The organism is Winogradskyella psychrotolerans, assembly GCF_018860545.1.
Classification (GTDB): Bacteria; Bacteroidota; Bacteroidia; order Flavobacteriales; family Flavobacteriaceae; genus Winogradskyella; species Winogradskyella psychrotolerans_A.
The window spans coordinates 115,344-230,686 of sequence record NZ_JAHKPN010000002.1; the positions used below are offsets into that span (position 1 = coordinate 115,344).

93 protein-coding genes and 2 tRNA genes (2 of these 95 cut by a window edge) are annotated in these 115,343 nt (G+C 32.5%); 58 read left to right on the top strand and 37 right to left on the bottom strand.

From position 1 onward, the window contains the following. The 13 genes from KO515_RS00475 to KO515_RS00535 all read left to right on the top strand — a co-directional run. A protein-coding gene (locus KO515_RS00475; RefSeq protein WP_215934417.1) for a hybrid sensor histidine kinase/response regulator transcription factor crosses the window boundary here: on the top strand, window positions 1-716 show its end. The gene continues 3,130 nt to the left of window position 1, outside the view; the window shows 716 of its 3,846 coding nt (coding positions 3,131-3,846); its start codon lies off the left edge, out of view; its stop codon occupies window positions 714-716. A gap of 375 nt (window positions 717-1,091) precedes the next feature. Continuing rightward, window positions 1,092-2,648, top strand: coding sequence for a tail fiber domain-containing protein (locus tag KO515_RS00480; RefSeq protein ID WP_215934418.1), 1,557 nt, complete (start codon window positions 1,092-1,094; stop codon window positions 2,646-2,648). 1 nt (window position 2,649) lies between these two features. Continuing rightward, the gene (locus KO515_RS00485) at window positions 2,650-4,452 is read left to right on the top strand and encodes a tail fiber domain-containing protein (RefSeq protein WP_215934419.1); all 1,803 of its coding nucleotides are present in this window, start codon (window positions 2,650-2,652) and stop codon (window positions 4,450-4,452) included. Window positions 4,453-4,458: 6 nt separating this feature from the next. Then, a complete protein-coding gene (locus KO515_RS00490) occupies window positions 4,459-6,027 on the top strand; it encodes a T9SS type A sorting domain-containing protein (protein ID WP_215934420.1) in 1,569 nt (522 codons plus the stop codon). 38 nt (window positions 6,028-6,065) lie between these two features. Then, window positions 6,066-8,174, top strand: coding sequence for a tail fiber domain-containing protein (locus tag KO515_RS00495; RefSeq protein ID WP_215934421.1), 2,109 nt, complete (start codon window positions 6,066-6,068; stop codon window positions 8,172-8,174). 9 nt (window positions 8,175-8,183) lie between these two features. After that, complete coding sequence (locus KO515_RS00500) at window positions 8,184-8,597, top strand: hypothetical protein (RefSeq protein ID WP_215934422.1); 414 nt, start codon at window positions 8,184-8,186, stop codon at window positions 8,595-8,597. A gap of 22 nt (window positions 8,598-8,619) precedes the next feature. Beyond that, the gene (locus KO515_RS00505; protein ID WP_215934423.1) at window positions 8,620-9,156 is read left to right on the top strand and encodes a dihydrofolate reductase family protein; all 537 of its coding nucleotides are present in this window, start codon (window positions 8,620-8,622) and stop codon (window positions 9,154-9,156) included. Window positions 9,157-9,331: 175 nt separating this feature from the next. Next, entirely contained in the window at window positions 9,332-10,225 is an 894-nt protein-coding gene (locus KO515_RS00510; protein WP_215934424.1) for a helix-turn-helix domain-containing protein, read from the top strand. Between the two features lie 294 nt (window positions 10,226-10,519). Further along, window positions 10,520-11,101: a hypothetical protein gene (locus tag KO515_RS00515; protein ID WP_215934687.1), complete on the top strand. Its 582-nt coding sequence runs from the start codon at window positions 10,520-10,522 to the stop codon at window positions 11,099-11,101. Window positions 11,102-11,157: 56 nt separating this feature from the next. Then, a complete protein-coding gene (locus KO515_RS00520; RefSeq protein WP_215934425.1) occupies window positions 11,158-11,739 on the top strand; it encodes a hypothetical protein in 582 nt (193 codons plus the stop codon). 66 nt (window positions 11,740-11,805) lie between these two features. Beyond that, window positions 11,806-12,429, top strand: a complete 624-nt coding sequence (locus tag KO515_RS00525; RefSeq protein WP_215934426.1) for an SIMPL domain-containing protein — start codon at window positions 11,806-11,808, stop codon at window positions 12,427-12,429. A gap of 50 nt (window positions 12,430-12,479) precedes the next feature. After that, complete coding sequence (locus tag KO515_RS00530) at window positions 12,480-12,953, top strand: hypothetical protein (RefSeq protein WP_215934427.1); 474 nt, start codon at window positions 12,480-12,482, stop codon at window positions 12,951-12,953. Between the two features lie 85 nt (window positions 12,954-13,038). Then, window positions 13,039-13,476: a hypothetical protein gene (locus tag KO515_RS00535; protein WP_215934428.1), complete on the top strand. Its 438-nt coding sequence runs from the start codon at window positions 13,039-13,041 to the stop codon at window positions 13,474-13,476. A gap of 669 nt (window positions 13,477-14,145) precedes the next feature. Here KO515_RS00535 and KO515_RS00540 read toward each other — a convergent pair. From KO515_RS00540 to KO515_RS00560, 5 genes are all read right to left on the bottom strand, one after another. Beyond that, window positions 14,146-17,895, bottom strand: coding sequence for a T9SS type B sorting domain-containing protein (locus tag KO515_RS00540; protein ID WP_215934429.1), 3,750 nt, complete (start codon window positions 17,893-17,895; stop codon window positions 14,146-14,148). A 20-nt stretch (window positions 17,896-17,915) separates the two neighbouring features. Then, on the bottom strand, window positions 17,916-18,737 hold the full coding sequence (locus KO515_RS00545) for a hypothetical protein (RefSeq protein WP_215934430.1): 822 nt from the start codon (window positions 18,735-18,737) through the stop codon (window positions 17,916-17,918). Between the two features lie 114 nt (window positions 18,738-18,851). Then, window positions 18,852-19,223, bottom strand: coding sequence for a hypothetical protein (locus tag KO515_RS00550; RefSeq protein WP_215934431.1), 372 nt, complete (start codon window positions 19,221-19,223; stop codon window positions 18,852-18,854). Between the two features lie 8 nt (window positions 19,224-19,231). After that, window positions 19,232-25,570: an RHS repeat-associated core domain-containing protein gene (locus tag KO515_RS00555; protein ID WP_215934432.1), complete on the bottom strand. Its 6,339-nt coding sequence runs from the start codon at window positions 25,568-25,570 to the stop codon at window positions 19,232-19,234. Window positions 25,571-25,577: 7 nt separating this feature from the next. After that, window positions 25,578-26,696, bottom strand: coding sequence for a T9SS type A sorting domain-containing protein (locus KO515_RS00560; protein ID WP_215934433.1), 1,119 nt, complete (start codon window positions 26,694-26,696; stop codon window positions 25,578-25,580). A 471-nt stretch (window positions 26,697-27,167) separates the two neighbouring features. On the opposite strand from KO515_RS00560, the gene KO515_RS00565 reads away from it, so the two are divergent. Genes KO515_RS00565 through KO515_RS00575 form a run of 3 tightly spaced genes read left to right on the top strand, consistent with a single transcriptional unit; the run spans window position 27,168 to window position 31,642 of the window. Beyond that, window positions 27,168-29,681: a hypothetical protein gene (locus tag KO515_RS00565; protein ID WP_215934434.1), complete on the top strand. Its 2,514-nt coding sequence runs from the start codon at window positions 27,168-27,170 to the stop codon at window positions 29,679-29,681. Window positions 29,682-29,698: 17 nt separating this feature from the next. Continuing rightward, complete coding sequence (locus KO515_RS00570; protein WP_215934435.1) at window positions 29,699-30,856, top strand: DUF262 domain-containing protein; 1,158 nt, start codon at window positions 29,699-29,701, stop codon at window positions 30,854-30,856. Between the two features lie 3 nt (window positions 30,857-30,859). Next, the gene (locus tag KO515_RS00575; RefSeq protein ID WP_215934436.1) at window positions 30,860-31,642 is read left to right on the top strand and encodes a HEPN domain-containing protein; all 783 of its coding nucleotides are present in this window, start codon (window positions 30,860-30,862) and stop codon (window positions 31,640-31,642) included. A gap of 2 nt (window positions 31,643-31,644) precedes the next feature. Here the strand turns inward: KO515_RS00575 and KO515_RS00580 are convergent, their stop codons facing one another. The 14 genes from KO515_RS00580 to mce form a co-directional block, all read right to left on the bottom strand. Beyond that, window positions 31,645-32,784 (bottom strand): phosphoadenosine phosphosulfate reductase family protein, encoded by a 1,140-nt coding sequence (locus KO515_RS00580; protein WP_215934437.1) that lies wholly within the window; start codon window positions 32,782-32,784, stop codon window positions 31,645-31,647. Continuing rightward, window positions 32,777-36,007 (bottom strand): hypothetical protein, encoded by a 3,231-nt coding sequence (locus KO515_RS00585; protein ID WP_215934438.1) that lies wholly within the window; start codon window positions 36,005-36,007, stop codon window positions 32,777-32,779. Before KO515_RS00585 ends, KO515_RS00580 begins: the two co-directional genes overlap by 8 nt. Next, the gene (locus tag KO515_RS00590; RefSeq protein WP_215934439.1) at window positions 36,000-36,848 is read right to left on the bottom strand and encodes a DUF4007 family protein; all 849 of its coding nucleotides are present in this window, start codon (window positions 36,846-36,848) and stop codon (window positions 36,000-36,002) included. The genes KO515_RS00585 and KO515_RS00590 overlap by 8 nt, the downstream gene beginning before the upstream one ends. A 217-nt stretch (window positions 36,849-37,065) precedes the next feature. Continuing rightward, window positions 37,066-37,731, bottom strand: a complete 666-nt coding sequence (locus tag KO515_RS00595; RefSeq protein WP_215934440.1) for a hypothetical protein — start codon at window positions 37,729-37,731, stop codon at window positions 37,066-37,068. A 342-nt stretch (window positions 37,732-38,073) separates the two neighbouring features. Beyond that, complete coding sequence (locus tag KO515_RS00600; RefSeq protein WP_215934441.1) at window positions 38,074-38,529, bottom strand: hypothetical protein; 456 nt, start codon at window positions 38,527-38,529, stop codon at window positions 38,074-38,076. Between the two features lie 361 nt (window positions 38,530-38,890). Beyond that, window positions 38,891-39,487 (bottom strand): hypothetical protein, encoded by a 597-nt coding sequence (locus KO515_RS00605; RefSeq protein ID WP_215934442.1) that lies wholly within the window; start codon window positions 39,485-39,487, stop codon window positions 38,891-38,893. 77 nt (window positions 39,488-39,564) lie between these two features. Further along, entirely contained in the window at window positions 39,565-40,740 is a 1,176-nt protein-coding gene (locus KO515_RS00610; RefSeq protein WP_215934443.1) for a site-specific integrase, read from the bottom strand. A 144-nt stretch (window positions 40,741-40,884) separates the two neighbouring features. Then, entirely contained in the window at window positions 40,885-41,751 is an 867-nt protein-coding gene (locus tag KO515_RS00615) for a hypothetical protein (RefSeq protein ID WP_215934444.1), read from the bottom strand. A gap of 11 nt (window positions 41,752-41,762) precedes the next feature. Further along, window positions 41,763-43,055: a DNA polymerase gene (locus KO515_RS00620; RefSeq protein ID WP_215934445.1), complete on the bottom strand. Its 1,293-nt coding sequence runs from the start codon at window positions 43,053-43,055 to the stop codon at window positions 41,763-41,765. Next, window positions 43,056-45,113 (bottom strand): hypothetical protein, encoded by a 2,058-nt coding sequence (locus KO515_RS00625; protein ID WP_215934446.1) that lies wholly within the window; start codon window positions 45,111-45,113, stop codon window positions 43,056-43,058. A 4-nt stretch (window positions 45,114-45,117) separates the two neighbouring features. Continuing rightward, the gene (locus KO515_RS00630) at window positions 45,118-45,414 is read right to left on the bottom strand and encodes a helix-turn-helix transcriptional regulator (RefSeq protein ID WP_215934447.1); all 297 of its coding nucleotides are present in this window, start codon (window positions 45,412-45,414) and stop codon (window positions 45,118-45,120) included. A 96-nt stretch (window positions 45,415-45,510) separates the two neighbouring features. Continuing rightward, entirely contained in the window at window positions 45,511-46,410 is a 900-nt protein-coding gene (locus KO515_RS00635; RefSeq protein WP_215934448.1) for a hypothetical protein, read from the bottom strand. A 313-nt stretch (window positions 46,411-46,723) separates the two neighbouring features. Then, window positions 46,724-46,797 (bottom strand) — tRNA-Ile (locus tag KO515_RS00640). An 84-nt stretch (window positions 46,798-46,881) separates the two neighbouring features. Continuing rightward, a complete protein-coding gene (gene mce / locus KO515_RS00645; protein ID WP_215934449.1) occupies window positions 46,882-47,286 on the bottom strand; it encodes a methylmalonyl-CoA epimerase in 405 nt (134 codons plus the stop codon). A 138-nt stretch (window positions 47,287-47,424) separates the two neighbouring features. On the opposite strand from mce, the gene rbfA reads away from it, so the two are divergent. Then, window positions 47,425-47,823, top strand: a complete 399-nt coding sequence (gene rbfA, locus KO515_RS00650) for a 30S ribosome-binding factor RbfA (RefSeq protein WP_178986437.1) — start codon at window positions 47,425-47,427, stop codon at window positions 47,821-47,823. Continuing rightward, window positions 47,824-49,026 (top strand): ABC transporter permease, encoded by a 1,203-nt coding sequence (locus KO515_RS00655; protein WP_215934450.1) that lies wholly within the window; start codon window positions 47,824-47,826, stop codon window positions 49,024-49,026. It begins immediately after the preceding gene. Between the two features lie 257 nt (window positions 49,027-49,283). Here the strand turns inward: KO515_RS00655 and dusB are convergent, their stop codons facing one another. Then, window positions 49,284-50,276 (bottom strand): tRNA dihydrouridine synthase DusB, encoded by a 993-nt coding sequence (gene dusB / locus KO515_RS00660; protein ID WP_215934451.1) that lies wholly within the window; start codon window positions 50,274-50,276, stop codon window positions 49,284-49,286. Window positions 50,277-50,393: 117 nt separating this feature from the next. Between dusB and KO515_RS00665 the strand changes: the two genes are divergently transcribed. Next, entirely contained in the window at window positions 50,394-50,927 is a 534-nt protein-coding gene (locus tag KO515_RS00665) for a hypothetical protein (RefSeq protein WP_215934452.1), read from the top strand. A gap of 14 nt (window positions 50,928-50,941) precedes the next feature. Here KO515_RS00665 and KO515_RS00670 read toward each other — a convergent pair whose 3' ends face one another. Further along, window positions 50,942-52,186: a M28 family peptidase gene (locus tag KO515_RS00670; RefSeq protein ID WP_215934453.1), complete on the bottom strand. Its 1,245-nt coding sequence runs from the start codon at window positions 52,184-52,186 to the stop codon at window positions 50,942-50,944. Between the two features lie 151 nt (window positions 52,187-52,337). Here KO515_RS00670 and KO515_RS00675 point away from each other — a divergent pair, with 151 nt between their 5' ends. Continuing rightward, window positions 52,338-53,453, top strand: a complete 1,116-nt coding sequence (locus KO515_RS00675; RefSeq protein ID WP_215934454.1) for a TolB family protein — start codon at window positions 52,338-52,340, stop codon at window positions 53,451-53,453. A 64-nt stretch (window positions 53,454-53,517) separates the two neighbouring features. On the opposite strand, the gene KO515_RS00680 is transcribed toward KO515_RS00675, so the two are convergent. Continuing rightward, the gene (locus KO515_RS00680; protein WP_215934455.1) at window positions 53,518-55,935 is read right to left on the bottom strand and encodes a TonB-dependent receptor domain-containing protein; all 2,418 of its coding nucleotides are present in this window, start codon (window positions 55,933-55,935) and stop codon (window positions 53,518-53,520) included. A 285-nt stretch (window positions 55,936-56,220) separates the two neighbouring features. Here KO515_RS00680 and lepA point away from each other — a divergent pair, with 285 nt between their 5' ends. Beyond that, the gene (gene lepA / locus KO515_RS00685; protein WP_215934456.1) at window positions 56,221-58,017 is read left to right on the top strand and encodes a translation elongation factor 4; all 1,797 of its coding nucleotides are present in this window, start codon (window positions 56,221-56,223) and stop codon (window positions 58,015-58,017) included. Between the two features lie 8 nt (window positions 58,018-58,025). On the opposite strand, the gene KO515_RS00690 is transcribed toward lepA, so the two are convergent. The 3 genes from KO515_RS00690 to KO515_RS00700 form a co-directional block, all read right to left on the bottom strand. Then, window positions 58,026-58,292: a hypothetical protein gene (locus KO515_RS00690; protein ID WP_215934457.1), complete on the bottom strand. Its 267-nt coding sequence runs from the start codon at window positions 58,290-58,292 to the stop codon at window positions 58,026-58,028. 223 nt (window positions 58,293-58,515) lie between these two features. Then, complete coding sequence (locus KO515_RS00695) at window positions 58,516-60,363, bottom strand: cation:proton antiporter (RefSeq protein WP_215934458.1); 1,848 nt, start codon at window positions 60,361-60,363, stop codon at window positions 58,516-58,518. A gap of 153 nt (window positions 60,364-60,516) precedes the next feature. After that, entirely contained in the window at window positions 60,517-60,879 is a 363-nt protein-coding gene (locus tag KO515_RS00700; protein WP_252723741.1) for a DUF202 domain-containing protein, read from the bottom strand. 156 nt (window positions 60,880-61,035) lie between these two features. Between KO515_RS00700 and KO515_RS00705 the strand changes: the two genes are divergently transcribed. The 6 genes from KO515_RS00705 to KO515_RS00730 all read left to right on the top strand — a co-directional run bounded on the left by KO515_RS00705 (window position 61,036) and on the right by KO515_RS00730 (window position 68,430). Continuing rightward, window positions 61,036-61,896 (top strand): MBL fold metallo-hydrolase, encoded by an 861-nt coding sequence (locus tag KO515_RS00705; RefSeq protein WP_215934459.1) that lies wholly within the window; start codon window positions 61,036-61,038, stop codon window positions 61,894-61,896. A gap of 27 nt (window positions 61,897-61,923) precedes the next feature. Further along, window positions 61,924-63,525, top strand: coding sequence for a S8 family peptidase (locus KO515_RS00710; protein WP_215934460.1), 1,602 nt, complete (start codon window positions 61,924-61,926; stop codon window positions 63,523-63,525). Window positions 63,526-63,633: 108 nt separating this feature from the next. Next, window positions 63,634-65,433 (top strand): M1 family metallopeptidase, encoded by a 1,800-nt coding sequence (locus KO515_RS00715; RefSeq protein WP_215934461.1) that lies wholly within the window; start codon window positions 63,634-63,636, stop codon window positions 65,431-65,433. A gap of 81 nt (window positions 65,434-65,514) precedes the next feature. Then, window positions 65,515-65,907, top strand: a complete 393-nt coding sequence (rnpA, locus tag KO515_RS00720) for a ribonuclease P protein component (RefSeq protein ID WP_215934673.1) — start codon at window positions 65,515-65,517, stop codon at window positions 65,905-65,907. Continuing rightward, window positions 65,888-67,522, top strand: a complete 1,635-nt coding sequence (locus KO515_RS00725; protein ID WP_215934462.1) for a S41 family peptidase — start codon at window positions 65,888-65,890, stop codon at window positions 67,520-67,522. The genes rnpA and KO515_RS00725 overlap by 20 nt, the downstream gene beginning before the upstream one ends. Before the next feature lie 65 nt (window positions 67,523-67,587). Continuing rightward, a complete protein-coding gene (locus tag KO515_RS00730; protein ID WP_215934463.1) occupies window positions 67,588-68,430 on the top strand; it encodes an OmpA family protein in 843 nt (280 codons plus the stop codon). Here KO515_RS00730 and KO515_RS00735 read toward each other — a convergent pair whose 3' ends face one another. From KO515_RS00735 to rpiB, 3 genes are read right to left on the bottom strand one after another with little or no spacing between them, the layout of a single operon-like run. Next, window positions 68,431-68,874 carry a GNAT family N-acetyltransferase gene (locus KO515_RS00735; protein WP_215934464.1) on the bottom strand — a complete coding sequence of 148 codons (444 nt, stop codon included), beginning with the start codon at window positions 68,872-68,874 and terminating at the stop codon, window positions 68,431-68,433. It abuts the gene before it with no gap. Next, on the bottom strand, window positions 68,874-69,788 hold the full coding sequence (locus KO515_RS00740) for a cation diffusion facilitator family transporter (protein WP_215934465.1): 915 nt from the start codon (window positions 69,786-69,788) through the stop codon (window positions 68,874-68,876). The genes KO515_RS00735 and KO515_RS00740 overlap by 1 nt, the downstream gene beginning before the upstream one ends. Continuing rightward, window positions 69,789-70,223, bottom strand: coding sequence for a ribose 5-phosphate isomerase B (rpiB, locus tag KO515_RS00745; RefSeq protein ID WP_215934466.1), 435 nt, complete (start codon window positions 70,221-70,223; stop codon window positions 69,789-69,791). A 647-nt stretch (window positions 70,224-70,870) separates the two neighbouring features. Between rpiB and KO515_RS00750 the strand changes: the two genes are divergently transcribed. From KO515_RS00750 to KO515_RS00780, 7 genes are all read left to right on the top strand, one after another. Then, window positions 70,871-72,358 carry a T9SS type A sorting domain-containing protein gene (locus KO515_RS00750; RefSeq protein WP_215934467.1) on the top strand — a complete coding sequence of 496 codons (1,488 nt, stop codon included), beginning with the start codon at window positions 70,871-70,873 and terminating at the stop codon, window positions 72,356-72,358. Window positions 72,359-72,595: 237 nt separating this feature from the next. Next, window positions 72,596-74,848 carry a ribonuclease R gene (gene rnr / locus KO515_RS00755; RefSeq protein WP_215934468.1) on the top strand — a complete coding sequence of 751 codons (2,253 nt, stop codon included), beginning with the start codon at window positions 72,596-72,598 and terminating at the stop codon, window positions 74,846-74,848. A 57-nt stretch (window positions 74,849-74,905) separates the two neighbouring features. Beyond that, on the top strand, window positions 74,906-75,232 hold the full coding sequence (locus tag KO515_RS00760) for a YbjQ family protein (protein ID WP_215934469.1): 327 nt from the start codon (window positions 74,906-74,908) through the stop codon (window positions 75,230-75,232). Between the two features lie 11 nt (window positions 75,233-75,243). After that, window positions 75,244-75,480: a hypothetical protein gene (locus KO515_RS00765; protein ID WP_215934470.1), complete on the top strand. Its 237-nt coding sequence runs from the start codon at window positions 75,244-75,246 to the stop codon at window positions 75,478-75,480. Between the two features lie 12 nt (window positions 75,481-75,492). Next, window positions 75,493-76,164 (top strand): head GIN domain-containing protein, encoded by a 672-nt coding sequence (locus KO515_RS00770; RefSeq protein ID WP_215934471.1) that lies wholly within the window; start codon window positions 75,493-75,495, stop codon window positions 76,162-76,164. A 43-nt stretch (window positions 76,165-76,207) separates the two neighbouring features. Next, the gene (locus KO515_RS00775; protein ID WP_092445859.1) at window positions 76,208-76,891 is read left to right on the top strand and encodes a LysE family translocator; all 684 of its coding nucleotides are present in this window, start codon (window positions 76,208-76,210) and stop codon (window positions 76,889-76,891) included. A 12-nt stretch (window positions 76,892-76,903) separates the two neighbouring features. Further along, a complete protein-coding gene (locus KO515_RS00780; protein ID WP_215934472.1) occupies window positions 76,904-77,458 on the top strand; it encodes a GldL-related protein in 555 nt (184 codons plus the stop codon). 33 nt (window positions 77,459-77,491) lie between these two features. Here KO515_RS00780 and KO515_RS00785 read toward each other — a convergent pair. From KO515_RS00785 to KO515_RS00795, 3 genes are all read right to left on the bottom strand, one after another. Next, window positions 77,492-77,562: transfer RNA gene (locus KO515_RS00785), tRNA-Cys, on the bottom strand. Between the two features lie 55 nt (window positions 77,563-77,617). After that, window positions 77,618-77,995, bottom strand: coding sequence for a dihydroneopterin aldolase (gene folB, locus KO515_RS00790; RefSeq protein ID WP_215934473.1), 378 nt, complete (start codon window positions 77,993-77,995; stop codon window positions 77,618-77,620). 210 nt (window positions 77,996-78,205) lie between these two features. Continuing rightward, window positions 78,206-78,406: a zinc ribbon domain-containing protein gene (locus KO515_RS00795; protein WP_215934474.1), complete on the bottom strand. Its 201-nt coding sequence runs from the start codon at window positions 78,404-78,406 to the stop codon at window positions 78,206-78,208. A 136-nt stretch (window positions 78,407-78,542) separates the two neighbouring features. Here KO515_RS00795 and KO515_RS00800 point away from each other — a divergent pair, with 136 nt between their 5' ends. Further along, entirely contained in the window at window positions 78,543-80,552 is a 2,010-nt protein-coding gene (locus tag KO515_RS00800) for a glutamine--tRNA ligase/YqeY domain fusion protein (RefSeq protein WP_215934475.1), read from the top strand. Between the two features lie 68 nt (window positions 80,553-80,620). Here the strand turns inward: KO515_RS00800 and KO515_RS00805 are convergent, their stop codons facing one another. From KO515_RS00805 to gltX, 4 genes are all read right to left on the bottom strand, one after another. Beyond that, window positions 80,621-81,145, bottom strand: a complete 525-nt coding sequence (locus KO515_RS00805) for a hypothetical protein (protein ID WP_215934476.1) — start codon at window positions 81,143-81,145, stop codon at window positions 80,621-80,623. Beyond that, on the bottom strand, window positions 81,135-82,067 hold the full coding sequence (locus KO515_RS00810; RefSeq protein ID WP_215934477.1) for an SPFH domain-containing protein: 933 nt from the start codon (window positions 82,065-82,067) through the stop codon (window positions 81,135-81,137). Before KO515_RS00810 ends, KO515_RS00805 begins: the two co-directional genes overlap by 11 nt. 103 nt (window positions 82,068-82,170) lie before the next feature. After that, on the bottom strand, window positions 82,171-83,148 hold the full coding sequence (locus tag KO515_RS00815; RefSeq protein ID WP_215934478.1) for an SGNH/GDSL hydrolase family protein: 978 nt from the start codon (window positions 83,146-83,148) through the stop codon (window positions 82,171-82,173). A gap of 59 nt (window positions 83,149-83,207) precedes the next feature. After that, entirely contained in the window at window positions 83,208-84,722 is a 1,515-nt protein-coding gene (gene gltX, locus KO515_RS00820) for a glutamate--tRNA ligase (protein ID WP_215934479.1), read from the bottom strand. 309 nt (window positions 84,723-85,031) lie between these two features. Here gltX and KO515_RS00825 point away from each other — a divergent pair, with 309 nt between their 5' ends. The 7 genes from KO515_RS00825 to KO515_RS00855 all read left to right on the top strand — a co-directional run bounded on the left by KO515_RS00825 (window position 85,032) and on the right by KO515_RS00855 (window position 94,469). Further along, on the top strand, window positions 85,032-88,619 hold the full coding sequence (locus KO515_RS00825; RefSeq protein ID WP_215934480.1) for a DUF4175 family protein: 3,588 nt from the start codon (window positions 85,032-85,034) through the stop codon (window positions 88,617-88,619). A gap of 55 nt (window positions 88,620-88,674) precedes the next feature. Continuing rightward, the gene (locus tag KO515_RS00830) at window positions 88,675-90,081 is read left to right on the top strand and encodes a hypothetical protein (RefSeq protein ID WP_215934481.1); all 1,407 of its coding nucleotides are present in this window, start codon (window positions 88,675-88,677) and stop codon (window positions 90,079-90,081) included. Further along, window positions 90,082-90,495: an rRNA maturation RNase YbeY gene (ybeY, locus tag KO515_RS00835; RefSeq protein ID WP_215934482.1), complete on the top strand. Its 414-nt coding sequence runs from the start codon at window positions 90,082-90,084 to the stop codon at window positions 90,493-90,495. It begins immediately after the preceding gene. Between the two features lie 128 nt (window positions 90,496-90,623). Continuing rightward, on the top strand, window positions 90,624-92,495 hold the full coding sequence (mnmG, locus tag KO515_RS00840) for a tRNA uridine-5-carboxymethylaminomethyl(34) synthesis enzyme MnmG (protein WP_215934483.1): 1,872 nt from the start codon (window positions 90,624-90,626) through the stop codon (window positions 92,493-92,495). A 122-nt stretch (window positions 92,496-92,617) separates the two neighbouring features. Beyond that, window positions 92,618-92,791, top strand: coding sequence for a hypothetical protein (locus KO515_RS00845; RefSeq protein WP_215934484.1), 174 nt, complete (start codon window positions 92,618-92,620; stop codon window positions 92,789-92,791). 47 nt (window positions 92,792-92,838) lie between these two features. Continuing rightward, on the top strand, window positions 92,839-93,699 hold the full coding sequence (locus tag KO515_RS00850) for a class I SAM-dependent methyltransferase (RefSeq protein WP_354668258.1): 861 nt from the start codon (window positions 92,839-92,841) through the stop codon (window positions 93,697-93,699). 248 nt (window positions 93,700-93,947) lie between these two features. Further along, the gene (locus KO515_RS00855) at window positions 93,948-94,469 is read left to right on the top strand and encodes an OmpH family outer membrane protein (protein ID WP_215934485.1); all 522 of its coding nucleotides are present in this window, start codon (window positions 93,948-93,950) and stop codon (window positions 94,467-94,469) included. Window positions 94,470-94,502: 33 nt separating this feature from the next. On the opposite strand, the gene KO515_RS00860 is transcribed toward KO515_RS00855, so the two are convergent. Continuing rightward, on the bottom strand, window positions 94,503-95,660 hold the full coding sequence (locus tag KO515_RS00860; RefSeq protein ID WP_215934486.1) for an ATP-binding protein: 1,158 nt from the start codon (window positions 95,658-95,660) through the stop codon (window positions 94,503-94,505). A 221-nt stretch (window positions 95,661-95,881) separates the two neighbouring features. Here KO515_RS00860 and KO515_RS00865 point away from each other — a divergent pair, with 221 nt between their 5' ends. The 4 genes from KO515_RS00865 to KO515_RS00880 are packed head-to-tail and all read left to right on the top strand — an operon-like array spanning window position 95,882 to window position 100,629. Further along, window positions 95,882-97,069 (top strand): phosphoglycerate kinase, encoded by a 1,188-nt coding sequence (locus tag KO515_RS00865; protein ID WP_215934487.1) that lies wholly within the window; start codon window positions 95,882-95,884, stop codon window positions 97,067-97,069. Window positions 97,070-97,079: 10 nt separating this feature from the next. Then, a complete protein-coding gene (locus KO515_RS00870) occupies window positions 97,080-98,048 on the top strand; it encodes a hypothetical protein (protein WP_215934488.1) in 969 nt (322 codons plus the stop codon). Between the two features lie 32 nt (window positions 98,049-98,080). Beyond that, entirely contained in the window at window positions 98,081-99,637 is a 1,557-nt protein-coding gene (locus KO515_RS00875) for a LysM peptidoglycan-binding domain-containing protein (protein WP_215934489.1), read from the top strand. Window positions 99,638-99,648: 11 nt separating this feature from the next. Further along, window positions 99,649-100,629, top strand: a complete 981-nt coding sequence (locus tag KO515_RS00880; protein WP_215934490.1) for a DUF4837 family protein — start codon at window positions 99,649-99,651, stop codon at window positions 100,627-100,629. Between the two features lie 70 nt (window positions 100,630-100,699). Here the strand turns inward: KO515_RS00880 and KO515_RS00885 are convergent, their stop codons facing one another. Then, window positions 100,700-100,882 (bottom strand): twin-arginine translocase TatA/TatE family subunit, encoded by a 183-nt coding sequence (locus tag KO515_RS00885; protein WP_178986395.1) that lies wholly within the window; start codon window positions 100,880-100,882, stop codon window positions 100,700-100,702. Window positions 100,883-100,995: 113 nt separating this feature from the next. On the opposite strand from KO515_RS00885, the gene KO515_RS00890 reads away from it, so the two are divergent. From KO515_RS00890 to KO515_RS00945, 12 genes are all read left to right on the top strand, one after another. Further along, window positions 100,996-101,865, top strand: a complete 870-nt coding sequence (locus KO515_RS00890; RefSeq protein WP_215934491.1) for a M23 family metallopeptidase — start codon at window positions 100,996-100,998, stop codon at window positions 101,863-101,865. Further along, complete coding sequence (locus KO515_RS00895) at window positions 101,865-103,367, top strand: GH3 auxin-responsive promoter family protein (protein WP_215934492.1); 1,503 nt, start codon at window positions 101,865-101,867, stop codon at window positions 103,365-103,367. Before KO515_RS00890 ends, KO515_RS00895 begins: the two co-directional genes overlap by 1 nt. Before the next feature lie 27 nt (window positions 103,368-103,394). Continuing rightward, a complete protein-coding gene (locus tag KO515_RS00900) occupies window positions 103,395-105,086 on the top strand; it encodes a DUF6909 family protein (RefSeq protein ID WP_215934493.1) in 1,692 nt (563 codons plus the stop codon). A 3-nt stretch (window positions 105,087-105,089) separates the two neighbouring features. Beyond that, entirely contained in the window at window positions 105,090-106,142 is a 1,053-nt protein-coding gene (locus KO515_RS00905; RefSeq protein ID WP_215934494.1) for a hypothetical protein, read from the top strand. After that, window positions 106,135-107,160, top strand: coding sequence for a dTDP-glucose 4,6-dehydratase (rfbB, locus tag KO515_RS00910; RefSeq protein ID WP_215934495.1), 1,026 nt, complete (start codon window positions 106,135-106,137; stop codon window positions 107,158-107,160). The genes KO515_RS00905 and rfbB overlap by 8 nt, the downstream gene beginning before the upstream one ends. Window position 107,161: 1 nt before the next feature. Beyond that, entirely contained in the window at window positions 107,162-108,025 is an 864-nt protein-coding gene (gene rfbA, locus KO515_RS00915; protein ID WP_215934496.1) for a glucose-1-phosphate thymidylyltransferase RfbA, read from the top strand. Between the two features lies 1 nt (window position 108,026). Next, window positions 108,027-108,572 (top strand): dTDP-4-dehydrorhamnose 3,5-epimerase, encoded by a 546-nt coding sequence (rfbC, locus tag KO515_RS00920; protein WP_215934497.1) that lies wholly within the window; start codon window positions 108,027-108,029, stop codon window positions 108,570-108,572. Further along, on the top strand, window positions 108,569-109,420 hold the full coding sequence (rfbD, locus tag KO515_RS00925) for a dTDP-4-dehydrorhamnose reductase (RefSeq protein WP_215934498.1): 852 nt from the start codon (window positions 108,569-108,571) through the stop codon (window positions 109,418-109,420). Before rfbC ends, rfbD begins: the two co-directional genes overlap by 4 nt. Before the next feature lie 192 nt (window positions 109,421-109,612). Then, complete coding sequence (locus KO515_RS00930; protein ID WP_215934499.1) at window positions 109,613-111,085, top strand: MBOAT family O-acyltransferase; 1,473 nt, start codon at window positions 109,613-109,615, stop codon at window positions 111,083-111,085. A gap of 2 nt (window positions 111,086-111,087) precedes the next feature. Next, entirely contained in the window at window positions 111,088-112,545 is a 1,458-nt protein-coding gene (locus KO515_RS00935) for a hypothetical protein (RefSeq protein WP_215934500.1), read from the top strand. A gap of 105 nt (window positions 112,546-112,650) precedes the next feature. Beyond that, a complete protein-coding gene (locus KO515_RS00940) occupies window positions 112,651-114,111 on the top strand; it encodes a hypothetical protein (RefSeq protein ID WP_215934501.1) in 1,461 nt (486 codons plus the stop codon). Window positions 114,112-114,312: 201 nt separating this feature from the next. Beyond that, window positions 114,313-115,343: the 5' portion of an MATE family efflux transporter gene (locus KO515_RS00945; RefSeq protein ID WP_215934502.1), read on the top strand. The gene runs 274 nt beyond the window's last position; the window shows 1,031 of its 1,305 coding nt (coding positions 1-1,031); the start codon lies at window positions 114,313-114,315; its stop codon lies beyond the right edge, outside the window.

Consider the following 115,343-nt stretch of genomic DNA (forward strand, 5'->3'; position numbering starts at 1 on the left):
TAAACTTTGTAACTTCTATTTTTAAAGAGAATTACAATGTTATAAAAACAACCAACTCCCATAATGGACTAGAACTCATAAGAAAGCAATTGCCAGATTTAGTCATTAGTGATATAATGATGCCAGAACTGAATGGTATTGAATTATGTAATAAACTCAAAAACGACCAACTAACAAGTCATATTCCTATTATTCTGTTAACAGCAAAAGTCACTCAAAACCAAAAACAAGAAGGTTTTGAAACAGGTGCAGACGCCTATGTAACAAAACCTTTTAATACTGAAACATTAAAGATCCGAGTCTCCAAACTCATTGAAACCAGAGCAAAACTAAAACAACGTTTTAATGAACAACCTATTCTTACAAAAACACTCGAAGTTACATCTGTTGAAGCAGAATTCATGCAGCGCTTAAAAAATGTCTTAGACACACATTTAGTAGATCCAGAGTTCACTACAGATGCCTTTGGTAAATACATGCATATGAGCAGAACGCAATTACATAGAAAATTGAAAGCCATAGTTGGCATGACCACTTCCGAATTTATGCGATCACAACGTATCCTTTTAGCTAGAAATATTTTAAAAAACCAAGACATCAGTGTTTCTGAAGCCGCTTACATGGTTGGCTTTAATTCTGTAAGTTACTTCATTAAGTGTTTCAAAAAAATTTATAGTGAAACACCTTCTCAATATATTGAAAAGCATAAGTCTTAAGGTCCTTCCATCTATTTACGCATTGCTTATTAGTTTCCGTTAAGATTCATTATATACATTTGGTACTACCGCACTTCAATAACAACTTCAATAGAAATACCCCTCAGTTTTAAAGGCTTTTCCAATGATGTAACATATCTGTTACATCTTGAAACATATGTAATATTTTTTTTAATACATCTCAGATAGCTTTGTAAATGCAAGATCTTTAATTGCTAACAAATGACAAAATTTAAAACACGGGAGGATAAAGAAAGCGCATTACCATCTCAACTTTACATTGCTATAGATCATCTTAAAAAAGGTAGATACCAATTAAATATTATAAATGAGAATAAAATTGTCTCTTTTATAGAATTTAAAAAATAAAATGCTATGAAAACATTACACACATTTTTAGCATTAATTATGCCAATAGTATTATTTGCTCAAAATGGCATTAATTATAAAGCACTTATAAAGGATAACTCAGGCAACATAATTGCAGATAATGTCATTCAAGTTAAATTCAAAATTTTAGAAAGCGACTTACAAACTAGTCTTTACGAAGAAAGCCATACAACGACTACAGATTATAATGGTATAATAGTTTTAAATATTGGTGAAGGCACCGTTTTAAATGGAAATTTCAATACAATTAATTGGGGTGAAAATGAGCATTTTTTAAATGTAAAAATAGATCTAGGAACAGAGTTTATAGATATGGGAAGCACTCAATTTTCTGCTGTGCCTTATGCTTATCATGCTAAAAAAGCAACAAATGTATCTGGTTTAGAATCTATTGACGAAGGTAATGGAATTGGCTGGAGATTAATTGGTCGTGATCCAACTATGCACAGTACTTTAGGCTTTAATGCTATTGATTTGAGTTATTCTAATTTTTCGCCAATAAACAATGGTGAAATGGGAAGTTATTCTACAACAATAGGTTATGGAACTGCGGCTGAATCTTATGCGTCTACAGCCATTGGAAGCTTTAATGTTGGTGGTGGTGACCCAAATACCTGGGTTGATAATAGTCCCTTATTTGAAATCGGAAATGGCACTTCAGATTTAAATCGAAGAAATGCATTGACTGTTTTAAAAACTGGTGAGCATATTATTAACAGTCAAAGTAATGGTTTGCGTATTACAGGTGCAAACAACGCTATAAACATCTCCAATTCTCTATCAAATTCAATCAATATTACAGATGCAGGCTTTACAGGCATCTATATTGCTGATCCTCAAAATTATGGTGTTTATATTTCAAATGCTCTTAACGACGGAGTTTTTGCATCATCTTTAGATAGAGGTGCATCCTTTATTGGTGGTACAACTGGGTTATATACACAAAGTTCAAACAGTAATAATCCAGATATTATTTTAGGAGGTAACTCTAGTACAAATAGTGAAGATGACGGTATTATTGCATCAGACCCTTTTTATTCAGGAAGCGACATTTATTTAAGAAGTAATGATGCTGTTGTTATACAATTGGACCATGATGATAATGGAGCAGGTAATTTTATGGTTCATAACAGTGACGGAAATATTGTTTTTTCCATTACTGAAGCAGGAACTATTAGTCAAAATGGTTCTACAGTCCATGCCTCAGACAGACGCTTAAAACGGGACATTACCGATTTACCTTATGGTTTAAATGAAATTTTACAATTACAACCAAAAGCATACTTCTGGAAAAACAATACACAAAACAAAAAGTCTTTGGGACTTATCGCTCAAGATGTTCAACCAATTATAAACGAAATTGTCATTACTCAGAATAATGAGTTAAAAACCTTAGGAATAAACTATACAGAATTGATTCCTATACTTATAAAAGCGATACAAGAACAGCAAAAAATTATTCTCAATCAACACGCAGACTACACGAATCTGTTAGAACGTGTTGAAACTTTAGAGGCAAATACATCAATTAAAAACAAATAAAATGAAAACAAAACTTTTTCCGATAGCCCTTTTATTTTCAATTATTTCCGTAGCTCAAAACGGCATTAATTACAAAGCACTTATAATAGATGCTAATAATAACGTTGTAAACAATCAAAGTATTGATATGGTGTTTAACATTGAATTAGAAAACACAACTATTTACAGCGAGTCACAACAAATTACTACCGACGATAACGGAATTGCTATTGCAGTCATTGGATCTGGCACAGTAATCAGTGGAGATTTCAATACTATTGATTGGAAAAGTGGTAATGCAGAACTCAATGTACAAATTGATTTAGGAGATGGTTTTATAGACTTTGGAAACTCAGATTTTAATGCTGTGCCTTATGCAATACAAGCATTAAATATGGAAGGTCTAGAAACTCTTGATGAAGGAAATGGCTTAGGATGGAGATTGGTTGGTAGCAATCCAAATCATTATGGTGACATAGGGTTATACGCCGTTGATTTAAGTTATAATTTTACACCTTCATCTGTACGAGGTGCAACCGGAGCATATTCCATTGCATTAGGAAGTTTAACAGAAGCATCAGGAACGTATTCCACAGCTCTAGGACGGAACACCACAGCGTCAGAATCCTCTTCTACAGCAATGGGAAGTAACACAACAGCATCTGGTATTTCTTCCTTGGCATCAGGAAATTTTACTGAAGCAACTGGAAATTTTTCCATAGCAATGGGGGGGCAGACCACAGCAATAGGGGATTATACTGTCGCCATGGGAAGTCAAACAACAGCAGTAGGAGATTTTTCCGTAGCGCTAGGCAAAAATACAATAGCACATGATAATGGCACGGCAATGGGAAATGCAACCGAAGCCTCAGGATCATATTCTACAGCTATGGGGATTGATACCGAAGCCTCAGGAATTAGATCTACTGCAATGGGAAATGCAACCGAAGCTTCAGGAGGTTCTTCTACTGCAATGGGAAATAACACCATAGCTTCTGGGAGTTTTTCCTTAGCCACTGGAAGCTACACATCTGCAACAGGTTTAAACTCTACTGCTATGGGAAATGGAACAACAGCCTATTCATATTTAGAAACAGTAATTGGGAGGTATAATACATCTTATACTCCCAATAGCGTTAACGGATGGAATAACAATGATCGCTTATTTGTAATTGGAAATGGCGAAAGTGGTGCACCATCTAACGCTATGGTAGTATTAAAAAACGGAAATACAGGTGTTGGTACAGATACCCCTCAAGAACTATTTCATATTTCTGGTGGCCGTTTACGCATTGGATCAGAGATTATTGAAGATGGAGGAAGTGATATTTTAGCGTTTAGTTCTAGTTTAGTTCCTACAGAAGATGAAACAGATCGTCTTGGGGGCCCAAACAGAAAGTGGTTAGATGTTTATGCAGCAAATGGAACTATCCAAACCTCAGATAGACGCAGTAAAACTAACATCATTGAATTAAAATATGGATTAGAAGAAGTTCTAAAAATGCAACCTGTAAGCTTTAATTGGAAAAACAAGAACAATCCAGACACTAAATTAGGACTTATTGCACAAGACCTCCAAATTTTAATCCCTGAAGTGATCCATTCTCATATCTGGGAAAAAGATGAAGCATCTGGAGTATTAACTAAAAAAGAGTTAGACCGCTTAGGGGTTTATTATTCCGATTTAGTACCTGTTTTAATCAAAGCCATTCAAGAGCAGAACAAAATAATTGAAACTCAAGGTGCGGAAATAAAAGCTTCAAAAACGGATTATGAAGCCTTGTTATCTCGTATCGAAATTATTGAATCTAAATCCTCAAATTAAAAGATAATGAACTATTTAAACAAAACCCGTGGCTTGTCTCGAGAATTCAGAAAACAGCTTTCAACCCTAAAAATAATAGCGAATAAATCAACATTTGTATTTTTAATTTTAACATGCTGTCCATTACTTTTATTAGCCCAATGGACGCAAATCGGGGACGATATTGATGGTGAATCTGCAAACGAACAATCGGGTTACGCTACATGTTTAAGTGCAGATGGAAATACGATTGTAATTGGAGCGCCTTTTAATGCAGATAATGGTTCTGCTTCAGGACAAGTTAGAGTCTATGAAAACATTGCAAATACATGGCAACTAAAAGGAACAGCTATTAATGGCGTTGAGATAAGCGATAAATTCGGTTTTTCTGTGAATATAAGTGGAGATGGTAATATCATAGCTGTTGGTGCGCCAGACAGTAATGCCAATGGATTTGAATCTGGAGAAGTTCGTGTTTTTCAGTTTCAAGGTACAAATTGGGTTCCACTGGGCGCAAGTATTATTGGAGATGCATGGGGTGATCATTCTGGGTATGCTATTAGTCTTAGCAAGGATGGAAATCGACTTGCTATTGGGGCACCAGATAACCATGTAGTAGAAGGTGAAGGTAGTAATCATGGGCAAGTACGTATTTATGAAAATCAAAATGATAACTGGGTACAATTAGGCAATGATATTATTGGTGAAAACCCTGAAGACAATTCTGGGTTTGCCGTAAGCTTTAACGAAGATGGAAGTATTGTTTCTATAGGTGCTCCAAATAACACCAATACCATACAAGGTGCTGGCCACGTAAGAGTTTATAATTATGATGCTAACAATTGGGTACAAATAGGAGAAGATATTGACGGTACAACATTGAACGATAAATTTGGAGGAGCTGTAAGCTTAAACAACCAAGGTAATATTCTCGCAGTTGGTGCACAGGATCACAACGGAATTGGTCAGGTTCGTGTTTTTGAAAATATAACCAATACATGGGTGCAAATAGGTAATGATATTGATGGTGAAGCTGTAGGTGATGAGTTTGGTATATCGGTAAGTCTTAACGCCAATGGAAATATTCTTGCTGTTGGAGCGCGACATAATAGTGAATTTGCAACAGATGCTGGTCATACTAAAATTTATAGAAACGCATCTGGTAATTGGCAACAAATAGGAGAAGACATTAATGGAGAGGCCATTCAAGATCGATCTGGTGTATCAGTTAGTCTTAATGCAAATGGTTCTATTGTAGCCATTGGAGCTTATCTTAATGATGATAATGGCAATAATTCTGGACACGTACGTCTATTTTCAAATACTAATATTCTAAATATTGACACTGTTAGTCCTAAAAGCCAACTCATTGCTTTTCCTAATCCTACTTCTACCCAATTAAACATTAAATTAGAAAAAACAATCAACCAATCTATAGTACAACTCTTCAATGTTGAAGGCAAATTATTGTATTCAAAAGCGTATGCCAATACAGAAAATATTGCTATTAACATGGCTTCTTTTTCAAATGGCATCTATGTTTTAAAATTACAACTAAACGACTCACAAAAAATTTTAAAAGTAATCAAGCAATAAAATGCTATGATTAAGGTAGAACGATAAAAAAATTAAAGATGAAAAGATATATACTTTTTGTAGTCCTTTTTCTTTCAGCACTAGGATATACACAGAACGGGATTAATTATAAAGCACTCATTAAGGATAACCAAGGAAACGTTGTTGCAAACAGTTCTATTCTGATAAAATTCAAAATTTTAGAAAGTGATGCATTAACCAGTGTATATGAAGAAAGCCACACACCAACTACAGATATAAACGGAATTATAATTGTAAACATTGGAGAGGGTTCAATAATCAGCGGAATTTTTGACGATATAAATTGGGGAAGTGATGAGCATTTTTTAAACGTTAAAATAAACACAGGTTCAGGATTTGTAGATATGGGAACGACGCAGTTCTCTGTTGTTCCTTATGCTTTTCATGCAAAAAAGGCAGCAAACGTTAAGGGACTTGAACCAATTGACGAAGGTAATGGTGTTGGTTGGAGGTTAATAGGCAGAAACAGTAGTAATTATGACAGCATAGGCTATAACGCCATAGACTTAAGTTTTGTAGATGATCAAAATCTAGGATTAGGAGCAACAGGAAATTACGCTTTTAGTTTAGGACACAATGGCACAGCCTCAGGCGAACACGCTTTAACTTTTGGCAACCAAAATTATGCCTTAAACGATTATACAATCGCTTTAGGAAATAATAATGTAGTTTCTGGTTTAAATAGTACAGCTATTGGAGGTATTAACCAAGTGATTGGTGATTATGCATTTGCTGCTGGTTTGCAAAATGTAGCTTCAGAAAATGGCGCAGTCGCTATGGGTATAAATTCATTTGCTACAGCGGAAAATGCCATAGCTATTGGGTTAAATGCTTCTGCTACTACTTCAGGAGCTTTAGCCATAGGTAGAGGGGTTGTGTCATCTGGAGATGCGTCTACTGCACTAGGATATATGACGGAATCATCTGGACAAGGAGCTACTGCATTAGGAATTGACACAGAAGCATTTGGGATGTCTTCACTGGCTGTAGGATTCAGTTCTATAGCTTCTTCAAGTTATTCTACAGCTATAGGGTATGAAACTAAAGCCTCAGGAATTGCCTCAATAGCCATTGGAAATAAAAGTGAAGCTTCTGATTTTGCTTGCTTAGCAGCAGGAAATAATACTATTGCCTCTGGAAGCAATGCCACAGCAATGGGATCTTGGACTAGAGCTCTAGGTCAAAGATCCACAACATTGGGTTCTTTCACTGAAGCTTCTGATTTTGCATCTTTAGCAATGGGCAACCAAACACTTGCTTCTGGAGATAGTTCGGTAGCAATGGGTTATTTTTCTATAGCTTCAGGAGATTACTCTACTGCTATTGGAATTAATACAATAGCGCAATCATATGCACAAACAGCTCTTGGACGTCATAATATTCCATTTGGTGATTCTGATAACTGGGTAGATACTAACCCATTGTTTACAATTGGTAATGGAACAGAAGCAAATAAACGGAATGCACTAACTGTTTTAAAAAACGGAAATGTAGGTATAGGCACACATACGCCACAAGAACTATTACATATCTCTGGTGGTCGTTTACGGATTGGCGACGAAATCATCGAAGACGGAGGAAACGATGTTTTGGCATTTGGTTCTAGTTTAGTACCCACTGTTGATGAAGGAGACCGTTTAGGAGGTCCAAATCGAAGATGGTTTGATGTCTATGCAGCAAATGGAATGATTCAAACTTCAGACAGAAGAAGCAAAACTAACATCGCAAATTTAAACTATGGTTTAGCCGAAGTCTTAAAAATGCAACCTGTAAGCTTTAATTGGAAAAACAAGAACAATCCAGACACCAAGTTAGGACTCATTGCTCAAGACCTTCAGGTATTAGTCCCAGAAGTCGTCCAGGCACATATCTGGGAAAAAGATAAAGTCTCTGGAGTATTATCCAAAAAAGAACTAGATCGATTAGGCGTGTATTATTCAGATTTAGTACCTGTACTCATCAATGCTATAAAAGAACAACAAGCTCTAATTAATGCTTTAAAATTAAGCTTAGACCAACAAAAAAGTACAATAACTAACCAAGAAAACATCGGTTTGGATCAAGCTAAGGCGTTAGAATCTCTTTTAAATAGAGTCAATATTTTAGAACAAACAAATAATCAATAAGCAGAAATTATGAAAACATTAGAAATAGTTGCCATTGTTTTCCTTTCAATACTATCCTTCTCTTGTAGTAATGATGATGATTCTTCAAATAATACATTACCTACAACTTTAGACTTACTCTCTTCTGGTACATGGTACTTCGAGTCAAAATCACAAGCAGGTTATACAGCATGTCAAAAAGAAAGCTCTATCGATTTTATGGTTGACGGAAGTACCATCATTAAAATCGTTGAAGAAAGTATGGATGGTTGCGAGTTAGTTGAAACCATCAACACCAATTATATATTAGACGCATCAACAATTACTATTAATTTCGTTGATGATATTCTTTTTGGTATTGTTACCTACGATGCTTCCTTACAAACATTAATCATAACAGAAAATGGAGGAGGTTTTATTATTCTTGATAAAGTACAGGGATAAATAGAACAAAGAAAAAGATTTTATGCAAAAAATTATTTACTACGTGGCAAGTTCACTTGACGGATTCATTGCTGGAAAAAATGACGATATAAGTCAGTTTATATTAAAAGGAAAAGGTGTTGAAAAATATAGAGCAGATCTATTAAATTTTAAAACCGTCATTATGGGAAGAAGGACTTATGAGTTTGGTTTTCAATACGGACTTCAACCAGGGCAACCCGCCTATCCCCATATGGAACATTTTATTTTTTCAGATACATTGAAAATCGAAAATTTAGCTGACTCTGTTCATATTGAAAAAAGATCCTTAGACCGAATTAAGGACATCAAAGCAAATTCTAAAACAGATATTTACCTGTGTGGAGGTGGTGAATTTGCAGGTTGGTTACTCAACCATGGACTAATTGACCAACTTAAACTGAAACTAAATCCCATAATTTTAAAAGATGGCATCAAACTATTTGGTAACTCAACCAATAACACAAAATGGAATTTAATCAAAAACGAATCTTTTGAAGATGGACTTAAAATATTGACATATAATAAGCAAAAGCACTAACCGCTATCAGCTCTTTAGTTAATAGAGCTTTATAAACTGCTTTGCTAAAAGCCTACTTTCCTACTAAGCTATTATCACTTAAAAATTCACTTCTTTATTACAAACCAAAACGTGTTTGTTCTATTAAAGTGACAAGTGACCATACAAATTATTTAAAATTAAAAAGCCCAAAATCATGAATAATAAGCAAAATTCACTGAACACATTAGATGAAATTAAAGCCATAAGTTTTTTTTCAACATCACTTTATCATAAAAATTCGGTAGAAGAAGTCCTTTGGGACATTACCAAAAATGTCATCCAGCAATTAGGGTTTGTAGATTGCGTTATCTATGTTTTTGATAAAGAAAAAGGCGTATTACACCAAAAAGCTGCATACGGACAAAAAAACCCTTATGAAGAGGTCATTTATAATCAATTAGAAATCCTTTTGGGCAACGGCATTGTAGGCAGTGTCGCTAAAACTAAAAAGCCCGAACTTATTCCAAATACAAAATATGATAGTCGCTATATTATAGACGACGAGGAACGATCTTCTGAAATCTGCATCCCAATAGTAATGGACGATACGCTTTTTGGAGTTATTGATTCTGAACATCCTGAAGCAAATTTCTTTAATGAAAAACACTTACATCTGCTTACCATAATTGCCACTTTATGTGCACAAAAAATAAAAGAAATTCAGACTAAAACACGTAAGCCTTTTACCCGCGCTAATCACTATTTTAAAAAATTGGAAAGCCTAATGCAATTCAGAAAGATCTATAGAAATCCGTATTTAACACTTTCTTCAACTGCTGAAGATTTGGGAATTTCGGCTTGCTATCTTTCCAGTATGATAAACAATTTATTGAATAAAAGTTTTATCGATTTTATAAACGAATACCGTATAGAGGATGTAAAGAACAATCTTCATTCCGAAGAATTTTCGGGTTACACCATCGTTTCTGTAGGTTTAGAAGCCGGTTTTAACTCAAAATCCGCTTTTTATTCGGCTTTTAAAAAACATACAGGTCTAACACCAATGGCTTATAAAAGTCAATCGGTTTTAAAGTGTCGTCATTCATAATATACTTAATGGTTCTACCCAAAGCGTGTAGAATATGAATTGTTCGATTCAAATTTTTATCGTTTAACGGAATTCCTTCACATAGTGTTTGCTATTTAGTTGACCACCAATGGGTTGATTATTAAACCTATGTGTATAGATTATAGTTTTCAATGAAGAGAGAAGTGGAGAGTAAGGATTAAAACTAAATAACATAAAAAGGTTGTCCTAATTCTTTAAGACTCAAATATTCAGGACATTACTCTTTTAATTAGGGCCTAAGTTTGGATTATTAATCATATAAAATTAAATGTTATGAAATTTAAAACAAATTTATTAAGACCTATTTTACGTATGTTGTTCATATCCCTTCTTTTTTTCAGCTGCTCGCCTGAAGATGGAAACGATGGAATAGATGGAATTGACGGCATTGATGGTGCTGACGGTGCTGACGGTGCTGATGGCGAAACCGGAACTGCCAATGTTATTTACTCAGATTGGATCGCTTCAGGTTTTCCGGACACTATCAATAGCAATTTTGATCAATGGGAAATGTATGCACCAGAGCTTACACAAGAAATTCACGATACAGGTGTCATACTAGTTTACGCCCGAGTTAGTAATTTAATATATTCAATTCCAACTTCATTTTTTGGCACAACTCAAGAGCAGTGGAGTTTTAGGTTATTTGATTTTAATGATACACTTATCGCTATTCGAGTGCAATCAATTGACGATAGTAACATTGGAACACCTTTTTTGAATGGCGATTTTAGATATGTCATCATTCCTGGAGGAACTTCCGCAAGTTCCAGACCTGCAAATGGCTCATCTCAAGTGGACTATTCTAGCATGTCTTATGAAGAAATCAAATCCCTTTTTAACATCCCTGATTAATCGTTACAGCCCCAACCTCTTTTTCATACTAAAGTAAAAACTTAAAAAACAATCTTATGAAAACAATGAATTTTAAAACCAATTTAACGAAACACCTTCTAGGTGCGCTATTTATCTCTATTCTCTTTATGGGATGTTCACCCGAAGATGGTAGAAATGGCACAGATGGTATTGATGGTGCAGATGGCGAAACCGGAACTGCCAATGTTATATATTCAGATTGGATTGATTCCGAATTTGATGACAACATAATTGCCACAGGCGGAGGTTTTTATGTGGATGCGCCCAATGTAACACAAGCCATTATAGACACTGGTATTGTTTTAGGATTTGCTAAAAACATTCCACTTTCGGGAACACCAAGCATTTTTCAACTACCATTAATCAATGACCAAAATCAATATTCTGTTATTGTTCAGAACCCTGGCACATTAAGATTTAATGCCTCATCCATAGATGGTACATCTGTAGGAACCACTGTATATGAAGAGTATAGGTATGTTATTATTCCTGGTGGAAATCCTATCAGTAGTAATCGCAGTAGTACTTCGGCAACTACAGATTCAAAATCTACAACATTAGATTATACAAAAATGTCCTACAAAGAGATTAAAGCTCTTTTTAATATCCCTGATTAATAGCTGTAGCCCTTAATATTTTTTATTAATGTTAGGGCTACTTTTTTTTAATAAACAAAACTCGTTATGAAGAAAACCATATTTTTAATAACAATTCTGTTGCTTCCATTACTACTAATTGCACAACAACAGACTACTACAATAAAAGTAAGTGCTCGTTCTGTTCTTATAGATTCTTCCCCAGAGTTTAAAGCTACGGTAGCATTAAGTAGTAGTTACTCAAGCCTTCCTGCTGAAATGACAACTCTTGAAATTCTGAAAAAAAAGTATAAAAGTGCACTTAAAGCCAATGATATTTCTTGGAGCAACCTGAAAAAAGATTCCAATGGTTTTGGATATGAAAGTATGGGATATGGTAAAGATGGTATTATATATGAATACCGAACCAAATCAGTGGAAAAAATGAAAAAATTCCTCAAAACTAAATCATTAGGAATGCAAATGATAAACTACTCCTCTATTATTACTATTGACGAAGAAGAAGCTGCAAAATTATCTGAAACAGCTTTGGCAAATGCTAAAGCAAGGGCTGCAATTATTGCAACAGCTATGGGTAAAGAGCTCGGAGATATAAAGGAAATAGAAGATTTAAATAATCGTTATGGTGAAGAAATTGAAAGCTCAATATACTACGATAGACCTATCGGTGAGTATTTTTATATGATTAATGTGATATTTTCGGTAAAGTGATTTGCCATAAAATCTTATAAAAACATCAGCCTTCTAAAAAACACTTATAAATGAAGAAATTAACACTCATAACCTCACTAATATATCTTGGGTTCTGTAGTTGTTCTGATTTTCATAACTCAAATCTGTTGGACAGTGATAACTATAATACTAGAGAAAAAAGAATTGAGTGTCTAAAATATGAAATTAAAGCAAAAAGTGACTTTGAGAATGCAGAATTTGAATTGTTTAATGTAAACGGTTTTACTAATAGTAGGCCAACATCTATTCCCGGAGCATCTTCTTGGGATTATAAATTTGTTATTAGAGTTAAATCTTCTGACATAAACAAATGGACTGAAGGAATGCAAAAAACACAACCGACGAATTATGATATTAGTTGGACGAAAGCCATTGTTGAAAAAAGAGCAAGTGATTGGCAAACAACTAGTCAACCTGAGTTTTTTAAACGTAAAACGGCTAATGTAATGGTAATTGTATTTAGAAATGAAGGCATTATCTATAAACGTGTAATTGCTAATTAAAACACTGACTTTGTTAATCTAAAAAATTAGCGTCAGGAACTACTACTCTTTAAACACAAACCGTTTAACTATTAAAAAAGGAATTATGACACATAAAACAATTATCTTTATTTTAATAACAACTTTCACTTCATTAATAAATATAAATGCACAAAATTCTGTATATGACATACCTCACAAGTTTTTTCATATTTTTAAAACAGAACCTATGGAAGCATTGGACTATGCCTATTCCACTAATCGTTGGATGTTAAAACAGGTAAACAGAATTGAAATTTTAAAAAATGAATTAAAAGAAATATTACTACTTGTCGGAGATTATCATGGTTTTGAAATTATAACGAAAAAAAGTATAGGAAAGAATTTAAAACTCCTTAGCTATATGGTAAGGTACGACCGTCAGCCAGTGAGATTTACATTTGTTTTATATAAATTAAAAGATACCTGGCGAATTCAAGATATAGTTTATAATCTTGATTTAACGGGTGAAATCATAGAATCAGCAAAAATAGACCGAAATTGAAACATCGCATTACGTTTTATAATAATGTAAAGTAGATCTTTTCACGTAATGCTTATAGATACGCAAATCGTTGTATCAAGACACAAAAAAACCTTTATTTACAAAATTAGGATCAGTGGCAATCAATGATCTTAAATTACTACCATATTTAATTAACATGAATAAACGTAAAATAGATTGGTCTAAAACAAAACCTCTAAAAAGCATTACTAAAGAAAACGAAACAACACTATTAGAATTGGGCGCAAATGTATCTGGGTGGAAACTATGATTAGGAATTTATGATGCAATATTTAATTCTTCTGAATATTTATATTAAAGAAAGAAAAAAGGATCGTATCTCTTTCTTAAAAAAATTCAATAAAAAAGACTATTCAAATTTTTCGGCTATCTAGAACGAATTTAAAAATAGTCAAACTCAATAATACCACTCAATTATTGAATAATTTCTAACACATAAAAAGCACGACTTTTTAATAGATTACAAAAAAAAGCTTCAAAGAGAATAAACTCTATGAAGCTTTTTTATTTGTGGTCCCACATGTATTGAAACTATTAGAGCAATTGAGAGTGCTATTTACTATAATAGAGAGCTGGTTAGGATTTAATCATCTCAAAATAACGTTATAGATCATAGTTTGTGTACAAAGGTTTGAGCATTGATAGATTTTACCGCTTCAAAGAAAAATGGCCAGTATACCTTTTACCATTCTGACGCTTTAACACAAACCAATAATCACTCGTTGGGAGTTGACTTCCATTTAATGTTCCATCCCAACCAAAATCATTAGGCTGTAATTGTTTAATTAATTTGCCATATCTATCGTAGATATAAACTTTATTATTAGATTCTTTTACTGAATTTATAATTTGCCATGTTTCGTTTTCTCCATCACCATTTGGTGTAAAGAATCTTGGATAATAAATTAAAAAAACGTCTTCGCTAACAATACCACATCCATTTTTATCTCTTACATATACCGTATATTCATCAATGTACAACCCTGAAAACATATTCGTATCTTGGTAATTATTTCCATCTAATGAATATTCATAATCACCACTACCCTCAACAAAAATAGAAATAGTATTGTTATTTTGTGACCAATCTACTGTTTCAATATCTGTAATTATAGCAATATCAGAAATACTTACTGTAATGGTTTTCTCAACACTACATATTTCATTATCATAAATATTAGAAACGGTGACGGTATATTGGCCTGGTTCATCTACCGTAATAGCCCTTGTGGTCTGACCAGTTGACCATGTATAATAATCATAACCTTCATCAGCAATAATTTGAACGTTACCTCCTTCACAAATTGGCCATAAATCATTCATTAAGAGCACAGGTTGCTCATTTACTATCACTTCAAAAGACGTTGTTGAGTAACAGTCGGAAGAGTTTATATTTTCAATTCGTGCGTAAATGGTTTGAGGGTTAGTAATATTTGCAAAATTTGTTGGCAGTGGATTTATTCCTTCTTCGGAATCTTGAGCGTTCAGATGATAAGTAATACTGTTTTCTGTTGAAGATTGACCATTTAATATACTATCATTTTGAATGGTTAAATCAAATATTTTTATACCATCATTACTTTCATCATCACAAACTATGATAGCTTCTGGTTGATAAGCTATTGGTAAATAAGCTACACCTAACTCAAAAGAAGTGATTTCAAAGCAATTGTTATTATTTATATTTTGGATTCTTGCATAAATTGTTTCGTAATTTGAATTAACTGTATATATATTTGATACTGAATTATTATTATTTTGCGCATCTAATTCACTTGTGAAATATATTATTTCAAAAGTTAAACTCGATTGACCTCCTAATATTTGAGTGTTATAATCTAACAAATTAAAAGTATACTCTAAATCATTTGATACATCAATACAAATAAAATTACTAGCGATATTATTTGCAACTGGTTGCTCGCTAACAACAAAGTTAAGTGTTGTTTCATCAAAACAATTAGCACTTAATTCATTTTCTACCCTTATGGTTATAGCCTGTGTTTCAGAAGTAAAAGGATTTGATAAAGGACTAGGTAATGTATTCCCACTCTCATCAAAGTAACTTACTAACATTCCTGTTTGTCCATTTAAAACTTGTGCTTCAATGTTTGAGGTATCGAAATCAAATACTCCATCGTTGTTATCATCACATTGAGTAATGTCTAATAAAGGATGTGCTATCACTGCATTTTGTACCACAAAGTGTAGCGTCGTTTCGTCATAACAAGCACTTTCATTGTTTTGGGAATTGGAATTGCTAACTCGTGCAGTGATATCTTGTGTAGATGATACAAAAGGATTTGGTAAAGGGCTTGATAATGCATTGCCTAATTCGTCATAGTATTCCACCATAACGTTAGTTTGACCGTTCAGCAATTCTGTTTCAATATCAGATGTGTCAAATGCGTACATGTTGTCGCCATTGTCATTACAATGTTGTAGAATAGAAACGGTATTGGCTATTGGTGCCGTTTCAACCTTAAGTGTTATTAGTGGTTCTATACTCAAGCAATCCTCGTTCAATGCGCTATCAATTCTTACATATATTTGCTGCGTATTTGGATAACCTGTATTTTCATAATTCGAAATATCAGTAATTGGGTTTGTTTCGGACTGTGCTTCATCAAGATTGCGGTAATAATTAATACTCAATTGTTGACCTACAGGAAAGAGTGCCTCGATTTCTGAATTTACCCCACTTAAATCAAACGCTGAAACGCCATCAGTAATAGCTGTATCATCATCACATTGATAAATTATTCTGTTAAAGGTCTCTGGAGTTCGTGTGGTAGAAACTGCTAGGTTTAGTTGGGATATTTGATAACATCCATTTGCATTTTCTACTCTAGCCCAAATTGTTTCTGAACTGACCAATTGATTCGTATAATCTATACTATTTTGAATGGGACTATAGGTGTTCTCTGCATTCGATTGCGATTCATAGAACGTTATGGTTTCACTGAGATGGTTTGCCGATATTTCAGACTTAACTTCATTGAGATTAAAAATGCCAAACCCATCCAAATCATCATCGCATTGTTTTAAATCTACAATTGGTGTAACTGTTGGCGCTTCAAAAATTGTAATAGCCTTAATGTCAATAGAACTTTCACTGCCAGATGTTACAGATAATGAGACTTCATAGTCTCCACTACTGGCGTACGTGTGTATTGGGTTTTCTTCTGTAGATGTATTTCCGTCACCAAAATCCCAAACTAACGTATCGTAAGCTTGCGAAATGTTTGAGTTAAACTGTGTCGCTTCTCCATAACACACATTATTTACTAGAATGCCTACATTAAAAAACGACTGAACAAATGGTGGTAAACCATTCTCTGAGGTATTACCATTTAAAAAGACACCATCACTTATATAGTTACAGCCAACACCTGCAGTATTAGGGCTATCAATTATATCTAAATAAGCACCTCCAAATAACGCTAAATAAATTTTACCGTCAGTTGCCAATTGTAAACTACTATTAGAAATATTTAACGGCCCTACTCTTGTCTCAGAATTTAAGATATCTGTTTGACTTCCAACTAAATTAAATTGGTATATACCTTTTATTTTTACTGAAACATAAAGCAAATTACTATTTGGCGAAAACTCAATACCATAAGGTGCGGATTCCCAGTCAAATTCTAAAATTGTAAATGGATTAGAAACTACACCTGTGGTACTATTAAAATCAAACAATTGTGCTTCCCATAGCCCTAAATTGGCAACCGCTAATTTTGTGCCATCAGGCGATACCTTTATACCTCCTATTGCATTTGTACTAAATCCCCCTAAATAGCTACCTACAGAACTTACAATTGGTGTTGTGTTTATACCTGCACTTGTTACTTTATAGGAAATAAAATCTGAACTATTCCATCGGTGTGCTATGACCCAAAAGGCGTCTTCTCCACTCACTTTTACTGCCGTTATTTTCTCTGTGACAGGTGTTTCTAATAAAACGTTCTTGGTTGCTGTTACATCTCCATTACCACCATTTAAGGACATATCTACTTCTGAATATTGCAAACCGTTAGCGTAACCTCTTTCATCTAAGGTAAAAATATAATAGATATTTGAGTTACTTGGTTTAGGCACAATAATAGCGGCATTTGTAGAAGATTCATTGCCGTTAAGACCTGAGCCATTAGGCATTATTTGATGCGTTTTATCCCAAACATTTATCCCGTTTGTGTAAAATAATAAATTTCCATTTTCATCAGCTATTGATGCACAGCCCTCAATAGTATTGAGTTGACCATCTGTTAACGCAACAGGACTACCAGAATTAAAATCTAAACCAGCATGATTACCAAAATACCAAATGTTGGCTTCGTTTTGAGAGAAACCAACACTTGATATTAAAACCAATATGAGTAAATAAATTAACCTCATTTAAATTTTCTTAAACGTTTTTACCAATCTACACCAATAACGTATTCTAAATTGATAGATGGTTCCTCAAGAGTAATGATGTTGGGTTGTGACAAATAATAGTCGCCTAACGGAATCATACTTGCAGAAGGTGAACCCAACATTAAATCACCAACAGCAGGAATCCCAAAATCATCAACGCCATCATCATCTGCAAAAGCAATATATGGTGTTAATTCCTCAATGTTGATGTATAAATCTTCATTTTGAAGATTCCAACTCAAACTACTTTCGTTTTCTTTTATTGCTGACCTATACCAAATACGAGGACTAAATGCAACCGAGCTTCTAGTGCCATCAAAAGCATTGAGGGTAGGTTTTAAAAGAACAAAAAACACATCTGCCAAATGGTTAGGGTCTGTTGTTGGGTATTCAAGATCCCAAGTATTGCCAATATCGTAAAAAGAATTGAGCTGCACACTTTGTAATTTAATAGCGTTGCCTCTTTCTACGGTTATATTTACTGTACTATCTACAACATCACTTACATCATTAGTAACTTTAACCACTATACTTTTTGAGCCAAGCGTATCAAAATCTAAATACAGGTTGACCGTATCGGTAAAAGAGGATGATGAAATCGCATTGCTGAAAGTAACACCACCATCTTTAGAGAAGCTAATTTCGTTGATGGTTTCGTTGGCAGTGGCTGTAAGGATTATTATTTGATCTATGGTTACTGTTGTTGCATCTGCTGTTACTGAAACCTCTAAGGTAGAACTTTGGTCTGGGTTACCGTTATTATCTGATGGGCTACATGCGCTAAAAAGAATAATTAGCATAAAAGCTATTTTGGTATTCATAATAAATTTTTTAAATCTTAAATTATATAATCTACTTTAAAATTGAGACTTTTGTCAATTTCCAATACTTTGCAATCACTCATCGCAGACAAGCTTTAGCGAGGGTAAGTAATATTATTTTATAATATAAGGATGACTATTAATATATTCTATGCCAGCATTCTTTAATATTAACCGTCTTTTCCAAAAAGATGAATTAATATCTTTGTCAGAGATAAATTCAATTAAAGTTAAAAAGCGTTTATCAAGAATATTAACTTCATAAATAAGCTTCTCATAATATTTAGATTTTTCATATTGTTCATCTTTTATTAACAATTCTATTTCATCTCTTACCATCAAATCATAATCTAGTTCAAAATAGTTTTGATTATAGCCTAATTCAATTTCTTCAATAATTTCTGACCAAGATTTTATTAAGTCCAAGTAGGAACCAAATCCTTCTCTTATACCTAATTTCCTAAATAATTCTTTTTCATTTTTCATAATTATGATTAATATTTTGCTACTTGTTCTATAAAATAGTTAAAAGCTTTGTTTCCTTTTGTTTCAATTTTGTAAAATGTTTGTATCACTCCATTAGTATTAGCAACTCCAAAATGACCTGTTCTAACATTTAGTTTGAAAATTGTACCCTGACTATTTACATAAGTGAGAAAATTTGGTCCTTTACTGGTAAAAAAACTTTGAGCTCCTTTTACAAATGCCGAAAAACTTTTAAACTCATTAGCCAAACTACCTCCATTTCTAATTGCTTTCCAAGCTCCAGTTTTCCACACATATTTTATGTTTTTAACATGTTTTGCATAGTGCATTAATCCCCTAGCTGTTGATGCAAATCTAAAAGGTGCTCCTGCAGGCGTGAAAAATGTTGCAAGTTCATTTACCACCGCACTATGCACAAAGTTAGATTTATCTACCGTACCCCAAGAAGTGATATGAAAACTCTCACCCCCAATATCAACAGACCTTGCCCCATGTCCATTAAATATTGTATTGTAAAGCTCACTACCACTCCATCCACTTACTTCTGGTAAAACATTAGTCGCATTTTTATATAATTCATATGCTATATCATTGGGGTTTTCTGATTGAAAAATCCCCAAACCACTCTCAGTACCTCCTGCATTAAAAAAGGAATTAGACATGCTATTAGAAGAACCCGCCATAGGGTCGCTAGATAAGCCTTCGTAGTTGCTGTATTCTCTGTCGGTGCTTTTCTTTTTAAACCAGCCTTCAACCCAATCTACAGCATCATTAAAAGGACTAAAAATGTGTTTTGTAGTCCAATCACTTACATCTCTCATTCTTAATCCTTCCCAGTTTATAGCTGCCAATCCACTTGCAATCAAAGCACCTAAACCAGCTTGTTCCCCACCTGATAATCCAGGGTTTTCTCCAGTTTCTCCGCTTGGGTCAATATACATTAAAGGATTGTTTAATACATAGCCATAGCGGTTAAAGTTTTGGGTGTTGGTAATATCTTGTATGTAATTGTCGGGTGAAAGAAAACGTTTTAATTTAGGGTCATATAATCTACCGTTCATGTGTATTAAGCCCACGCCACTAAGATGCTCGTGACCTGTATAACCTCTGTCTAAAAATGTTAATTTTCTTAATTCATTATCGTTCCCATCCGTTACAATTACAATATTGCCCCATGCATCAAAGTGTCGTTTTTCTTTGGCTTTTCCATCTTGGTCTGTTATTAACATGATGCTCCCTAAATAATCTCTAAACAAATAGTATAAACCATCATCTTCCACCTCACCGTATTCAGAACGCCAGATCGCAGGCGCGCTATAGGCATCACCACCGATATAAGTTACAAACACAGTAGATTCTGTTCTTAAATCGTAACTAATCTCCATACGACCAGTATAATCGTAGTGTTTGTTTTTTTCGCGTTCTCTGATATCTTCTCTTTCATTACCATAAAACATATGAGATCGTCCCATAAAGGCATTGTACTGAAAATCTATCTTTTCTTTACCAAGCTCACTAATGTTAACTGGTTTTTTAAAGGCATTGTAAGTTACTTGTTGTAACGTATTTTGCTGATAGTATTGATTTCCTTGAGTATTGAGATCTATTGTATCAACTTTATAAGATGTCCCAGAATAGTTATAATCTCCTATATCATTGTTATAAGTGATTCTCCCTAAATCATCATATTGATGGTTATTATTTCCGTTATTATCATTGAAAGAAATTAGACGATCTAAACCATCATATTCAAATTCTTCTGACCATGAGAACATACTATTAGACCTGATATTTAATGTGCCTCTTTCAATATTAAAATTTGTTTTAAGATGCATTAACTCTGTTGGAGACGAGTATATATCTTTTTCAACGACACTATCAGTTAAGTATCCAAAAGAATTATATCTATTTTGCACTTGCATACCGTTACCCATTTTGGCACTTGTAATTTGACTACGTGCATTTAAAGCATCAACCTCCCAAATGGGTCTTTGAGATGAAAAATCCAGGATGGCTTGTAGGTAACCGTTACTATATTCGTTTCTGATTTTTTTGTCGCTCGACTTCCCATTAGCCATTAATAACGCCTGATAACGCTCGGTTTCTACTCTCCCAAAATCATCATAAGTATATGTCGTTAAAAAATCTGTATATTCATTTCTCTCTTTTACATCTGTTAATCGCTTATTATTATCATAACTATAATAATATTCTGCGTCGCTTCCATTTGAATTTGTCATTTGAATATGAGACAGTAACTTATCTGTTGGATTGTAGGTGTACCTAATATCCATTTCTGTGTTATCTCCTATAATAAATTTTCGAGATAATTGACCCGTTGATGTGTAGAAATAATCTGTTCTTCCTTTTGGTGTTTCTTCTATTTTTAATTCTCCAAAGCCATTGTAACTATATTCATAAGTACCTGCGGAAGGATCTATTAACTTGGTTTGTCTTCCCCAACCATCTTGCTCGGAAGAAACCAAAACTCCATTGTTATTTGCTGTTTTTAGATTTCCATTACCATAATAGGTGTAGTTTATTGTTCCTCCTGGATCTGTTACTGATGCCAGATTCCCAAATTGGTTTCTTGTGGATGTAATGGTTTTAACTCCATCATCGACCGTTGTTGTTAAGTTATTGTAACTTATATTAATAATACGCCCTGTATGTAAAGTTTGGGAAATAGGCCTGCTATATAAGTCATAAGTAGTTTCGCTCCATTGGGTTGGACTATTGCCTGTGTAAGGTTCACTCTCTTTAATTAAACGATCAAAAACATCGTATTCATATTTTTTACTAACCCAGTCTCCAAAAAGGTCTTTTTCTTTAATTACGGAAACTCTTTGTAATTGGTCATATTCAACAATCATTCCGCTACCATCTTCCGCAGTATTTGTAACGGTATAAGCATTATTAACTTCTGTGAAATTGGTCGTAGATTCTTTGCCTAAATAATCAGTGACTTTTATCAATCGATCCCAAGAATCGTACTCAAAATTTGTCTCCTGACCAAAGGGGTTTGTTTCTTTAGTTAAATTCCAGTCACCATACGCTCCACCATATTCATAATCAGTCTCTAAACCTTCAATATCTATAGATTTTACAAGGAATCGACCTGAGGAATCATACTCAAATTCAACCTCACGAGAAGATTCTCCATTAGGTGTGGTGGTTTTCTTTATAATATTTCCAAAAGAGTCGTAATTGTAGGTTTCGATATTAAATGGTGTTCCATTTCCTTTAATTTTTCTTTGTGTTAATAAATAGCCTGTATAAGAAAATTCTTCTTCTGTACTAAAGGTATCGCCATCTAGCGTTGTACTAGAGACTGTATTCATAGGCCTTCCTATATGATAATTAGAACCTGTATTATTAGAATATGTGATGACTTGATTTTTACTACCACCCATAAACGTAGTAGTTATATTTATAGGATTATTATAGGCATCATATTGGCTATAAGTTGTATTAGTAAAAGTTCCTTCTAAATAGTTTTGGTTAACACTAGAATCCAACCATAGTCTAAAAACTTTACTATTAGAGAGTGATGAAGAATATTGATAGGTGGTTTTACTAATATAGTTAGATGTAGGTGCTATAAAGCTAAAATAATCTGGCATGGAATATTCTTCCGTCATAGCACCTTTTAGGTCTGTATTATACTTCGAAACATGGAATATTCTATCTGCACTGTCAATATGCCAATTGGATCTTGCTATAGCACTAAAACCAAGAAACCCCTCACCTTCTGAATTATAAACAGCTCCCTTATAAAAAAAAACTTTCTTAGACATTACAGTACCTGAAGATAGATATCCGTATCGCCTTATGGCACTAACCACTCTTGTACTTGGTGCAATCTTTAAATCTATATTTGGGTATATTTGATCCGATCCATTTTCATATATCGCAGCCGAAAATTCATACTCGCTGTTATATAAAGAGGGGTCTAAATTACTATAATCTATTTCATAAAGTGTTCCATTGTTCGTTATACTGTTTAATAGAACATCTTCCCTATGATCATGAGAAAAGGAAAAATTAGTTACATACTGATCACTTATAGAAGCAAAATCTAAACTTTTATTTTGTTGATTTGAAGTAAGATAAATTGGAATAGGGTAATGTTTTAAATCACCCGTAATTGTTTCTGTGCCACCATTTTCAAATTTTATCTTAGTTACGATGTTAGAACCATCTATTCTAAGATTGTTATAAACTGTTACTGTTTGAGTTCCATCAGTAGGAGGAATCCAGGGGAAAACGGGTTCATTATGAGTAACGGTGTTATACTCAACAATATCTGTTTTTCCATCACCATTAACATCTAAAGGTATTAAGTTGTGTCCATAATTCACGCCGTCATCGCCATCCCAATTCGTTCTTCTGTAGGTAAATGGCATATCATGGGTTCCTTTTACATATCCAGTAGCAGTTGAAATAAAAACTTTAAAATCATCATTATTATTACCTATTGGAACCATAAAGTCTGTATTTCCATCACCATTAAAATCTCCTAACATCATTGTATCTACAGTATTAATTGAAGAGTCTGTTATCGTCTTAGGAATAGTCAAAATATTACTATTAGTCAAAGAATAAATCTGTACTTTACCATTAGTAATATGATATAAATCAGTCTTACCGTCACCATTAAAATCACCTGTTTTTAATTTATAACTACCACTTAAATTTAAGCTCAAATTTCCAACAAGGCTTGCAAAACCAGTTGGTATATCTCGCCTCAAATTTATAAAATATACTTTTTTGTAGTCCGAGTCCTCCCCGTAAGGTTTTCCAATAGCCAAAACATCTGTTAATCCATCACCATTAAAATCCCCCGATACATACTCCATTGGTATATTCATTGGATTACCTTGATTGTATAGAGGTGCATTCCATATTTTAGTATAGTCAGAGGCTAAAGGGGGTATTCCTCCAGATGAAGGAGGTGCCTTTGAATATACTTTAAAATTCATTTTATTATTAGTGCCTTTCTGCACTACCGTTAAACCTTGACTAGATTCTACCTTATTTCCTGAATTTAATAATCTTGAAGGAAAAATAGATTTAAAGTACCCCGTATTAACCTGATAGGGATAATTGTTACCTCCACTTTGAAGATCATAAAACATCCAAAATTTATCTTTCGCATTAGGAAATACAATAAAATCCATCTCTCCATTTCCAGTCATATCCAATGACATGGCTTGAGCATTTCTTTGCTCAATATTAGATACTGACAAACTAGTAGTTATATCATTATGGCCTATTGAAGAGGCTGAATCAGAATAAGTAAAAACAATGCTAGAATGCAATTCCGTATCATCACCGCTATGTTCGGTAACCGTAGATAATCTTTCATATTCTAATGTAGTTCTATCGTTAGAGCCATGATAAAGTTGATATTTTCTGTAGCGAATTCCACCGCTATAAGATTCTATGCTTTTTAAAATATGACTTCTAATAATAGACACGTTATTAACATAAGATTGCTCCCGTCTTAAGCGATTACCATAATTAAATCTTATTTCATTAGTTGGACTATTAGTATTCAAACTACCATATTTTATCTTACTGATGTGCTGGCTATTATTGCTCTTGGTATATTCATAACTTATTCTAACCCCCTGTGGGTTTTGCCAATAAGTGATTGAATAATTTGTATGAGATCTTGAATCTGAACTATCACCATATTTAGCCATAGAACCATCGGGATAGTTCACAAGGAAATAGGCAGGTCCAAAAGCTGGTCCATAAGGGGAATTCCCATGAGCCGTTATTTTAATGTTAGAAAACTTTTCAGTTTCAAACGTAGCACTACCACCATAAGTACCACTCTTAAGAATTAACCGTTGCCCATCTAATGCCCATCTATCAAGAAGATCAAAATCTACAACATCAATTTGACCATCATGATATTTAGAAGCAGGTATTTTAGATATTGACGAAATACCACTAACGTTCCAACCAAAACCAGCAAGACCATTACCGCTTTGACTATTATATAACAATGCAATCTCTGGTGCAATACCACCAATTCCCGGAGGTATGGCTACTGGTACTTCATAATTAGCTCCACCCGTTAGAGACACAGATAAATTACCTGGAGTTTCCCCAACGCCTGAATTAGAATTTTTAGCTACTGAAGATGATTTAATTTTAGAATTTAGTTTTTTTTGACTTTTTAAGAGAGGAACAGTGGTTCCTTTATCCCTATCGATAATGTCAATTTTCTCATATGTAAAGGTATCTTCCCCAAATATGGTTATATCTTCTTGTGCGCTTATGTTGTTAGTAAAAACAAAAAGGCAAACTAAAAAAAGTATATCTAAATTTTTCATAAGAGGGTTAGTTTTTAATGATTTGTTTAGTGATACTTGTGCCATTACTTAAATGTATGTGAACCAAGTACGTTCCTGAAGATAAATTTGTTAAATCAATTTTTAATTCAGTTTTAGAGCCACTAGATATAGTATTAACCAAGATGCCTACATTATTGTATATATTTACATCGTGAGAAAAACTTATTGCAGACGGATTATTTAAGCTTATCTGCACTAAACCGCTTGTAGGGTTAGGATAAAGAGTTACTTTTATCTCATCACTTAAATCTTCAACCTCAATTAATTCTTCTATTGATTCTAAAGTCTCATTTGCGGCTCTACCAACAGGAGGGTCAGGTATTGAGCATCCTTGGACTGCACAATAAAACCGTTGTTTTTGATTGCCTGCATTATCGTATGTAAATAATAATTTAGGATTTTGACTTATACTTAATAAATCATTGATGGGAATTTCTCCTCCATCCACTCTATCTATTCTTGGATTCCAAAAGTATTGTCTATCATAAATATTTGAATCAGAATGTAAATAAGCTCTATGCATTAAAGTTGTTGCATTAGAGTTAAACTTAAAATCAGTAATAGTTAACACAGCTTCACCTGTAACACCATCATAGATTTTCCCTTCGTTAATAGTTGACAAATGATTTTTATCGTGAACAAAACCAACTAATAAATACCATCTATTCAGTTCAGGTAAATCTCCATACCAAAAAAATGGATAGGGACTAAAATTACCGTTAAGTCCTGTAACATTTTGAGTCCCACCTGTTATACTGTGTGTTCCAAAATAGGTATAGCCATCGTTTGAATTCGTCTTTTTTATCCAAACAGATAACCTATATGTATTTGAATTATTAATAGTTATATAATCCGATTCCCAACCTCCATCAAGATTATTGTTTGAATCGGGCACTGCTTTCCATAAAACAACTTCATCATTGTTATGATTAGTACCTAATTCTCTGATGTTTTTATTAGCTGTACCACTAATATTAAATCCAGCAACATTTCCAGAACCAACAGTCCATGTGGACGTGTCTAGTAAATTTTGAGAAAAGAGCTCTCCAGTAAAACTAAAAGCGATGGTGCATAAGATACACCTGAGTAGAATTTTTAAATTCATAGTTGATAGATTTAAATTGATTAATATAGATAGCCTTTTTAGGCAAATTTTAATCTAAAATATTTATCAAACTAGAATTAATTAAATGTATAATGTTGAATAATAGCACTTAAAGTTAATAAAAAAATCAATAAAAATTGTTTTCTATTTAATTTAATTTGCGTTTAAAACTCCAGTCAAAGAATTTAGAGGCTTCTTAAATAAACCCAAAGTGTTTGACAAAAACTGTTCATCCCCTATTTTTCTACACAAAGTATTAAAAGATTTGAGAAATAGTCAAACCAAAATTTTTGCAATTAAAATTTTGCTAAACCTTCTTATATTAATTCTTACGCTACAAACACTTCAAAATTAATCAATAAACGAAAAAAACAACCACCTACACTCTTCAAAATCACATATATATCCGATTAACTACATCTCTAAATTTTCACTTTTCACTACATTTGTTTAAAGACTATAATGACAAATATGAAGGACTCAGAATCAAACACTCTTTTCAATCAAACTTTCGAAACTACTGATAAAAAAGAGCTATTCCTGCAAATCTTTAATGCAAAAGACGAATTAGAATTACAATCTGTTATTGAAGCAAACAGTACAATCTTCGATAATACTAACTGGAAGCCGTTAGGAAATAACAAAAGTAATTATGGTGTTGTAAAAAACCAACAGTCTAGTCCAATTGCTGCTCTCATAGAAAAAACCACAAACTCAATTGATGCATTGCTGACAAAAAAATGTTGGGAACTAGGAATTGACCCTAAATCAAAAGATGCTCCGAAGACTATGGAGGAAGCAATTGAGTCATTCTACCCAAATAATAATTGGGATTTAAGAGAATTTAGAAAATCACAAGCAGAAGAAATACAAATTATTGCTGATGGAAAAGGACCGAGAAATCAGAAAAAACAATATCCAACGTCCGTAATTATATACGATAATGGTGAGGGACAACACCCAGAAAAATTTGAAGACACTTTCCTTTCTCTTTTAAGAGGAAATAAAAACAATGTCCATTTTGTACAAGGAAAGTATAATATGGGAGGAAGTGGTGCTATTGTTTTTTGTGGCAAAAAAAGGTATCAGCTTATAGCTTCCAAAAGATTCGACAACACAGGTGATTTTGGCTTTACATTGATTAGAGAACACCCTAAAACTGAAAATGATCAAGCCAAAGAGACTTGGTATGAATACTTGCTAATAGACGGTAAAATACCATCATTTAAAATAGATAATCTTGATTTAGGGTTAGAGAACAGAGTATTTAAAACTGGTACAATAATTAAAATGTACTCTTATCAGTTTCCAAAAGGATATTCTGGATTTGCACAAGATTTAAACCAAAGTATTAATGAGTTCCTCTTTAGTCCAGCCCTTCCAATGCTAACTAAAGATACAACTGAAAGATATCCAAATAATAAAGTGCTTTCAAATGATCTTTTCGGACTAAAAAGAAGACTTCAAAAAGAAAAAGGAGATTATATATCTGATCAGTTTTCTGAGACCTTTGAAGATGAGTTATTTGGCAAGATGAAAGTTTCATGTTTTGTTTTTAATATCAAAGTAAAAGACTTTGATTTAAAGAAAACTAAAGATGAAATTGGTAGACGATATTTTAAGAATGGTATGAATGTCATGTTCTCAATGAATGGTCAAGTTCATGGTTTTTATACCTCAGAGTTTATCACTCGTTCTTTAAAACTTAATCTATTAAAGAGTCATCTTTTGATTCATGTTGATTGTACAGAAATGAAGTATGAGTTTAGAAAAGAACTTTTCATGGCTTCTAGAGATCGATTAAAAGATGGTGAAGAGACTCAACAATTAAGACATTATTTAGCTTCTAAGTTGAGTGCAAAAGATGGTAGACTAAGTGAAATACAAAAATTTAGAAGACAAGCTGTAAATGTTGATACATCAACTAACACAAATCAGCTTCTTAAGAATTTCACTAAAAACTTACCTCTAAATTCAGATCTAATGAAGTTGCTTGGTGACACCTTTAAGTTAGATTTGAAAAAGGACACAAAGAATAAACAAGAGAGGAAAAAATCTGACTCTAAAAAGACTGAAACCCCATTTTTACCTCAACGATTTCCATCTCAATTTAAAGTAAATTCTAAAGCTAAAGGAGATACTGAGGTTGCGAAAATACCTCTGAATGGCGAGAAAACTATTCGTTTTAGTACAGATTGTGCAAACGATTATTTTGATCGTACCGATGAACCTGGAGAACTCAAAATAGCTGTTCTGAAAATTAAAGAAAATGAAACCAAAGGAGGAAATCAAGTTGGAGAACCAAAAGAAGTTAGCGACCTCTTCAATGTAAATAAAAGTAGCCCTAACAAAGGAACTATAAGAGTTAACCTTAATCCAAAAGAGGAACTTAAAGTTGGTAATGCTGTTCAGTTAAAAGTGTCTTTAACCTCACCTAATGGCGATTTTGACGAAATCTTTTGGGTAAAAATATCTGACCCTGAAAAGAAAAAAGAAAAAACACCAAAAAATGAAGATGATAATGAACCTTTAGGACTACCGAAAATGGTTTTTGCATATAAAAACAATGAAGACAAAGGGGAAGATATAGTCTCTTGGGAAGATGTTGAACAAGCGACAAGCTTAGAAATGGACTATAAAACTGTAATGGTACCAGAAGCAGAGGGAGACAACTTAAATAGTATTTTTATTAATATGGATAGTACTGTATTAAAAAACTTCAAATCTAAATATAGTAATCCAAATGAAGATCAAATTGAAGTAGCCAATAGAAAGTACTATACTGCTGTCTATTTCCATACTTTGTTCCTATATACTATTACCAAAAACAGAGGTTATCAAATTAACCAAAAGAACGAAAACACCAATCTATTTGAAGAAGTAGATTTAGGACAATATCTAAAAGATCTGTTCGATCACTATTACTCTACATTTATTCTTAATTTTGGTGGCATGGAAGAAATGATGCAAGGTTTAGCAGATTAAATTTAAAAAACGAAAATATGGAAAATCAAGAAATAACTGATGAAGAAATAACTAGTTGGAATCAGCAAGATTCTCAAATTACAGAGAATACAACTCGTGAAATAAATATCGAAAGCTTAAGAGTAATTAAACAGAACCAAGATTACAACTTAGACAATTTAATTTCTTCATTGAATAAAAACATTGATTTAGGCCCTGAATACCAAAGAAGATCTAGATGGACAAAAAAACAACAGTCCAAATTAATTGAATCATTTCTAATGAACATTCCTGTTCCACCTATTTTCCTATATGAAAAAGCCTACTATGAATATGAAGTTATTGATGGAAAACAAAGATTAGAAGCCATTAAAGCTTTTCACAATAATGAATTTAAACTTACAGGACTTGAATTTTTGAAAAATTTTAACGGGTCACGCTTTAGTGACTTAGATGACACTACTAAAAGGCTGTTTTTCAGAAGGACAATAACCGCTACAATTTTACTTATTGAATCAATGGAATTCGATAAATATGATTTACGAATGATTCTATTTGATCGACTTAATACTGGTGGTATAAAGTTGAATGGTCAAGAATTAAGAAATGCTACTTATGCAAGTAAATTTAACGACTTAATAATGGAGTTGTCATCTAACGATTCATTTAGAAGTCTTTGGAACATACCAATACCCGAAAATGATGATGATGCTAAGGGGTTAAAGAAATTAAAGAATAATCCACTTTACAAATCCATGATGGATTGCGAATTAGTATTACGCTTTTTTGCTATTAAAGAGGTTTATGACGGTAATATTCAAGAAGGATCAATGAAGTTCTTATTAGACGAAACAATGAATATTCACAAGGATGATGACATAGAATCATTAGATTATTCTAGACAGCTGTTTTTAAATTCTGTTAACGGCTTAGTGGATAAATTTGGTGTTGAAATAATTCTCAACACACAATTAAATCCTTCAAAAAAAGCACGAAATTTATATGACAGCATTTTAGTCGCATATTCATATATAGATGAGGAGGAAGTCCAATCTCAAAATATAGTGAAAAGTAATATTTCTAAACTATTAGAAGACGATGACGAATATGATAAGATAATTTCAAAAGGTAATTCCATAGATAATATTATTCATCGGGTTAATAAAGCCAAAGATGTTTTAACTCAAATAATGTAATTAATGGAAGAAATATTTATAGATTTCGAAAAAGACTTACTTGAAGTTAAAAATACCATTGATTTATTTTCAAGTTTAGAAACGTTTGCTCAAGTATCACATTCTGAATTCGCCGATAATACTGAAGAATTCTTAAAAAACAGTATTGAATTAAGCGAGAAGATTAAGCTCAACAGAAGAGGTAATACCAGAATTCCTACGATTTTAATGTTATATGTTGCAGGAAGATTTGAAAACTATGCAAAGACAATAATGGAAGAAACGTCTACACAAATTGCAAAAAAACACACAACATTCAAAGCTTTGCCAAGTAAGTTTCAAGAGAGTCTAATAAATGACACATCCAAAGTCGTTCAAAATCCTAGAAAATATAGCCATGGAGAGGGGGCAAGAGATTCTTTTATCAAAAATCTATACCACAATATTCATGACAACAAATTGGACATCATAAATTATCAATGCATGTCAATAACGGAAAGAAACATGAGAGCTGACGTTATTACAGAATTATTTTCAAAAATTAATTACAAGAATATTTGGGAAGATATCTGCTCTCAAGCTAATATGAGACAACTATTTGATGGTGCTGATGTCTCCAAAACGGCGAAAGAATGCAAAGGAAAACTAAATACATTTATGGACATGAGAAATAATGTTGCTCATTCATCTGGAGCTATTACATGGATTTCAAACCAAAGTGGAATTGACTATATATTGTTTTTTATAGAATTTGGAAGAGCAATTAAAAGTGTTTGTCCTATTCATATAGCTCAGACTAGTAATTAAATCTAAATAAAACAAGCCGTACAAGCATCACTCTCAGTATCATCTAATATATCTAATAAAAATTTAGAGTCTTTAGATTTTAGCTTATTTGTACGTCTTATATGGTCTAACTTAATTCCTTTAATTCTTTCGGGTTGCATAAGCTCTGTTAGAGACTCATTTGGTATCCACGTAAAATGCTCGTCTTCATTTTCATACTTCATTGCCTCTTTATATTTCTCTGGATGCTGTTCATACAACCAAACCCATTCTATTTTTTGTTGAAAAAAACAAAAATAACAACCAGATCTACTTCTTGCATATTCACCAACTTGCCCATCAACTTCATACTTAACTTTATTATAGTATGCAGGTACACCTACACCACTTTCTTCAAGAATCCTAAAGATATCAGCTCTCACCAAGTTATCTTCATTTTCTAATAAAGGGTAATCGTCTTCAATAGACAAAGGGTAATCAGTGGTTTTTAAATACTGAAAAACACTTTTATTATATTCTGCAACTCCAAAACCTAGCAAGACCTCTAATTTCTCTCTAATAATGCGTTCTTTCTCTAATCTATAATTTCTATTAAACGAAATTGGCTTAGAAAAAATGGCTTCAATTTTATCTAATTTATTGCCTTTTATAAATTGGCTATAATAACTTAATAACTGTTCTTGATTTTCAGGATTAAAAATCTTTTCTAAAACATCTTGACTCCAGATATTTCTTCTAAAAGGAAATATGGATTGAATATTATTTTCTCTAGATATGTAACCCTCTCGTTGTTCATCTCCTCTTATTCCAACATAAGAGACCGTTGGGTTACCACTAACAAATTTTTCAAAAGGTTTTAGTTTCATTAATGCTGTACACCATCTTGCTTGTGGAGAAGGAAGGTAACCTCTAAAAGATTTGAAATGAAAATCAAAAGGATCTTCATTAGTACTAGTGATTTTTTCGTCTTCAAGTCTATTAACCTCAATACCTAAGTAGCTTTCTAAATTATCTATCAATTGATAAGTTTCATCAAGTTCCTTACCTGTATCAGTGAAATAGTATTTAAAGTTAAAACTAGGATATTTGTCTTTTAGATATATGGCTAATGCAGCACTATCTTTTCCTCCAGAAATACCTAATACATGATCTAATTTACTCATTTAATTCCTTTTTCAATAATTCTGATAAGACAGCTATTCTCAATTGTTTATCATCACCTAAACTATTCTCTATTACAACAATTGATTTTTTAACTTCTTCTTTTTGCTGTTTCGATATACGCACCAAGTGATTTTTCAATCCTTGATTTTGAGATGTAAAGTCTATCTTATAAATTTCTTCTTCACTTTCATCAAAGTTAACATTTTTTATCTCACATAAATTATCTAACTCCTTAACTATGAAACTTAATTTTTCCTTTAAAATGTCTTCATCCTTATCTGATATTCTATCTAAGGGTTTTGACAATAATGAAAAACAGATCGAATTCAACCAACTGTCTCTATCATCGAGATCAGAATTTACTCTTAACATAAAAGTCTTTTGTGAAGGTAAAATCTGGTGCTCTTTTAATGAAACAAATCGTCTCTGTAATAAAGTTTTATATTTAGGAAAATCGTTCTTACTTCCTAAAACCTCTAATGTTATAAAGTTTTCAAATCGGTTTAATAATTCCTTATAAGAATCCTTTACTTCCAAAATGGTTTTCTGAAATTTAATGATATACTCATCAAACAACTGTTCATTCTCAATAAGCTCTTTAACATTATAACCTAACGCTGTTGGAAATTGTTCGAAGAATATTTTTTCAGGATCTTCGGCATGAGATATAGCGCTTCTTAACTTCAAGGCTTCTTGTGAAAGTCTCTTTGTTCTAGTTGAATAATCGGTAAGTCCTTTATATAATATCAAAAAAGGTCTTACACTTTCAATAAAAGACTCATTAGTCATAGAGTCCTCCATATCCTGATTAAGATAAACTCTATATTTATTGAATAAATTCAAACGTAAATTATCTAACTCAAAAGATTTTACTGTGTATTCATGAGGGTTTCTAGTTATTAAATAAAGTATTGTTTCATTAATATAAGGCATATAGCCGCCATCTACATTGTAAAGTGCAAAATCTCCTCTTCTTACAAATAAAAAGGTCGGTATTAAAAAATCAATAATACCTTGTTTCAGTTTATAAGGCTTCTGCTTTAAAGTGTTTATTAAGTCTGTTATTGGTCTTTGTTCCTTTTTAGCCTCTTGCAAAAACAACTCGCACTCTTGCCATACTTTTATAAAGTTTTCATCATCACTATTGGGCGAAATCAACACATAATTTCCATCTTCAATCCTGTGAATCCCATTATTTTTAATTAAGCTCCAATAAATAGTTTTATCCGAAGGAAATTTATCTTCTGGATATCCAAGATCTTTTTCATTCCAATTATTTACTAGTCTATCAAAATATGATTTTCTAGACCCATTTATAGTGCCAGAAACTTTATGCCTATTTATGAGCTCCATATTGATTTTAGGAGTATTAGGATATACAGACGTACAGATTTCTGATAGTATTTGATTCAGTTTTTGTTTACTTTCAACTTGAAGTCTTTGACCATTAAAAAACCATTCAATATTTCTCGAGTACAAAGAATCTAACACGTAATAATTCAACAAAGATTTCTGACTCTTGATAATATTCCTTAATTCTAATTTGGCAAACTTATCATCAGCATCAACATCACTTAAAACTTTTTCTGTTTTAACAATGTCTAACAGTGTCTTTTTTATAGTTGAAGAATTCTTATATAAACCATATAAAATTGGCAAATCTTTACCTGTTGTTTGCTCAATTACATCTTCCTCAGAAAGTTTTTCATTAAAGATGAGATTAATAAACCCGTCTATTTCGTTTTCTGCAATTTCAAAAGATGGGTTTTCACTGATGCTAAATTTAAACAGTCTAGGAGTACCTGTTCTATATAAAGTTTCTTTAGCAGTTAATATAGGAAAATCAAATGCTTCTTTTAATCTATGGACTAAATCAAGGCTCTCATCAATGCTATCACTTGCTTTTAAAATAGCTCCCTCAATGTCCATATCTGTTCCCCCAAAAAGTTTGAACGAATTATTAAAATTATTGAATCTTATTATTTTAAATTTCTCTAAACTCTTTAGTGATTTTTTGATTTCACTTGTACTGTAGCTGTATGATAAATATCCTAACAATAGCTTTTCGTTAATACTCGCTCCTTTACTTGCAAATAAATTGAATAAGCCAATTGTTTTTAAAAGATTAATAGCCAAGTTCTGATTAGCCTCAACTTTTGCTTCAGCTCTTTCTATTGAATTTTTAATTAAAGCCCATTGCGTATAATCTGAATTATGTTTACTAACCAAAATTGAATATAAGTTGACAAGTAAATAATCATAGAGTTTAGGTATATCAAATAACTCATTTTCTTTTAAACTCTCTAAGCCTAAATGGTCAGAAGTATTTAAGAATGTAAATAAGGATCTTTCGTTTTGACCATATCTTTGTAAGGAATAAGTTAAAGTAATTGCAGAAAATATATCTAGAGGATATAAGTTATTTCCTATATTATTTATATAGTCTCTTGAAATTGAAAAACAATTATTACTTTGATTAAACTTATTAAGATTTTCATTATAACTAATATACTTTTTTGAAGCCTTGTATTTAGAACTAAAATGTTGTGATGCTAAAAAAAGTAATTGTTCAATAGGTTCATTAAATGTAATTTCGCAAAGCCTTCCTTTTACTTTTTTCCATTCATTTTTTTGTGAGTCCGATAAATCATTTGAATAAGAGTCTATTGCTTGATGAACTGAAGTCAACAATATGATATTTCTATTAGAATCATTAACAAACTCTGCAAGTTGTTGAATAAAGTACATTTCCTTTTCAGGATTATGCTTTGATGCATATTCTAAAAATTTACCTAACTCATCAATACAAATTACCAAAAAGCCATTTTGCTTGTTTACTTTCTCATACTTCTGATAAATACAATCAAAAATTTCCTGATTCCCTTTTAACTTGTTTTCTATTGAAAAATAGGTCTTAAAATACGATATTAATGAATTATACTCTCCAACGATATTTATGAATTCAGTCTTTCGTATATTATTAGTATTAAAATCAAAAAAATTATCCTTGTTTGAGTTAGAGATACTTCTATTGAATGCCCATAAAAATGAAGATTTCCCAGTTCCATAAGAACCAATTATACTAAAACTATGAACTCCTTTGTCAAATTCATTCAATATGAAATTAGCAATGCGTTTAGAGTTTTCAGTAGAAATATATTCAATAGATTTATCTTGATCTCTGATAATATTTACTGACGATAGTTGTTTTATGTTATCCATAGTATTCGCTTAAAACATCAAATGAATTTGGTTTTTTACTTTTAAATTGTAACTCCTTAATACCCGAGTCATTAGAATATATAATACTCTCATATTTATCAGATATTCCAATTAGCTTTTTTTCAAGTTGATCTTTTGAAAAAGCAAAAATGTTACCCACACTATTAAAATCGCTATAAAGATTTTTAAAGCTAATAGATTTACCATAATCCTTATTCTCTAAAATAATAAATAACACAAGCTCAATAGGAATATCCTCTTGTTTATTATTCTGAATTACATATTTAGTTGAATCTTTTTTCTTGATTTCCTGAACTAACTCAAGATCTGATAAAATTCCAGAAAAACTATCTTCAATATTCTTTTCGTTTTTAGAATAGTAGGTTCTGGTAAATACTGAAAAGTCTTTGGCTAAAGTATTTTCATTTAAACCAGAATCAATACCTTCAACATAAGTAAGAAAGTTCTCTTTATTAAATTCAGGTTTTAGTTTTCTAAGTTGATTAAATATTATTGAATAAATAGAAGAGTAATTATTAACAACTAGCAAGTAATGTAATAACCACAGTGAAACTTCATTTTCAAGATATTTATCCTTTCCATTTTCGTCATTAAATAGAAAATTTGCAATATCAGTAGCATCTTCATTTTCAATATCAATAATATAAAAAACTTTCAACCAGAATCTAATTGAGCTAACCATATTTCTTCCTACACCTAAATCAATACATGCTTCATCAACGAATTTTCCTTCTCTTTTTACAAAATCATATCCTTTTTTCAACCATAAACCTTTACATGGAAAGGTTTCGTGTCCTGAAAAAATAAGTCTATCATTCATACTTTTTAATCTTATCAATTTTTTGTAAAAGTACAATTTTCATAGAGATTATATTTAGTGCGTAAAACTATTAACAAGTTACAATAGGGTTGTTAAAACTAAAATTCACTAACACAATTTTAGCATATAATTGAGCTCATTATTAACTGCTAATCTAGAACCCTTTAATAACGCAGGTTAAAAGAAATATGAAGTAGTCCACAAAGTATTAACCTCGCTATTCCCATTCCTCAAATCCAAGTATTTTCGATCTTTTCAATACCCATTCCCCATTTGAATTTTGAATGTGAGTTATATCTAAAATCTTATTACCGTTTTTAAACTCACAAGTAATAATTACTTTTTGGCTCTTACAATACCCTATACGATGTTGGTATTTCTTTAGTAGTTGGTATTCCTGAAGTTGTTTTGTCCAATTTGTGATACTTTCTTCACAAGCATTTAGTCTCTTTGAAGTATAGCTTCTTTTTGCAAAATACTCTCTTCTCCCTTTGCTAAGCGAGTTGTATTCTCCCCACAACAGTTTCGCTCCTGTTGATAATTGTTTATGATTGTATATCTCAAAAGGCAAGAATATTTCTCTTTTATCCTTAGCCTGATGCTCTTTATGTTTATCCGTTAAAGTGTATTTAGATTTATCTTTTAACAAGTATCCTTTTTTAACAAGATTCTTTCTGCAGTACGAAATAATATTAGGATGAAGATTAAATAGCTGACCTGTTTTTGAATTGGTAAGCTTGGTATACCCTTTTTTAGATTGATAAGTATAATCTAACCCTAGAATTAGTTTCTCATTAAACGATAATTCATTACTTGAAAGTATTGTTGCAGGAATTTTTAGAACTAGTTGCTTGTTCTCTTTAGAATGGAGATTGTTGTACATCTTAATACTAATTTTTAAAAGGAAGCTGTCGACCCAAAAAGACGCTTCCTTTTTTTATTTTATGATGTAACTATCACTAACTTTTGTTAATTCACCAATTTTGCATTTCATTTTTGATAATCATGCCATTATTTTCACAAAACACACCAATTTTGCATTTCATTATTACCAATTATCCATTTCATTTCACACCATTTGTGATTTTCAAATACACCAATCTTGCACTTATAATTAAATAGTTAGTTAAAAAAAGAATTAAAGAAAAGAAGTGGCGAATAACTTGTTGTAACACCTTCGGCTAACAACAGCCAGTCATTCGCTTTTCATTTTTATCAATAAAAACTAATAATCACTCGCTAACATTAGCGTACAGTAATTGTCTAGTTTAGAATACTGGTTACTTTCAATCATCTGTTTATTCAATTGATCTATAAAAAATAATTTACAATCCTGTTCAATATGATAATATGACTGTAAATAATCAATACCCTTATGTTGTTTAACTAAATCCTGTGTAAATGTATAGATCTCAAATATTTCATCTGTGGTCAATAAGTTCTGAACGGATTGCGTAATGTAGAATGTTCCTTTGAAGAAATATTCTCCTTTGTTTTCCTGTAACTTATACTCTAAGTTATTTCTGAACGAAAATCTACTTATAAGATATCCTAAGTCTTCATTAGAATAACTTAAGTGTTTGGCAATAGCTTCATTCGTATAGTGTATTTCCTTTAATTGTAAATACACATTGTAGTCAGCAATGTCTTTTTGGTTTTGCGTTTCCTTATATAAATCCATGATAAAAGTTTTGGTAACCTTCACCATTTTTACCCATAAAAGATAACTGTTGCATATCTTTTTTATTAGAGTGGTCTTTATCCTATAAAAGCAATAATAACTTGCAAGTTAGCTTTATAGAGAGGTTATGTCGTATTTCTTTTGTACGAAGAACTGCTTAAAGCAAGATCTTCAGAAGTTTCTTTGAGTACCTTCCTCTTTAATAAAAAGACACTGAAAGAAACTTTTACTTTTTAAATTGGTTACCTTTAAGTATGGAGGTCTTACATTCAATTGTATTTGAATCTATAATGTCAAACACTAAAATACCTTCTGAATCTTCACCATAAATTTTACTGTATTTAGGCTTATACTCTAAATTTTAACCACTAGGTTTTATACCATTTTCAATCAAGTACTGTTTTCCATGGTTATATTTAGAGAACTTATCAATACATATTGATTTTACCTTATTGGATTTTAAATACTCAATACTTGTGGGAAATTCAATAATAACTGCCTCTAATGTTTTATGACATAAATTAACCTTAATCAGTTTTAGAAAACCAATTGATGATTCTTTGCTCGTTACATATTTTTCAAATAATTCGAGCTTTTCATTATCATCAGTCAACGAGTTCCATTTCGGTTTTAAACGTTTGGGATGATATACTCCCTTAGTTCCCATATTCTGAACACGCTCATCAATAATTCTAATCAATTGTTTTTTCGATATCGGATTCTTTGACTTAGTAGTTAATTCAATATCTTTCATTTTGGTATTTGTGTCAATCTGATTTCCTGATTTTGTTTCAAACTCTCGTGGTCCAAGTCTGAAATGTTTTGGTTTAATTTTGGTAACACTAACGCCTAATACGGTTGTTGTATCAAACCTAGTAAATGGAACGTCCCTATCTTCTAAGTATGCAATAAAGTCTTTTTGTCCCATGACTTTAAAATTGGTTCTTTTTCCACTCATTATGTTTAGTTTTTAAAGATTTTTAAATTGAATTTGTTCCGTCTACTTTTATATTTAAAATGCTAAGAGGTATCAACCTATGCTGATTGTTCTAGGTACCTCAGCATCATTTCGGCATTCTCATCCTGTGACACCTTTATGTAAGTTGAAAATGCTCTTTCTGTTCGGTGACCTGTAATGTTCATAATTACTCGTGATGGAATACCTCGTTTGAACATATTAGTTGCAAATGAACGTCTTGCAGTATGGGTAGTTATAAGTTCATATTTAGAAAATGTCTGATCAATACGTTCCCTACCTTTGGTTCTCACTTTTAAAAAACTATTATCGATTTTAGCGCGTCTACCTATTTCCTTTAGGTGTTTATTCATCGTTTGATTAACACATGATTTTGGTAAGCTATTTGCATTGTCTTTATATTTTTCCATAATATTCTTGACAAAAGGCATAAGAGGAATAGTTACCCAATCGTTGGTTTTAATTGTTTTAACTTTAAAAGTGTTATCGACAATATGTTCTTTCTTGAGTTCGCTGAAATCACTAAAACGCAATCCTGTATAGCATCCAACTATGAATAAGTCTCTAACACGTTCCAATGATTTACTATAACTTAAATCAAGGTCTATCATACGTTGTAACTCTTCTTCACTGAGGTAGATATTATTGACTTCCTCTCTCACAGTTTTAAAATTCTTGTTTTTGTACATCAGGTGAGTGTTATACCCCTTGTCTGTAGCATCATTTAATATCACTTTCATATTTTTAATCACTCTTCCAAATCCATTGTTTAAAAAACCTTGAACACCTGTATAAAACTCTTGGAAGTCATAGTAGAAATCCATATCGATATTATGCCAATCAAGTTGTGTTGCAGAATATCTCTCATATTTCCTTAATTGATTGAGTACAGTACGATATGTTTTTAATGTACCTGCGCTTTTACTTTTTTTACTAATTTCAACGTAATGTTCTGCATATTCAAAAAACGTGTACTGTGTTTTCTTCTGTTGTTCTAATTTTGTTTCATTATAAAGAGACTTTACATAAGTTGTAGTTGGGTCTTCTCCATTAATTAATAGGCCATTAACAATATCATCCCCCTTTTGCTTTATAGTAGTTAGATAAATATTGAATCGATCTGAACCCGAATAGCACCTTTTAACTTTTTGGTTTTTAGCATCCCAATACTCATCTCTAATATTTTTGTGAGTAGTAAAATATGTTACCTTTTTCTTATGTGTATACCGAAGCATAAGCATAGATTATGGGCTATTAGTTTTCTTTTGATGTTGCGATTTGTTTAGTACAAATTTTAATGTTGCCATAATTTTACAGTTTTATGGGACCAACCATACGGCTTATTTTGACGAAAGGTCCCTAGTTTAAATATTAATCAGTTATCTTTTTAAGTGTTTTGTGTTATAAGTAGCTTCTAATTCAAGTAGCGTTTTTTTACGTTTGCTTTTTTGAGAAGGTGATAATTCCATTTTTTCTAATAGACTAGTTGTTTTAGTGTAAATAGGAATACCTAATTCCTGCTCCACATTTTTAAGTGTAGCGAACAGAATGTGATTTATTGAGGCTTCAATAGGTAGATATTGGTCTTCACTCTTAATGAGCAACTGTTTCAAATACGTATTTAATGTTTTACTAAGGGAAACAAAGGTTTGAGGCAGGCACAACTCTTCTACTTTTAAATGCGTTGGTTTTAAATCTTTGATTTCATATTTAATTAAATGCCCATTAGGATATTGACTTAGCGAAAATGTCTTCTTACGTTTGGCGTTTACAATAGGATCATATACTTTCAAGTGAAATCCTCTCGTATTACCAAACATTTTCATTGTTGGAGTGGCTTTCTCTAACTTATAATCCTTTAGTCCGATAAGTGAGTTTATATAATCCTTTGAAGAATTTTCAATCTTTTGATAAGCCCCAAACTCCAATTCTATCACTTTTGCCTCTGTTAAGTCAATACCTAATATGTCTGATAACGATTTCATTGCTTTTAATAAATCTAGTGAGTCAAACGCCTTAAAATTATGCCCATAAATGAGATACGGTATACTTGAACGAATAGTGATGTTTTTTCCGCCATCTATAAATAAATCAAAATTCTTATCAAAAAACTGACCATCAGACACCAATAAATAATGATTGGTTAAATTTTTATGAGGCTTTAGCGAATGCCAATTTATAAGACTTGAATTAACGTTATATAGCTTAACCTTAATAAAGTCATAGTGATAGTTAAATAGTTCCATATTGTTTTCGTTTAATGAGCCATAGCCCAGTTATGTCCTTTATCTAAACCAACTTCTAATGGTATAGATAGTCTAACCACGTTTTCCATCGTATTTTTAACTAAGGTTTCCATAACCCCCATTTCGTCATCAGGTACTTCAAATAATAATTCATCGTGGACTTGAAGTACTAATTTTGATTTTAAGTTTTTGATTTTTATCTGCTCATCACAGGCAACCATGGCCATCTTAATAATGTCAGCTGCTGTTCCTTGAATTGGTGAGTTCATAGCCAAACGTTTACCTGCATTACGTTCTGATAGTTTACTTGATGATAATTGCGGAATTGGTCTACGTCTTCCATATATAGTCTCTGAATAACCATTACTGTCTGCAACAGTAATCAAACTGTCCAAGCAGGTTTTCACACCACTAAAACGTATAAAATATGCGTCCATAATTTCCTGCGCTTGCTCAACAGAATGTGGTTTTCCTGTAATCTCTGTAAGTGATGCTGATAAACCAAAAGCAGTTTTACCATAGATTAATCCAAAATTGATGCTCTTTGCAATGGAACGTTGTTCATTAGTTACTTCTGAATATTTAATATTGAACACTTCCGAAGCAGTTAATCTGTGTACATCTAAATTCTTCCCATTGGTATCTTTGGTGGTGTATGCTTTTAGTAGATATTCATCTTGACTCATATCAGTAACTACTCGAATTTCAATCTGAGAATAATCGGCACAGATAAACTGGCAACCTTTCTTGGGAATGAACATCTCTCTAAATCTTGATTCTAATATTATTAGCTCATTGATTTCTCCGTCATTAAGCTTGACATTGGGTATGTTCTGTAAATTAGGCTTACTACAACTGAACCGTCCTGTTGCTGTGCCTGATTGATTAAATTGACCGTGGAGCCTTTTAGTTATTGGATTAACATTCTGCAGTTGTTTACAGAAGTTTATTAGACTAATGGTTTTACGATAATCCAACAATAATGGAACTATCTCATGCTGATTTATTAACTTTTTCAAGTGTGATTTATCCGTGGAATAGCAACCGTTCTTACCAACTTTATCAATTTTAGGCTGTAACTGAAGTGTCTCAAACAATAGTTTGTGTAATTGTGGAGGACTCTCTAGGTTAATTTCATCTTCAGTAAAAGCTTGTATTTGTCGTATTAATTTTTCATTGAATTTCTTGAGCTGCTTAAGAGTTTGTTTACATTTTTTAACGTCTATCTTTACACCATCAAGTTCCATCTTCATTACAACATGAAGGGTTTTATATTCTAAGTCTAGTATATCTTGGTTCATCATTTATTTATTTAATTTATTAGCTATAAAATGGTATAATTGATAGGTAAGATCCGTGTCCTCACAAGCGTATTTGGTTAACTCATCAGTAGGTACTTCAGTAATTAATTTACCACCTGTCATTTGCTTGAAGTTGATTTGTCTATACCCTAAATGCAATTCTGAAATTTCCTTTAAACCATGTTTTTTTCGATTAGGGTCTAAGAAATGGTCAAGTATCATGGTGTCTTCAAAACGTCCTAAAACAGGTATTCCATAGCGATGTAAGAATTTAAGATCGAATTTGGCATTGTGGAACACTTTAGTAATATGCTCTGCCGTTAAAAACGTAAGTAATGGTTCTATAAACAATAATGCTTTGGCTTTATGTTTTGGAAATACAATGTTATAGCCCGTGCGCTTTTTAAACGTCAATGACATACACACAATATCATCCTGAAAACAATCAAATCCTGTCGTTTCCAAATCAACAGCTAAAACCTCATCTGAATGATCTTTAAAATGTTTTATCATTTTGTTAACCAGACGAGTCATTTTGTTGGGTGTATCGACTGTTTTATAATCGGTATCAACATCTTCAATTGTTAATAGTGTTTGTTCAGCTTCTTGCGTAATAATTTCAAAGAATGCCTTAGAATTTGAAGGCGTCTCTTTATAAGATAAATTCTTGTATTCACAGTATTTCTTTAGTTTTACAGTAAAAGTGCGCTGTGTCGGAGCATAACGTCTATCAACATAGCCGCCATTTTTGAACTCGTTAAACAGTTCCTTTTTATGATGTTTAGATTTTTGATCAAACTTTTCATCCAAAAAGTCTAAAAGGTCTGCGCCTAATTCATTAATCAGTCTTCGCTCAATAAGGTTTACAGGATTAGCATCAACAAGTCCGTGGTTTAAGTAATATCGAATACAAAAGATAATGAATAGTGTTACTTCATTCCATTCAAATTCATCCCAATCTTCAAAGAACTGTTGTTGAAATTCATCATATACAGTTAAATGAGATCCATAATGTTCAGATAGTTCTATTTCATATTTACGACGTTCGGTACTATGCCCAGAAGGTGCCTTAATCATAAAATTAGATGATAAAACTATTTTTGGAGAACGCTCAAAAGGAATTTCTATCTCGTGTTTGTACTTTCTATTTATGGTAAAGTTATCTGTTACGCGACCATACATACTTTCAAAATTGAAATTAGCCTTGACATCATTAATTGAAATAATATTGGTTGATGGTGTCGCTCTTTGAAAAGAAAATTGATTGTTACTACTGAAGTCCTTTCCTGGAAGTTCACACAACTCCCTAAAATAACTCAACGTCTTAATTAAAAGACTTTTACCTGTTCCTCCTTGAGCTGCGTTAAGCTCATTTATAGACTGATCTAACAGAATAATAGCCTTGGTATTTGACGCCTTTTTGAATCGATGAAGTAGATAACCTATTAAAGATAAAAACGCTTTAGATCGCTGTATTTTCTTATCCGATATATTGTAGATGAATTTGGAAAAATTGGTGTTACGAAATAGTTTCTTGACTTTTTTGGGATTAAAATGTTTTTTGATAATCTGCTCTTGGAAAACATATCCATCTAGGTCTTTGTAATCAATAAGCTCAAAACCGTCCTTGGTGATCTTGACAACGGTATTTTTGAAGTATAGAAAACAACTATCCTCAGTATCAAAATGAGTGTTAATGTTAATAGTAGGTAAAAACTTAAGGTTAAGCGGACTGAACAATAGAGGTGTCTTATTAATCCAAGCACTTTCAATTTGATCAATATAAAGACCATCAATCATATTGTTCTCGGAATTATCCTCTAACCATTGTCTAACCAAAGTGATAGTTTCTGAATGGTCCTTCACTATATAAACAATACTGCCAACTATTCTTACTATCTGATAAACACCATTTATAAAAGCATAACGAAACCCTAGTTCGCCTAGAAATCTGATAAAATTTAATGTTGAGACTTTAACTTTACCTGCGTCTTTACCTTGTTCAATGACAAACCATGGCTTAGAAATAATTTGATATACTGTAGGAAGTGTTTGTAGCATGTTATTAGTGTTTTAAAGATTTAATGAAATGTTCTACTTCAGAAAGTTTGTAGCGTTTAGCCCCATCAATGTCATAGACAGGGAAGTCTTTATATCTGCGTTTGACTTTGTAAAAATGAGCTGTAGAAATTTGAAGAGCTTCGCACAACTCTACATCTTTTAAAAGTTTTTCACTCTTTATTGGCATTCCAACTAGAGCATTAGACTGCTTAGACAGTGCATCGACAACACGCTGTGCTATCCGACTTTCTAATTCCGAAAAAGCTTTGTAAAGATGATATTGTAGTGCGTCCTGCTCCATAACTTTCTGTGTTATGAAGCAAATTTATTGTGAAATTAGGCGCGTCTGCCTTTCTCGTAATAGTTACGAGTTTTTACACATTTTACGAGAGGTGTTTTATTTCCTAATCAACAGGTTAGAACCGTAGGTTTTTAAGAAGGTATTTAAATCTTTTCCTATTGCTTTATCACGAACTTGTGGGAAAGCATTGTACATAATTTTTGCGAAGTCAGTAAGAGTAGGTGGTTGTAATTGTGTTTTTGAATAAAATTCTTTTTGCTTATCAGATAGATTTTTTCTTGAGTTCATTAATTTTTCTATCCTCTCATTATGTGCCTTAAGTTTTTTTTCGAGGACATACTTATAGTCCTTATCATAACGTTTTTTAACGATATCAATTTGTTCTTTAATATCCTTTAAATTATCTAACTCTATATAAAGTAGTTTTGTGTAATATAGGTTTGTCCCAAATTCAAACGAGTTATAGAAAAACGCATTAGCATCTTGATTTGTCATAATCTCTTGCATAGTTTTTATAAAAAACTTTTTAAAATCTGATGGCTTATAGTGAAGTTGTATTTTGTAGTCGATCTCACCTTGATTAAAATAACTAGAATATTGGTCAAAAGAGACTTTATGAATTAACAACATTTTAAATCGTCTCTCAGCCGTTATTTTATAAGAATTGAGGATTGCTACCAGCCGACTTCTGTTAAGTCTAAGTTCTTCCTTATAATCATGAAATAGTTCCTCTTCTCCTACTTCTGCATAAGACTGTTCTTGTTGATCTAACCACTTACTTAAAAATGACTTTTTCTCAGAACTATTAAGATAAATATCTAAATATTTGCAAATAAAGTGTTGTTCTCCAGTGTCAAAATTCCCGAAATGTTGTTTAAAATATTCTTTATCAAGTTTGTTTTCAAACAGATTATCTATGAAACTAAACACTTTTACGGCAGATGCTGTAGTAATTTGTGTAATTGCTGTTTTTGTTCTGTCAGATCTACTACTCATATTGGAAAAATGGGACTAGTGTGAGGCTACTTAATTTTATAACCTCGTCAAATGTAGTTAATTTGAGTGATTGCTAAAAATAGAAACTTTGAGAAGCTCTTTAGGCACAATACTTCAGAGCTACAAAGTAAAACTTAACTTTTATAAAAGTTTAATCACAAAATCACAATATTATTATTTTCGAGAATAAACACAATCTCTCGGAAGTCAACAATAGCAGGTGTTTCAGTAAAGGATTGAGCATATACTTGAGCTCAATAAAAAAAGCCTCGAATATCTTATTGATAATCAAGGCTTTACAAAGTATAAAAAGTGGTCCCACATGGACTCGAACCATGGACCACCTGATTATGAGTCAGGTGCTCTAACCAACTGAGCTATAGGACCATTGACAATTGTCAATCTCTTTATTACTAAAGAGTGTGCAATATTACTACATATTTTAAAACTCTACAAGAAAAATAAACCGTTTTAATCCTTTATATCTTGACACAGCTCAATTAAAACTCCATTTGTGGATTTTGGATGTAAAAAAGCAATCAATTTATTATCCGCTCCTTGCTTTGGTTTTTTATGAATCATGGTAAAACCTTCTGCCGTTAAGCGTTGTATTTCCGCTTCAATATCATCAACGGCAAAGGCTATGTGGTGCATGCCCTCTCCTTTTTTCTCAATGAATTTAGCAATTGGACTCGCTTCATTGGTGGCTTGGAGTAATTCAATTTTATTGGGTCCACATTTAAAAAAAGACGTTTTCACACCTTCGCTTTCCACATCTTCAATCTTATAATGCGCTTCACCAAATAAGGCTTTAAAAAGTGCATTCGATGTTTCTATATCCTTTACAGCAATTCCTATATGTTCTATCTTTTTCATCATTCTGACTGCAAAAGCAGGTATTTCTTTTATTCAGCACTCAAAATTATTAGTGCTATTTATCATTTTCTACACTCAAAAATAAGATAATCCTTAAATATCCTCTACTTTTGCAAACGATTAGTTATTATAATCATCATGGAAGAATTTACACAAAGACAGAAAAAAATAGGAGGTATCCTCCAACAAGATTTAGCAGAGGTATTACAAAAAGCAGCGACTGATGGTGGTTTGCGAGGCGTTATCATTTCTGTAAGTAAAGTGAATGTGACCACAGATTTGTCTGTAGCTAAGGTCTATCTTAGTATTTTTCCTAATAAAGAAGCGAAACCGTTATTAGAAGGTATTAAATCTAATAAGCCACTTATTAGACACGAGTTATCCCAACGTACACGTCACCAATTAAGACGTATGCCGCAATTAGAATTTTTTATTGATGATTCTTTAGAATATATTGATGGTATTGAACGTTCCCTAAAAGGTGAGGACAACCCTCTAGAAAACCCTGATTTATTAGGTAAGCGTAAAAAATCTTAAGTGAATTTCCCTTTATATATAGCAAAACGTTATCTGTTTTCTAAAAGCAGTAACAATGCTATTAATATAATGACCTTAATTGCTTCGGGTGGAGTGATTATTGCTTCAGCAGCACTATTTATTGTCCTGTCTGTATTTGCGGGCTTAAAAGATTATAGTCTTAATTTTTCCACATTTGTCGATCCTGATTTAAAATTAATTCCTACAACAGGAAAGTCATTTCAATGGTCTGAAAAGGATAATGCTTCCCTCTTAAAAATTGAAGGTATTGCTGTATCTTCTGAAATCATAGAAGAACGTATTTTCATTAAAACTGATAATAAAAACCAAATTGCCACATTAAAAGGCGTCGATAAAAATTACTCAAATGTTACTAGCATCGACTCTATGGTAACCAAAGGTAATTGGATCACTCCTAATAGCACTGAAGTTGTTTCTGGCTGGGGAATTTCTAATAATTTATCCTTTGGTGTTCTAGATTATATAAAGCCTCTTTCGTTTTACGTTCCTAAGGTTGGAAAAGGTCAAGCCACCTCTATTCAAGGGTATTATAATTCGGTTTATGTGACTAATGTTGGCCTATTTGATATCAATGAGCAGTTTAATAATAATTATGTGTTTTCAGATATTAAACTCGCCAAACAATTACTTAGTTACAAAGATGATCAACGCAGTGCTATTGAGATAAAATTGAATCCTGATGCGAATGAAGACCTTATCAGATCTCAAATTGAAACTGCCTTCGAAGGTAAATTCAATATAAAAAATAGAGCCGAATTGAATGATGCCTTATTCAAAATGTTGAATACCGAAAACCTCGCTATTTACCTCATCTTCACTTTGGTAATTATTATTGCTTTATTCAATGTTATTGGTGCCATTATTATGATGATTTTAGACAAGAAGAAATCACTTAACACCTTATTTCATTTAGGTGCAGAAACCAAATCTATTAAGTCTATCTTTTTTCTACAAGGTAGTCTAATGACCATTGTAAGTGGGATTATTGGCGTTACAATAGGTTTAATTATTGTTTTTTTACAGCAAAGTTTTGAATTAGTAATGTTAACTCCAGACCTCGCTTATCCTGTTCGTCTTAGTTTCTTTAATGCCATCGTTGTTTTAGTAACAATTTTTGCTTTCGGTATTATGGCTTCTAAAATTGCTTCTCAACGCATTACACCTAGTTTAATAAAGAGTTAATTTTTAAACGCGAATTTATAGTGATTTATTCGAATAGATTAAGGGCTTAAACTGAGTTGTACAACGTTTACATGGCGATTAGCAGATAATAATTAAGAAGGCGATTTTTAAAAGTCATCATAATCAACTTATCCGCTCTGCGACTTTGCGAGAATTATAGTTGCACATCGTTATTCTGATAAAAAACAAACCATAACTAGAGTTTCCCTTTTTAGAATCTAGTTTTTGTTTTTATTGAAACTTAAGTTTAGCCTTTTCTACTCAAACTGATAATCAGAAAACTTGTCTAAAACTTCATCAAAAGCTGCAAAAACGTCTTTAGAGTCGTCGCTTGTTACCATTTTCATGCGGTATTCTTTAAAGTGTGGAATTCCTTTGAAATAATTGGTATAATGTCTACGGGTTTCAAAAACACCAAGAACCTCACCTTTCCAATCAATAGCCATTTGTAAATGTCGTCTCGCGGCTTCCACGCGTTCTGCTAAAGAAATAGGTCCTAAATGTTCACCGGTTTCAAAAAAGTGCTTTACTTGTTTAAAAAACCATGGGTTTCCTATAGATGCGCGTCCAATCATAGCTCCATCTAAACCATAAGAATCACGCATTAACATCGCTTTTTCAGGCGTATCTACATCACCATTTCCAAACACAGGAATATGCATACGAGGATTATTCTTTACCGCTGCAATAGGTTTCCAGTCGGCATCTCCTTTATACATTTGTGCTCTGGTTCTACCATGAATAGAAATCGCTTTACACCCCACATCTTGTAGACGTTCTGCTACTTCTACGATTTTTATAGAATCGTGATCCCAACCCAATCGGGTTTTTACGGTTACAGGTAGGTTGGTGCGTTTTACCATTTCGGCCGTTAACTGTTCCATGAGACAGATATCTTTTAAAATACCTGCTCCTGCACCTTTTGATACTACTTTTTTAACCGGACAACCAAAATTGATATCGATGATATCTGGATTCGATTTTTCGACAATATCAATAGTTTGCAGCATGCTTTCCATATTGGCACCAAAAATCTGAATCCCAACCGGTCGTTCTTTTTCGTAAATATCTAGTTTCATAACACTTTTAGCGGCGTTACGGATTAAGCCTTCACTAGATACAAACTCGGTATACACCACATCGGCTCCTTGTTCTTTACAAAGTGCTCTAAATGGTGGATCGCTTACATCTTCCATAGGTGCTAAAAGCAGTGGAAAATCTGGTAATTCTATGTCTCCTATTTTAACCAAGTGTATAAATTTTGATGCAAAATTAAGGTTTTTATTAATCTTTGTTTACTGCTTTTACAAACTATGCAAAAAATGAATTATTTTTTAATTCGTATTTTTAACAAAAACCTACTTATTATGAAAAAGACCCTACTTTCATTTTTCATAGCATTTGCTATCCTTACCAATTGTAACGTCATTGATGAATTAACTAAATTCGATTTAGATTATCAAACAAATTATACTGTTGCTCCTACAGTTTTAATCGATACTCCTTTTAGTGTAGATACACCTGATGTGACTACAGAATCAGAATCTTCTTTTGAAAACAATAACACTCGAAAAGATTTAATTGAAAGTATAAAATTGAAAACTATAAAAATGACTATAGAGAGTCCTGAAGATGGTAATTTCAATTTTTTAAAAGAAATCTATGTGTATATCAATGCCGATGGACTAGAAGAAATAGAAATTGCAAATACTATTATTTATGAAAATACAAACTCTAATGTTATAGAATTAGAGGTATTAGGCCAAGAATTAAAAGCCTATCTTAAAGAAGATAATTTTAATCTAAGAATTAAAACAATTACCGATGAAACCATTAACGAAACTCATAATATTGTAGTTGATACAAAGTTTAGAGTCGATGCTAAAATTTTAGGTGTTTAGATTAAATATCGGTTTTAAAACTGAACTTTAGTTGCAATTTCTTCCTCTCCACGTTTCACGGTAATATCAGCTTCATCACCATTGTCAAAAACAGATAAGGCACGCATGTAACTCATCATATCTGTAATAGTGCTATCTCCTAATTTAATAACCACATCTCCTTTTTGTAAACCTGCGTTAAAAGCTGGAGTATCTTCGCGAGTGCCATCTATTCGCATGCCTTTTCCATCGTATAAATAATCTGGCACCACTCCTAATCCCACTTTAAAACGTGGTGTTTCTTCACTTTCATTCTTTGTTTTACGGAACGCTAATTCTCCATTATCATCTAAATCGTTAATTATATCATAGATGTAATCTGAAATTAAATCCATGCCTTCATAATTCAACTTTTCAGCATCATCACCTGGTTTGTGGTAATCTTCGTGCTGACCTGTAAAGAAATGTAACACCGGAATGTCAATTAAATAAAACGATGTGTGATCACTTGGTCCTACTCCACTTTCATTTTCAACAATTTTGAATTTATCATTATTAGATTTCAAGGTTTGCTTAAACATTGGGGAAGTTCCTGTACCATAAACCGCTAAAGTACTATCGGCTTTCATTCTGCCAACCATATCCATATTTATCATATAGTTAATAGATTCAGTATCTAATGTTGGGTTTTTTGAAAAGTAATTAGAGCCTAATAAGCCCATTTCCTCACCAGAAAACGCAAGAAACAAATAGTTATTATTGTCCTTTATTTCGGACTGGTTATTCTTCACTTTTAATCGGCTTGCTAAATTGAGCATCACAGCCACTCCACTCGCGTTATCATCAGCTCCGTTATGGATAGCCTTTTCTTTACCTCTATAAAGAGAGCCTTCACCTCCAAAACCTAAATGATCGTAGTGTGCACCAATTACAATCGTAGTCTTAGCATTGTTGTCTATAAAGCCAATAACATTATGCCCTGTAATGGTACTGTCTGCATTGGTCGTAAATTCTACTTCACTGTGCGGATCTGTTTTAGGTTTGAACGAAAACGACTGTAAATACCCTTCCGTTCCTTTTGGTTGTACTCCAATCGCTCTAAAACGTTTTATAATATATTCCGACGCTAAAACTTCTCCTTGTGTTCCTGTTTGGCGACCTTCTAATTTATCATCGGCTAAAAATACCACATCTTCTTTGATGTTGTTTTCTGCAACTTTAGGTTCATTTTTACAAGATAGAAATCCTACTAAAATGAATAAAATCAATACTTTTTTCATGTCAGAATATATTTTTAATGTTTTATGAGAAAGCGGTTTTGTAGTCGAACAGTGAATTATTTATCCGCAGTATTTCGTCGCGTATTTCACCATTAAATCTTACTTTTGCACAAAATTAGGCATTAAATATCACTTATTATAATTCTTTATTATGAACAGAATCATTGCAGTTTTAATTCTATTGGTTACGTTTTCATCTTGTAAAAATGACCGCTCTAAAACATCTGACGGCACCGTTGAAACAACATCGGGAGCGACTAAAAAATATGATTCTTTAATCTATCCTGAAGAAGTTCATTTTAAGTCATTGAGACAAGTAACTTATGGTGGTGATAATGCAGAAGCGTATTGGAGTTTTGATGATAAGCAATTGGTGTTTCAATCTAATAATGTTAAATGGGATGTGGAATGCGACCAAATGTTTTTAATGGATGCTAACCAAACGTTTACAGATAGCATTGCTCCACCAATGGTAAGCACCGGAAAAGGTAGAACAACCTGTTCTTATTTTATGCCAGATAACAAACATATTATCTATGCTTCTACACATCTTGGTGATGAAGCTTGCCCAGACACACCACTTAAGAAAAACGGAAAGTACATTTGGCCAATTTATGATAGCTACGATATTTTTGTAGCCGATTTGGAAGGTAATATCGTAAGCCAATTAACTAACGAAGTAGGTTACGATGCCGAGCCAACTGTATCTCCTAAAGGCGATAAAATTGTATTTACTTCTACTAGAAGTGGCGATTTAGAACTATACACCATGAATTTGGATGGCTCTGACGTTAAACAAATTACACACGAATTAGGTTACGATGGTGGAGCCTTCTTTTCGCCAGATGGCACAAAATTAATCTTTAGATCCTCACGACCAAAAACAGAAGAAGAGATTAAAGAATATAAAGATTTATTGGCTGAAGGCTTAGTGCAACCAACACAAATGGAACTGTATATCTGTAATGCCGATGGATCTGATTTACGTCAATTAACCGATTTAGGAAACGCCAATTGGAGTCCATTTTTTCACCCTTCTGGAGAGAAGATTTTATTCTCGTCCAATTTTGAATCTGAACGTGGATTTCCTTTCAACTTATACTTAATTGATATTGATGGAAAGAATTTAAAACGTGTTACGCATAGCACTACTTTTGATGCTTTTCCTGTGTTTTCTAACGATGGAAAATACTTAGCGTTTTCTTCTAATCGGAATAATGGTGGAGGCCGTGATACTAATTTGTTTATTGCAGAATGGCAGGATTAACCAATATATTATACCTAAAGGAACAATTGTAAAAATCTTAAAAGCACTTTAAACGTTTATTGCCCTACTGCATATCTTTAAGGCGTTGACGCTCTTCTGCACTAGTTGCACGCTCGTTGGTGCTAAGTTTAGTGTTTCCAAAATTATAACGGAAACCTAATTTAATATATCTATTATCGATGTCAACAAAACTAGAGCTCGATTGGTTTAAATACCTTATAGACGTATCTTGGTCTTGTAGATCAAAAAAGTCTTCAACCGCTAGAGAAATAACTCCTTTTTTCTTAAAAATAGATTTAGAAATACTTAACTCTGAAACCAAACGATCTTCAACCGTTTGAAATTGTTGTAAGCTTTTACCAACCCAAGTGAACCCCAAACTTATGTTTAAACTTTGGTCTTCTAAAAACGCAAAACTATTGTATAAAACACTATAATTAGACCACTGGTCTTGTTCTACAAAGCCTTCACCAAAATTAGATTCTTCTGAAATATGATAGAATGAGGTCACAAAATAAAGATTCCAAGTACTGGTTGGATAATAATCGAAAAGAAAGTCAAAACCATACTCTATCTTTTTATCGAGATTTGTTGGTGTAAACGCAATGGTATTTGTAGCGTTGTTTTGACGTGGTAATTCTACGATATCGCCATCAAAATCCATATAATACGCTTCAACGGTGAAGTACTCTAAAAAATTGGTTCCTATTTTGTAATGATCTCTATACATTGGCATCAAATTAGGATTTCCCAATACCACTGTGTTTTCATTTAAAAAGAATGTAAAAGGATTTAAATCTGTATAACTTGGTCTTTCAATACTGCGTTTATACGTTCCATAAATTCTTGCTTCTTCTAGCAATTGATACGATAAACTTGCATTAGGAAACCAATCTAAATAGTCTTGCGTATTGGTTTCGATTAAGGTTAAAGATTCACCTTCAACATTAGTTTGTTCTACTCTTAATCCTAAATTAAAATTCCATTTACTCCAAGATTTTGCATAGTTAGTATAAGCTGCTAAGACATTTTCTTCATACTTAAACGCGTCTGTATTGTTAATATCTATTATTTCAGATGCACCAATAATATCATATTTTGTAATGTCGCTATCCGTATTTACATTAGAGTATTTTACTCCAACCTCAAAATTAGAGCTGTCATTAATCGGCAGACTATAATCCACTTTACCAGTTATAATATTGGTTTTTTGATTGGCATTGGTGTTGAACTCAGAACGGCCTTCAAATTGGTTATTAGTATCAAAATCATTAGTCAGTACATTTTGATCTCGTTCGTAATCGTAAATGGTATGATGAGCGTTAAATGATAGACTTGCACTATTATCAAAATCGTGTCTAAAAATTAAATCTGTTCCAATGTTGAATTTGTTATCTCTAGATAAATTATCAGCTGTAAAACGTGATAAGAAATTTAAATTTTCATCCGTAATATCGGTGTTGTTTTTTATCTTATATTTAAAATTAGGTGTATAAAGTCCTGTGCTAGTAAGGCTTATTGTGTTTTTGTCATTAATATAATAATCAAAATTAAGATTAAGATTATGGTTTTCTGTCCAGGAATTTCTATTGGTGTTTGAGGTCCAAATTTGATCAATTTCATTTGAATTGTCTAAATAATTCACCGTATCATCATGATCTCTGTTGATTTTCTGATTGGTATAATTATAATTCACATTTAAGTTCACCTTGTTATTTTTGAAATAATGGCTAGTACCAGCATTATATCTTGGAAAAACACCTTGTGTATAGTTAGTAAACACAGATCCTCTATAGCCTGTAACCAAGTTTTTACTCATTATAATATTAATCACAGATCCAGAATCGGCATCGTAACTCGCAGGCGGATTGGTAATCACCTCAACTGATTTTATACTATTAGCTGGTGCGCTTTCTAATAAGTTCATAAGTTCATCTGAAGTCAACTGCACCCGACGACTATTAATATAAACTGCAGCTGGTGCACTTTTAATATTTATACTCCCTTCAGACACAATAATGCCAGGCGTATTTTTTAAAACACTTAGTGTAGAACCTTCTGATAATGCCGTGTTTTCAACATTAAAAACTAGACGATCGGGTTGACGAGTAATAGTCGGTTTTTTAGCCACTACTGTAACTTCACTTAAACTTTCAGGAATATCATTAAGCAGAATAGTTTTTAAATCTAAATTGCCTGTAAGGATAATTTTTTGTTGAAAATCTTCAAAACCAAGATAGCTGATTTTGATATAAAATGTAGTTTCAGAGAGATTAATTAAATTAAAAAAACCTTTATCATCTGTTGATGTTCCTTTTAAATAATCACCATCTTCTTCTGTTAAAACCACAACATTTGCAAACTCAACTGGATTATTATTAGCATCCACAACACGACCCGAAACCGAATATTCCTGAGCAAGCGCTATATTTGAAAGCATAGAGATAACGACACAAAAAAAGAGGCGCAAGCGAATAATCATAAAATAGGTTTGACTGCAATATATAAATTGTTTTTTACATTATGTTGTGGTTTTACCGTAATTACTGCGGTTTATTTTGTTGAAATTGATACCATAAAGCACAAGAAATCGATTATACTTCTTAAGTATAACCTTAATTTTATAAACTTATAAAAAATGAAGATTTAGCTTCACTTCAGTAACCATTTCGTTAGTCTATAAAATTTATTTAATTCAAAACTTACAAAATTCAAATGAAAAAATTCATGTACTTTTGCCAATTAGTTATTGCCTTAGAAAAAAGACATGAAAAACATTCGTAATTTTTGCATAATTGCACATATTGACCACGGTAAAAGTACCCTAGCAGATCGTTTACTAGATGTTACAGGTTCTGTGACTGCTCGTGAACAACAAGCTCAACTTTTAGATAGTATGGACTTGGAGCGTGAACGTGGTATTACCATAAAATCTCATGCCATACAAATGGATTATGAGTATGAAGGCGAAAAATACGTACTTAATCTCATTGACACTCCTGGTCACGTAGATTTCTCTTATGAAGTTTCACGTTCTATTGCTGCCTGCGAAGGTGCCTTGTTAATTGTGGATGCTGCACAAAGTATACAGGCTCAAACTATATCTAATTTATACTTAGCATTAGAGAATGATTTAGAAATTATTCCGGTATTGAATAAAGTAGATTTACCAAGTGCAAATCCAGAAGAAGTTACAGACGATATTGTTGATCTTTTAGGCTGTGACCCAGAAGAAGTTATTCATGCAAGTGGAAAAACAGGCTTTGGTGTCGAAAATATTTTAAAAGCCATTATTGAACGCATTCCTGCACCAAAAGGTGATGTAAATGCTCCATTACAAGCTTTAATTTTCGATTCTGTTTACAATACGTTTAGAGGTATTGAAACTTATTTTAGAGTTTTTGATGGTGAAATTAAAAAAGGACAAAAAATAAAATTCGTTGCTACTAATAGAGAGTATTTTGCAGACGAAGTTGGAACATTAAAACTGACACAAATTGCTAAACAAAGTGTAAAAGCTGGTGATGTTGGGTATTTAATTACAGGAATAAAAACGGCTAAAGAAGTAAAAGTTGGTGATACCATCACTGATTTTGCCAATCCAACCACTAATATTGTTGAAGGCTTTGAGGACGTAAAACCAATGGTATTTGCAGGTATTTATCCTGTTGATACTGAGGATTACGAAGAGTTACGTAACTCTATGGAAAAACTCCAACTGAATGATGCATCCTTAGTATTTCAGCCGGAAAGTTCAGCTGCATTAGGTTTTGGTTTCCGTTGTGGATTCTTAGGTATGTTACACATGGAGATCATACAAGAACGTTTAGAGCGTGAGTTTGATATGACGGTTATTACAACGGTACCTAACGTATCGTATCATGCCTACACTAATAAAAACCCCGATGAGGCTTTTATTGTAAATAATCCAAGTGATTTACCTGAGCCAACAACCGTTAATCGTGTTGAAGAGCCATTTATTAAAGCTACAATTATCACTAAATCCGATTTTGTAGGTAACGTTATGAGTTTGTGTATTGAAAAACGAGGTATGATTGTTAATCAAACCTATTTAACGACAGAACGTGTAGAGTTAATTTTTGAAATGCCATTAGCAGAAATTGTTTTCGATTTTTACGATCGCTTAAAAACAGTTTCTAAAGGATATGCGTCTTTTGATTATTCACCAATTGGTATGAAAGTGTCAAAATTAGTACGTTTAGATGTCTTATTAAACGCACAACCTGTTGATGCGCTTTCGGCATTAATTCACGCGGATAACGCACACCATATTGGTAAAAAAATGTGCGAGAAATTGAAAGAGTTAATTCCAAGACAGCAATTTGATATTCCTATTCAGGCTGCTATTGGTGCAAAAATTATTGCTAGAGAGACTGTAAAAGCATTACGTAAAGATGTTACCGCAAAATGTTATGGTGGTGATATTTCTCGTAAACGTAAGTTACTTGAAAAGCAGAAAAAGGGAAAGAAACGTATGCGCCAAGTAGGAAATGTAGAAATACCTCAGCAAGCGTTTATGGCTGTTTTGAAATTAAATGATTAAACTATAGTTTATTCACAAGTGGCTCCAGCCATTTCTAACCCTTCAATAATATCATCTAAAGTATAACCTTCTGGAATATCTTCAGTAAATGAATAACCATCTGTAGTTGACGTATACGTGCCATCACCATTGTCACATACTTCAGTAAAAACGGTGAGATAATTACAGGTTAAACAATCAGAACCGGACGTTTCATTGTCACTGTCATCAGAAGAAGAACACGAAGTGAATCCCAATACCGCTATCACAGCAAAACATAAAATAAAATTTTTCATAAAAATCTGTTTTTTTGTTAATATTTTGACAAAAATGCAGATTTTTATGCGATTAAGAAAAAATAAATCAAAGAAAGCAGCATTTATTAGAAATCCTCAATATTCTTGAATTATTTCTTAAAGTCTTAATTATTTGGGCCTATTTATTGAAAGATTCTAAAAAGTATATCATTGTATGTTAGGTCTTTACCTCATTATATTCAACTTTTTTAGAAATTAGTAATTAATCCTCGTTAACCACCTTTTCTACATCAAAAGGTTTACCTAAATACACTAATTTATAGTTTTGCCCAATATTATCATCCTTTGTATTATGCACTGAAATAATATGAAGTTCTCCCTCATCATCTTTTATAAACAATGGAATAATATACTGATCTTTACGTGCCATTTCTATAAGGCTTGTATAATGCGCAGCATCCTGGATTTCTATTTCTTGTATTGCAGGATATTTACGTGTAACCTCTGTTAGGTTAATATAATCATCAGTCGGAGAAAATAAGCCTTCTTTTGGACTGTTATCAGGATTATTCATTTCATCTGAAGTCACTAGTCTATACGAACCATTTTCACCAAATTCTTTGCTAAATTTCTCAATAACATAAGCATTAATATCGGAGTTTCCGGTCATTGCCATAATGTACCCAACATCATTTAATTCAATATTATCCGAAAGTGTATCTGCATAAATATTACTGCTTAAGGCTTCAAGTCCTAATTCTTCAGCCTTATCTATATTATTTTGATTGCTATCAATGAGGACCACATGCCTGCCATTATTTACTAAATAATGTCCTAACAATCGCGATAATTTTGAAGCTCCAACAATTAAAATCCCATTAGATTTAGTTAAAAATACCCCCACTAATCTTGCAAATAAACGTGCCGTTGTAGCATTTAATAAAACAGTTCCTAAAACGATCATAAAAACTAATGGAGTAATGTATTCTGCTCCTTCAACACCTTGCCTCATTAACTTACTTCCAAAAAGAGAAGCGATACCTGCGGCTACAATACCGCGAGGTCCAACCCAACTAATAAATAATTTTTCATTGAAGTTCAATTTAGAACCATGGGTACTAACAAATACCGCTATAGGTCTCACGACAAAAACAACGATAGCAAAAAGTATTGCTGTATCCCAGGTATATAGCAGTAGTAAATCTTCAATATCAATATTTGCTGCTAGTAGAATAAATAAAATAGAAATTAATAAGACACTCAGCGATTCTTTAAAATATAATAGCTCTTTTAAATTATCTAGCTTACTGTTTCCTAAAACCATTCCCATAACTACAACCGCAAGTAAACCAGATTCATGTGCAAATAATTCAGATTCAACAAACACCAATAATACCGTTGACAGCGATACGACATTTAATAAATAATGAGGTATCAGTTTTTTATTGATAGCAAAAGCTAAAGCATGTGCAAATGTGAATCCGAATGTGGTACCAAATAACACAATTTTACCAAATTCCATTAAAGCTGTTTTAGTAAAACCACTATCACCACCAACACTTATAAATTCAAACACTAAAACGGCCACTAAAGCTCCAATAGGATCGATAAGAATACCTTCCCATTTTAAAACCGTTGAAACATCCTTTTTAAGTGGAATATTTCGTAAAATAGGTGTAATTACGGTTGGTCCTGTTACGATGATCAGGCCTGCAAACAGAAACGACAAATCCCAACTTAAGTCAAACGTATAACGTGCCACAATCCCAGCACCAAAGAAGGTAATAGCAGAACCCACGGTAATTAGTTTGGTAATTACAGGTCCTACATTTTTTATTTCGGATCGCTTTAAAGTAAGCCCCCCTTCAAATAAAATAATACTTATGGCAAGTGACACAAAATAGTACAAACTATCTCCAGGAAATAAGCCTTTTGTGCCATTCCAAATCGGTTCTATCCACTTTGTTTTATCTTCACTTAAAAATTCCGCTGCAATCGGACCCACTAATAATCCTATCAGGATTAGGGGTAAAATAGCTGGAATTTTAAATTTCCAAGCCACCCATTGTGCTAATATCCCAAGGATTATAATTCCTGCTAATTCTAACATCGCTCTACATTTTGTGTGAAAATACTAAATTCTGCTTTTATAACTGGTTTTAATACATAACAACTCTCAATGTCTTTTATTTGAGATTGAATGTTAATTAAAATAGTTGTGATTAAAATAAAAGCCTACTTTTAATTTTAGCAATCAATAGGTCTAATCATCAGTGTCTTTAACTTCTTTTTCTTCAGATTTATAATACACCCGTTTTAAACTTTGCTTTAGGACTGTAAATCTATAAACTCCAATAATAAAAAAGACCACACTGAATATTACTGCTGTAAGGGCTAGATATTGAAAATTTGCAAATTCCTTAAGCTGGTATAAAGCAATAGCTCCCAGTAATAAATAGAGTGATGAACGAATGTAAGATAAAAGCGTACGTTCATTTGCCAATCGTGTGCGCTCTATGGCTAAATAATCTCGTAAAATAACTTGTTGATCAGGTTTAAAATCGCGACCAAAACGTAAGAGTTTAATTTTCTTAATTTTTAATGGTGATTTTGATATTCGTTTCATTGCTTCATTCATTTACATTCTAAAAGTAAATATTTTTTAGAATAGATAAGAGAATTTATAAGCCTAAATTGTTAAATATCCTCTAATTTATTAAGACTAACAACAATTAGTTTTAATGCTTTTATTACTTTGCAAAACTTTACAAATTTTTCGCAAATGCAATTATATCCTATACAATCTGGAAACTTTAAGCTCGATGGTGGAGCTATGTTTGGTGTGGTACCAAAATCGTTGTGGCAACGTACCAATCCTGCCGATACTAACAACATGATAGATATTGCCGCGCGTTGCTTATTAATTGAAGATGGTGATCGTCTTATTTTAGTTGATACTGGAATGGGTAACAAACAAAGCGACAAGTTCTTTGGGTACTATTTTCTATATGGAGATGACTCTATAGACAAGTCGTTGGCGTCTTATGGATTTCATCGTGATGACATTACAGATGTTTTTATGACGCATCTACATTTTGATCATTGTGGTGGGAGTATTCAATGGAACAAGGACCGAACAGGTTATGAACCTGCTTTTAAAAATGCACACTTTTGGAGTAATGCTGACCATTGGAAATGGGCAACAGAACCTAACAGACGTGAGGTGGCTTCGTTTTTAAAAGAGAATATTTTACCAATGGAAGACAGTGGACAATTAAAATTCACTTCCGTTCCTGATAACCCTATTTTAAAAAATTCTGATTTAGGCTTTGACATTTTCTTTGCCAATGGCCATACCGACAAACAAATGATTCCTATGATTAATTATAAAGGTAAAACCATTTGTTTTATGGCCGATTTATTACCAACTGTTGGTCATTTACCTATGCCTTTTGTTATGGGTTATGATACCAGACCCTTATTAACACTCAATGAAAAAGAACTGTTTTTAAATATGGCAGCAGACCAAAATTTCTATCTCTTTTTAGAACATGATGCGCATAACGAAATTATTACAGTTAAACACACTGAAAAAGGAGTGCGGCTTAACGAAACATTTACAACAAACGACCTATTTAACTAAAAGAATAAAACAACAATACATATAAAGATGAAATTTAATTACAGAATACTAACGATTTTAGGATTTGCTGGAACACTATTTGTAGGATGTGGTAGTACAGGAGCGATTCTTTCTACACCAATTGAAAACATAGATACAGCTCCTCTAAAAGTTACAGCGTTAACAGATGCTGAGGCTAAAAATTGGGGACATTTAGACCTTATAAATGATACTATTCCTGGAATGAGTGTGGATAAAGCTTATGCGGAAATCATTAAAAATAAAAAAGGTAAAAAAGTTATTGTTGCTGTAATTGATTCTGGAATTGATATTGATCATGAAGATTTAAGAAGTGTCGTTTGGACGAATGAAGATGAAAAACCAAACAACGGCATCGACGATGATAACAACGGTTATGTAGATGATATTCACGGGTGGAATTTCTTAGGAGATGGCTATGATGAGCAGTTAGAATATGTACGTCTCATAGCAAGTGGAGATACGTCTGACCCTCGTTATGCTGAAGCTGTTGAACTTCAAGAAAAAGAATACCAACAATATTTAGGTACAAAAACGAGATACGACCAAATTGGAGCTGCAGTCAAAGGTGCTCATGATACCTTAACAACACACTTTGGCAAAAGCGACTATACAATTGCAGAAGTTAACGCTATAGAAACTGAAGATGAAATGTTGAATCAGGCCGTTCAAATTGCCGTTCAAATGAATGCTAACGGTCTATCTTTAGCTGATGCTAATACTGAAATTAATAATGCACTAGAAAGTATTAATGAACGCTTAAATTACCATTTTAATATTGATTTTTCTGGTCGTACAACTGATGATGATATCAATGATTTATCTGATATTGGTTATGGAAATGGAAATGTAAAGCCTGTTAAAAAATCTGAATCTCACGGAACACACGTTGCAGGTATTATTGGTGCTGAGCGCAATAATGGTTTGGGTGCAAATGGTGTTGCAAATAATGTAGAAATTATGTCTATTAGAACGGTTCCAAATGGTGATGAATACGATAAAGATGTTGCATTAGCAATCCGTTATGCTGTAGATAATGGAGCTAAAGTCATAAACGGAAGTTTTGGAAAATCATTTTCTCCACATCCAGAATGGGTAAGAGATGCTATTAAATATGCTTCAGATAATGATGTTGTATTTGTACATGCTGCAGGTAACGACAGTAAAAATGTAGATGAAGGCGCTAATTTCCCAGATGATAATGTTGATTTTGTTGAAATATCTAATACTTATATTAGAGTAGGTTCATTAACTTCTAAATATGGTTCTAAAATCGTTTCAGGATTTTCAAATTATGGGAAAAAGAATGTGGACGTTTTTGCGCCAGGATCTGATATTTACTCTACGTTTCCAGAAAACGATTATAAAAGTATAAGTGGAACCTCTATGGCTTCACCTGCAGTTGCTGGTGTTGCAGCTTTAATACGTTCATATTATCCAAAATTAACCGCTGCTCAAGTGAAACAAGTAATATTAGCGTCTGGTTTACCTATTACAACAAAAGTTGTTGTCGGTGGAGACTCTTCTAACGTTAAATCATTTTCAGATCTATCTACAACAGGTAGAATCGTTAATGCTTATAATGCCTTAATAATGGCGTCCAAATTATAACCATCCTTTCGGATTAAATTAAATAATTGGGTTATTTAGATATACGAACTAAATAACCCAATTATATTTTAAAGTCTTTTAATTTTATATTTATAAAAAACAAATACTATGAAACGTTCTATTTTTAGTCTTTTTTTACTCATAATTCTTGTCTCTTGCGGGGCTACAGAACAGCCAAGTAAAGTCGTTAAAACATCAAATAAAACTACAAATAATTACTGGCAGCAACATGTAGATTATACCATGGAAATTGATATGGATGTCAATAACTATCAGTATAAAGGCAAGCAGAAATTGGTCTATACTAATAACTCACCAGATGTTATAAATCATGTGTATTACCATTTGTTTTTTAATGCCTTTCAACCTGGCAGTGAAATGGATGTGCGTTCACGTACCATTAGTGATCCAGATCCTAGAGTTGGAGATCGTATTAGTAAACTTCAACCTAATGAAATTGGCTATATTAAAGTAAACTCATTAACACAAAACGGAACGTCTGTGTCTTATGAAACTGTTGGAACTGTTTTAGAAGTACAATTAAGTCAACCGATTCAACCCGGTGAGTCAGTAACTTTTGATATGGGTTTTGATGCACAAGTTCCGGTTCAAATACGTAGATCAGGAAGAAATAATAAAGAAGGTGTTGCTTTATCGATGTCACAATGGTACCCAAAATTAGCAGAATATGATGATGAAGGTTGGCATGCAGATCCTTATATTGGAAGAGAGTTTCATGGGGTTTGGGGAGATTTTGATGTAAAATTAACTATAGATGAAGATTATATTGTTGGTGGCACAGGCTATCTTCAAGGAGAACCAACTGAAAAATCTGGTAAAAAAACGCATCATTTTAAAGCTCCTAAAGTGCATGATTTTACTTGGGCTGCAGATCCAGATTATATTCATGATACATTTCAAATGCCAAATGGTCCAACACTTAATTTCTACTATAAACGGACTTTGGATCAGCAATATTTAGACAATTGGAAAAAATTACAAGCCGATACTGCTTTGCTAATGGAGTTCTTTAATGAACATATTGGAAACTATCCATACGATCAGTATTCAGTCATTCAAGGTGGTGATGGAGGTATGGAATATGCCATGTCTACATTAATCACTGGTAAACGTAGCTATGGTAGTTTATTGGGTGTTACAGCACACGAGCTGGCACATACGTGGTTTCAATTTTTATTGGCGTCTAACGAGTCTAAACACGAATGGATGGATGAAGGCTACACAACGTATATTTCTAATTTAGCAATGAATGCGCTTAGTGAAAACAAAAAATCGAATCCACTTTCTGGTGCCTATAGAGGTTATATCGCATTAGCAAATTCTGGCGTTGAGCAACCATTAACCACACATTCTGATCGCTATGCCTTTAACAGAGCTTATGGAGCTGCAGCTTACAGTAAAGGAGCTGTGTTTTTAGCACAATTAGGGTATGTTATTGGTGAGGAAAACAGAGATAAAACGATTAAAACATATTTCGAAAATTTTAAATTTAAACATCCAAAACCATTTGATATTATTAGAACTGCAGAACGCATCACTGATTTTGAACTGGATTGGTATTTTATAGATTTTGCACAAACCACAAATACTATTGATTACGGTATTGCGTCTGTTGAAGGAACTTCAATCACATTAGAACGTATCGGTTTAATGCCAATGCCTATAGATTTAACGGTAACGTATACCGATGGAACGACTGAAGATTTTTATATTCCGCTACAAATGATGCGTGGAGAAAAGCCAACGACAGCAACGATTATTAATGATTGGGCTTGGGCAATACCAACGTATTCATTTAACGCTAAGAAAGCAGTAAAATCTGTTGAAATTGATAGTTCGCAGATGATGGCAGATGTGGATAGAACAAATAATGTGTTTACAAAATAATAAACACAAATAATATTAATGTATCAAAACCGCATCATGTTGATGCGGTTTTCTATTTTTGTTAAACCAGATAAATTAAACGTGAACTTCAAGTATTCAAAAAAAGATAAACTCAAAAGTAAAAAGCTCATAGAACAACTTTTTACCAATGGCAAAGCTGTTACCGCTTATCCGTTAAGATTAGTATATCTTAAAACCGAACATGACGATGGTTCACTATTAAAGACAGGCGTCTCCGTAAGTAAACGATTGCATAAAACGGCCGTTTCTAGAAATCAAATTAAACGCTTGCTCCGCGAAGCCTATAGACTGAATAAACCCTTATATTTTAACAATAGTTCTGAATCTTATGCGTTTATGATTTTGTACCTTAGTAAGGATGGAACAACTTTTGATAAACTAAATGAGAGTATGACATTATTGTTTCGGAAATTTACCGACAAAACCGCTACACATGAAAAAACTGCTACATAAAAAAATACTAATTCCTGTCTTTGCTGTGCTTATCTTTTTTGGTACTACAGCTTTTAAAAATGACTTTTTTGAAATTGCGAAACAAATAGAAATATTTACCACGCTATTTAAGGAAATTAACATGAATTATGTGGATGATACCAACCCAGGAGATTTAATGGACACGGCTATTAAAAGCATGTTAGATGATTTAGATCCCTATACACAGTTTTATAACGAACAAGACGTAGAAGCCTCTAGAATTAATAATGCCGGAGATTATACAGGTATCGGAGCAAAGGTTTTAACCTTAAAAGATAAATTAGTTATTGTAGAACCTTATAAAAATTATGCTGCCGATAAAGCCGGACTTAAAGCTGGTGATGAAATTATAAAGCTAGATAATATTACCATTAAGGATTATGAAAATGATGCCGCTAATATACTACGTGGTGCTGCTGGCACAGAAGTTTCTGTAACTTATAAACGTCAAGGTAAAATCAACACAGTCACTATTATAAGAGAATCTTTAGACATAAAAGCCGTTCCGCACTACTCTATGATCGATAAAAAAACGGGCTATGTGGTACTAAGAAAATTTAATGATAAAGCGTCTTCTGAAACGATTAGTGCTATTAAAGCCTTAAAAAATCAAGGCGCTACGCAATTAATATTAGATTTAAGAGGAAATCCTGGTGGTTTATTGCACGAAGCGGTTAACGTCACTAATATTTTTGTACCTAAAGATCAGTTAGTCGTAACGACTAAATCTAAAGTAAAAAAATACAATAAAACGTATTATACACAACGTGAAGCTGTAGATACTGAAATTCCATTGGTCGTTTTAATTGATGGTAAAAGTGCGTCGGCAAGCGAAATTGTTTCTGGTGCTTTACAAGATATGGATCGTGCAGTTGTGGTAGGAACAAGAAGTTTTGGAAAAGGTTTAGTTCAACGTCCAAAATCATTGACCTATGGTACACAAATGAAGATTACAATTTCTAGATATTACACACCATCTGGTCGTTGTATTCAGGCTTTAGATTACTGGAATCGTGATGAAAATGGCAAAGCCACCAGAACATCTCAAGAAAATTATAATGCTTTTAAAACCAGAAATGGACGCGATGTGTTTGATGGAGGCGGTGTAGAACCAGATGTTGAAGTTGAATTTTCTAAGCAAACACCTATTAGTAAAGCGATATCTAACGAAAATCTAGTCTTCAACTTTGCTACAGACTATTATTACGATCATCAAATTGAAGATTTAAAAGGCTTTTCACTTTCAGATTCCGACTTTAAAAAGTTTAAAAATTATATAAAATCTAGCGGTTTTAATTTTGAAACTAAAACAGAAATAGCGTTACATAATGCACTTATTGTAGCAAAAGAAGAAGCACTTGACAAAGAAATTAATTCAGAATATAACGCCTTAACTGAGGCCTTACAAGCGTATAAAACCAATGCGATTGACGATAATAAAACACAATTAAAATCATTACTAACAGACGAAATTATTAAGCGTTATTTTTACAGTGAAGGTTTATATACCTATTACACTGCTAATAATACAGAAATTAAAAAAGCTGTGAGCATTCTTAACAATCCTGCGCAATACGCAAGTATTTTGAGATAGCACTAAAATTATTTATATTTAACGTCATAACTATTTTCTCTAAGTAAGAAAATTATAATAGAAACATGAAACCCCTAATTATCCTTTTATGCCTATGTGTTCAACTTTCTTTTGCTCAAAAGGAATTGAAGCACGAAGTATATTTTGAAACTGACCAACACGATATTCCTGAAACTGAGCACAGTAGATTATTACTTTTCTTATCTAAAATTGAAGATGTTGATATAGAAAAAGTATCAATATACGGGTTTACAGATGATCGTGGTAGTGATAATTACAATCTTGTTTTATCGCAAAATCGTGCTGATGCCATAAAAGAAGTCTTTTCTAATAATGAATTTGATGAGTCTAAAATGACGAATGTCGATGGGAAAGGTAAAATTTTAGTTAATATTATTAAAGAAAATGACCTTAATAAAATACGTGGTTTAAACCGTAAAGTAGAAATTATTGTTACTCCTGTTTTTCCTCCGAAACCAGTTGTTGTTGTGGAAGAACCTAAAACAAATAAAACTGAAGATTTATTAAAAGGGGAATTAAAAGAAGGCGATAAAATTTTACTCGATAACTTATTATTTAGAACTGGGTATAGCTATTTAACCAAGGAATCTAAAGTGGTACTGGATAGAATTGCAGAAATTTTAGTAGAACGCACTAATGTATATTTTACTATTGAAGGCCATGTGTGCTGTACACAAGGTGAAAGAGATGCTATTGATCGTAAGACTAAAAAACGAAATCTCTCAGTGGCGCGCGCAAAATATATCTATGATTATTTAGTTGATAAAGGTGTAAAACATTACCGCATGAAATTTGCCGGTATGAGAAGAAAACAACCACTTGGAGGTGAACCAGAATTAGATAGACGTGTCGAAATTTTAGTCACTCGCATTTACGAAAAAAAATAATTAGGACTTAATCATATTAATATGCGGAATACCATCTTCTAGGTACTCCTCACCTACTTCATAAAATTCTAAATTATTATAAAACTGTTTCAAATACGTTTGTGCAGAAATTCTAATTATACGCTCATTATACTGCGATTTAATGGCTTTAATTGACGCCTTCATGATATCGTAACCATATTTAAATTTTCGTGCATTCTGTTGCACTACGACTCTACCAATGCTAGATTCTTCAAAATAATAACCTGGCTTAAAAATACGTGTATAAGCCACTAATTTGTCATCTTTATAACCCAAAATATGATGCGCTTTTTGATCCTTTCCGTCTATATCCTGGTATACACAATCTTGCTCAACCACAAAGACTTCACTTCGTAATTGAAGTAGATTATAAAGTTCTTGCGTTGTTAATTCGTTAAATTTTTTTGTTATGATATGTAGCATTAGTCTTGTACAATGACCTCTTTAGGATCTTCTTTATTAAACTCTGGTTGAATGGTAACATGGTTGATGTTGAATTCATCATGTAAGACCGTTTCAATATCTAAAAGTAAATCATTAAACGCAGTCGTAGAAATGTCTTCTGTTAAATCCAAATGGGCTTCTAAATGCAACTCATCGTCACTTAAATTCCAAATATGAACATGATGTAGTTTACTAACTTTAGGTAGTTTATTAACAGTTCTTACTACATCTTTAATATTAACAGTATCTGGTGTAAACAACATTAACATTTTAGTCGATATTTTTAATAAATCGTAACCCACCCAAATTAAATACAAAGCAATTAATAAAGTTAATAAGCTATCTACCCAAAATAATTGATAGTATTTCATTAATAACCCACCAATTAACACTGCTACACTTGCTAACATATCTGTAAGTAAATGCAAATAGGCAGACCGCATATTAATGTTATTTTTAGAATCTTTTCTTAATAACAAAACACTTAGACCGTTTCCTATAATTGCTAAAACAGCTAACCAAATCACTAAGCCAGATTCTATTTCTTGAGGATTATTAAAGCGTTTTACAGCTTCAAAAATTAAGATAATGGCGACAATAATAAGTGTACTAGCATTAATAAATGCTGCTAAAATTTCGGCACGTTTATAGCCAAAAGTTCTATTAATTGAGGCCTTTTGTTTTGATAATCGCGCAGCAACATAACTTACAATTAGAGAAATAACATCGCTAAAATTGTGTAAAGCGTCACTAAGTAATGATAAACTACCTGAAACTAATCCACCAACAACTTGTGCCACTGTAATGGCAATATTTAAAAATATAGAAATTAATAAATTACGACCATGAAGCTCGTTAGTGTGAGAATGGTTATGAGCATGTGAATGTCCCATCTAACATGATGCTGGAATCTTATCTACACGGTTTTGATGACGACCACCTTCAAACTCCGTTTCTAAAAAAGTATCTACCATTTTAATCGCTTGTGGAATAGACGTAAAACGTGCTGGAATACAAATAATATTAGCATTGTTATGCAAACGTGTTAATTCAGTGATTTCGTTAGTCCAGCACACACCTGCCCTTACATGCTGGTATTTATTAGCGGTCATGGCTACTCCATTTGCACTACCACAAATAAGAATACCAAAATCTACTTTTTTAGCTTCTACATCTTTAGCTACAGGGTGTACAAAATCTGGATAATCTACACTATCTAAACTATCGGTTCCATAATTAGTAATGGTATGTCCTTTAGCTTCTAAATGTTTTACGATAGCAAATTTGTAATCTGGTCCTGCGTGATCGTTTCCTATTGAGATGGTCATATTGTGTTGTGTTTTGTTATTAGACCTCAAAGTTAATAATTGCTTACAAGTAAGCATAACTTATAAGAACTTACTTATTCATAAATATTAGGTTTGTAGAAGACGTTTTTTTAATACGCAATTAACACTGTTCATAACTCTGAATAAAATGACCTTTAATTGTTAATAACTGTTCACAACTCTTTAAAATTAAAATTAGGATTATCCACATATTTTTACAAGCCAAAATAGAAAGTTAAAATCCTAATTAGTTAGCCATTTTTTTAAAATAAGTTATCAAACTAAAATTTTATGAAATGAACAGTATTTTTTAAAATACATATTAGTCAATTCTATTAACAATCGTTATTAACAGATGTTAATAGCTTTTTAAGGAAGCTTAAAAATGAAGCGATTAGATGTAAATTTAATGTTAACTAAAATGTTGTAAAATGTAAACTACGAAGAATCAAAATAAAACTTCAAAAAGTTATAGCCACTATTAACATCCTATAATAACCACTATTTATTTTTTTAAATTTTAAAAGAAAACTGATTATATGTATATATATGTTGATAACATCGTTTTTTTATCTTTATATATAGAAAATTCAGAATTGTTTATTTAAATATTATCTTGCTCTTATAATCACTTTAATCTAAATGATATGAAAAAATTATTACGCTTATTTATTTTAATTCCTTTTTTAAGTTTTGGGCAAGTGCAAATTGGGCAGGATATAGATGGTGAAGCATCAGAAGATTTTAGTGGTCATAGCGTTAGTTTATCCAATGATGGTAGTATTATTGCTATTGGTGCACCTTATAATGATGGAAATGGTTATCGTACTGGTCATGTACGAGTGTATGAAAATCAAAATGGTAGTTGGGTACAAATAGGCCAGGATATTGATGGTGAAGCAAATGCCGATTTTAGCGGCTATAGTGTCAGTTTATCTAGTGATGGTAGTATTGTAGCTATTGGTTCATCTAGTAATGATGGAAATGGTAATAGTTCTGGTCATGTACGCGTGTATGGAAATCAAAATGGTAGTTGGGTACAAGTAGGCCAAGATATTGATGGAGAAGCTGCATATGATGAAAGTGGAAAAAGTATCAGTTTATCAAGTGATGGTAGTATTATTGCTATTGGTGCATCGGAAAATAGTGGAAATGGTAATAGTTCAGGTCATGTACGAGTGTATGAAAATCAAAATGGTAGTTGGGTACAAGTAGGTCAAGATATAAATGGAGAAGCTGCATATGATGAAAGTGGAATAAGTGTCAGTTTATCAAGTGATGGTAGTATTGTAGCTATCGGTGCACCTTATAATGATGGAAATGCTAATAATTCAGGTCATGTACGTGTATTTGAGAATGTATCTGGTACTTGGATACAAGTAGGCCAAGATATTGATGGTGAAACCTTTGATGATGAAAGTGGTTGGAGTATCAGTTTATCAAGTGATGGCAGTATTATAGCTATTGGAGCACCTGAAAATAATGGAAATTACAATAATTCCGGTCATGTGCGCGTGTATGAAAATCAAAATGGTAGTTGGATACAAGTAGGCCAAGATATAGATGGTGAAGCTGCAGGAGATGCTAGTGGTTATAGTGTTAGTTTATCTGATGATGGTAATATTATCGCTATTGGTGCAGTTGGTAATGATGGAAATGATGAAAATGATGAAACTTTAAATCATTTAGGCCATGTACGTGTGTATTATAATGTATCTGATACATGGATACAATTAGGTCAAGATATGGATGGTGAAGCACATGCCGATTATAGCGGCTATAGTGTCAGTTTATCTAGTGATGGAAGTATTGTAGCTATTGGTGCACTATTTAATAATGACAATGGTCTTAATTCAGGCCACGTTCGTGTGTACGATTTAAGCACATTGTTGTCTACAAAAAGTTTTAAATTAGACTATTTCAAAATATATCCAAACCCAACAAAAAATCAATTCACCATTCAATTAGAAGATAGTACTGAATTGCAAAATGTAAAGATATACAACAACCTAGGGCAACTAGTATTAATATCTAATAAATCGATTATAAACTCTTCTAATCTAGCCTCTGGTCTATACCTAGTAGAAATAGAAACCAATAAAGGAAAAAGCTCTAAAAAGTTAATTATAGAATAGTATTATCAATATACATTTAATCAAAAGCGCTGTAAATTTTACAGCGCTTTCGCATTAATTTAACCTTCGCTAAACACCATTAAAAAATTAAAACGTAACTTTGTACTAAACTTGATAATAAATTAACTTGGTCACCTAGCATAGTCAAAGTGAAAATGTTAATCTCTCTTCGCCTTGTATTAAGTTTTAAATTAGAATTCCTATCACTTATAGGAAATGAATATGATTACAAATTAAATGACAAAAAAGAAAAAAAGGAAACCTTCACATAATAAGATTTCCAACCTTACAAATACAATTCTTAGTATTTTAAAAAAAGACAGAAACTCAACTTTTAACTATAAACAAATTGCTGCTAAACTTGGTGTTAACGATGCCAGTAGTCGCAATCAAATTATAAAGAAACTTCAACAACTCAAAGCAAAACAAGAGATTGAAGAAGTCGATCGCGGAAAGTTTAAAGCCATTGTTAACACTGAATATCATACAGGTATTTTGGACGTTGCTTCTAAAGGTAACGGTTATATTATTTCAGACGATTTTGAAGAGGATGTATTCATCGCTTCAAACAATATTAACAAAGCCTTAAATGGTGATGAAGTAGAATTCTACGCTTACAAACGAAAACATCGCGGCAAGCAAGAAGGTGAAATTACCAATATAATAAAGCGTGCAAAAACGGAATATGTTGGTACCATTCAAATTCATAATAAAAAGAATTTTGCCTTCGTTGTTGTAGATAGTAACAAAATGTACACTGACATTTTTGTACCTATCAACAAAATAAATAAGGCAGAAGATGGAGATAAAGTATTAGTATCTCTAGAAGATTGGCCAGAAAAAGCAGATTCACCCAATGGTAAAGTCGTTGAGGTATTAGGAAAGCCAGGAGAACATGGTACGGAGATTAATTCTATTATGGCAGAATATGGCCTACCAATGGAATTTCCTCACGAGGTGGAAGCTTACGCTAATAATTTAGATATTTCAATTAAACCTGAAGAAATTGCGAAACGTCGTGATATGCGTAAAGATTTAACCTTTACCATAGATCCTAAAGATGCTAAAGATTTTGATGATGCCTTATCCTTTAAAGTTTTAGATAATGGCTTATATGAGATCGGAATTCATATTGCTGATGTATCGCATTATTTGCAACCAGGAACTATTTTAGATGATGAGGCGTATGAGCGTGCCACCTCTATTTATTTGGTTGATAGGGTAGTGCCCATGTTACCAGAAGTTTTATCTAATGGAGCGTGTTCATTACGTCCGCACGAAGAGAAATATACCTTTTCTGCGGTATTTCATATGAATGAAAAATGTGAAATTAAAAAGGAATGGTTTGGTAGAACCGTGACCTATTCTGATGCCCGTTTTGCATATGAAGAAGCACAAGCCATTATTGAAAATAATGCGACGCTTAATGAGGTTGATGTATTAAAGCATAAAGAAAAAATAGATACAACAATTCCTACTGAAGTTTCATTAACAGGAGAAGAATATCAAACGTCTGTTGATGTGGCGCAAGCCACTATAAAAATGAACCAACTCGCTCGTAAAATGCGTTCAGCACGTATGCGAGACGGAGCGATTTCTTTTGATAAAGTAGAAGTGAAATTCGATTTAGACGCCGAAGCAAATCCGGTTGGAGTATTCTTTAAAACAAGTAAAGATGCTAATAAAATGATTGAAGAATTCATGTTATTAGCTAACAGAAAAGTTTCAGAATTTGTAGGAAAACAAAAACCTGAGAAAACTTTCGTTTATCGTGTTCACGATGAACCAGACGAATCTAAATTAGCACAACTTCAAACCGTTGTAGCACGTTTTGGACATAAACTAAACTTTAAAGATAAAGGTAGTATTGCATCCTCTTTAAATAATTTACTAAAGGATGTTGTTGGTAAAAAAGAACAGAATTTAGTAGATACCTTAACAATTCGTACCATGTCTAAAGCGGAATACACCACACACAATATCGGACATTACGGTTTGGCTTTTGAGTATTACAGTCACTTTACATCGCCAATTCGTCGTTATCCAGATGTGATGGCACATCGTTTATTACAGCAGTATTTAGATGGTGAAAAATCAGCGAATCAAGAGATTTACGAAGAAAAATGTAAGCATTCTAGTAATATGGAATACTTAGCCACTAAAGCTGAGCGCGATTCTATTAAATACATGCAGATTCGTTTTATGCAAGATCATGAAAACGAAGATTTTTTAGGTGTGATTTCTGGAGTTACCGATTGGGGAATTTATATAGAGATTATTGCTAATAAATGTGAAGGTATGGTAAGTGTGAGAGATATGAAAGACGATCACTACCAGTTTGACCAAGATCACTATGCTATGATCGGACAGAAATCAGGAACCATGTATCAGCTTGGTGATGAGGTTATTGTAAAGGTGAAAAATGCGGATTTAGCTAAGAAACATTTGGATTTTTATATGGTTGGTAAACCTGAAACTATTGATGAGTAACGAAGCTATCTGTAACATTATTTATAAAAATAAGTCTTATAATAAAACGTTTATCATATGATTCTTACAACCACTAATTCCATAGAAAATCATAACATTATAGATTATTTGGGGATAGTTACTGGTATTTCTTTTAATTCTACACATTCTTATAAAGGAAAAAGCATGTCTTTTAAGGATATGTTTAGTTCACAAAAATATTATGAAGCATACGCTAAAGGATTAGAACTTGTAAAAGAAGAAGCGTTTCAAAAACTTCAAGATAATGCAAAAGCTTTAGGTGCTAATGCCGTTGTGGGTGTTCAAATAGATATAGAAACACTAGCAACTACAAATACCTTAATTGTTTCAATTACTGGAACAGCTGTAAAAGTTGCTGTTTAAATATTATACACATGAAAACAAGTACAAAAGCTGGCCTATACGTTTTTTTAATATTTGCCGTTATTTATGTTATTGTAAGATTTAGCATACAAGCAATTTTTATAGATATTAACCAAATGGTTTTAGCTGTGGCTTCTGCCGTTATTACTGTTATTTTAACGCCTCAAAGACGTGTTGTAAAAAAACAATCTGGTGATGAAATTCAACTCAAATGGGTATTCAGTAAAAAGGTAATTGTTTTAAAATAAAGAAATTAAAATATGAAGTATATTATCCTAATTCTAGCATTTACATTCGCGATTTCTAGTGATGCACAAGAGTCTATTGAAAAACAAATAGGTGAATTTTCAACCGTTAAAGTCTTTGATTTAATTAATCTTAAGATGATGGAATCCGATGAAAATAAGGTGGTCATTTCAGGTAAAAATAGAAAGGATGTCGAAGTTGTAAATAACAACGGAACCCTTAAAATACGGATGAATCTCAGAGAAAGTTACGATGGTAATGATACGGTGGTTTTACTTTATTTTATAGCTGTAGATGAAATTGATGCTAATGAAGGAGCCAAGGTTACTGTAAACGATGCGCTTAAGCAATATGAACTCGATTTAAGAGTGCAAGAAGGAGCAGAGATTACAGCTGCGTTAGAAACAACCTACGCTAATTTAAGAGCCGTTACAGGTGGAATTATTAATGTTACAGGAAGTTCAAAACATCAAGATATTTCTATTTATACTGGAGGTAATGTAAATGCTAAAGCGTTTATTACTGAAAACGCTGAAGTGAGTATAAACGCTGGAGGTGAAGCTTATATACATGCTACAGTTTTAGCCAATGTAAGAATTAAGGCTGGTGGTAATGTTTATATTTATGGTGATCCAAAAGAGATAGACGAAAATACAATTCTTGGTGGACGAATAAAACGTATGTAATTTCCGTTGAGTTTCTTACATTTGTGTAAATCGCAAGTTTTACATGTTAGACGATATCTTAACAGCTATTCCCTTCGGAATAATTTTAGCCTTTACAATTGGACCAGTTTTTTTCGTATTACTCGAAACTAGTGCTACAAAAGGGTTTACTAGTGCTGTGCTATTTGATCTTGGTGTTATTTTCGCTGATATTGTATTTATTTTTGTCATTTTTAAAAGTACCGATTCGCTTTTAGAAAAAATAAAAGACGATCCAAAATTGTTGGTCTTTGGTGGGACTTTGTTGGTGATTTATGGACTTATTAGTTTTATAAAAACGTCTAAATCATTTCGTTCTATTGTAAGAGAACATCATAGAATTGAGTTACCTAAAAAAGATTATGGTAAGCTATTTATTAAAGGGTTTCTGCTCAATTTTATCAACATTGGTGTCTTATTAGGTTGGTTAGGTTTTATTGTTATTGGAACGTCTATTACAAGTTCTGAAAACGGTGTTTTTATCTTTATTGTAACCATGTTAATTTCTTATTTTTTAACGGATCTCGTTAAAATAGCGGCTGCCAAACGACTTAAAAATAAATTAACGCCACGCCGTATTTTTAAAACCAAAAAAATAGTGGCCTTAGTGATTTTAGTTTTTGGTATTATACTATTAAGTCAAGGACTTTTTCCGGATCTTTATGAAAAAGGGATTGAACAGATAGAGAATGTTAATCCGCTTGATTAATAACATCTATAAATGAATTCTAAAATCTTAACTTTTCCCTTACGTCTGGCCATTATTATCTTAATTTTTGGTGCCTTATTCAAAATTATGCATTGGCCTTTTTCATATAGTTTAATGTTGATTGGTGGATCTTCAGTTGGGTTGTTATATACTATTCGCTTTGTTTATAAAAAAGAGAAATCTATTTTAGATTATGCTAAATTGGCTATGATTTTAATTTGGGTTTTCAATTATTTAGCAAATGTATTTCAGATTTTTTATGTTCCATATATCTTTGAAATACTACTTTTTGTACTCTTTATTTATTGGTTTTATGTAGAAGGTATTTCGTATTTTAAAAATAGAACATTTAGGAAGCATAAATTTTTAAAAGCAGTCTACTATATTTTGATTGTATTAACAATTTTTACATTAGTATTCGGAATACTTTTTAAAATTCAACATTGGCCTTATGGACCGTTGTTGTTTACGTTTGGAGTGTTATTACTTAGTATTTTTTTAATTTTCGATTACATCATAGTCGATAGAAGAAATACGATACAACTAGAACAAGAGAATATAAAATAAAAAAAGAGATACTTAAAAAGTATCTCTTTTTTGAGGTGTCGAGCGGATTCGAACCGCTGTAGATGGTGTTGCAGACCACTGCCTAGCCACTCGGCCACGACACCCTTTAATCGTCTCATTAAATTTAACGAGAGCGCAAATATAAAAATTATATATGTTTTAGCCTAAATAGGTTTGCTTTTTTCGCTTTTGGCTCATTTTTATAGTAACCATCTCAACGTCACCACCTATCGGAGGATTTATTTTACTAACGGCAATTGTGGCCTTAGTAATTAAGGAATCTTCTTCAAAAACACGATTTAAAATACGTTGCGCAACGGTTTCTAAAAGCTTAGAAGGAATAGCCATTTCCTCTCTAACCACTTTATTTAAAAAAACATAATCTACAGTATCTGCTAATTCATCGGATTGTGAAGAAATCTTCAAATTAGCCTTTACTTCTATATCCACACGGTAATCACTACCAATAGCGTTTTCTTCTTTTAGACATCCATGATTGGCAAAGACGCGTATATTTTCAACTTTTATTATTCCCATAGTACAAAAATAATACTAAGTTCACTTAAAGTGAATTTCTAGTAGAATTTTAATTCAGTTAAATATGATTTGGTTGCTGCTCATAGTCAAAGTGGTATCTACTAGAAATTGATAGATCCATAATAGTAGAATAAAAACAGGATTATCATCAGTTAACACTACACAAGGCTTTATTCTTGTTTCTAAGAGCAAAGCGGTCTTCGTTCTTTACTAACTCGTAAACAAATCAAATATGTTACTAAGCGCACTTGTTTTCGCTTTATAAAATTCTGTATAACGACATCTTTTACAAGTCACAGAGCTAAATTTTTTATTCTGAATATCAAAGATTTTAGATAACGTACCACCTGTTGCTCTCATTTCTCCGACTTCATAAGTTGTGTTATCACATTTTGGGCATTTATAATTCATTTTAAATTGTATTTAATGATTCACACTATCAGTCTAAAATGATGTATAAATGTTACATTTTGTTTAATTTTACCATCGATTAAGTGAAGTAGGATATTTGACTCATTCCTAATCTCTATTTTCTAATACCCAAAACATGTCAGAAGAAAAAAAAGCACTCAATTTTATTGAGCATATTATAGAAGAAGATTTAGAAAACGGTTTACCAAAAGACAAACTACGTTTTCGTTTTCCGCCAGAACCAAATGGCTATTTACATATTGGTCATACGAAAGCTATTGGTATTAGTTTTGGTCTTGGAGAAACCTATAATGCACCAGTTAATTTAAGATTTGACGATACAAATCCGGCAAAAGAGGAGCAAGAATATGTAGATGCCATAAAGAAGGATATTGCTTGGTTAGGGTATCAATGGGAGAATGAATTATACTCGTCAGATTACTTTCAGAAGTTATATGATTGGGCCGTGCAAATGATAAAAGATGGATACGCTTATGTCGATAGTCAAACTTCAGACGCCATTGCACAACAAAAAGGGACACCAACACAAGTAGGAACTAACAGTCCGTATAGAGACCGAAGTATAGAAGAAAATCTGGAATTATTTGAAGGTATGAAGGCTGGAAAATTCCCAGCAGGTACACATATTTTGCGTGCAAAAATTGATATGGAAAGTCCAAATATGCTAATGCGAGATCCTATGATGTATCGTATTATGCATACCGAACACCATAGAACAGGAAACGATTGGTGTATTTATCCTATGTACGATTGGACACATGGTGAAAGTGATTATATAGAACAAATATCACACAGTTTATGTTCTTTAGAATTTAAGCCGCATAGAGAGCTTTATAATTGGTTCAGAGATCATATTTATAATTACGCTAAGGAAGCCTTACCATTGCCTCCAAAACAACGTGAATTTGCGCGTTTAAATTTGAGTTATACTATAATGAGCAAGCGTAAATTACTGCGTTTGGTAGAGGAAGGTATTGTCTCAGGTTGGGACGATCCTCGTATGCCTACAATTTCTGGCTTGCGTCGTCGTGGTTACACCCCAAATTCTATCCGGAAATTTATTGAGAAAGTAGGAGTTGCTAAACGCGAAAATGTTATTGATGTGTCACTTTTAGAATTCTGTATACGTGAAGATTTAAATAAAACAGCAAATAGAGTAATGGCTGTTTTAGATCCTATAAAAGTGGTAATTACTAACTATCCTGAAGATAAAGAAGAATGGTTAGAAGCCGAAAATAACCAAGAAGATGATTCAGCAGGCTATAGAAAAGTACCGTTTTCAAGAGAGATTTACATTGAACGTGACGATTTTAAAGAAGAAGCCGGAAGTAAATATTTTAGGTTGAAACTTGGAGGTGAAGTAAGATTAAAAAATGCATACATCATCAAAGCAAATGATGTTGTAAAAGATCAAACTGGTCAAATACTAGAAATTCAATGTACCTATGATGAGGATACGTCTAAAAAAGTAAAAGGAACACTTCATTGGGTTTCTATTAAACATGCGATTACTGCTGAAATAAGAGAATACGATCGTTTGTTTATGCACGAATCACCAGATAGCCAAAAGGATAAAGATTTTATGGAATTTATAAACCCGAAGTCTTTAACGGTTAAAACGGGCTATTTAGAGCCAAGCTTAGCAGATGTTGAAGTAGGGGAGCGTTTCCAATTTCAACGTTTAGGCTATTTTAATGTGGATGATGATTCTACATCTGAAAAATTAGTATTTAATAAAACAGTTGGTTTAAGAGATAGCTGGGCGAAACAAAAGCCAAAACCTCAGAATGCTCAAACTCAAAATAAGCCTAAACCGCAACAACAGAAACGTTCGGCTATTAGTGTTATTCAGCAATTTGGTAAAAAATATACCAATTTACCTGAAGATAAACGACTAAAAGTTAAATCAGAAATACAAGAGCTAGCTAAAGCGGTGTCTTACGACGATTTAGAGCCGTTATTTGGAACAGCTGTAAAAAAAGCAGGTACACGTGTTGCTGTTTTAATTGCGTTAAAAGAATTACTTAAAAATGGCTTAGAACGAAATGAAGCTATTAATGAGTTTATAGATAAGGCTAAAGATGATAAAAATGAGATATTGGTCGCTGAAGCTTCCGATATTTAATTAAAGTGGACGCTTATATTTTAAAATAAAAAAACCTCGAAATTTAAATTTCGAGGTTTTTTTATGGTTTAATCTTCTATGGATTCCATTTTTAGATCATCATCAGGAATGTTCAAAGCCGTTTCAAAATTTGGTAAAATTTGATTGGTTAACGCTTCGTTTTTTAATTGTTTAGCTTCAATAAACCACCAATATTTATCGACTTCATTATAAATGCCTAAAAGATAACTTTTAGAGGAAATACGCTGTCCGGACATTACCATTTGATTGTAGCCTTCAACCACACAACGAAATTGACCTTGCTCTTTAACGATCTCAGACACACTATTAATATCTGCTTTTTCAAATTTAAAACCTTGTGCTTTCATACCTTCAAAGGTAGACTCAATGACTTTTAAAGCAGCATCTTTGCCTCCCATCATATCTAATACAGAAGGGAGTGTATGCTTTAGAACGGTTTCATAATCACTTTCTAAAGTTGCGTTAGATGTTATTTTAGCATCTTTTAAAGCATCTGTTTTAGTTTGTGAAAACAGATTAACACTTGTAACTATTAAAACAAATAGTAGTATCTTTTTTATGTTATTCATCATTTTTCTTTTTGTTTTTTTGATTTTTCATAGCTTCTCCAATTTGATTACTTGCCGTAAAACTGGCCACCATATCGTTTAGCATTTGACTTCCTGCTTGCGGTGAATTTGGTAATAATATTAAGTTACTGTTGGTTTCGCTTCCAATAGCTTGTAACGTATCATAATGTTGGGTTACAACGATAAGGGCAGAGGCTTCCTGCGAGTTAATACCAACACGGTTTAAAACATCTACAGATTCTTCTAATCCACGTGCAATTTCGCGTCGTTGGTCAGCAATACCTTGACCTTGTAATCGTTTACTTTCAGCTTCGGCTTTTGCTTTTTCTACAATTAAAATACGCTGTGCATCACCTTCATATTGTGCCGCTGTTTTCTCTCTATCGGCTGCATTAATACGGTTCATGGCTAATTTTACTTGTGCATCTGGATCTATATCAGTCACTAAAGTTCTAATAATATCAAAACCGTAGTCCATCATAGCATCATTTAATTCCGCTTTTACAGCTAAGGCAATATCATCTTTCTTAACAAAAACATCATCCAATTTCATTTTTGGAACTTCAGCACGAACTACATCAAAAACGTAAGATGTAATTTGTTCGTGTGGATAATCTAGTTTATAAAAGGCATCATATACTTTTTCAGAAATCACTTTATACTGTACCGAAACTTTAAGTTTTACGAATACATCATCCAACGTTTTGGTTTCAATAATAACGTCTAATTGTTGAATTTTAAGACTCAATCGGCCAGCAACTTTATCTATTAATGGAATTTTCATCTTTAAACCTGAGTGTCGTATAACTTCAAATTTACCAAAACGCTCTATTATCGCTGCGGTTTGCTGTTTCACAATAAAAAAAGAAGAAGCTAAAATGACTAAACCAAAAATTATAATTGGCACTAGAATGAAATTTCCCATAACTATGTTATTTATTATTAAAAATACGAATGACTAAAAATAAGATATTTAAAATGATTTACTCAGGTAATTTGAATAAACCGTGCTTAGAAAATGCAGCACATTACATAAATTGAGCAATAGCAATATCGATTTTCTGAACTTCGGCTTTGGTTGAAGAAATGTCATCCGATTTTACTGTATCACCATTTTTTATATATCCAATATAATGTCTCCAACCTTCTGAGCGCAATTCTCGTCTTTTTGAAACAAAATAATATAAAGAATCGGCTTCTAAACGTTTAATTTCGGAAGCAGGGTGTTCAATTATAATATTAGGATATAAATTGTTTAAAATCGTTTGAGCCATATATAAATGACCAATTTTATTGGGATGAACACCATCTGGAATAAACGTGGAATCTGATTTTATTCGTTTTACATCGTCTAAAAGGGAATCTAAAGGATGATGTAAATCTATAACTCGTAGGTCATCAGTTTCAATACTCAACAACCAATTCGCGTAAGCTTCTAAAACCTCATTGTATTTATAGTAGGGATGCCAATAGTCAAATTTTTCACCATCTTTTGACACACGATCTGCAATAGGATCGGCATCAAAAACAGTAGGAGTCATTAAAATTAATTGAGCACCAATGCCATCAACTTTAGTTTTTAATTCTAAAATTCCATCTTTGTACGCTTGAAATCTAAGAGGGTCTATTGGATTATAGTTGCCATCATTCATTCCATAACAAGCAATAACTATATCTGGTTTAATTTGGGCTAGAGCAGAATCTAATCGTGCTCTAACATTGGGTCTAGGATATTCACGTTGATCTTCTGATGTGCCAGAGATAGTTTCACCAGATAAGCCTATACTGATAATATCTAATTGATTATCAGTATATTGCTTACGTAGGTAATATTCTATAAAGTCTACATAATGACCGTGTTGCGTAATACTATTACCTAAAATTAACACCCGTTTATGGTGTAACGGTAATGTTTTAGTTACTAAATCTAATTCTGATTTATTTTCACTTTTACATGAAGTAACTAGCGTTAAAACAAAGATTAAAATGAAAACAGTGGACTTCATAAATGTAATTTTCAGAGACCTGTCTAGTTTTTAAAATTAGACAGGTCTTAGTTGGTACACTAAGCTTGCTTGATTAAAGCTTCAATACGTTTAACCGTTTCCGCCTTTCCAATCATAAAAATAATATCAAATACATCAGGACCTTGTAAGGCACCAACTAATGCTAATCGTAATGGCATCATCACTTTTCCAAAACCAATCTCGTTATCAGTAATCCAACCTTTAATTTTGGCTTGCAGATTTTGTACTGTAAATTCTGAAGTTCTCGTCACAATGTTAATAACCTCTTGAAGTAGCTCTGCTGTGCCTTCTTTCAACGCTTTTTTAGAGGCTTTTTCATCATAAGATGTTGGCGCTGTAAAAAAGAAATGAGATAAATCCCAGAAATCACCAACAAACGTTGCACGTTCTTTTATTAAGCCCACCACTAAAGCGATATAATTTACATCTAATTCAGCTAATTCTGGTTGAATGGCTTTAAACTGTTCAGCTAAATCTAAATCTAACTGTTGCTGCATATACTGGTGATTAAACCACTTGGTTTTATCCGGATCAAAACGTGCGCCAGCTTTATTTACTCGCGCTAAATCAAAATCAGCAACCAATTGCTCTAAACTGAAAATTTCTTGTTCTGTACCAGGATTCCAACCTAAAAAAGCTAAGAAATTTACAACCGCTTCTGGGAAATAACCATCTTCTCTATAACCTCTAGAAACCGTTCCGTCTGGTGCTGTATATTCCAATGGAAATACTGGGAATCCCATTTTATCACCATCACGTTTGCTTAATTTGCCTTTTCCAGTTGGTTTTAAAATCAATGGTAAATGTGCAAATTCTGGTGCTTCCCATCCAAAAGCATTGTACAATAATTGGTGTAATGCTAAAGATGGTAACCATTCTTCACCACGAATTACATGTGTGATTTCCATTAAATGGTCATCTACAATATTTGCGAGGTGATAGGTTGGCATACCATCACTTTTAAACAATACTTTATCATCTAAAACATTGGTATCAATTTTCATGTTTCCACGAATAATGTCTGTAAGTTGTAACGTTTCATCCTGAGGCGATTTAAAACGAATTACATAATCATCACCAGCCTCAATTTTAGCTTTCGTATCAGCTTCAGTTAAAATCAAAGAGTTAACCAAGCGTCCTTTTTCACGGTTATGCCAGTTATAGATAAACGTTTTCCCTTCAGCTTCATGGTCTTTTCGTTCTGCATCTAACTGTTCTGCAGTATCAAAAGCATAATAAGCGTTTCCACTAGCAATTAAATCATCAGCATATTGCTTGTATAAATGTTTACGCTCACTTTGTCGGTAAGGACCAAATTTTTCGTTTTTTCCTGGACCTTCATCAAAAGGCATTCCACACCAATCTAAAGATTTAATGATGTAATCTTCAGCACCTTCAACATAACGGTTTTGGTCTGTATCTTCAATTCTAAGAACAAAATCACCACCATGTTTTTTGGCAAATAAATAGTTGAATAAAGCGGTTCTTACACCACCAATATGTAAAGGTCCTGTTGGACTTGGTGCAAAACGCACACGTACTTTTTTAGACATAACGGAAAATAGAAATAGTTTGTCATTCTGAATTTATTTCAGAATCTCGCGCAAAGATAAAATTATAGATTTTAAGTTGGAAGAACGAAGTGTGAAGTTTTATTTAAATTAAAATCTAATATTTTTAGGTAAGTTATCTAGAAAAGCGCTTTTCAACCTAAATTAACACCAAATACAGTACATATTAACAGAATCTTACCAATTTTAACGAAATTACATTTAAAATAAAATCGTAGTTTAGGCAGTTGATAATAACGTTAAGTAATTAACCAAGGGCTAATAGCTAAAGGTTAATAATCAAAATATTAAATGAGCAATTTCAATACCATAAAACAAAAGCTAGAACAATTCATTAAAAGGTATTATACCAATGAATTACTAAAAGGCGCCATCTTATTCTTCGCCATTGGTTTGTTATATCTTATAATTACACTTTTTGTGGAATACGTCCTTTGGTTGAATCCAACAGCGAGAACCATCTTATTCTGGACATTCATTGCAGTAGAATTAGCACTCTTCGTAAAATTCATTGCCATTCCGTTGTCACATTTATTCAAACTAAGACAAGGCATCAATTTTGAAACCGCTTCAAAACTCATAGGAAATCATTTTCCAGAAGTGAATGATAAATTATTAAATGTACTTCAACTTAATCAAAGTCCACAACAATCCGATTTACTATTAGCAAGTATAGAGCAGAAGTCCCAAGAATTACAACCCATTCCGTTTAAATCTGCGATTAATTTTAAATCGAATACCAAATATTTAAAATACGCAGCCATTCCAATTGTCATTTTATTGTTATCGCTTGTAACAGGAAAAATAAATTGGTTTAGTGACAGTTATGAGCGTGTTGTAAACTATCAAACGGCTTACGAACCGCCAGCACCTTTTCAGTTTTTTGTGTTGAATGAATCGCTTCAAGCTATTGAAAATAAAGATTTTAAGTTGCAAATTTCAACGGTAGGTGATGTCATTCCAGAGAACGCTCAAATTAAATTCAACGGGCAATCTTATTTTTTACAACAGGTCGCAGCTGGCGAATTTCAATATACATTCAATCTACCAAAAGAAGCGGTAGATTTTACCTTATCGGCAAATGATGTGACGTCAAAACCGTATAAATTAACAGTGGTAAACACACCAAATCTGGTCAATTTTGAAATGCTATTAGATTATCCATCACATACCAAAAAGCAAGATGAGGTCTTAAAAAGTACAGGTTCTGCTGTGATTCCGGAAGGCACAAACGTGACATGGAAAGCCAAGACAAAATCCACAACAGGAGTACAAATCTATGCAGATGACACTTTAAGTTTTAAGTCGAATAACAATGGAAATTTTGAAGCGTCTAAACGACTTCACAAAAACTATAATTACAGCATCACAACTAGTAACGAGGATTTAAAAGATTACGAGAATTTAGCGTATAATATTAATGTCGTAAAGGATACCTATCCAGAGATGAAAATTAAAATTCAAAAAGATTCTATAGACCAACAAAGTTTGTATTTCTATGGACAAGCGAGTGATGATTATGGTTTATTAAAATTGCAATTAGTGTATTACCCGTCGGAAGATGAATCTAAAAAAGTGGTGGAACCGATTACCATTTCAAAATCCAATTTTACGGAATTTGTTAGCGCTTTTCCTAATCAATTTAATTTAGAAGATGGTGTAAGCTATCAATTGTATTTCGAAGTTTTTGATAACGATGCACTACATAATTACAAGCGTACAAAAAGTTCTACGTTTAGTTACCGAAAACTGACCAAAGAGGAAGAAGAGCAAAAGCAACTTAACGAGCAAAATGAAACGATAAAAGACATCAGTAAAACATTTGATAAGCTTCAAGAACAAGATAAAAAACTCGAAGAACTATCTAAAACGCAAAAGGAAAAAGAAACTCTGAATTTTAATGATAAAAAGAAATTTGAAGAGTTTCTAAAACGTCAGAAAAATCAGGAACAGTTGATGAAAAATTTCAACAAAAAACTTCAGGATAATTTAGAAGAGTTTCAAAAAGAAGAAGAGAAAGACGATCAGTTTAAAGAAGATTTAAAAGAACGTTTAAAGGAAAATGAAGAGCAACTAAAAAAGGACGAAAAGCTACTTGAAGAACTTGAACAAATACAAGATAAAATTAACAAAGAAGAATTTACTCAAAAACTTGAAGAATTAGCAAAGCAAAACAAGAATAAGAAGCGTAGCATGAAACAGCTTTTAGAATTGACGAAGCGTTTTTACGTGATGAAGAAAGCTGAAAAGTTGGCGAATGAATTAGAAAAATTAGCAGAGAAACAGGAAAAATTAGCAGAAGAGCCGAAAGAAAATACTAAAGAGGCACAAGATAAATTGAACATGGAATTTGATAAACTTCAAAAAGAAATAGAAGCTCTTCAACGCGAGGATAGACAACTTCAAAAACCAACCAATATTCCTAGAGATGAGTTTTTAGAGGATGAAATAAAATTTGATCAAAAAGAAGCGAAGGATGCCTTAGAAAAGAAAGAACAAAGCGCGTCTGAAGCGAAACCACAAGAAGCCCAAGAGCAGCAGAAAAAAGCTAAAGAAAAGCAAAAGAATGCTGCTAAGAAGATGAAACAAATGAGCGAGATGATGAAAATGTCCGGAGGTGGAGGCGGAGGTGGTGAGCAAATGTCTGAGGATATTGATACATTACGCCAAATACTAGAGAATCTATTGCTCTATTCATTTGATCAAGAAGCGCTGATGAGTACTTTTGAAAGTATCGGTATTAATAATAATACATACGGGAAGTACATTATTGAGCAAAGTAATCTTAGAGCGCACTTTGAACATATTGATGATAGTTTATTTGCATTATCGCTTAGGCAACCTAAGATTTCAGAGCAAGTAAATTCTCAAATTACGGATGTGTATTTTAATATTGACAAGGCTTTAGACCACTTAACAGAAAATAGACTTTATCAAGGGGTTGGTGCGCAACAGTATGCTGTAACTGCGACGAATGAACTCGCCAATTTCTTAAGTGATGTTTTGGATAATATGGAAATGTCTATGAATCCATCAGCAGGACAAGGTGAAGGAGGAGAACAGTTACCAGATATTATCATGAGCCAAGAAGAGCTTAACAAGCAAATGGAAGAAGGAGTGAAGAAAAGTCAAGAAGGACAAAAAGGAGAAGAAGGCAAAGAAGGTGAAGGTGAACAACCAGGTGAAGAGGGTAAAGAAGGTGAAGGCGAAAAACCTGGTGAGCAAGGGAAATCTGGTAAAGAAGGAGAAAGCGGTGAGAGTGGTGAAAATGGACAAAAATCAGGACAACAAGGTGAAGGTGGACAATCTGGTGAAAATGGAACCCAAAAAGGAGAAGGCCAACAAGGTGGTCAACAAGGTGAGAACGGTAAAAAAGGAAAAGGGGGTAAAGACGGCCAAAATGGTGGAGAGGGTACCGATGGACAGGGAGAGAAGAATGATGGCTATGGTGAAGGAGGAAGTGAAGAACAAAATGGAGAGCTCTTTAAAATCTATCAACAACAGCAACAATTAAGGCAAGCTTTAGAAGACCGAATAGCTAAAGATGGAAGTATTCAATCCGCTGGTCAATTAATTAAACAAATGGAGGACATCGAACTCGATTTGTTAAATACGGGATTTACCAACCAAACTCTTCAAAAGATGATGGATCTTCAGCACAATTTATTAAAATTAGAAAATGCAACGTTTATGCAGGGTCAGGATTCTAAACGTAAGTCTGAAACTAATAAAGAGGAATTCAATCAAAATAATCCGAGTCAAATACCCACAGCGAAACAATATTTTAATACTACTGAAATTTTAAATCGTCAAGCATTACCTTTGCAAAGTCATTTTAAGAAAAAGATTCAAGAGTATTTTAAAGGTGAAGATGAATAGTATTGTGCCGCTTTAAACTTGAAATCTCTGTATTAATTCAATCAACTTAGTTTTCATGAAAGCATTTTTAGTACTTTTTATCGCGGTGTTTACAATATTTAATCATCCCAATGATGTGGTTGTAAATGAAATTGAATTAGAAGACCATCAGAAAGTAGAAAGTACATTTTCGGGTAATATTTCTGGTGATAATAGTTTTCATTTAATTATCGCTAAAAATTCAGATTCTAAAGATTATGATGTCATTCCGTATTTATATCAAAATGATGAAATAGTTAAACTGAAACCATTTTCATTTGAAAAACAACCAGCAATATTGTCTTTTCATAATCACGGTACTCAATTGTCACTCGTCGCACAATCTAAAACAGGCAAATCTGAAATAGTGAATATTATTGATGTGGATTTAGTTTCAGGTGAGCATATAAAATCTGACGCCATTGATATGGATGATTTTAAAACATTAATTAGAAAAAAGGATAAGAATTTAATTGTGTTTGCTGATAAAGACGCCATGAAGATTTTGGAAGTCAAGAGCTCACAAGAGATTAAATCAATTTCTGTTCATCCGGATGATACATCATCTGAATTTTTTAAATCACTTTCAAAAAGTGGGCTAGACGCTATTAACAATGATGAATTTGTCGCTAATGGTTCTATTAGTACGTTTAGAGCTTATAGCGATGGTAAAGACATCATTATTACAGAAGAGAACACTAAAGAAGCTACGACCAATAGCATTCAGATTCCCTTAGATAAAGGCGATGATATCACTGTTTCGTCTAAATCCTTTAGTTCTAATTCGGGTGATAGTAAGATTAAGAAAAGTACATCTTATGTGAATGATGGTAAACTCTATCAATTTAAGTTAGGAAAAGAAGTCGCTAAATTGAACGTTTTTGGAATTAATGACGATTCTAAGACCTCTTTAGATATTTTGAGTACTAAACCTTCACATACAGGAAATGCGTTTAAAGACACCAAGGATTTTGTTAAAAACGCTGCTAAAAACGTAAATGAACCTACAGTGACAATAAATAATACCAAGGATGGTCAATTAAAGGTGAGGTTCGTTTTTGTAAACAAGAATGTATATAACTACCGTTACGACTGGTGGTGGCATCATCAATGGCATATGCAACAAATGCAAATGTTTATGCATCAGCAACAACAGATGAGACAATCAATTCCGAGTTTTGGTCCTTCTGAAGGGTATGAGTATTTTTTTGTTATAGAAGAAAACGCATTTTTTGAAATCACTTTGGATTCGTCTGGTCATGTTCATGAGGGTGTGAGCACAGAAAGTTTATATAGGGATCTAGATAAAAAGAGCTATATAAAACCCTTAGATGATAATAAAAAATTGAAGCATACGTCAACGGTTTTTACAGATTCTAAGTTTAGATACATTACTTATAATAAGCGTGAGAAGTCGTTTAAAATTATTGATAAAGCATTATAGATGATAAGTTTTAATTACGAAACAGAATTTAGTTTAAACCAAGAAGAAGAGTTTTCGAAGTGGATCTCAGATACTATTTTAGAAGAGAATTGTAAAATAGGGGACATTGATTATATCTTTTGTTCTGATGAGTATCTACACAAATTGAACGTTGATTTTTTAAATCATGATACCTTAACGGACATCATTAGTTTTGATTATTCGGTAGGAAAAGAACTACATGGCGAAATTTATATTTCTGTGGATCGCGTTAGGGAAAACGCCTTAGAATTTAAAACAGATTTTGAAATTGAATTAGCGAGGGTTATTATTCATGGTGTTCTACATTACTGTGGTTATAAAGATAAATCTGCGGATGATGAAAAACTAATGCGTTCTAAGGAGGATTACTACTTAGCGCATAGAAATTACTAAAGGTCTTTTCATTGTATATTTGCAGGCTCAAAATTTCCTGCTAACAAGGATTTTTGAATCAAATAGATGTAAAGACTTACGTCGACAAGAATTAATATGTTCCACGTGGAACAAAAAGAAATTGCTATATGTTTAATGAAGTTTATGATGTTATTGTAGTTGGAGCTGGTCACGCTGGAAGTGAAGCTGCAGCAGCTGCAGCAAATATGGGTAGCAAAACATTATTGATTACAATGAACCTGCAAAACATTGCTCAAATGTCTTGTAATCCTGCTATGGGTGGTATTGCAAAAGGTCAAATTGTAAGAGAGATTGACGCACTTGGAGGTTATAGTGGAATCGTTTCAGATACTTCGGCGATTCAATTTAAGATGCTAAATAAATCCAAAGGACCTGCTATGTGGAGTCCAAGAGTACAATCTGATAGAATGCGTTTTGCTGAAGATTGGAGAATGCTTTTAGAAGGTACTGAGAATTTAGACTTTTATCAGGAGATGGTTTCTGGACTTATTGTTGAAAATCATAAAGTGGTTGGAGTTAGAACATCGCTTGGAGTAGAGGTAAGAGGTAAGTCTGTTGTGTTGACTAATGGAACGTTTTTAAATGGCTTAATTCATATCGGGGATAAAAACTTTGGTGGAGGAAGAGCAGGTGAACGTGCTGCAACCGGAATCACAGAACAGCTCGTTAATTTAGGTTTTGAATCGGGTAGAATGAAAACAGGAACTCCTCCTAGAGTTGATGGTCGGTCTTTAGATTTTTCTAAAATGATAGAACAACCTGGTGATGAAGATCCTCAAAAATTTTCGTATTTAGATATTACAAAACCGTTGACAAAACAACGCTCTTGTCACATGTCGTATACAAGTGAATTGGTTCACAATTTATTGCGAGAAGGCTTTGATCGTTCGCCAATGTTTAATGGTAGAATTAAAAGTGTAGGTCCGCGTTATTGTCCTTCAATTGAGGATAAGATAAATCGTTTTGCAGATAAAGATAGGCACCAGTTATTCGTTGAGCCAGAAGGTTGGAATACCTGTGAATATTATATCAACGGATTCTCAACCTCGTTGCCAGAAGATGTACAATTTAAAGCACTACGTTCGGTAGTTGGTTTTGAAAATGTAAAATTCTTTAGACCCGGTTACGCTATAGAATATGATTACTTTCCGCCGACACAATTAAAGCATACTTTAGAAACGAAGTTAGTAGAAGGCTTGTATTTTGCAGGACAGATTAACGGAACTACTGGATATGAAGAAGCAGCATCTCAAGGTTTAATGGCTGGTATTAATGCGAGTCTTAAAGTACAAGAAAAGGATGCTTTTACACTTCAAAGAGATGAAGCTTATATTGGTGTTTTAATCGATGATTTAATTACGAAGGGGACTGAAGAGCCTTACAGAATGTTTACATCTCGCGCAGAATACAGAACCTTATTAAGACAAGATAATGCAGATTTTAGATTAACACCTAAAGGTTATGAATTGGGGTTAGCTTCAGAGAAACGTTTAAAACGGATGGAGGAAAAGGAGTCGAAATCGGATGCTTTAGTGCAATTTTTTAGAGATACAAGTGTAACACCAGAAGAGGCGAATCCGGTTTTAGAATCTAAAAATTCAGCAACGGTTAAACAGCAAGATAAGATGTTTAAGTTGTACGCGCGACCAAATATTACGATTGATGATGTGAGACAATTTAAGTCTGTTGAAGATTATATTCAATCTAATAATTTGGATACCGAAATTATTGAGCAAACAGAAATTCAAGTAAAATATGCGGGTTATATAGAGAAGGAAAAGAACAATGCGGATAAACTAAATAGGTTAGAGAATTTGAAAATTCCAGCTGGTTTTGATTATTCCAAATTGAAATCTATGAGTATTGAGGCACGCCAAAAGTTGACTAAAATTCAACCTGTAACCATTTCTCAGGCATCTCGAATTAGTGGTGTTAACCCAAATGATATTTCTGTGTTATTAGTTTATTTGGGACGCTAAGTTTGTTTTTATTAAGAATTTTTTAAATGAGAAATATAATGTTCCACGTGGAACAATTTCTTTTCAATTTGAAGTAGATGAGTTAAGAGTATAATTTTAAATCTAAAAATAATATATATATAATGAATCAAAGAGATATAAACAGCCCGAAAGAATTAAGAACAGATATTGATGATAATATTAATAGAATAGAACATTTAGAGATAAAAAATAGCAGCTTGGAAAATGAAATAAAACAGCTAAAGAAGGCTCTTTACTTTTTGATAGAAGAGAATAATTTAGATAGTCCTTTTTAAAAAGCATTGTTTATAATTTAAATAGTCAGAAATATATTTTTGCATTCGTGTCAAAACAAAACCCAACATACCTAACTCTAAAAGATCACTCCGTCTCCAAAGAAGAATTCCGATTATTATATAATGAGGAGCTTGATATGTTAGAAACATTTCCGGAACCAAAAGGTGAAAAGCTTTCAGAATATTATAAAAGTGAAGACTATATTTCGCATACAGATACGAAGCGAAATTTACTGGAATTCGCCTACCATAAAGTGAGAGAAATTTCTCTAAAAAGAAAATTGAAATTAATCAATTCTTTTCAGGCAGAATCTAAATCACTTTTAGATATTGGATGCGGCACTGGGGATTTTTTAGAAACCGCTTTAAAAGATCATTGGGAAATTACAGGAATAGAACCGAACGAAAATGCACGACAAATTGCAAATTCAAAAACAAATAATGCAGTTTTTGAAACCGAAGAATTATCAAAACTAAAACCACATAGTTTTGATGTTATCACCCTTTGGCATGTCTTAGAGCATTTACCAGATTTAGAAATGCACACCGCATTATTTAAAAAACTTTTAAAACCAAATGGCACGTTGGTAATTGCAGTTCCTAATTATAAAAGTTATGATGCTAACTATTACAAAAACTTTTGGGCCGCTTATGATGTGCCAAGACACCTTTGGCATTTTTCTAAAACTTCTATTTCAGAATTATTCAAAGCAAAAAATATGAGGTTGGTAAAAACGTTGCCAATGAAATTTGATGCTTATTACGTTTGCCTACTTTCAGAAAAATATAAATCTGGATTTATCAATCCGGTTAAAGCATTTTGGGTTGGATGGCAATCTAATCGTAAAGCAAAACGCACTAGCGAATATTCTTCTCATATTTATGTCTTACAGAACGACAATTCTTAATATAAGCAGCGCGTTTGTTTTATAAACGTATACAATGAGTCATTACAATATAAAATTCTAAAACACGCTTAGATCGCTTTATTTAGCTTCTTTTTTAATTGATTTTAAAAATTGTTCATATGAACTTTAATAGAAAATATCAATAGTATAAAAATTGAGCAAATCACAGTCTAACTTTTATACATTTGCAAAAATTTAATTTAAATATAAACACGAAAAGTTTTACAGACTTTCACAACGATTTAAACATGAAGAAAACAATTTTAGGATTAATGGTATTAGTTGCTTTTGCTTCTTGTACTCAAACAGAGAAAACAGGATTTGTAAATAATTCTGAACTTATAAATGATTATCAAGGAAAATTAGATATTGAGGAGAAATATAAGTTAATAGATGAAGTCTCTAAGAAGAAGAGTGATAGTCTTGGTCGGGCTTATCAACAAGAAGTTGCTGTGTTACAACAAAAGATGAGTTCAATGTCAGAGCAGCAGCAGCAAGTTGCAGCACAACCATTTCAGCAAAAATGGCAAGTTATAGACCAACAAATTAAAGCAGAACAACAAAAGTTTCAAGCAGACTTTCAAACAGAGATTGATTCATCTATTACAGAAGTAGTTGATTTTGTAAAAGGTTATGCTGAATCTAATGGTTACACGTATATTTTTGGAACAAGTGATGTGTCTAGAAGCGTGATGTACGGAAAAGAAGCCAATGATTTAACGGATGAAGTGTTAGAGGCTCTAAATACATCGTATAAAGAGAAAAAATAAGAATAATTGACTTATTCTATTATAAAGCCGAGCTTATGCTTGGCTTTTTTTATGCAATAAACGCGTGAGTTTAATGGATAAATCTGTAAGAATAATCTTAGAGCTTCCATTGCGTTCAATGTGGTAAATGGCGTCTTGGAGCTCATCAGAGATTTCTAAAATATTAGAATCATGAACAAATGGAGCAAATTTTTCAAGTTTAAAGTCATCCGATTTTGGTTCTAAATACACGAGTTCATCAGCTTTATAGTTGAGCAGTAAAGCTTGCCTGAAATAATTTAAACAGAAATTAAGAAATTTCTTCTGTGTTTCACGTCCTGTCTTTGCAATTTCTTCTGACCAGGATATTAAATCGTGAATAGCCGCTTTATTCCCTCGGGCTTTAAAAGCTGAACGAATCCAAAATACAAACCATTTTTCAAATTGTATATCTTCACTATCGTGATAGATTAAATCGCATGCTTTATTATAATTCCCATTGGATTGGTGTGCTATTTTTGTCGCAACCGATTGCTCTATATGATAGTTTTTCACTAGAGCTTCTGAAATAGCTTCTTCCGCCAAAGGTGGAAAGTGTAATATTTGGCAACGCGATCTGATTGTACCAATAATTTGTTCTTCTTCTTCAGCGATAAGAATGAAAATAGTTTTTTCTGGCGGCTCTTCAATGAGCTTAAGAAGCTTATTGGCACTGGCAGTATTCATTTTTTCAGCCATCCAAATCAACATCACTTTATGTCCGCCTTCATAAGATTTTAGTGTTAGTGCTTTTACAATTTCAAAGGCTTCATCTACACCAATTTGACCTTGTTTATTATCAACCCCTAATAGTTTATACCAATCAAACAGGTTGCCGTAAGGTTGTTGGTCTAAAAGTTGTCTCCATTCTTCGAGATAATATTTAGAAACAGGTTTACTTTTTACTTTGTCGCTTGTCGTAACAGGAAATGCAAAATGTAAATCTGGATGAGAGAAATTCTTAAACTTTATATTACAAGATTCATTTCCGCCTGAATTTTCACCACCATTATTGCTGCACAATATATATTGCGCGTAGGCTAATGCCATTGGTAGCGTGCCAGAGCCTTCTGGACCAATAAAAAGTTGAGCATGGGCAATTCTGCCAGCATCGACACTTGTGGTGAGGTGATTTTTTATATGTTTTTGACCTAAAACTTCAGAAAATAGCATAAAGCAAAACTATGTATTTTTTATTAATCTATTATTTAATTTTTAATCGGACTTAATAATTTAAAACTAAAAAAATGGAATTTGTAGATAAGCGCAAAGGTTATCGTAAATAAAGGCAAGTGATTATTAAAAAGCGGATGGATAAAGTATATTTTTTAACTTACTAATCTTTATATTTGTTATTCAAAATAAAATAATTTTCACATCTTATTTATACTATCATGAAGACATTAAACGATTTCAACTTTAAAAATAAAAAAGCATTAATTCGCGTAGATTTTAATGTACCATTAAATGATAAATTTGAGGTTACAGACGCAACAAGAATTGTTTCTGCTAAACCAACTATTATTAAAATTTTAGAAGATGGTGGTAGTTGCGTTTTAATGTCACACTTAGGACGTCCAAAAGGTGTACAAGACGAATTTTCTTTAAAACATATTATTCCAAAAATTGAAGACATTTTAGGTGTTGAAGTGAAATTTGCAAGCAACTGTGTAGGAGCAGAAGCTGAAGCCATGGCAAATGCTTTACAGCCTGGTGAGATTTTATTACTTGAAAATTTACGTTTTCACGAGGAAGAAAAACAAGGAGATAGACATTTTGCAGAGCAATTATCTAAATTAGGAGATATTTATGTGAACGATGCTTTTGGTACAGCGCACAGAGCACATGCATCAACAACAATTGTAGCTGAATTTTTCCCGGAGGCTAAATGTTTTGGATTATTATTAGCTAAAGAGATTGAGAGCATCAAGAAAGTAATGGAAGATGGTGAAAAACCTGTTTTAGCAGTTCTTGGTGGAGCAAAAGTATCTTCTAAAATTACGGTTATAGAAAATATTCTTGATAAGGTAGATCATCTCATTATTGGTGGTGGAATGACATTTACTTTCATAAAAGCACAAGGTGGAAAGATTGGAGATTCTATTTGTGAAGATGATAAAATGGAATTAGCTCTAGATATCTTAAAACAAGCTAAGGAAAAAGGAGTACAAATACACATACCAGTTGATGTTATTGCTGCTGATGCGTTTAGTAATGATGCAAACACTCAAGTTTGTGATGTTACGAATATTCCTGATGGATGGCAAGGTTTAGATGCCGGACCTAAATCAAGAGCGAATTTCGATGCCGTTGTTAACGAATGTAAAACGATACTTTGGAATGGGCCTTTAGGAGTGTTTGAATTAGAAACGTTCTCTAAAGGAACAATTGCACTTGGAGATTCCATTGCAAATGCAACTAAAAACGGTGCCTTTTCTTTAGTAGGTGGAGGGGATTCTGTTGCTGCAGTAAAACAATTTGGTTTTGAAAACAAAGTAAGCTACGTAAGTACAGGTGGTGGAGCTATGTTAGAAAGTCTTGAAGGTAAGACCTTACCTGGTATTGCGGCGATATTGAATTAATCAATAAAAAATGAAAATATTTAATTTTCTTTTACTAGTTGTATTTGCACTATGTTTTGGATGTTCTGATAGTAACAATAGTAATTCTGAGGCTACAGATTTAAGATATAAAGTACTCTTAAATTATGACGGTGATATTGTTTTTATCGGAGATCAGACCAACGAAGCTATTTTTGATAGTTACTCAACAGATTACTATTTAAGTATATTGGGTTATTATCACGATAAAGCTAGTAATATATTGTATTTTATAGCTAGAGATGACTTCGATACGGGTTTTAAATTACATCATATAGATTTGCAGCAACTTTATGATACAAGAGACTATTATTACACAGCAGAATCATCGGATATTACCTTTAACGAGGGCGATTATTTAATGTCTGGTGCCATGATGGAGTCTCAAAATCGATACCATTTCTTAGTTACAGAAGATGATTATAATATCCTTTTAAAGACCTATGAAAATGGATCGTTAGTGCAAACTCAAAACCTAACGACGACCTTTGATATGGTTAATTTTGGAATTGGTGGGATTGAATATTTTCAAGACGCTAATCGGTTAGTGATCATTCAGGATGTATTTAATTCTTCGAGTAAAAAAACAAGAATAATCGATTTAAATACACTCAATTTGATTGGTGAACATACCAATTTTAACTATAATTATTTTGGTGGTTTTGGAAACGATCAAAATCAATTTTTGATAGGAAGAAGAGAGGTAAATTATGTTGTTCATGAATATTTAACAGATATACACGGAAATCTAATTTACGATATAACGGATAGCTATTCATTTTTAGGTAGAGCATCGTTCGGTTACGACACTATTGATGATGCTTTTGAATATTTTGCAGAAGGTGATGCAAGACAAGAAGTGGGAACAATAAATACCACTACCGGAGAGTTGTTAAGAGAAGGGATTTATGGCGAACCACATTCACGGCATTCTCAGATCTTTTATTTTACACCAAATTAGCCGATTTAGATTTAAACTAATGTTGTTTTAATATGTTACGAGTTTCACTATTATTTTTTTGTACAATTGTTTTTGGTACAAGTCTGTTTGCACAAACCAAAAGCGATAGTATTGCAAAAAAAGCAGTAAAAGTAGTACCAAGTGATGATTCGGTTATTGATGGCAAACTTTTTAAATCTGAAAACAAGATTGAAGCCCTTGTAGATTCTTTAAATGTAAAAAATCTTGAAGATTTACCTCATGTCGCAGAATTAGATAAAAAGTGGTTAGAAGAATTGTATAGCAATTCCCTTTTCGATACTATTTATAAATCGGTTACGGAACTCGATTATGCGCCTGTAGATTATCCTGAGCTTCCTACAGATACCTTAAAAGCAAGGCTGGCAAAACTAAACGCTAGAACTCCTTTTAATGTAGAATACAATGTATCTTTAGAAAGCGTGATTAAAAGTTACCTTAAGCATAGACGCAGCTCTTTAGAACGCTTAATGGGCTTAAGTCACTTTTATTTCCCCATGTTTGAGCAAGAATTTGACAAACATGATATTCCATTAGAAATGAAGTACTTGGCGATTGTAGAATCAGCTTTAAAACCAAGAGCGCGATCTCGGGTTGGAGCCACAGGTCTTTGGCAATTTATGTATGGCACCGGAAAAGAGCATAATTTAAATGTGAGCAGTTATGTAGATGATCGTAGTGATCCTATAAAGTCTACGACAGCGGCAGCGGAATATTTAAATAGAGTGTATCATATTTTTAATGATTGGGATTTAGCGTTAGCCGCTTATAACTCCGGACCAGGAAATGTAAATAAAGCCATTAGACGTTCAGGAGGATCTAAGAATTATTGGAATATTCGTCATAATTTACCAAGAGAAACGGCTGGTTACGTGCCTGCATTTTTAGCGACCATGTATATTTTTGAATACGCGGAAGAACATGGTTTTAAACCAGAACGACCGCCATTTCAGCTTATTCAAACAGATACGGTTCATGTAAAACAAATGATTTCTTTAAACCATGTGTCGGAAGCGACAGGCATTAATATTGAAGAATTACAGTTTTTAAATCCTGCGTATAAATTAGATATTCTTCCAAAGGTTGAGGGTAAAGCTTATACATTACGATTGCCTCGTGAAGCTATTGGTACATTTGTGACTAATGAAGATCAGATATACGCCTTTGCTAATGCTGAGTTTAATAAGCGCGAAAAACCATTACCTCAATTTGTAAGTGATGATACTAAAATCAAGTATCGGGTTCGCAGTGGAGATTATTTGGGTAAAATTGCAAGGAAGTATGGTGTTAGGGTAAGTCAGTTAAAACAATGGAATAATTTAAGAGGTAATGATCTTAGTATAGGTCAACGCTTAACCATTTATCCAAAGAATTATGGTGCTTCAATTGCTTCAACCCCTAAAAAAGTGGTAAATACTGCAGGTAAACAAACCTATACCGTAAGGGCAGGAGATTCACTTTGGTCTATAGCTCAAAAATTTTCAGGAGTTTCTGTTCAAAATATTAAAGATTGGAACGATATTAGTAGTAGTAAACTTAAAATAGGGATGACCCTTATAGTATCTAAATAAAAACAAAATTTATGAAAGCGCTTTACACTGTATTTTTTTGTGTGCTGTTATTGGCATGTGGAGATAAAAAAGGAGATGATAAAACGATTTATTTACCAGCGTCTAACGGAAATTTGAATACTATTTCTGTTGTAGCGGATAATATTGTGTGGGAAGGTGATGTGGGAGAACAGGTTCGGAATATTTTTGCCGCTCCTTTAGATGGTTTACCAACAGAAGAACCGTTATTTAATATGAGACAAATTCCAACTCAGGTTTTTGATGGGTTTGCAGCACGAAGCAGACTTGTACTCAAAATTGAGAAAGGTGATATTGAAGCGACAACTAAAATTGTAAATAATGCTTTTGCAAAACCGCAAACGGTTGCTGTAGTCGGTGGTAAAACTGATAAAGAAATCGTTGAGCAGTTAATAGAGAATAAAGCTAAGATCATTGATGCGTTTACTAAAGAAGAAGTGAAAGAAAAGCAAAGACGTATCAATTTGTCCTTGTTAAATGATAAAGCAATGGAAGATAAATTGGGCTTTACAATTAATATTCCTACGGCTTATAGAATAAGTAAAGCTAGTGATGATTTTTTCTGGATCCGCAAAAACCTGTCTAATGCAAAAACAATGGAGCTTATGTTTTATGAAGTGCCATTTGAATCAATTTCTAAAGGAGACAGCACCATTGTAGATATCGTAAAGGTGCGCGATGAGATTACGAAATCTAAAATTCCTGGTGAAGATGGAATTTATATGGCAGTTGAAGATGCTTATGCACCTTCAATGTTTGAAACGATAATAGACAATAAGCCAGCTTATGAAGTAAGAGGTATGTGGGAAATGAAAGGTTTTACTATGGCAGGACCTTTTATTACTTATGCCATTGAAGATAAAATAAACAACCGTTACTTAATAGCAGATGGTTATGTTTATGCACCATCCTTAGAAAAACGAGATTACATTTTTGAATTAGAATCAATTATTAAATCAATAACTATAAACTAGTTATTAGAAACCTATAAAAAAGCCAACTCTTAGAGTTGGCTTTTTTTATGTGTTTTGTTTTTTAAGAGTGTTATTCTTTCTCTTTAGAGTCAACAGACTCATCTTTATTAGCGTTCTTAAATTCTTTTAAACCGCTACCTAAACCTTTCATTAATTCAGGAATCTTTTTACCACCAAAAAGTAATAAAACTATTACAGCAATTAGAATTACTTGAGGCCATCCAATCATTAATGGGATAATGTTCAAACTCATAACTTTTTATTTAGGCTGCAAAGTTAGTAATTATAGTTTAATAATAGCGTTGTTATGTCAACTTTAAGACTTAATCATGGGACTATTTGAGTATTTTAACTAATTTTGTTTCAATGGCAAAAAAGAAAAAATCAGAAAAAAAATTCACTAAAAAGTTACTACATAAGTATCGTTTAGTCATACTTAATGAAGATACTTTTGAAGAGCGCTTTGCTATTAAATTAACACGACTCAACGTCTTTATCTTAACGTCGGTTTCCGCGATTTCATTGGTGTTTTTTACAGTTTTATTGATTGCATTTACACCATTAAGAGAATACATTCCGGGGTATTCTTCAGCAAAATTAAAAAAGAAAGCAACCATTTTGAACTACAAAACTGATTCACTAGTTCAAGAATTGGAATTGAATAAACGTTACTATGCCTCTATAAGAAAAGTACTAACAGGAGATGTAGCCACATTAGATTTTAATAGAGACTCTGTTATTGAAGCTGCTAAAAATGATTTAGATATTTTACAGGTGCCAACAAGTAGAGAAGATTCGCTTTTAAGAGAAAAAGTCGCAAAAGAAGATAAATACAATTTGTTTGAAGTTGCAGGAGACCATTCAAGTTACATTTTATTTCCTCCTGTAAATGGAACCATTTCCGAAGGGTATAATTTAGAAGAAAAACATTATGCAGTAGATGTTGTTGTACCTGTTCATACTCCTGTTAAAGCAACAGCAGATGGTACGGTTATTTTTGCTGAATGGACTGTAGAAACAGGCTATGTGGTCATCATAGAACACAATAGAGAGTTGATTTCTGTTTATAAACACAATTCAGATATCACAAAATCGCAAGGAGATGTTGTAAAGTCAGGTGAAGTTATAGCGATGTCTGGTGATGCAGGAGAGCTTACTACAGGGCCTCATCTTCATTTTGAATTGTGGAGTAAAGGTTATGCTGTAGATCCAACTAATTTTATCAATTTTGAATAATGCCTTCATTTAAAGCTGCACTTTCTAAACCGTTTGCTAAATATGTAGCAAAACGTATTCAAAAATGGTCTTCTAGACCTATTGAAACACAACAAAAAGTTTTTGAAAATTTAATTTCTGAAGCTAAGCACACTGCTTTTGGTAGGGATCATAATTTTGAAGCTATAGCGACGTATGAAGAATTTCAAAATAACGTTCCTGTAAGAGATTATGAAGACCTAAAACCTTATGTAGAGCGTGTCGTAGCAGGTGAGGAGGATATACTCTGGAAAGGCAAACCAGTGTATTTTGCAAAAACCTCTGGTACTACTTCTGGTGCAAAATATATTCCGATTACAAAGGAAAGTATGCCAACGCATGTTGAAGCGGCTAGAAACGCCATATTAATGTATATCTATGAAACAGGAAATTCAAAATTTGTAGATGGTAAAATGATTTTTCTTCAAGGTAGTCCTATTTTAGAAGAAAAGAATGGTATAAAGCTCGGAAGACTTTCAGGAATTGTTGCGCATTATGTGCCTAAATATCTTCAAAAAAATAGATTACCAAGTTTAGAAACCAATTGTATTGATGATTGGGAAACTAAGGTTGAAGCCATTGTAGATGAAACGATAAATGAAGACATGAGTATCATTTCTGGTATTCCTTCTTGGGTGCAGATGTACTTTGAAAAATTGATTGAAAAGTCGGGCCAAAGTGTTGGTGATCTCTTTAAAAACTTCAATCTATTTATTTTTGGAGGGGTTAACTATGAACCATACAGAGCTAAATTTGAAAATCTAATAGGACGGAAAGTCGACAGTATAGAGCTATATCCTGCTAGTGAAGGCTTTTTTGCATTTCAAGATCAACAGAATGAACGTGGTATGTTGCTTCAATTAAATTCAGGGATATTTTATGAGTTTATAGAAGCTGAGCACTTTTTTGAGGATCAACCAAAACGACTCACCATTGCAGATGTAAAGTTAAGCGTAAATTATGTAATGATTATTTCTACAACAGCAGGGCTTTGGGCATACAATATTGGAGACACTGTAGAGTTTACATCATTAAAACCCTATAGAGTGATTGTAAGTGGACGTATAAAACATTTTATTTCAGCTTTTGGAGAGCATGTTATTGGCAAAGAAGTGGAGCAAGCTTTAAAGGAAGCTACGGCTAACACAATGATATCGGTGAATGAATTTACGGTTGCGCCTCAAATAAGTCCAATGGAAGGCTTACCGTATCATGAATGGTTCATAGAGTTTGAAAATCAGCCAGAAAATGACGCCGAATTAATTGAAGCTTTGGAGCAATCCTTACAGCAACAAAATAGTTATTATTTTGACTTGATTCAGGGGAAGGTTCTTAGGCCATTAAAAATTTCGAAAATTAAAAAAGATGGATTTCAAACCTATATGAAATCTATAGGGAAATTAGGAGGCCAAAATAAAATACCAAGACTTGCTAATGATAGAAAAATAGCAGACCGTTTACATCAACTTAAATTAATCAAATAAGCCTATATTTGTAGGTTAAATTAAGATATGATTACAAATAAAAAGAAACAAGGAAGAACTAGAGCTCAAGAGAGTTCTAGCGCTATAGAACGCATGTATATAACTATGCGTCACTTATTTAATCGTGGGTTTTATAAGCCTATGGGAGTTTCTGGTGAAACATTACGCGAAGCATTATTGCTTTTACGTCCAGAAATTTATGGTTCTATAGGAGAAGAAAAAGCAGAATTAGAAGGTTTACTATATGTGGTAGATCGTTTACCACAAGGTATAGAAGAATGTACTTTTATTAACCTAACAAGTGATGAAGGTTATGGAAATTCGCATTTTAAAGCTATAATTCCACCAAAACGAAGACGTAATTGCTACCGTATTGATGACGAGCAAATGAATATTGAAATCACAAGAGGTCGTTCAGAGATTTACGATATATTAACGCACCTTACGTTTCTGTTTGTGGAGTCTCATAAAATTAGTAAACGCGTTATTATAGATGAAGATGGTTCAACGGTTAGGGATTGGCAAAAATTAGAAAATGCGGTACTTTCAACAAAAAAACTTACGCAAAAAGAACGCGAAATAGCCATTACGCACACGGCTAATATTTTAGGAAGAACGTTTAACGAACTCACTGAAGCGTATCCAAAATTTGCAACCGAAAGTCAACCAGAACGTTTACTTCATATTGTGTATTGGTTGGGTAAATTAGCAATTGAAGAAACTATTAATAATTCTAAACGTACTATTACTTTTAGTCCAGTTTTAAGAGAGCGTTTAGGACATCATATTCATGGAGAAATATGGGCAGACACCATCAAGGCGGCTTTGCATAAAAACGGCTTATTAGAACGGCCAATTCATGTTATTAGTGCCAATATGCATAGCGTTATGAATTCTTTATTTGCTAAAGGAGCACTAAAAGGTGCAGATGCTAAAAAAGATATTTTTCAAACCTATGAGGCCTTAAGTAATTCTAAAAATTCTGATCTACGCAATAAAGTTGAAAAACTAGCGTTGCAAAATGGAATGATTCAAATCAATGATACATCTGGAACGAATATAGACATTCAGATTTTTGATACGGCTAAAATTGATTTTTCTAAAACTGAATTTAAATATCTCGAAGAAGCTAAAGAAAATAAGGCAGTTATTTTTGTAATGGATTATGCTTTTGGAGAACAAGCCTATGAAACTTTAGATGAGTTTTTAAAACCGATACATGTCGATGGAAAAGATATTCATTTAGACGTGAAATCGATATCAATAATGGGTAAAGCAGGAATCTTAGAAGGAGGTAAAGGCGATGTTATGATTCCAACGGCTCATATTTTTGAAGGTACTGCCGATAATTATCCATTTAAAAATGAATTAACAAAGGGTGATTTAGCAGACTGTGGTGTATCTGTTTTTGAAGGGACTATGGTGACTGTTTTAGGAACTTCGCTTCAAAATAAAGAGATTTTAAAATTCTTTAAGAAGTCAACATGGAATGTTATCGGTTTGGAGATGGAAGGAGCACATTATCAAAAGGCCATTCAAGCAGCATCTAGAGTTAGAGGTAGTATAAACGAAGATGTCAAAGTAAGGTATGCGTATTATGCTAGTGATAATCCATTAGAAACAGGAGGTACATTAGCTTCTGGAGGTTTAGGAACTTCTGGTGTGAAACCAACATACGTAATAACAAAAAAAATACTAGAACAAATATTTAATTCATAAACAATGAGTGAAAAATTACCACAGCAACCCAATAACGAAGAGGTTGATTTAGGACAATTATTTAATGCCATAGGTGGATTATTTGAAAAGCTTTTTGCTTTTATAGGTAGAATATTGACCGGGATTTTTTCTGCTATTATACACGTTATAAAACCATTAATAGTTTATTTTAAACTGGTTGTAGGAATCTTAACAATTGCTGTGATTTTAGGTGTTATTCTTGAAAAATCTGAAGATCCTATCTATTCATCTAAAATGGTGGTAGAGGCACATTTTGATTCTAAATATCAATTAGTTAATAGCATTGACTATTTTAATGCTTTGATTAAGTCTGATAATTTTAAGGAGTTGGAGACTATCTTTGAAATAGACAGCGTAACGGCAAATGAGTTAAAGGGATTTGAATTAGCAAGAGGTCCTGAAACTCAAAATGATTTGTTTAGAGAGTATAATGAATATATTCAATCTATAGATACGTCTTTAGTAAATCAAGTCAACTATAATGAATATGTAAATAACAGAACTCTGTTATCTGGAAGTATGTATACCATTATAGCAAAATCTAAAAAACAAGATATTTTTTTAAAACTCACCGAAGGATTTAAAAAAACGTTTGAAAATGATTTTACAAAAAAGCAAAAGCGAGTTAGGGATACTTTAGCATATATTGAGCGTAAATCCTTAACTACTGAGCTATCGCGTTTAGATAGTATTCAAAATATATATTTAGAAGTTTTAAAGAACGAATCTAACAATAGAGATGTATCCTTTGGATTAAATACAGGAATTCCATTACAAGAAGTAAAATCGGTAACTAATGAGTACGATCTCTTTATAAAAGAACAAGAAATTAGGAGAAATTTAAATTATTTAAATAAAACTATTGCTGAAGATGATACCATTTTTGATATTATATCTCCTTTTGACAAATTAGGTTATGAAGATAAAACGCTAACAGAGCGCTATTTTTTCATATTTCCAATTTTTATTTTGATCTTATTCGTTTTATGGTTTTTGGTAATTAAAGCATTTAATTTTATAAAAAATTATGAGTAAACCTAAATCTATACTTATTACAGGTGGCGCAGGTTTTATAGGTTCAAATTTTATAGTCTATTTTTTAGAAAAATATAAGAATATTAAAGTTGTTAATTTAGACAAGCTCACATATGCAGGTGAGCTTTCTAATTTAAATGAACTTGAAAACAATGATAATTATACCTTTGTTAAAGGAGATATTTGTGATACAGAACTGATAAATGAACTTTTTAAGACTTATAACTTTTCTGGTGTTATTCATTTTGCTGCAGAATCTCATGTAGATAATTCTATTAAAAACCCAGATGCTTTTATAAAAACAAACGTTAATGGTACATTTAATTTAATAGATGTTGCTAAAAAACATTGGATGGAAGCTCCATTTAAATATAAAGACGGTTGCAAGAATAATCGATTTCACCATATATCTACCGATGAGGTTTATGGAACGTTAGGAGAAACAGGTTTATTTACAGAGGACACTCCTTATGCTCCTAATAGCCCATATAGCGCATCAAAAGCATCATCAGATTTTATTGTTAGGAGTTATTTTCATACCTACGGAATGAATGTCGTTACAACAAATTGTAGTAATAATTATGGTCCAAAACAGCATGATGAAAAGCTGATTCCAACTATAATTAGAAAGGCGTTGTCTAAAGAGCCAATTCCAATCTACGGAGATGGGAAGAATATTAGAGACTGGTTATATGTAGAAGATCATTGTAAGGGTATTGATTTAGCATTTCAGAATGGATTAGCTGGTGAGACCTATAATGTAGGTGGTAAGAATGAACGTGATAATTTGTATATCGTTCATAAGATTTGCGAAATATTAGATGGTATTAAGCCTAGAGATTGTAAGGGGTCTTATGCGGATTTAATAGCTTTTGTAAAAGACAGACCTGGACATGATTTTAGATACGCGATTGATGCTTCAAAATTAGAAAATGAACTGGGATGGAAGGCAAGTGAGAATTTTGAATCAGGCATATTGAAAACTATAAATTGGTACCTAAATAAATACAATAGTTAATATGAAAGGAATTATTCTTGCAGGTGGATCAGGTACAAGATTACACCCATTAACTTTAGCGGTCAGTAAGCAATTAATGCCTATTTATGATAAACCCATGATTTATTATCCGTTGTCTACTTTAATGTGGGCTGGTATCAAGGATATACTAATTATTTCTACACCTCAAGATTTGCCCTTATTTAAAAAATTGCTAGGAGATGGTAAACGCTTTGGTTGCAATTTTGAATATGCTGTGCAGGAAGAACCAAATGGTTTAGCGCAAGCTTTTATTATAGGAGAGGAATTTATAGGAAACGATAAGGTGGCTCTAATTTTGGGCGATAATATTTTTTATGGAACAGGTTTAGCGGAATTGTTGCAACAAAATAACGATCCTGATGGAGGCATCGTATATGCTTATCATGTGCACGATCCAGAACGCTATGGTGTTGTAGAGTTCGATGAGCATGATAATGCGGTTTCAATTGAAGAAAAACCAGAACATCCTAAGTCTAATTATGCCGTTCCTGGTATTTATTTCTATGATAATTCAGTAGTGGATATCGCTAAAAATATCAAACCAAGTAAACGTGGAGAGTTGGAAATAACAGACGTCAACAAGACATATCTACACCAAGGGAAATTAAAAGTAAGTGTACTTGATAAAGGTACAGCGTGGCTAGATACAGGTACTTTTAAATCTTTAATGCAAGCCTCCCAATTTGTACAGGTTATAGAAGAGCGTCAAGGCTTAAAAATAGGTGCTATTGAAGAAGCAGCATATAGAATGGGATATATTGATAAAAAACAATTTATAAAAGTGGTTAAGCCGTTAACTAAGAGTGGTTATGGTAAGCATTTATTAAGTTTAGTATCCGAATAATATGACTGCAAAAGAAACCAAGCTAAGTGGGTGCTTTATTATAGAGCCTCAAGTTTTTGAAGACAAACGTGGTTATTTTGTTGAGAGCTTTAACCAAAAGACGTTTAATAAAGCTTTGGGTTTAAATATTGAATTTGTTCAAGATAACGAATCGCAATCCTCTAGAGGAGTCTTAAGAGGCTTACATTATCAATTAGGTGCATATGCTCAGGCAAAATTAGTAAGAGTAATTAAAGGTAAGGTTTTAGATATTGTTGTGGACTTAAGACCGAATTCTGTGACTTTTGGTGAGCACTTTTCTGTTGAACTTTCAGAACAAAATAAAACACAACTTTTTGTCCCTAGGGGATTTGCACATGGATTTATAGTTTTAAAAGATGAAACAATCTTTAGTTATAAATGTGATAATTATTACCATAAAGCATCTGAAGCCGGCATCATTTACAACGACGAAGATTTAAATATCGATTGGCAATTGCCTAGTGCTGATTTTATTCTTTCAGATAAAGATATTATACTTCCTAAATTAAAAGAGGCTAAACTATGATACAAGTACTTGTGACTGCTAAAGACGGTCAATTAGCACAATGCATTCAAAGTTTAACTACACAATATCACAATTTTCAATTTGTTTTTAAATCGTCATCGGATTTAGATATAACCAACAAAACTAATATCGAAGAGGTATTGGGAGCACAGTCGTTTGATTATTGTATTAATTGTGCAGCTTATACCGCTGTGGATAAGGCTGAAGAAGAAATCGAATTAGCTGATAGAGTAAATCATCTAGGAGCAAAGCTATTAGCGGAATCTTGCCATAGCTTTAATGTCACACTAATTCATATTTCAACAGATTTTGTATTTGATGGTAAATCTTCAAAAGCCTACTTAGAAAGTGATAACACGAATCCTTTAGGCGTTTATGGTATCACTAAATTAAAAGGCGAGCAGGCTATCTCTAAAGCTCTAGAACGTCATTTTATAATTAGAACGTCTTGGTTATACTCGGAATTCGGAAATAATTTTCTAAAAACGATGTTAAGATTAGCCAATCAGCGTGATGACATTGGTGTTGTAGGTGATCAAATTGGAAGTCCAACTTATGCCAGAGATTTAGCAGATGTGATTCTAAAGCTTATGGAATCTAAAACCACAAATTATGGTGTTTATCATTACTCTAATGAGGGAGAGGTCAGTTGGTATGATTTTGCAAAAGAAATTTTTGAAGTATGTAATAGTTCAATCAAGCTGAATAAAATTGAAACTAAGGATTATCCTACACCAGCAGTACGACCAAAGTATAGTATAATGAATACTCAAAAAATAAGTCAACTTTTAGATCTTAAAATTCCGAATTGGAAGTTGAGTTTAGCGCAAGCCATTACTAATCTTTAGAAGGTAAGATCGTCTTCATCACATATTATTTAGGATATTTAATCACGAATTAAAGCTATTCATTATTTTATAATTATTAAGATTAGTATTATTGTATTCTAATTATAAAATAGGGTGATAAATACAGTCTTATTACTTTAATATAAGTAGGTTAGTATGTATAATTTTAATTAAGAAATCTCATTTTTACATATGTTATTTAATTCGCTCGATTTTGCTATATTTTTTCCTATAGTTTTTGTGCTTTATTGGCTTGTAGCCAAAAACCTTACTTTAAGAAATATTCTAATTTTAGTTGCTAGTTATACCTTTTATGGTTGGTGGGATTGGCGTTTTTTGTTTTTAATTGCAGTGAGTACATTAGTGGATTTTTATGTGGGTAAACAAATGCATAAAACAGAAGACAAGCGCAAGCGAAAACAACTACTTTTTGTAAGCCTATTTGTTAATTTAGGGTTCTTAATTTATTTTAAATACACTAACTTTTTTATAGAATCATTTGTAGATTCGTTTCGATTATTTGGTAAAGCGCTTGAGGTATCTACATTAAATATAATACTTCCTGTTGGGATTAGTTTTTATACATTTCAGACCTTAAGTTACACTATTGACATCTATAGAAAACAGCTAAAGCCAACGAATGATATTATAGCATTTAGTGCTTTTGTTGCTTTTTTTCCGCAGCTTGTTGCTGGTCCTATTGAAAGAGCGTCTCATTTATTACCTCAATTTTATAAAACCTACACTTTTAATTATAAGCTTGTAAAGTCTGGCCTATTATTAATGGCTTTTGGCTTGTTTAAGAAAATGGTCATTGCAGATCGGGCAGCACTTTACGTTAATCAGGTTTATAATAATGTGGATGATTATGGAGGTGTTGGTTACATGTATGCCACCATACTCTTCGCATTTCAAATTTATTGTGATTTTTCTGGTTACTCAGATATTGCCATTGGTTTAGGACGCACTATGGGATTTGATTTAATGAAGAATTTTAATAGTCCTTATATTTCAAAATCCTTGACGGAGTTCTGGAGACGCTGGCACATTTCGTTGTCTACTTGGTTCAGAGATTATCTATATATTCCTTTGGGAGGAAATAAAAAAGGTAAATTTAGAACTTACGCTAATATTTTTATTGTATTTGTGGTGAGTGGTTTTTGGCATGGAGCTGCCATGACTTTTATTATTTGGGGAGCTATTCATGGCGTGATTTTGATGATTGAAAAAGGCACTTTTACTTTTAGAAAAAGAGTATTTAAGAAATTAGGTTTAGATAAAGTGAATCTTTCTAATCACCTTTTCTTTGGATTCATCATATTTAGTATCGTCTGTTTCGCATGGGTCTTTTTTAGGGCGAACTCACTAAGTGATTCTTTTCAAATAGTTTCGGGATTTTTTTATAATTTCAATTTAAGCAATATATTTAAAAAGGATACCTATTTAATAGGTTTTAAACCTAATGAGTTTAAGATAATTAGTATTGCTATTTTATTGCTGTTTCTGTTTGAATATTTGCATAGAAAACATAATATTATAAAGTATTTAAATAACCAAGCAACAGTATTTAGATGGTTGTTTTATTTAAGTATTGTATTATCCATAGTTGTATTTGGTATTTATGGAGACAGAAATATTCAAGAGTTTATTTATTTTCAATTTTAAATATGAGGGCTTTACTAAGCAAATCTTTAGTTTTTGGAGCGATTTTAGTCTTTATACTTTTAAAGATTGAGCCTTATTTTGTGGATAATTCTAGCTGGGATGTTAGTTCCTTTAATTCATTTTATGAAGAAGACAAGAACTCATCAGATATTGTTTTTATTGGTAGTTCACATTTAAACAAAGGGATAGATACTTATATTTTAGATGCCAATTGTAACACTAACTCTATAAAAATTAGTGGTGCAGGAATGAATATTGCGCAAACCTACTTTAATTTAAAAGAAGTTCTTACACGTCAATCACCAAAAATTGTATCTATAGAAACTTTTGGATTAATTGTGCCTAATAACAAGTACAATAACAGCATAGATGAAAATGGAAACATGGTATTAAAATCTTATAATACAGAATATTATAAGAGATTTGGCATGGCTAAATTAGAAGAAATAAGCAGTATTTATCCTGAGGATAAAGTATTCCATATGTTTAATTTTTTTAGGTTTCATGATGTATGGACCGATGTAGAAACGTTATCAAAATCTATTGATGCTAAGTTGTCTTTTAATCCGAAGAAAATAAATCAAGACATTAATAAATATACAAGTTATTTTTCTGATGTTCAGATGAAAGCTTATCAAAACAAGGAATTTGATACTAAAGGTTTTTTCATATCTGATGATGAAAAGCTGTTTTTAGAGAAAATCATTCAATTGTCTAAAGAACACAATTTTGAATTGTTATTTTTTACGGTCCCAGTATTAGATGTCTATTATAAGAAAACGGCAATAGGTTTTAAAAGAGTTGAAAATGAATTAAGAGAAATTTTTAAATCACATAAAAACATTACGTATTACGATATAAATTCTGAAGTTGGTGGCTATGATAAAACACGTTTTTTGCCGGGTAATGTTAATAATAATCAACACCTTAATTACAAAGGGATAATTAACACGACTCATTTGTTATCGAAATTTATAAAGAAAAATTATAAGTTTGATTCTCATTTAAAAAAGCCGGTTAGGTCTATTGAAGATATTTTATACAGTCATAGAAAGATAGAAAAAGACACATCATTCTTAAGTTATATTTCAACTGTAAATGGAGTCAAATTTAATGTTGATGGCAAGGTGAAAACTACAATTGCTATTCCTAAAAATCAAAAATACATAACGATTAAGGGGTGGATGTTTAAAGACGAATTACCTTCAAGAGAAACAACTAGAAAAATTGCTCTAAAGAAGAATAACAGTTTTATTTTTATCTCTAAAGGAGATTTAAGTAAACGGTCTGTAAAAAATATAGCCAATAAATACGGAGAAGATTATTTAGAATCTGGATATCAGTTTAAAATAGATAAAAATGCCCTAGAAAAAGGGAAGTATAAAATTTATAATATTATAGAATCTGATAAAGGTGACATCTTAGTTAAAGATATGTGGAAATGGATAACTATAGAATAATCTTTAATTAAAAAATGATTAAAAAAATGAGAGCTATATTATCAATAATTAGTTGTGGTTTGTAAAGAGTCTATATAAACAAGAGTTTATTTTAAGTTTTGAGGTATGAGGGGTTTTTTTATTAAAAGTATTCTATTTTTAGGTGTAATCTTGTTTGTTATTTATAACATTGATCAATACTTCGTTGAGGATAGTGTAGATTTTAGAAAATACTTCTTTTTTTATAAAAAGCCGTCTAACTCTTTAGATGCAATTATAATCGGTAATTCTCACGCGCATTGCGGGTTAAATTCTAATATTATTTCTGCTAAGTGTAATTTAAATACGTACAACCTAAGTATGGCCGGTACTAATTTAAATGAAATGTACAGTTCTTTAAAAGAGGCTTTAAAGACACAAACTCCAAAACTTGTAATTGTTGAAAATTTTGCTTTTCTAGCTCCTGGTCAACCTCAAAATATCACAGACAAAAAGGGAAATTTAAATATTAATAATCCAAATTATGTTTATGCTAAAAAACTAAGTTTCGATAAAATTATCGAAGCCGATAGCGTTTTTAAAGATAACAACGTTGTATTAAACTCATTTAATATTTTTAAATATCATGAGGTTTGGTCAGATACCGAAAAACTTTCAAGTGTATTAAGTAAATATCTTTCAGATGAATATCAAACACAGTTTTATGATAATGCATTGGGAACTAGAATTATTAGCGAAAATCGAATAAAAAAGTTTCAAGAAACAGTTTTTGATGACCCAATTAGTATTTCAAAAGATCAAAAGAAGATTCTAAATGATCTAATTGCCTTATCAAAAAAGAATAATTTTCAGTTGGTATTCACTACGGTTCCATTTTTAGATATCTATTATGAAAAAACTAAATCATCTTATGATGTTGCATATAATCAATTAAAAAATATAATTTCTAAACACAAAAATGTAAGTTTATTTGATATAAATGAATCTAAAACATTTGGATCAAGTTTTATATTAGATGAAAAAACGAATACACTCCAGAACCAGCATTTAAACTATAAAGGGCAAATTCTTGCGAGCAATTTACTCGCAAATTACATTAATAAACATATAGACATAAAGGGTTCTGATTATAATTGGAAATATAGCCCCGAGGGTGTAGCTTATAATTTAAAAGGAGGCATTAAAGATTCAATTTTTCTAGGTTCCGTTAATAAGGTCAATTCGACGTTATATCACAGACAGAATAAAGCACCGCTAAAGGAGATAAAAGTGTCTACAAAAAGTAAATATGTAACATTAGAAGGCTGGATGAAAAGAAAAGGTCTAAAAAATTCAGATGCGAAAAAAATTATTGCTTTTAGAGGAAATAATAATTTTATTTATATTACTGTTAACAATGAAGTCAAGGAAAGATCTGCTCCATGGGTAGAGGAAAGATACGGACCTGAATTTATTAATAGTGGCTATAAATTAAAATTTCAGAAGGCGTTGTTAGAAAAAGGGAGTTATACTGTTTATCATATTTTACAAAACAAGCAGGGCGAATGTTTTATAACCAATACATACAAAAAAATAATAATTGAATGAATAAGGATTGCTTTCCAAAATACCTAAGCGTTGATAGGTTTCCCTAACCCAAATAAAAGATTACTTTTGCTTCCTTCAAGATATTAGTACAGTAAACAACTAAAATTGCGCTCCAACGTTATATCTAAAAATAATCCTAAATAATTTTTATAGACATTAATAGTTGCTTCTGCATAGAGAAAAAAATAATTCTTTCTGAATATGAACATTAACGCAATAGTCGCAAAATTTTTTAAATCTGACCTTATGGGTAGGAGTTTGAAGGTGCTGGCTATTAAAGTTACAGGAGTACTTTTACTTTTTCTACTTTCTCTCTTTTTAACAAATTACTATTCTCCTAAAACTGTTGGGCAGTACGATTTTGTACGTTCCATATTAATGATTATTGGAGGGCTTTCTATATTAGGGACTAATCAATCTATAATTTATTATTCGGGTCATTTTAAATCTCAAAACACCTTAGGATCGCTTAAAAACGTTTATTTCAAAATGCTAGCAATTATTGTTTTGGCATCTTGTGTTATGTTATTTTTAAAACTTATAATACCCGATAAGATTATAAATAATCTATTTAGTAAAGATGAAGCGTCTTATCTTATAGATAAGGTGGTGTATTCAATCGCTTTGTATGCTATTACCTTTTTAAATATAGATATGTTAAGGGCTATGGGTAAAACTATTTTATCAGAGTTATTTAGAAATATTTTTAGATATACTCCCTTTTTTATCTTGGCTATATATTTAGCTTACACCTCAAGCGAGGTGTATCTAATTGATGCCTATTTATTAAGTTTTTCATGTTTGGCTATAACGTCATTTATAATTATATATTTAAATATTAAAAAAACAGAATTTCAGACCCAAACTTCTGTATTAACCTATAAGCACATTTTTCTAAAGTCTTACCCAATGGCAATAAGTGCACTGTCGTATTTTTTAATGCAAAGTGTAGATATTTTACTCTTGGCGAAGTATAGTACTTTTGAAGAAGTTGCATATTATGCTGTTGCTGTTAAGCTAGCAACAATAACATCTCTTGCGCTTTTGTCGGTAAATATTATCATAGCACCAAAAATTGCAGAAATGTATTCTAATAAGGATTACAATGCATTAAAAACGTTGCTCAAAAATAGTAATAGACTTATTTTAGCTTTGAGTTTTCCTGCTATTGCATTTATAGCTATTTTATCAGAATGGATTCTTGGTTTATTTGGAAATAAATATGTTTTAGC

Excerpts from the sequence above, each read along its gene's own strand:
- KO515_RS00480 (WP_215934418.1), top strand. The coding sequence starts at position 1,092 with ATGAAAACATTACACACATTTTTAGCATTAATTATGCCAATAGTATTA.
- KO515_RS00485 (WP_215934419.1), top strand. The coding sequence starts at position 2,650 with ATGAAAACAAAACTTTTTCCGATAGCCCTTTTATTTTCAATTATTTCC.
- KO515_RS00490 (WP_215934420.1), top strand. The coding sequence starts at position 4,459 with ATGAACTATTTAAACAAAACCCGTGGCTTGTCTCGAGAATTCAGAAAA.
- KO515_RS00495 (WP_215934421.1), top strand. The coding sequence starts at position 6,066 with ATGAAAAGATATATACTTTTTGTAGTCCTTTTTCTTTCAGCACTAGGA.
- KO515_RS00500 (WP_215934422.1), top strand. The coding sequence starts at position 8,184 with ATGAAAACATTAGAAATAGTTGCCATTGTTTTCCTTTCAATACTATCC.
- KO515_RS00505 (WP_215934423.1), top strand. The coding sequence starts at position 8,620 with ATGCAAAAAATTATTTACTACGTGGCAAGTTCACTTGACGGATTCATT.
- KO515_RS00510 (WP_215934424.1), top strand. The coding sequence starts at position 9,332 with ATGAATAATAAGCAAAATTCACTGAACACATTAGATGAAATTAAAGCC.
- KO515_RS00515 (WP_215934687.1), top strand. The coding sequence starts at position 10,520 with ATGAAATTTAAAACAAATTTATTAAGACCTATTTTACGTATGTTGTTC.
- KO515_RS00520 (WP_215934425.1), top strand. The coding sequence starts at position 11,158 with ATGAAAACAATGAATTTTAAAACCAATTTAACGAAACACCTTCTAGGT.
- KO515_RS00525 (WP_215934426.1), top strand. The coding sequence starts at position 11,806 with ATGAAGAAAACCATATTTTTAATAACAATTCTGTTGCTTCCATTACTA.
- KO515_RS00530 (WP_215934427.1), top strand. The coding sequence starts at position 12,480 with ATGAAGAAATTAACACTCATAACCTCACTAATATATCTTGGGTTCTGT.
- KO515_RS00535 (WP_215934428.1), top strand. The coding sequence starts at position 13,039 with ATGACACATAAAACAATTATCTTTATTTTAATAACAACTTTCACTTCA.
- KO515_RS00540 (WP_215934429.1), bottom strand. The coding sequence starts at position 17,895 with ATGAGGTTAATTTATTTACTCATATTGGTTTTAATATCAAGTGTTGGT.
- KO515_RS00545 (WP_215934430.1), bottom strand. The coding sequence starts at position 18,737 with ATGAATACCAAAATAGCTTTTATGCTAATTATTCTTTTTAGCGCATGT.
- KO515_RS00550 (WP_215934431.1), bottom strand. The coding sequence starts at position 19,223 with ATGAAAAATGAAAAAGAATTATTTAGGAAATTAGGTATAAGAGAAGGA.
- KO515_RS00555 (WP_215934432.1), bottom strand. The coding sequence starts at position 25,570 with ATGAAAAATTTAGATATACTTTTTTTAGTTTGCCTTTTTGTTTTTACT.
- KO515_RS00560 (WP_215934433.1), bottom strand. The coding sequence starts at position 26,696 with ATGAATTTAAAAATTCTACTCAGGTGTATCTTATGCACCATCGCTTTT.
- KO515_RS00565 (WP_215934434.1), top strand. The coding sequence starts at position 27,168 with ATGAAGGACTCAGAATCAAACACTCTTTTCAATCAAACTTTCGAAACT.
- KO515_RS00570 (WP_215934435.1), top strand. The coding sequence starts at position 29,699 with ATGGAAAATCAAGAAATAACTGATGAAGAAATAACTAGTTGGAATCAG.
- KO515_RS00575 (WP_215934436.1), top strand. The coding sequence starts at position 30,860 with ATGGAAGAAATATTTATAGATTTCGAAAAAGACTTACTTGAAGTTAAA.
- KO515_RS00580 (WP_215934437.1), bottom strand. The coding sequence starts at position 32,784 with ATGAGTAAATTAGATCATGTATTAGGTATTTCTGGAGGAAAAGATAGT.
- KO515_RS00585 (WP_215934438.1), bottom strand. The coding sequence starts at position 36,007 with ATGGATAACATAAAACAACTATCGTCAGTAAATATTATCAGAGATCAA.
- KO515_RS00590 (WP_215934439.1), bottom strand. The coding sequence starts at position 36,848 with ATGAATGATAGACTTATTTTTTCAGGACACGAAACCTTTCCATGTAAA.
- KO515_RS00595 (WP_215934440.1), bottom strand. The coding sequence starts at position 37,731 with ATGTACAACAATCTCCATTCTAAAGAGAACAAGCAACTAGTTCTAAAA.
- KO515_RS00600 (WP_215934441.1), bottom strand. The coding sequence starts at position 38,529 with ATGGATTTATATAAGGAAACGCAAAACCAAAAAGACATTGCTGACTAC.
- KO515_RS00605 (WP_215934442.1), bottom strand. The coding sequence starts at position 39,487 with ATGAGTGGAAAAAGAACCAATTTTAAAGTCATGGGACAAAAAGACTTT.
- KO515_RS00610 (WP_215934443.1), bottom strand. The coding sequence starts at position 40,740 with ATGCTTCGGTATACACATAAGAAAAAGGTAACATATTTTACTACTCAC.
- KO515_RS00615 (WP_215934444.1), bottom strand. The coding sequence starts at position 41,751 with ATGGAACTATTTAACTATCACTATGACTTTATTAAGGTTAAGCTATAT.
- KO515_RS00620 (WP_215934445.1), bottom strand. The coding sequence starts at position 43,055 with ATGATGAACCAAGATATACTAGACTTAGAATATAAAACCCTTCATGTT.
- KO515_RS00625 (WP_215934446.1), bottom strand. The coding sequence starts at position 45,113 with ATGCTACAAACACTTCCTACAGTATATCAAATTATTTCTAAGCCATGG.
- KO515_RS00630 (WP_215934447.1), bottom strand. The coding sequence starts at position 45,414 with ATGGAGCAGGACGCACTACAATATCATCTTTACAAAGCTTTTTCGGAA.
- KO515_RS00635 (WP_215934448.1), bottom strand. The coding sequence starts at position 46,410 with ATGAGTAGTAGATCTGACAGAACAAAAACAGCAATTACACAAATTACT.
- mce (WP_215934449.1), bottom strand. The coding sequence starts at position 47,286 with ATGAAAAAGATAGAACATATAGGAATTGCTGTAAAGGATATAGAAACA.
- rbfA (WP_178986437.1), top strand. The coding sequence starts at position 47,425 with ATGGAAGAATTTACACAAAGACAGAAAAAAATAGGAGGTATCCTCCAA.
- KO515_RS00665 (WP_215934452.1), top strand. The coding sequence starts at position 50,394 with ATGAAAAAGACCCTACTTTCATTTTTCATAGCATTTGCTATCCTTACC.
- KO515_RS00670 (WP_215934453.1), bottom strand. The coding sequence starts at position 52,186 with ATGAAAAAAGTATTGATTTTATTCATTTTAGTAGGATTTCTATCTTGT.
- KO515_RS00675 (WP_215934454.1), top strand. The coding sequence starts at position 52,338 with ATGAACAGAATCATTGCAGTTTTAATTCTATTGGTTACGTTTTCATCT.
- KO515_RS00680 (WP_215934455.1), bottom strand. The coding sequence starts at position 55,935 with ATGATTATTCGCTTGCGCCTCTTTTTTTGTGTCGTTATCTCTATGCTT.
- lepA (WP_215934456.1), top strand. The coding sequence starts at position 56,221 with ATGAAAAACATTCGTAATTTTTGCATAATTGCACATATTGACCACGGT.
- KO515_RS00690 (WP_215934457.1), bottom strand. The coding sequence starts at position 58,292 with ATGAAAAATTTTATTTTATGTTTTGCTGTGATAGCGGTATTGGGATTC.
- KO515_RS00695 (WP_215934458.1), bottom strand. The coding sequence starts at position 60,363 with ATGTTAGAATTAGCAGGAATTATAATCCTTGGGATATTAGCACAATGG.
- KO515_RS00700 (WP_252723741.1), bottom strand. The coding sequence starts at position 60,879 with ATGAAACGAATATCAAAATCACCATTAAAAATTAAGAAAATTAAACTC.
- KO515_RS00705 (WP_215934459.1), top strand. The coding sequence starts at position 61,036 with ATGCAATTATATCCTATACAATCTGGAAACTTTAAGCTCGATGGTGGA.
- KO515_RS00710 (WP_215934460.1), top strand. The coding sequence starts at position 61,924 with ATGAAATTTAATTACAGAATACTAACGATTTTAGGATTTGCTGGAACA.
- KO515_RS00715 (WP_215934461.1), top strand. The coding sequence starts at position 63,634 with ATGAAACGTTCTATTTTTAGTCTTTTTTTACTCATAATTCTTGTCTCT.
- KO515_RS00725 (WP_215934462.1), top strand. The coding sequence starts at position 65,888 with ATGAAAAAACTGCTACATAAAAAAATACTAATTCCTGTCTTTGCTGTG.
- KO515_RS00730 (WP_215934463.1), top strand. The coding sequence starts at position 67,588 with ATGAAACCCCTAATTATCCTTTTATGCCTATGTGTTCAACTTTCTTTT.
- KO515_RS00735 (WP_215934464.1), bottom strand. The coding sequence starts at position 68,874 with ATGCTACATATCATAACAAAAAAATTTAACGAATTAACAACGCAAGAA.
- KO515_RS00740 (WP_215934465.1), bottom strand. The coding sequence starts at position 69,788 with ATGGGACATTCACATGCTCATAACCATTCTCACACTAACGAGCTTCAT.
- rpiB (WP_215934466.1), bottom strand. The coding sequence starts at position 70,223 with ATGACCATCTCAATAGGAAACGATCACGCAGGACCAGATTACAAATTT.
- KO515_RS00750 (WP_215934467.1), top strand. The coding sequence starts at position 70,871 with ATGAAAAAATTATTACGCTTATTTATTTTAATTCCTTTTTTAAGTTTT.
- rnr (WP_215934468.1), top strand. The coding sequence starts at position 72,596 with ATGACAAAAAAGAAAAAAAGGAAACCTTCACATAATAAGATTTCCAAC.
- KO515_RS00760 (WP_215934469.1), top strand. The coding sequence starts at position 74,906 with ATGATTCTTACAACCACTAATTCCATAGAAAATCATAACATTATAGAT.
- KO515_RS00765 (WP_215934470.1), top strand. The coding sequence starts at position 75,244 with ATGAAAACAAGTACAAAAGCTGGCCTATACGTTTTTTTAATATTTGCC.
- KO515_RS00770 (WP_215934471.1), top strand. The coding sequence starts at position 75,493 with ATGAAGTATATTATCCTAATTCTAGCATTTACATTCGCGATTTCTAGT.
- KO515_RS00775 (WP_092445859.1), top strand. The coding sequence starts at position 76,208 with ATGTTAGACGATATCTTAACAGCTATTCCCTTCGGAATAATTTTAGCC.
- KO515_RS00780 (WP_215934472.1), top strand. The coding sequence starts at position 76,904 with ATGAATTCTAAAATCTTAACTTTTCCCTTACGTCTGGCCATTATTATC.
- folB (WP_215934473.1), bottom strand. The coding sequence starts at position 77,995 with ATGGGAATAATAAAAGTTGAAAATATACGCGTCTTTGCCAATCATGGA.
- KO515_RS00795 (WP_215934474.1), bottom strand. The coding sequence starts at position 78,406 with ATGAATTATAAATGCCCAAAATGTGATAACACAACTTATGAAGTCGGA.
- KO515_RS00800 (WP_215934475.1), top strand. The coding sequence starts at position 78,543 with ATGTCAGAAGAAAAAAAAGCACTCAATTTTATTGAGCATATTATAGAA.
- KO515_RS00805 (WP_215934476.1), bottom strand. The coding sequence starts at position 81,145 with ATGATGAATAACATAAAAAAGATACTACTATTTGTTTTAATAGTTACA.
- KO515_RS00810 (WP_215934477.1), bottom strand. The coding sequence starts at position 82,067 with ATGGGAAATTTCATTCTAGTGCCAATTATAATTTTTGGTTTAGTCATT.
- KO515_RS00815 (WP_215934478.1), bottom strand. The coding sequence starts at position 83,148 with ATGAAGTCCACTGTTTTCATTTTAATCTTTGTTTTAACGCTAGTTACT.
- gltX (WP_215934479.1), bottom strand. The coding sequence starts at position 84,722 with ATGTCTAAAAAAGTACGTGTGCGTTTTGCACCAAGTCCAACAGGACCT.
- KO515_RS00825 (WP_215934480.1), top strand. The coding sequence starts at position 85,032 with ATGAGCAATTTCAATACCATAAAACAAAAGCTAGAACAATTCATTAAA.
- KO515_RS00830 (WP_215934481.1), top strand. The coding sequence starts at position 88,675 with ATGAAAGCATTTTTAGTACTTTTTATCGCGGTGTTTACAATATTTAAT.
- ybeY (WP_215934482.1), top strand. The coding sequence starts at position 90,082 with ATGATAAGTTTTAATTACGAAACAGAATTTAGTTTAAACCAAGAAGAA.
- mnmG (WP_215934483.1), top strand. The coding sequence starts at position 90,624 with ATGTTTAATGAAGTTTATGATGTTATTGTAGTTGGAGCTGGTCACGCT.
- KO515_RS00845 (WP_215934484.1), top strand. The coding sequence starts at position 92,618 with ATGAATCAAAGAGATATAAACAGCCCGAAAGAATTAAGAACAGATATT.
- KO515_RS00855 (WP_215934485.1), top strand. The coding sequence starts at position 93,948 with ATGAAGAAAACAATTTTAGGATTAATGGTATTAGTTGCTTTTGCTTCT.
- KO515_RS00860 (WP_215934486.1), bottom strand. The coding sequence starts at position 95,660 with ATGCTATTTTCTGAAGTTTTAGGTCAAAAACATATAAAAAATCACCTC.
- KO515_RS00865 (WP_215934487.1), top strand. The coding sequence starts at position 95,882 with ATGAAGACATTAAACGATTTCAACTTTAAAAATAAAAAAGCATTAATT.
- KO515_RS00870 (WP_215934488.1), top strand. The coding sequence starts at position 97,080 with ATGAAAATATTTAATTTTCTTTTACTAGTTGTATTTGCACTATGTTTT.
- KO515_RS00875 (WP_215934489.1), top strand. The coding sequence starts at position 98,081 with ATGTTACGAGTTTCACTATTATTTTTTTGTACAATTGTTTTTGGTACA.
- KO515_RS00880 (WP_215934490.1), top strand. The coding sequence starts at position 99,649 with ATGAAAGCGCTTTACACTGTATTTTTTTGTGTGCTGTTATTGGCATGT.
- KO515_RS00885 (WP_178986395.1), bottom strand. The coding sequence starts at position 100,882 with ATGAGTTTGAACATTATCCCATTAATGATTGGATGGCCTCAAGTAATT.
- KO515_RS00890 (WP_215934491.1), top strand. The coding sequence starts at position 100,996 with ATGGCAAAAAAGAAAAAATCAGAAAAAAAATTCACTAAAAAGTTACTA.
- KO515_RS00895 (WP_215934492.1), top strand. The coding sequence starts at position 101,865 with ATGCCTTCATTTAAAGCTGCACTTTCTAAACCGTTTGCTAAATATGTA.
- KO515_RS00900 (WP_215934493.1), top strand. The coding sequence starts at position 103,395 with ATGATTACAAATAAAAAGAAACAAGGAAGAACTAGAGCTCAAGAGAGT.
- KO515_RS00905 (WP_215934494.1), top strand. The coding sequence starts at position 105,090 with ATGAGTGAAAAATTACCACAGCAACCCAATAACGAAGAGGTTGATTTA.
- rfbB (WP_215934495.1), top strand. The coding sequence starts at position 106,135 with ATGAGTAAACCTAAATCTATACTTATTACAGGTGGCGCAGGTTTTATA.
- rfbA (WP_215934496.1), top strand. The coding sequence starts at position 107,162 with ATGAAAGGAATTATTCTTGCAGGTGGATCAGGTACAAGATTACACCCA.
- rfbC (WP_215934497.1), top strand. The coding sequence starts at position 108,027 with ATGACTGCAAAAGAAACCAAGCTAAGTGGGTGCTTTATTATAGAGCCT.
- rfbD (WP_215934498.1), top strand. The coding sequence starts at position 108,569 with ATGATACAAGTACTTGTGACTGCTAAAGACGGTCAATTAGCACAATGC.
- KO515_RS00930 (WP_215934499.1), top strand. The coding sequence starts at position 109,613 with ATGTTATTTAATTCGCTCGATTTTGCTATATTTTTTCCTATAGTTTTT.
- KO515_RS00935 (WP_215934500.1), top strand. The coding sequence starts at position 111,088 with ATGAGGGCTTTACTAAGCAAATCTTTAGTTTTTGGAGCGATTTTAGTC.
- KO515_RS00940 (WP_215934501.1), top strand. The coding sequence starts at position 112,651 with ATGAGGGGTTTTTTTATTAAAAGTATTCTATTTTTAGGTGTAATCTTG.